The organism is Arthrobacter sp. Y-9, assembly GCF_029690065.1.
Classification (GTDB): domain Bacteria; phylum Actinomycetota; class Actinomycetes; order Actinomycetales; family Micrococcaceae; genus Arthrobacter_E.
In genome coordinates this window covers 570911-686253 of record NZ_CP121463.1, presented here as the reverse complement: position 1 = coordinate 686253, position 115343 = coordinate 570911, and the positions used below count along the sequence as shown (strand labels likewise).

The following is a 115343-nucleotide window of genomic DNA, read 5'->3' as shown; positions in this document are numbered from 1 at the left end:
AACCGCCCGGGAGGAACTCGTGGATCACCGCCAGATCGGCCTGGTAGGCCTCACTCCGGTCCTGCCAGTGGGCCTCCAGCCAGCCGAGCGTGGCCGGAACGTCCTGGGTGCCGAGCCGCGTCAGGACGGCACCGAGCTCGACCTCGGGATTCTGACCGTTGGAAAGCGTCCGGAAGAACTTCACGATCATGCCGCGTCCCTGTGCGTTGAGCACGATGGACGTGTTCGACTGCTCGCTCCGCATGGGATCCATCGAGAACAACGGGTCCGACAACGCGATGCTCTTGGCGGCGTCGGGGCCGCGACGGGCCTGGATGCCGGCGTGCACGCCCGGGTTCTCCGAATGGGCGTTCAGCGAGGCGCTGGCCAGGACCTCGTCCAGGTACTCGCGGCGCTGCGGGGCGTCGTAGACGTTCCATGGCCCCGGCGCCGCGGGCGAGCCGTCCTCGCCGCCGGCGGAGGAGACGGCGCCGATGAACCCCGCGCCGTCGTCGGACGCCTGGTCGGCGGACCGGAGGAACAGCAGCGGAACCTGCAGGAGCGTCACCACCGGCGACCCCTGGGCAGCGGGATACTCGAGGCGCAGGACCCTGACCTCGGAATGCCGGTCCGGCCGCGAGACGCCGGGAAGCACGGCGGCCACGGACATCGTGACCACGCTCCCCTTGGCGGGGAACCACCGTTGCTGCGGAAGCCAGTGCTCCAGCAGTCCCATGAGCTCGTCGGCGGGGGCGGTCATGTCACACGCCCTGGGGCACGATCGGGATGGCGGTGGTCTGCATCCCCGGCGCCGCCGTGCGGAACCGGAGCCAGAAGTAGCCGTTGCCGGACAGCGTGAGTCCGAGCGTGCCGTCGTCGGCCACGCTGGGGAACGGCTGTCCGCCGAAGATGTCCCGCAGGCCGCGCCCCGCGAATTCCGGCAGATCCAGCACGGCGGCCACCGGGTTCTGGGACAGGTTGAAGACACACAGCAGCGTCTCTGGCTGGGCTCCTTCCGGATTGTCCGGGAGCACTTCGCGGCGGTACGCGAGCACCGACTCATGGTTGGCCGGAACGTGGTGGAAGGCGCCGAGGCCGAAGGCCGGGTGAGCCTTACGGACCGCCAGGATCTGCCGGGTCCACCGCAGCAGCGACCCCGAGTGGGCCGCTTCCGCTTCCACATTCGCCATGCCGTAGTGGTACACGAGCGACTGGATGACCGGCAGGTACAGCTTGCCGGGGTCGGCGATCGAGAAGCCGGCGTTGCGGTCCGGCGTCCACTGCATCGGCGTCCTGACGGCGTCGCGGTCCTGGAGCCAGATGTTGTCCCCCATGCCGATCTCGTCCCCGTAGTACAGGAAGGGCGATCCCGGCAGGCTCAGGAGCAGCGCGTTGATCAGCTCGATCTCGGCCCGCGAATTGTCCAGGAGAGGCGCCAGACGACGCCGGATGCCGACGTTCGCGCGCATCCGCGGGTCCGGGGCGTACCAGCCGAGCATCGCGGAGCGCTCCTCCGCGGTCACCATCTCCAGCGTCAGCTCGTCGTGGTTGCGCAGGAACGTGCCCCACTGGGTGCCCGCCGGAATGGCCGGTGTGTCCTTCATCGATTCCACGATCGGGGCCGCCAGCTGGTCCCGCAGGGCGAAATACAGCCGCGGCATGATCGGGAAATGGAAGCACATGTGGCATTCCGGAGCCTCCTCCGTGCCGAAATACTCCACCACCTCGTGCGGGGGCTGATTGGCCTCCGCGATGATGATCCGGCCGGGATATTCACGGTCCACCATGGCGCGCAGATCCCGCAGGAATTCATGCGTTCCGGGCAGGTTCTCGCAATTGGTGCCGTCTTCTTCGAAAAGATACGGAATGGCGTCCGCTCGGAACCCGTCCACCCCGTGATCCAGCCAGAAACGCACCACGTCGTAAATGGCCTCGATGACGGCGGGATTCTCGAAATTCAGATCCGGCTGGTGGCTGAAGAAACGGTGCCAGAAGAATTGCCGCCGGATGGGATCGAACGTCCAGTTCGATTCCTCCGTGTCGATGAAGATGATCCGGGCATCCTGGTATTTCTCGTCCGTGTCACTCCACACGTAGAAATCACCGTACGGACCGCTCGGGTCACGCCGGGATTCCTGGAACCAGTGGTGCTGGTCCGAGGTGTGGTTGAGGGGCAGGTCGATGATGACGCGCATGCCTCGCGCGTGTGCCTCACCCACCAGTCGCTGGAAGTCGTTGATGGTCCCGAACTCGTCCAGCACGGCCTTGTAATCCGAGATGTCATAGCCGCCGTCCCGGAGCGGGGACTGGAAGAAGGGCGGGAGCCAGAGACAGTCGATGCCGAGCCACTGCAGGTAATCCAGCCGGTCGATGAGACCGTTCAAGTCACCCGAGCCATCGCCGTTCGAGTCCGCGAAGGCGCGCACCAGAACCTCGTAGAACACCGCTTTGCGGAACCACTGGGGGTCGTGGGCGAGGCCCGGGGCGTTGGTGTCGAAACGGTCCCGGCTGGCGATCCCGTTGCTGGCGGACGGCAGGCTGAAAGTCATCAGACTCCTCGGCGGATGTGCAGGATGTGTGCAGGTTCGACGTGCGGGTCCAGCCGGACGTAGTTGTGCTCGCCCCACTCCCAGCTCTGGCCGCTGATCAGGTCATCGACGCGGAATCCGTGGGAGGCGGTCCAGTCCTGAGGATCGAGCTCGAGCGCGGCGAGATCCAGGGAGACGGTGCACTCGCGGGTGCCGTGCGGGTCCACGTTCACCACCACGATCAGGGTGTCCTTGGAACCGTCCGGCAGCGTCTTGTGCTTGGAGAAGACCACCGTGGAGTCATCCGAGGACTGGTGGACCGTGAGGTTCTGCAGGTCCCCCAGCGCCGGGTGACCGCGCCGGATGTGGTTCAGACGCGTGAGGTACGGCGCCAGCGAGCGCCCTGCGGCCTCGGCCGCCTCCCAATCGCGGTCCTTGTACTCATACTTCTCGTTGTCGATGTACTCCTCGGCGCCCGGGCGGGCCACGTGCTCGAAGAGCTCATACCCGGCGTAGACACCCCAGAGCGGGCTGCCCATGGAGGCCAGCACGGCACGGATCTTGAACGCCGCCGGACCGCCGTACTGCAGGTACTGCGTGAGGATGTCCGGGGTGTTCACGAAGAAGTTCGGGCGGAAGAACGGCGCGGACTCGCGGGAGACCTCCGTGAAGTACTCCTCCACTTCCTCCTTGGTGTTCCGCCAGGTGAAGTAGCTGTACGACTGCTGGAAGCCGGCCCGGCCGAGCGCGTGCATCATGGCAGGCCGGGTGAAGGCCTCGGCCAGGAAGACCACCTCGGGGTGCTTCTTGTTCACGCGGCCGATCAGCCACTCCCAGAACCACACGGGCTTGGTGTGCGGGTTGTCCACGCGGAAGATCTTCACGCCGTGGCTGATCCACAGCTGGACGATGCGGAGGATCTCCTTGCTGAGGCCCGCCGGGTCGTTGTCGAAGTTCAGCGGGTAGATGTCCTGGTACTTCTTCGGCGGGTTCTCGGCGTACGCGATGCTGCCGTCCACGCGGCGGGTGAACCACTCGGGGTTGCTCTGCACCCAGGGGTGGTCGGGGCTCGCCTGGAGCGCGAGGTCCAGCGCGATCTCCAGCCCCTGAGCCTCGGCCTCCGCCACGAAGGCGTCGAAGTCCTCGAAAGTGCCGAGGTCCGGGTGGATCGCGTCGTGGCCGCCCTCGGCCGCACCGATGGCCCACGGCGAACCGGGGTCACCCGGTCCTGCCACGAGCGTGTTGTTGGGACCCTTCCGATGAGCGTGGCCGATCGGATGGATGGGCGGCAGGTACAGCACGTCGAAGCCCATGGCGGCGACGCCGGGCAAACGGTCGGCGGCCGTGCGGAAGTTCCCGGAGGTCCACTCCCCCGTGACCGGGTCGCGCTTGGCGCCCTCGGACCGCGGGAAGAATTCGTACCAGGAGCCCTGGCCCGCGGCGGCGCGCTCCACGCGGATCGGATACTCCTCCGACTCAGTCACCAGTTCGCGGATCGGCTGACGCTCAACGGCGCCGGCCACGGCGTCCGAGAAGCCGGCCCCGAGACGCTCCTCGACGGTCAGCCGGGAGTCCGCGAGCGCTTCGGCGGCACGGCGGAGGGTGCGGCGGTCCGCGGCGGTGCGCTTGGCGTCGTCGTCGGCGGCCTGAGCGAGCAATGCGGCGCCCTCGGCGAGCATGAGTTCCACGTCCACGCCCGCGGCGACCTTGATCTCCGCGTTGTGGTGCCAGGTGCCGTACCGGTCATGCCAGGCCTCGATGAGGAAGGTCCAGGCGCCCGTGGCGGTCGGCGTGAAGACGCCCTCCCACAGATCGGTGCCGAGCCCACGCTCACCCCGGGCCGGGTGGAGACGGACGGTCTCCCGGACCTTGCCCTTGGGATCCTTCAGGACGGCGGTGACGCCCAGCTGGTCGTGCCCCTCACGGAACACGGTGGCGCTCACCACGAGGCCCTGGCCCGGAACGGCCTTGGCCGGGAAGCGTCCGCCCTCGACGCTCGGCTGCACATTCGTGATGGGGAACCTGCCGAATCGCAGGCCGCTCGGGATCCCGCTGGGCGCGGGGAGCTCGGAAGTGGACTTGGCTCGGCTGGCGCTTCGTTTGGTGCTGCTCACACGCACGACGTTAGTCCGGACCAGGGCCAATTGCTAAGGGTCAATTGAAAGAAACCGCCGTCACGCGTCATTTACCAAAAAGAAACATCCCCCTGTTCCGATGGTCGGATGACTCGGTTAGTGTGGCGCACGTGAAGGCCATCCGCAGATTCACCGTCAGAACCGTCCTGCCCGAACCGATCGCCCCACTGGCCCGACTGGCGAACAATCTCCGCTGGTCCTGGCACCTTCCGACCCGCCAGCTCTTCGAAAGCCTGCATCCCGTGCTGTGGGACAAGAGCCGGCACGACCCTGTGGCGCTCCTTGGGGCCATCTCGGGCGAGGAGTTCCGGGCCATGGCACGGGATGAGGACGTGGTGGCCCGCATCCGGACGGCCGCGGCGGATCTGGACCGCTATCTCACGGAACCGCGCTGGTATCAGAGCCTGAACGGCGACGCCCCCGAGCGCATCGCGTACTTCTCCCCCGAATTCGGCATCACCGAGGTGCTCCCTCAGTACTCGGGCGGTCTGGGCATCCTGGCCGGCGACCACCTCAAGTCGGCGTCCGACCTCGGCGTCCCGCTGGTGGGGGTCGGGCTCCTCTACCAGGCCGGGTACTTCAAACAGTCCCTGTCCCGCGACGCCTGGCAGCAGGAGACCTATCCGGTCCTGGACCCGGACAACCTCCCGCTGACCCTCCTGCGCGAGGAGGACGGGACGCCCGTGACCGTCCGGCTTCCGCTCCCCCACGGACGGCAGCTGCTCGCGCAGATCTGGCGCGCCGAGGTGGGCCGCGTGCCGCTGCTCCTGCTGGACTCCCATGTGCCGGGCAACGACGACGCCGCGCGCGGCATCACGGACCGGCTGTACGGAGGCGGCGGGGACCACCGTCTCCAGCAGGAACTGCTCCTCGGCATGGGCGGGGTGAAGGCCCTGCGCGCATACGCCCGCCTGACGGGCACGTCCGCGCCGGAGGTCTTCCACACGAATGAGGGGCACGCGGGATTCCTCGGCATCGAGCGCATCCAGGAGCTCATGACGAGCCAGGGTCTGAGCTGGGACGAAGCCCTGGCCGCGAGCCGGGCGTCGACGGTCTTCACCACCCACACCCCGGTGGCGGCAGGGATCGACCGCTTCGAACTGGCACAGATCGAGCACTTCTTCCGGGCGGGCCTGGCTCCCGGCGTTCCCGTGGACAGGATCCTGGACCTCGGGCGGGAGAGCTACGACGGCGGCGACCCCGGCAAGTTCAACATGGCCGTGATGGGCCTCCGGCTGGCCCAGCGCGCCAATGGCGTGGCCAAGCTGCACGGCGAGGTGTCGCGGGGGATGTTCGCGGGCCTCTGGCCGGGGTTCGAGAAGTCCGAGGTCCCGATCGGTTCCGTCACGAACGGCGTACACGTCCCCACCTGGGTGGACTCCAGCATCGGCACCCTCGCCCGGGACGCCTTCGGTCCGGAGGCCGAGTCCCTGGGCCGCTGGGACCTGGCGTACAACGTGCCGGATGAGACGCTCTGGGCACTTCGCCGGGAGCTGCGCGGCAAGCTCGTGGCGGATGTGCGGCGTCGCCTTCGGTCCTCCTGGAAGAAGCGCGGCGCGGCCGACGCCGAACTCGGGTGGACGGACGGGGTGCTCGACCCCGACATCCTGACGATCGGCTTCGCGCGCCGCGTGCCCACCTACAAGCGGCTGACCCTCATGCTGCGCGACCCGGAACGGCTCCGGCGGATCCTCCTGCACCCGGAGCACCCGGTGCAGCTCGTGATCGCGGGCAAGTCGCACCCGGCCGACGACGCGGGCAAGAAGATGATCCAGGATCTGGTGCACTTCACCGACGGCCCCGAGGTCCGGCACCGGATCGTGTTCCTCCCCAACTACGACATCGCCATGGCACGGACCCTCTTCCCCGGCTGCGACGTCTGGCTCAACAACCCGCTGCGGCCCCTGGAGGCCTGCGGGACGTCGGGCATGAAGGCCGCCATCAACGGCTCGCTCAACCTCTCCGTGCTGGACGGCTGGTGGGACGAGATGTACGACGGCGAGAACGGCTGGGCGATCCCGACCGCGAACAACGGCGCGTCCCCCGAGGAACGGGACGACATCGAAGCGGCCGCCCTGTACGAGCTGCTCGAGACCCAGGTGGCTCCGCGCTTCTACGGCGCCGCGCTCTCCACCGACGCGGGCGCAGCCGGTCCGTCCTCGGCGGACGAGGACGGACTGCCGACCGCGTGGATCTCGATGATCAAGCACACCCTGGCCCACCTCGGCCCGGCGGTCTCCGCGGACCGCATGGTCAAGGACTACGTCTCCGGCCTCTACACGCCCGCCGCGGTCTCCGGCCGGGACGCCGCGGAGGACGGCTACGCCCTCGCCAAAGACCTCGCCGCCTACGCCGAGCGGGTCCGGGCCTCGTGGCCGAGCGTGCACGTGGAGCACGTCGACAGCAGCGGCGTGAGCGAATCACCGCAGATCGGCGACACCCTCACGGTGAACAGCTATGTGGCCCTCGACGGCCTGACGCCCGAGGAGGTCCGCGTCACGGCGGCCTACGGCAAGGCCGGCCATGACGACCGGATCAAGGATCCCCGCAGTGTGGACCTGGAGCCCGTCGAGGACCTGGGCGGCGGCCGCTGGCTCTTCCGGGGCACGATCCCGGTGGACCGCTCGGGCGCGTTCGGCTACACGGTGCGAATCTTCCCGCAGCACGAGGGCCTGGCGAGCAGCGCGGAGCTGGGCCTGGTCGTCAACGCATAGGGACGGTGCCGGCGTGGCCCTCAGCCGAGGACGACGACGGCGAGGTGCGGGCTGCCCGCCTCCACCTCACCGAGGATGCTCTCGACGGCGGCCGCGGTGCCGGCGTCGAGCGTCGCGGAGCGCTGCCAGAGGAGAGCGGACGGCGAGCTGAGCGTGTCGGCCCAGTCCCCCAGGCAGTCGTTGAGCGCGTCCAGGTTGCCCCCGAACCAGTCGGGGAACCCGAGGGCGGTGGCGAAGGCCGCCAGGGTGGCCGCCTTGTCCGCGGCGGCGGGGACGGCGAAGGGCTCACGCCCGACGGCGAGACTCGCGTGCGCCAGTTCGCCCAGCGTGTGCGTGGCGGCGGGATAGGTCCTCACTGGCCCTCCAGGATGAAGCGGAAGCTCTTGTAGTGGTCCGGGGTGTAGTACTTCTCGTGCTCCGAGCCGACGATGATGCGCCGGGCCCCACGGTTCTGCGAACCCGGGGTCGGCACGGTGAACTCCTGGTAGTAGCCACCGCGCTTCTTGGGGAGCACCCCCTCGAAGTTCCCGAAGTTGATCCCGTCACGGTCGTACGGGTACGGGCCACCCTTCGCGATGAGCTCCAGCGTGCGACGGGCCTCCGCCGGCAGCGCGGACTCCTTGACGGTGTCCAGACTGCTCGGGTTCTTCACCCCCGGGCGCTGGGTTGCCGAACTGCCGGGCGTGGCGTGTCCGCCGTCGCCGGCGAGCGGCTTGCTGCCCGATCCGCTGCCGCCGAACCAGATCAGACCCGCCACGACGGCGGCGAGGACGAGGCCGGCCAGGCTCAGGAGCGTTTTGCGGTTCACGGGACCTCAGAGTCGGTAGAGGGTCAGAGTCGGTAGATGTTCATGGAGAAGGCGTCCACCAGGTCCTTCTCCCCTTCCGCGCGCTGCGTGCCACGGCGTTCGTCGTGGACGAGGGACGTGGACAGCCGGAGTTCGAACTTGGCGGTGTCCTCAGCCGCGGTGATGCCGAGTTCGGACAGCCGCGGCAGCACGATCTCCACATCGCTCGGGCCGCCGTTGATGACCACGAGACCATCGACCTTGCCCTTGCGGGCCCCGAGCAGCAGCTGCACCAGGCGCTGGCCGGGGTTGTTCCAGTCCTCGCCGGACATGAACTCGCCGTCCTGGTTGAACCAGTGCAGATAGGAGTGCTCGTCCCGCTGGGGGTAGTCGAACGGCTGCGCCGCCATGAACTCACGGCGGATCCGGATGGCCCGCTGGGTGGCGCGCAGCATCTGCCGGCTCTCCCGCGTGGGCGTCCAGTCGATCCAGGTGATGGCGTTGTCCTGGTTGTACGCGTTGTTGTTGCCGTGCTGGGTGCGGCCCAGCTCGTCACCTGCCACGATCATGGGGACGCCCAGGGAGACCATGAGCGTGGTCATGAGGTTCCGGCTGGTCAGTGCGCGCTCGGCGAGGAGGGACTCCACTTCGGTGCGGCCTTCGTAGCCGTGGTTGTAGCTGAAGTTGCTGTCGTTGCCGTCCCGGTTGTTCTCACCGTTGGCCTCGTTGTGCTTCCGGTCGTAGGACACCAGGTCCCGCATCGTGAAGCCGTCGTGCGCGGTGATGAAGTTCAGGGATGCGAGCCGGTTGCGGCCGGACGGCGCGAAGAGCGACGCCGAGCCGGAGACCACATCCGCGAGGGCGGAGACGCTCCGGCCCTGGTGGCCGGCGTCGATCGCGGCGCGTTCCGACAGCCAGAAGGAGCGCACCGTGTCCCGGAAGCGGTCGTTCCAGTCCACCCAGCCGAAGGGGAAGCGCCCTGTCTGCCAGGAGTCGCCCTGGCCGACATCCCACGGCTCGGAGATGAGCTTGACCTCGTGGAACACCGGGTCCGCGGCCAGCGCCACGAGGAAGGGGTGCTTGGGGTCGAACTGATTGTTCTCGTCCCGGCACAGCGTGGTGGCCAGGTCGAAACGGAAACCGTCCACGTGGTAGTCCTGCACCCAGTGGCGCAGGGAGTCCAGCACGAGCTGCACCACGCGCGGTTCGCCGAAGTTGAGGGAGTTCCCACAGCCGGTGGTGTCGTAGTAGTTCCCGTTGCCGTCGTGCCGGTAGTAGGTCCCGTCCCCGAGACCCCGGAAGCTCTGCGCCGGCAGGTCCTTGCCGCCCTCGGCCGTGTGGTTGTACACGACGTCGAGGATGACCTCGATGCCCGCCTCATGCAGGAGCTTGACCATGCCCTTGAACTCGTCCTGGACCGCGCCGGGGCCCGCGGCACGGGCCGCCTCCGTGGCGTAGTCCGGGTGCGGTGCGAAGAAGGACGCCGTGTTGTAGCCCCAGTAGTTCGTGAGGCCGACGTTCTCCAGATGGGCCTCGTCGAGGTGGAAGTGCACCGGGAGCAGTTCCACGGCGGTCACGCCGAGCTCTTTGAGGTAGTCCAGCATGACGGGGTTCGCCAGGCCGGCGTACGTGCCGCGGAGCTCCTCGGGAATGCCGGGGTGCAGCTTCGTCAGGCCGCGGACATGAGCCTCGTAAACAACAGTGTCCCGCCACGGGGTGTTGGGGCGCCGGTCGGCGCCCCAGTCGAAGTCCTGGTGCATCCGCATCGAGACGAGTGAGCCGTCGACGACGTCCACGCCCCGCCCGTAGGGGTCCAGCAGCAGGCCGGACGGCACGCTGGAGTGCGGCGCGCCGTCGTCGTCGCGCCGCATGAGGTGGCTGCCCGTCATACGCGCGGCCGTCTCCGGCCCGAGGAAGCCATACCGGGTGCCCAGCGGGAACCGCGGCACGAGGCCGTGGTGGACCCCACCGCTCTTCTCCGTCAGCCGCGTCCGGTGCCACTGGCCGTCCTGGCCGAGGTGGTGGACGTCGACGGCGGTGAGCCCGGGGGCGAACACCGCCACGTTGACGGTGTCAGGGGCGTACTGGTCGGCCTGGCGGGCCGGGGTCACCCCCAGCGGAAACGGCCGGGAGGCCGTCACCACGAATTCCAGGGGCATGGTGATGGGATTGCTCATGGGACTGTCAGGTGTGGGATCGGCGCCGGGAGACTTCGTACAGGGAGATGGCGACGGCCATGCCTGCGTTGAGGGACTCCATGGCGGAGTCGATCGGGACGGAGACGATCTGGTCGCAGTGCTCGCGGACCAGGCGGCTCAGGCCCTTGCCCTCGGAACCGACCACGAGACAGATCGGCTCGGTGGCCAGCTCGAGGTCGGGCAGGGAGACTTCGCCGTCGCCGTCCAGGCCGAGCACGAAGATGCCCATCTCCTGGAACGCCTTCAGGGTGTTGTTCAGGTTGCCGGCCCGTGCGACGGGGACACGGGTGGCCGCGCCCGCGCTGGTCTTCCAGGCGGCGGCCGTCATGCCCGCGGCACGGCGCTCGGGCACCACGACGCCGTGACCGCTGAAGGCGGAGACGGACCGGATGATGGCGCCGAGGTTGCGCGGATCGGTGATGCCGTCCAGCGCGACGAAGAGCGGCGCGTTGGCGATGTGGCCCTTGCGCCAGGCTTCGATGGTCTCTTCGGCGAGATCGTAGGGATCCGCGTAGTCGTACGGAGGAACCTGCAGAGCGAGACCCTGGTGGACGGCGTCCTCGGTGAGGCGGTCCAGTTCCGGCTTGCCGGCTTCGAGGATCGGCACCCCGCGTTCGGCGGCGAGCTTCAGGACCTCCTTGACGCGATCATCGACGTCGATGCGGATGGCCACGTACAGCGTCTTGGCGGGGATGCCCGCGCGCAGCGCCTCGACCACGGAGTTGCGGCCGGTCACGAATTCTTCGGTGGCACGGCCCTTGGGACCGCTGGCACGCCGCGGGGCACGATTGTCTCCCCCGGCGCGCTTGGCGGCGGCGCGCTCGGCGAGGATCTTGTTCTTGTGCGCCTTGTGATAGGTGCGGTCCTCTGCCTTGGGCGTGGGGCCCTTGCCTTCGAGCGACTTGCGGCCATGGCCCCCAGTACCCACGGAGGCGCCCTTCTTGTGCTTACGGACAGCGCCGGAACGGCCGATCTTGGCCATGATTCACCTCTGCAGTAGTGTTGCGGACCTGCACCATTTTACGGTTCAACTCGTGTCAGTCCTGACGCAGGCTCCAGGAAGCCCCCTGAGGACCGTCTTCCACGACCACCCCGGCCCCTGCCAGAGCATCCCGGATGGCGTCCGAAGCGGCCCAGTCCTTCGCCGCACGAGCCGCGGCCCGGGCCTCGAGCTGGGTCTTCACCAAAGCGTCGAGTGCCTCCAGCGCCGGCCCCTCGGAGGCGCCCGTGGAGGCGACGTCGTCCAGCCCCAGCGCCCGCGTCATGCCCAGGACCGAGTCCAGCGCGCTCCGGACCGTCTCGGCATCCCCCGCGGCGAGGGCGGCGTTGCCGGCCCGGACGGTCTCATGCAGCACGGCGAGAGCCTGCGGCACATTGAGATCGTCGTCCATGGCCTTCGCGAAGTCCTCCGGCACCCCGCCGTAGCTGAAGTGACCGAACGTCCCGTTCCCCTGCGACTGCGAGCGGAGCGCGCGGCTGATGAAGCCGTCGATGCGCTCGACGGCGGACGCGGCCTCCGCGAGCGAGCCGGGGTTGTAGTCGAGCACCGAACGGTACTGCGCCTGGCCCAGGTAGTAGCGCACCACGCGGGGGCTCGCCTGGGCGAGCATCTCCTCCGGGCTGACCGTGTTGCCGATCGACTTGGACATCTTCTCGCCCTGGTACGTGACCATGCCGTTGTGCATCCAGAAGTTGGCGAAGCCGTCACCCGCCGCGGTGGACTGGGCCAGTTCGTTCTCGTGGTGCGGGAAGCGCAGGTCCAGGCCGCCGCCGTGGATGTCGAAGCGGGGGCCGAGGTACTTGGTGACCATGGCCGAGCACTCCAGGTGCCATCCCGGGCGTCCGCGGCCCCAGGGGGAATCCCAGGCGGCGGTCTCGGGGTCGCCCGCCTTGTGGCCCTTCCACAGGGCGAAGTCGCGGGGGTCGCGCTTGCCGCGCGGATCGGCGTCGGTGGCGGCCTGCATGTCATCGATGCGCTGGTGCGTCAGCGAGCCGTACTCGGGCCAGGAACGGACGTCGAAGTAGACGTCGCCGGAGCCGTCCGGGGCGGCGTAGGCGTGGCCGCGGTCGATCAGCCGGGCGATCAGCGCGTGCATCTCCGGGATGTGACCCGTGGCGCGCGGTTCGTAGCTCGGCGCGGACACGCCCAGCGTCTCGTACGCGGTGCGAAACGCCTGCTCGTAACGGTACGCGAGCGCCCACCACGGCTCCTTCGCCGGGCGGTCCCCGTCCGGGACGAAATCGTCCTCGAACGATTCGGCGGATTTGGCGAGGATCTTGTCGTCGATGTCCGTGACATTGCGGACCACGGTGACCTCGAAGCCCCGGTACCGGAGCCAGCGGGTGAGCTGGTCGAAGGCGATCGCAGAACGGACGTGTCCCACGTGGGGCAGGCCCTGGACGGTGGCGCCGCAGTAGTACAGGCTCGCCTTGCCGGGCTCGAGCGGCTGGAATTCGCGGACCTGGGCTGAGGCCGTGTCATAGAAACGCAGTGTCACCTGCCAAAGCCTATGCCCTGGGGTCCGTCCCCGCCATTTCCGGCGGGACGGACCCCAGGGACGGTCTCAGACCCCGTCCGCCGGGAGCGGATAGACGAGTGCCGTGGCCACCGCGGTGAGCCCTTCACCGCGGCCGAGGAAACCGAGCCCGTCCGTGGTGGTCGCGGACACGCTGACGGGCGCTCCGGCGGCTTCCGTCAGCACCGCTTCCGCTTCGAGCCGCCGCGGGGAGAACTTCGGCCGGTTCCCGAGGAGCTGGACGGCGATGTTGCCGATCCCGAATCCCGCCTCCCGCACGATCCGTGCGGCCTCGGTGAGCAACCGGACACCCGAGGCGCCGGCGAATTCGGGGCGGCCCGTGCCGAAGTGCGTGCCGAGGTCGCCGAGGCCGGCCGCGGAGAAGAGGGCGTCGGCGGCGGCGTGCGCCACCACGTCCGCGTCGGAGTGCCCGTCCAGACCCCGTTCGCCGGGCCAGTGGAGCCCGGCGAGCCACAGCGGCCGGGGCGCGTCCTCAGGGGCGTAGGCGTGAGCGTCGACGCCGACGCCGGTGCGCGGGACGATCATGCCTCACCCACCCAGCGGCCGGCGAGCGGACCCTCGAGCAGGCCTTCGGCGAGGATCAGGTCCACGGCCGTGGTGATCTTGAGCGAGTAGCTGGAACCGGCCACCACGTGGACCGGGATCCCGCGGGACTCGAGCAGCATGGCGTCGTCCGTGATGGCGGCGGCCTGCCGGTCATCGAGATACTGTGCGTCCTCGTGCGCTGCCCTCAGAGCGGCCAGGCTGAAGCCCTGCGGGGTCTGGACGGCGCGCAGCGTCTCCCGTGCGATGTTGCCGGTGACGAGTTCGGGGGCGATCTCCGCGTCCGCGCCGTGCCCTGCGTGCACCTGCTTGATGGTGTCCACCACGGGGATGGCGGGGATGACCGCCCGGGCGCCCGCCCTCAAGGCGTCGGCCACCCGCTGGAACACCTGGACCGGGACGAGCGGACGGGCGGCGTCGTGCACCAGGACATGCTCGACGCCGTCCAGCGCGGTGAGTGCGCGCGCCACCGAATCGGAGCGGGTGGCGCCGCCCTCGACGACGCTGAGGCTCCACGGCGCCCCGGGGTGCTCGGCGCGGAAGGTCTCCACGACCTCCCGCAGCGCGTCGCCGTCGCCGGCCTCCGCGGAAGGCAGCGCGACCACGATCGCGTCCGCGACACCCGCGGCGACCACACCCGACAGGGCGTGCCGCAGAATCGGTTCGTCACCCAGGAGGACCTGGGCCTTGGGGATGCCGAATCCCAGGCGCTGCCCGGAGCCGGCCGCCAGGACCACCACCCCGAGCCGTGAAACAGAAGTCATAGAGCCAGCGTAGTCGCGACGGCCGCACCCGGCGGCAGCCGGCGTTTGACCTCAACCATGGTTGAGGCGGTTGGCTGGCGTCATGCGGATCATCTCAGTGGCCTTCAACACCTCCGACCTCCGGCGCGCGGAGACCTTCTATGGGGAGCTCCTCGGGCTCCCCGTCCATCGCGAGGACGACGGGCTTCTCGTCCGGATCGGCAGCTCTGCGCTGGTGCTTCACGAGGGTCCCACGGGGCCGGGCCGACAGCACCTCGCGTGGACGATCCCCCGCAGGCAGCTCGCCAGCGCGAAGCTCTGGCTCAGTTCCCGGGTCACACTGCTCCGGAACGCCGAGGGCCAGGACGAATTCGACATGCCGGCGACGTGGAACGCCCGATCGCTCTACTTCGCGGATCCTGACGGGAACATCCTGGAACTCATCGTCCGGCGCGACATCCCCGACGACCGGGACCACCCCTTCACGGCGGCCGACATCCAGAACATCAGCGAGGCAGGGGTGCCGGTCGCTGATGTGGCGACCACCGCGGACGGGATCCGTGCGGCGTTCGGGATCCCCGCCTACGGCAGCGGGTCGGCGTCGTTCCAGCCCCTCGGCACCGTGCACGGGATGCTCATCCTCGTCGCCCCCGGCCGGTCCTGGTTCCCGACCGGCGAGCCCAGCGGCACGTCACGGCTCGAGGTCGCGATCGAGGCGGACCGGGACGGGCGGTTCAGCCCCGCGCCAGGGATCGTGCTCACGTCCCGGCGCGGAACAACCCTCTGAACGTCGGGCTGGACCGAAAAGAGGGGCCAGAACAGTGAAAGGCCCGTCCGGTGCCGATGCACCGGACGGGCCTTTCACACAAGGGGTCTTTCGGAAGACCGTAGCAAGGAGTGCTAGGAAGCCTTCACGTCCGAGGCGAGAACCTCGTCCAGAACGTTCGCAGCGTGCTCCTCATCCGTCTTCTCCGCCAGGGCCAGCTCGGAGATGAGGATCTGACGCGCCTTCGACAGCATCCGCTTCTCCCCCGCGGACAGGCCGCGGTCCTGGTCACGACGCCAGAGATCACGCACGACCTCGGCGACCTTGATCACGTCACCGGAAGCCAGCTTCTCCAGATTCGCCTTGTAACGGCGGGACCAGTTGGTGGGTTCTTCGGTGAACTCGGCGCGGAGTACGTCGAAGACGTGCTCCAGGCCTTCCTTGCCCACGACATCCCGAACGCCCACCAGATCGACGTTCTCGGCGGGAACCTCAATGGTGAGGTCGCCCTGGGCTACGCGGAGCTTGAGGTACATCTTCTCAACGCCCTTGATGGTGCGCATCTTGATCTCTTCGATCTTCGCTGCGCCGTGGTGAGGGTAAACAACCGTCTCGCCGACTTCAAAAACCATGTGGATTATCCCCTTTCCCGGCTTCCAGTTTACCACGTGTGAGCGCGGCAACTTCCCGGGCCGGATGCCCCTCTTCCTTGAAATATCAAGGATCCAGGCCCACTCACAGGTTCGTCACGTGACTTGACGGACCGGCAAAAAGGTGCATCCAGGTCACCCTGTAACAGGGCCCGGACCCCGATGAACCCGGCCGGCGCTCATTTGCCGATAAACTGTCAGCAAAGAGCTCTCATTCACTCGTGCAAGGAGTTACGTAAAGTGCGTTCCACTGCCCCCCAGACCGTCAAGCCCGGCAAGCGCGCCCTGGCCGCCGCAGCGTTGGGCCTCGGACTCCTCGCAGCCACCACCGCCTGCTCCGCCACCTCGGCCCAGCAGACCACCCACCAGTACGCGGCATCGGACGGCGTCAACGCCCAGTTCGGCGACATCAAGGTCCGCAACGCCATGATCGTCAGCGACGGCGAGAAGAACCCGGGCCGCCTGCTCGGCAGCATCTTCAACGGCAGCAAGCAGGACGTCACGGTCACGGTGAACGGCGCCGAGGGCTCTCAGACCCAGGTCCGCGTCAAGGCGAACGACGAAGTCTCCCTCAACGAGAAGAGCGACGCCGCGATCCTCAGCACCACGGGCGGCGCTCCCGGCTCCCTCGTGAGCCTGACCTTCTCCGGCGCGGGCAAGACCGACGACGTGAAGGTCCCCGTCCTGGACGGCACCATCAAGGAGTACAAGCAGTACCTGCCGACTCCGAAGGCCACCCCGGGCGCCTCCACCACGGACGAGCCCACCACCTCCGCCACTCCGGAGAGCACCGCCACCACCGAGGGCGGACACTGACCTCCAGCCGGACTCCCGGCCCGCACGACGACGGCGCGGCCCCGCCGCGGTGACATGCTCATCGCTCCGGGGACCGCGCCGTCGTCGTTCCCGGGACAGCCTGTGAGCAATCACACAGCCGCGTCGGCCGTCGAACAGGGGAAGACCGCACTGGCGGTGCGGAAGAATGGAGATGCGGCTCGAGCCGCCCCTTCCCTGGAATTTTCTGTCAGAGGACGACTATGACCATTTTGAACCTGGTCCAGCCGCGGTCCATCAGCCGCCAGCTGGCACGCCTCGACACCCCCGGCCGCTTCTTCGGCGCCTACCTCCTGGTGCTGGCCATCCTGGCCGCCCTCATGGTCGGCCTCGGAGCGCTCGGCGGAGTGGCTCTGAATCTCGGCGTCACCGCCGTCTTCATGCTGCTTCTCGCGGAGCTCGTTCTGACGGTGGCCTTCCTGGCCGTCGCCCTGGGCGGGCCCCTCTACTGGAGCTCGCAGCGGCGCGGCCGCTGAGGCGGCCCACCGGAGCACGTCAGGCACCACCAACGCTGAAGGAGCGGACCCTGAGGGTCCGCTCCTTCAGCGTTGTCGCGTCTCCCGCCCCAGGATCACCGTGGCCCGGTGATCCGAAGCCCCGTGCTCACGGCTCGAACTTGTAGCCCAGCCCGCGGACGGTCACCAGGTACCGGGGGGCGGAGGGGTCCGGTTCGATCTTGCTGCGCAGACGCTTGACGTGCACGTCGAGGGTCTTGGTGTCGCCCACGTAGTCGGAGCCCCACACCCGGTCGATCAGCTGGCCACGGGTCAGCACACGGCCGGAATTCCTCAGGAGCATCTCCAGAAGCTCGAATTCCTTGAGCGGCAGGGATACCTGCTCACCGCCGACACTGACCACGTGCCGTTCGATGTCCATGCGCACCGGACCCGCCTGGACCGTGGTGGTGATGAGCTCCTCCGGCTCGCCCTGACGGCGCAGCACGGCCCGCACACGGGCCACCAGCTCACGGGAGGAGTAGGGCTTGGTGACGTAGTCGTCCGCGCCCAGCTCCAGGCCCACCACCTTGTCGATCTCGGAATCCTTGGCCGTCAGCATGATGACCGGGACGGAGGAGCGCTGGCGGAGCTGCCGGCACACCTCGGTGCCGGACTGGCCGGGCAGCTGAAGATCCAGCAGCACCAGATCCGCGCCATTCCGGTCGAATTCGGTGATGGCATCGAGGCCGTTGTCCACGACCTCCACCTCGAAGCCCTCCTTGCCGAGCAGGTAGGACAACGGGTCGCTGAAGGACTCTTCGTCCTCCACAATCAGAATGCGGCTCACGCCTGGACTCCTTCGTGATGAGCGCTGCTTTGATGAGCATTGCGGTGGCCGGTCCTCCCGGCCTCAGGGGCTTCTTCCGGACTTCCCGCGTCGTCCGAGGACTCACGGCCCTCCATCTCGGGAAGGCGGACGGTGAACGTGGATCCCTGGCCCGGCTGGGACCAGACGGACACTTCTCCACCGTGATTGGACACGACGTGCTTGACGATGCTGAGCCCCAGCCCCGTGCCGCCGGTGGCGCGGGAACGGGCGGCGTCCACCCGGTAGAACCGTTCGAAGACGCGTTCCTGGTCCTCCGGGGAGATGCCATCGCCCTGATCGGTGACCGAGACCGCGATGAGGCCTTCCCGGGAGCGGATGCCGATGCCCACCCGGGTGTTCTCCGGCGAGTACCGGATGGCGTTGTCGATGAGATTGCGGAAAGCCGTGGTCAGCAGGTCCGGATCTCCGAAGACGCGGGCGTCCGTGCCCGCGCTGCCGACCACGAGCGTGATGTTCTTGCTCTCCGCGGGAAGTTTGGACCGGTCCACGGCGTCGGCGATCACGTGGTTGATGTCCACCACGGTGCCCTGCAGCGCGATGTTCGCCCCCTGCAGCCGGGACAGTTCGATGATGTCCTGCACCAGGTCAGCGAGCCGCGACGCCTCCTTGTGCATGCGCTTGGCGAACCGGCGCACGGCCACCTCGTCATCCGAGGAGTCCTCGAGCGCCTCGGCGAGCAGCGAGATGGCGCCCACCGGGGTCTTCAGCTCGTGGGAGACATTCGCGACGAAGTCGTTGCGGATCTCCTCGGTGCGCGTGATCTCCGTGCGGTCATCGGCGAGCAGCAGCACATACTCGTCCCCGAGGACGGCGGCGCGCACCTGCACGATGATGGAGCCGGCGCCGAGCGGGCCGCGAGGCAGCTCGAATTCGCCTTCCAGGACGACGCCGTCGCGCCGCACCTTGGCGGTCATCTCCAGCAGCTGATGGTGCACCACGGTGTGACCGCGCACCAGGCCGTAGGCGTAGGCCGCCGGGCTGGCGCGGACCACGCCGTCGATGTCGTCCACGATCACGAAGGCCCGGCCCAGGACGCTCAGGACTTCGGCGGCGCCTTCGGGAAGCTGAGCCTCGTCCAGCTCGTCATCCACCAGGGTGCGCTGATGTTCACTCGCACGGAACGCGAGGACGCCGAAGACACCGAGGCACAAGCCGACAAGGCCCGCGACGACGCCGATGAGCAGAGGATCCACATCCCCAGCTTACGGTCCGGTATGACGGCATCCGGCCAGATTGCGGGGAGGACCAGGCCGGTTCAACTAACGTTCACTTTCAGGACGTGCACTATTCACGGCCTGCTGACACTGTAAGTAGCTGGACCACCAGCGTGTTGGGGGCGCTCCCCGGACGGGGCGTCACTGCGGCACGCAGCCATACGAAAGGACGCCGTCAGTGCGCAAGGCTTTCCAGGATGAGCTCGCCCAGGTGGGCGATGAGCTCGTTGAAATCTCCAAGTTGGTGGCGATCGCCATCCAGAACGCCACGCAGGCCTTCGAAACCGCTGATGTGGACCTCGCCCAGGACGTGATCGCCGCGGACGCCCGCATCGACTTCCTGCAGAACGCCCTCGACGAGAAGGCCATCGACATCCTGGCCCTCCAGGGCCCCGTCGCGAGCGACTTGCGCATGATCGTCAGCTCCCTGCGCATGAGCGCCTCCCTCGAGCGCATGGGCGACCTCGCCCGCCACATCGCCCAGCTCACGCGTCTCCGGTACCCCGCGCAGGTCATCCCGGAGTCCCTGCAGACCACCTTCCGGACCTTCGCCGAGCTGGACATCCAGATCGCGAACAAGGTGGCCGAACTCCTCGAGACCCACGACCTGAACGTCGCCCGCCAGATCGTCCGCCTCAACCTCGAGGTGGACGAACTGCACGCCGGCGTCTTCCAGGCCGTCGCCGCCGCCGACTGGACCGGCAACGCCTCCACCTCGGTGGACGTCGCCCTGGCCAGCCGCTACTTCGAGCGCTTCGCCGACCATGGCGTCTCCGTCGCCCGCAAGGTCAGCTACCTCGTCAACGGCGAGTGGCAGCCGGAGGAGATCGGCGGCGCCTGACACTGATCCAGACAGAACGACGGCGGGGTGGTCACCTGGGTGACCACCCCGCCGTCGTTCTGTGCGTAGTCAGGGATCCGACCGGGCTGCGTTCAAGGGAGGAACGACCGAGCAGCCGGCGGATCCCTGACGAAGCCTTACTTTTTGCCCTGATTGGCGACGGCCTGGATCGAAGCCGCGGCGGCCTCGGGATCCAGGTAGCGGCCGCCCGGGGTGAGGGGGGCGAAGTTCTCGTCCAGTTCGTAGACGAGCGGGATGCCCGTGGGGATGTTCAGGCCTGCGATGTCGTCATCCGAGATGCCGTCGAGGTGCTTCACGAGCGCACGCAGTGAGTTGCCGTGGGCCGTGACCAGGACGGTCTTGCCGGCCTTGAGGTCCGCCTTGATGTCAGACTCCCAGTACGGCAGCAGACGGACCAGGACGTCCTTGAGGCACTCGGTGCGGGGCACGGCGTCGCCGAGATCGGCGTACCGGGGATCGCCCACCTGGGAGAACTCGGAGTCATCGGCCAGGGGCGGCGGCGGGGTGTCGTAGCTGCGGCGCCACTCCATGAACTGCTCCTCACCGAACTCGGCGAGGGTCTGGGCCTTGTCCTTGCCCTGCAGGGCGCCGTAGTGGCGCTCGTTCAGGCGCCAGTCGCGCTTGACGTCGATCCAGCCGCGGTCGGCCTCGGCCAGAGCGATGTTCGCCGTGTTGATCGCGCGCTTGAGGCGGGAGGTGTAGAGGACGTCCGGCAGGATGTTGTTCTCCACGAGCAGCTCACCGCTGCGGGCGGCCTCGGCACGGCCCTGATCGTTGAGGTCCACATCCACCCAACCGGTGAAGAGGTTCTTGGCATTCCATTCGCTGTGACCATGGCGCAGCAGGATCAAGGTGTACGTCATGGTTCAATCCTAGCCAGCCGCGGAGGCCCCCGGTCGTTTGCGTCTTAACGTCACCGTCCGTGACCACGCCTACCATGGGACGGTGGTCCAGAAATCCGAACGTCTCCGCGCCCCCGGCCGCGCCGCGGGCAGGACCGGGAGACCCCTGGGCAATGTCACCCGCGGGACCACCAATCCCAACCGGATGCGCCGCGTCGACCGATGGATCACCGGCACGCAGGCCTGGCGGTTCCGGGGCGCCGAGGCCCCCTTGGCCGTCGACCTCGGCTACGGGGCGAGCCCGCGCACGGCGATCGAGCTGTTCGAACGGCTCCGCACGGTGGATCCCGGCTTCCGGCTCACCGGGGTGGAGATCGAGCCGGGCCGCGTGGCCAGGGCTCTGGAGGAGGCACGGCCGGGTCTGGACTTCCGCCTGGGCGGTTTCGAACTCCCGGTGGACGAGCCGCCGGTGCTGGTGCGGGCCTTCAACGTCCTGCGCCAGTACGACGAGGGCGACGTCGCGGCCATCTGGGACACCCTGCGGTCCCGTCTGGCCCCGGGCGGGCTCGTGGTGGAGGGCACCTGCGACGAGCTGGGCAGAACCGCCTCCTGGGTGGCGCTCGACGGCGACGGCCCCCTCAGCCTTCATCTTTCGGTGCACTTCGGCTCACTGGAGCTGCCATCCCAAACGGCCGAACGGCTCCCGAAGGCGCTCATCCACCGGAACGTCCCGGGCGAACGCATCCACACCTTCCTGAATGCAGCCGATCAGGCATGGCTCGCGGCCGCCCCGTTGGCCAGTTTCGGGAAGAGGCAGCGCTGGATGAGGATGTGTGAGGCACTGCGGGAAGCGGGCTGGCCCCTTCTCGACGGGCCCCATCGGTTCCGGCTGGGTGAACTGTCCGTCGCGTGGGACGCAGTGGCACCCGGGGCGTGAGGTCTGGGACGTCATGGGCAGGGCGTGAAGTCTGGGACGTCATGGGCAGGGCGTGAAGCCCGGAGCCCGTCAGGCCGGGCTCACCAGCGGGCCGGGCTCACCAGCTGTTGTAGCCTCCGCGGCGGAGATCCTTGATGGCGGGGCGGACGTCGGCGAGGTAGACGCAGGACGCGGTCACGGCGACGAGCGCGAACAGGCCCAGGCCACCCGACCTGGAGAGGACGGACAGCAGGCCGACCGCGGCGGCCGCCCCGGTCACGGCGAGCCAGAATCCCTTGCTGCGCTTCATGGCGGCCTCGAAGTCCCCGGGCTTCCGGATCAGGGCGTCGATGAAGGCCCAGGCCTCCAGCCCGAAGGCCACCAGGCTCATCACGAAGTAGACGGCCATGGTGGCATAGGAGATCAACAACTGTCCGCTCACGGCTCCAGCCTATCCTCCGTGGCCCGGCAGCGCGTCGAGCGCCTGGGACAGATCCGCCCAGAGGTCCTCCGCGCTTTCGATGCCGACGCTCAGCCGCACGAGGTTGTCCGGGACGCTGGCGGGCTCGGCGACGTGGCGCCGTCGTCGTTCGATGAGGGACTCCACACCGCCCAGGGAGGTGGCCGGCACCCAGAGGCGCAGGGCCCGCACGAGAGCGTCTGCGTTCTCCGCGCCGCTGCGTCCGCCGGACGCCGCCACCTCGATGGCCAGGATGGAGCCGAAACCCTTCAGCTGGGCCGCTGCGCGTTCGTGGCCGGGGTCGCCCGGAAGGCCCGGGAACCGGACACGGTCCACAGCGGGGTGCGCGGCGAGCCGCTCCGCGAGGACTTGCGCGCTGGCCTGTGAGCGCTCGACCCGGAGAGCGAGGGTCCGCAGGCCCCGCAGCGCGAGCCAGGCCTCCCAGGGGCCGGCGATGGATCCGTGGAGCGCGCGGTGATGCAGGAGCGTGTCCCGCAGACCGGACTCCCGGGCGACCAGCGCGCCGAGCACCACGTCTGAGTGGCCCGCAAGGTACTTGGTGACCGAGTGCAGCACCAGATCCGCCCCCAGGAGCAGGGGCTGCTGGACCAACGGCGTGCAGAAGGTGTTGTCCACCACCACGAGCGCCCCCTGATCCCGGCCCGCGGCGATGAGTGCGGGCAGGTCGGCGACTCCGAGCATCGGATTCGTGGGACTTTCGAGCCAGAGCAGGTCCGCCGTGCGGCCGTCGGCGCCCAGAGCCGTCAGGACGGCGCCCGTGTCGGCGATGTCCACGAGCCGCAGGGTGAAAAGCCCCTTCTCCGCGAGTTCGGTGGCCATCTGCACGGTGCCCGCGTAGGAATGCCCCGGCATCACCACGACCCCGCCGAGCGGCACGAGGGACAGTGCCGCGCTCACGGCGGCCAGTCCCGAGGAGAAGAGCAGCGCCGGCTCGGCGGATCCCTCCAGCCGCCCCAGGACCTCCTCGAACGCCTCCCAGGTGGGATTCGCGTAGCGGCCGTAGCCGCGGTCCCCGGCGCCGAGCGGTCCTGTGCCGATGAACGTGGAGGAGAGCACCACGGAAGGGTTCACGGGTGCGTCCCGTTCCCGGTCCGGGCGGCCGGCGGCGACCACGAGGGAGTCGGGGCTGAGGTCCAGGGATTCACGCATGAACCTCACGTTACGGCGCGATCCCGCACCGGCGGCAAGAGAATCCCGTCATGTGGGCAACGGTCTCGCCCGTCATCCACAGAGACGCCGGCTCTCCGCCTGCACCCAGCTTGGCCCGCTAGGCTGTGAAGGTGACTACCAGCGCAAACGGAACCGGCCTGTTCATCGCCTTCGAAGGCGGCGACGGCGCCGGAAAGTCCACCCAGAGCCGGCTGCTGGCCGAGGCACTGCGGGGACGCGGCATGGTGGTCGTCCAGACCCGGGAACCGGGTGGCACCGAGATCGGTGAGAAACTCCGCTCCCTGGTCCTGGATCACGGGCACGGCGAGATCGATCCCCGCACCGAAGCCCTCATGTACGCCGCGGCGCGCGCGGCCCATGTGGAACAGCTCATCCGTCCGGCCCTCGCCCGTGGCGAGGCCGTCATCACGGACCGGTACATCGACTCCTCGGTCGCCTATCAGGGCATCGGGCGCGGGCTCGGGACGCAGGAGGTCCGCGACCTCAACGCCTGGGCCACCGGCTCCCTGTGGCCGGATTTCACCGTGGTCCTGGACGTGGACCCGGTCGAAGGACGTGCCCGCAGGGCCCCCGGCGGCGAGGACCGCCTCGAGTCCGAGCCCGACGCCTTCCACGCTCAGGTCCGGGCCGCCTATCTGGAAGCAGCCGCTGCCGCGCCCGAGCGCTACCTCGTGATCGACGCCCGTCAGGATGTGCAGGAGATCGCCGGTCAGATCCTGGGCCGCGTGGAGCAGGTCCTTGCGGCCCATGGCACGACGGCCACGGCAGGTTCCGTCCCGGGATCCCCGGGGGGACGCGCGTGACGGTCTTCGACGAACTCCGCGGGCAGGACGCCGCGGTCACCCAGCTCCGGCGAGCGGCCGCGGGTGACGGGATGACCCACGCCTGGCTGTTCACGGGTCCTCCCGGCTCGGGCCGGTCCAATGCGGCCACGGCCTTCGCCGCCGCGCTGAACTGCGAGCAGCCCGACCCCGCCCAGCGCGGCTGCGGCCAGTGCCACGCCTGCCGGACGATCCTCGGGGAAACCCACCCGGATGTGCAGCACGTCCGCACGGAGAAGGTCACCATCACGATCGACGAGGCCCGGGAACTGGTCTCGACCGCCGGCAACCACCCGGCCTCCGGACGCTGGCGCATCATCATCGTGGAGGACGCGGACCGCATGGCCGAGCGGACCACGAACGTCCTGCTCAAGGCCATCGAGGAACCCACCGCGCGCACCGTCTGGATGCTCTGCGCGCCCTCCCCCGCTGATGTGCTGGTCACGATCCGGTCCCGCTGCCGCAGCGTCGGTCTGCGCCTGCCCGCGGTGGACGACGTCGCCGCCCTGCTCGTGACGCGCGACGGCGTGGAGCCGGCTCTCGCGGCGAGCGCGGCGCGCATGGCGCAGAGTCACGTCGGGATCGCCCGCCGTCTGGCCCGCGACGCCGACGCCCGGCAGCGGCGCCTGGACACCGTCCGGTTCCCCCTTGCCCTGAAGGGCATCACCTCCGCGGTGCTCATGGCCGAGCGGCTCATGTCGATCGCGACCGCCGAGGCTGACAGTTCGAATGCCGAGCGGGACGCCACCGAGCGCGCGGCCCTCCTGGGATCGCTGGGCCTCGAGGAGGGCGCCACCGTGCCGCCCGCCCTGCGCAGCCAGCTCAAGCGCCTCGAGGAGGACCAGAAGCGCCGGGGGAAGCGGTCCGTGACGGACTCGCTCGACCGGACCCTGACCGATCTCCTCTCCTTTTACCGGGACGTGCTCATCCTGCAGGTGGGCGCCACCGGATCACTCGTGAATGAGGAGATCCGCGCGGACATCGAGGCCTTCGCGGCCGACGGGACGCCGGAGCAGACTCTGGCCAGGATCGATGCCATCAACCTCACCCGGAGGCGGCTGGTCACGAGCAATGTGGCCCCTCTGCTGGCGCTGGAAGGCATGGCGGCGGGGCTGGTCTAGGACCGACGCAGGACCCGGCATCGGGGCCGGAAACGATGCACAGACAGGACTCCGCGGCCGGAGTGGACCGGCCCGCGGCGACGACACGGCGAACCACGACAGTTCGGAAGGTGGACGAGGATGAGGCAGAGCGTGAAGGGCACTGCGGCGAGCACGGGGCGGGACCCCCGGAAGGGGCCGGCGCGTGCCGGGCTGTTCGCCGCCGTCGTCGCCTCCGTGGCCGTGCTGGCACTGAGCCTGAGCGGCTGCGTGACCATTCCGGCGCCCGGGACGACGTCCAAGGCTCCCGCGTCCAGCAGCCAGCAGGAAGGCCTGAGCGATGGCGCTCCGGCCGAACTGAAGGACTTCTACGGCCAGAAGGTCAACTGGACGTCGTGTGAGCACGATGCGAGCTGCGCTTCGGTCAGGGTTCCCACCGACTACGACAACCCCGGCAAGGGGAGCATCGAGATCGCCCTGATCAAGATCGCCGCCACGGGCAAGTCCCAAGGTTCGCTCTTCATCAACCCCGGCGGTCCGGGCGGGTCCGGCTTCGACTTCGTCAACGAGTCAGCCCAGTGGATCCTGAGCGATGAGATCAGGTCCAATTTCGATCTGATCGGCTTCGATCCGCGCGGGGTGAAGCGTTCCGCCCCCGTCACCTGCCTCACCGATCAGGAGCGGGACGCTCAGCGCGCCGAGTACTTCGACCCGAGCACCGCGGACGGTCTGGCACTGGCCGTCAAGGAGCAGCGCGACACGAACGAGGCGTGCCAGCAGAAGACCGGACCGGTCCTGTCGCATGTGGACACCGCGAGCGCCGCCAAGGATCTCGACATCCTGCGGGCCGCGCTCCGCAATGACAAGCTCAACTATCTCGGGTACTCCTACGGGACGTTCCTCGGATCGACCTATGCCACGCTGTTCCCGGACCGGGTGGGCCGGATGGTCCTGGACGGCGCCCTGGACGCGACCCTGACGCAGTCGCAGCTGACCGTGGGCCAGGCGAAGGCCTTCGAGCGGAGCCTCCGGGTGTTCGTCGAATGGTGCCAGCGCAACTCGGGCTGCCCGCTCAGTGACGGGGTCGACGCCGGGATCGCCCGTATCCAGAAGCTCCTGGCCGAGTACGAGAAGAACCCGCAGCCCGCCAATGACGGCCGTCTCGTGACGGTGAACAGCTTCGTCTCGGGCCTGATCGTCCCGCTCTACAGCAGCTCGAGCTGGCCCACCCTGCGTCAGGCCCTCGCCCAGGCGCTCGTGGGGGATCCTTCGCCGATGATGCAGCTGGCGGACTTCGGCGCCGACCGGGATTCCCAGGGCAAGTACACGTCCAACAGTTCCTTCGCCTTCAATGCGATCAACTGCCTGGACTACACGCCGGACTCCTCCGAGAGCGACATGCGCAAGGAGGCCCAGGAACTCCAGAAGGTCTCCCCCACCCTCGGCAAATACATGGCCTACGGCGGCATCTCCTGTGAAGGACTGAAGACCACCGGCATCCGCAAGGTGGCCCCGGCCTCTTACAGCGGCAAGGCGCCGATCGTCGTCATCGGCACCACCGGCGACCCGGCCACCCCCTACGAATGGGCCGGCAACCTGCGCAAGCAGCTGGGCAACGCCTCCCTCGTCACCTGGGAGGGCGAGGGCCACACCGCCTACGGCCGCGCGGGAGACTGCATCACCAATGCAGTGGACGACTACTTCGTGAAGGGCACGACGCCGGACGACGGTCTGCGCTGCACTTGATCCACTGGACGGCCGGGCGGCCGCGATTCACACCTGCCTCGGCCGGGTGGAGCATCAGCCCGTTTAGAATGAATGGCTGTCAGGCGGCTCCTGCTGGAACTCCGCCCGCCGGTGGAAAGGGGGCTCGGTGGAGCGAGAACGAGATCTGGTCAGGCCTGCTGTCCGCACGAGGCAGGACTGGCTGAGTCGACCCGTCGTCCTGCCACTGCTGTGCGCATTCGCCAGCTTGTTCGTCCTGATTCCCGGCTTCTGGGTTCCTTCGCTCTGGACGGATGAGGCTGCTACGGCCAGTGCTGTGGGCCGAGGCTGGCGCGAGCTCTCGGCGATGCTCGGGAACATCGACGTCGTTCACGGCGTGTACTACGTGCTCACCAAACTCGTCACCGATGCTTTCGGGATCTCCGAATTCACCCTCAGGATTCTGAGCCTACTGGCGGCCGCCGCCACGGTCTTCGTCACCGTGCTGACGGGACGGAGGCTGGCCGGGACCAGCGCCGGAGTCCTGGGCGGGATCGTGCTGGTCTTTCTGCCGCGGTTCGAGTTCGCCGCGACCGACGGACGCTCATACTCACTGAACATGCTGGCCAGCGTGCTGATGGTGTACTGCGCCGTGAGACTTCGGGCGTCTGGAAGCTGGAAGGCCGCAGGGGGCGTCGCCGCAGCTTCCCTGTTCGCAACCGGGCTGTCGTTCTACAGCGTGATGATGCCTCTGGTCCTGTTGACGATGCTTTTCGTGGACGAGGCTCTGCGGGACCAGTGGAAGAAGCTCACGATAGCGCTGGTCCCTGCCCTTCTGGCCGCGCTGGGGCTGGCCCTCGCCGCATCCAATCAGAAATTTCAGGTGTCCTGGATTCCCGGAATCGACGGCTACACATTCCTGGACGTCTTCTTCCTGCAGTGGTTCGGGGACGGGGTCGTCTGGCCCAGGGTCCCCCTGACGACCCCTGTGATCTGGCAGGAAGCCGTGGCGACCCCCGCCCTCTGTCTTCTCGGGGTCGCGGCGACGGTCCTGGCCTGCGTGCTCGGTGACAGGCGTCTGACCCGCTTCTATCTCTTCTGGATCTTCATCCCGACGTTCCTCGCCGTCGCGGCGTCGCTGGTGATGGGCGCCAGCTACTATCTGCCGCGGTACCTCTCATTCACGGTGCCAGGAGTCGCCCTGCTGATGGGGTACGGGATTCTCGTCACCGCACGGGCGGCCGGACCACGACGCCGGGTGGCAAGTCTCCTGCTCGCTGCGGTGACGGCATTCGGCACGCTGTATGTCACGAGTCAGCGCACCGAATTCGAACGGGCCTCCAGCGACGACTTTCGATTCGTCAGCGATGTCATGGGCCATCACGCCAAGGCCGGTGAGTCGTTCGTCGCCTCGATGGGCGATGACCTCTTCCTCGCGGCCTACCCCGCCGCGTTCGAGGGCTTGCATGACCTCACCCTGGACGAAACGGCCGCACATCGAGGCCTGATCTTCAATCAAAGAATCGGGATCGTTCATCGGGTGAAACTGTTGCAGCAGCAGCGGGTGGTCTGGTCGATCCACAAGACCGCCAAACCCGAACAGGACACCTTCCTCAAAGCCCACGGTTTCGTGGAGGCGCAGAGCTGGCGGGGGCCGGTCCACAGCGTGGTGAAGTTCATCCGCCGCTGACGCGCCCCGCCCCGCACGTGCTCAGAGCTGGCCGCCACCGAGCAGTGGCCGGCTCCCCTCCCGCAGGAGACCGGGGATGTCCCGGATCGACGGGACCACCGCGTCAGCGCCCGCGGCCCTCAGGGCGAACTCGGAATGCGCGCCGCTCAGCACCCCGGTGACGAGCCCGGCGCCGGCCCGGAGTCCCGACTGGATGTCCGCCGTCGTGTCCCCCACGACGAGGACCTCGCGGACGTCGTCCAGGTCGAGGGCGAGGACCGCGGTGAGGATCATGTCCGGATGAGGGCGGCCTCGTCCGGCGTCCTCCGGGCACAGGCTCAGATCGGCCAGGCCCATCCACCCGAGGGATTCCAGGATGGTGTTCTGCGTGTGCCGTCCGAAGCCGGTCACCAGGCACAGTTGCATCCCCGCCTCGCGGAGCCATTCCATGGTCTCCCGCGCGCCGGGGATCGCCTGGACGCCGCCCCGGGCCACGAGCCGGTCATAGGACTTCTCGAACACGGCATTGGCCAGGAGGGCGCGCTCCGGCTCTCCCTCGTACAGCTGCCGGAAGACCCCGAGCTTGGACAGGCCCATGGCGCTGTGCGCGTAGTCCATCATGGATCCGAAACGCTGGCCCTCCGGGTCCTCCCCGGCATCGAGGAAGGCGTCGCGGAGGGCCTCGTCGATGAGGCCTCCGTCCGTGACCGTGGTGCCGGACATGTCGACGACGGCGAGCCGCAGGCAGCCAGCCCTGCCGGTGATGTCCTGGGCGGTGGTCCGTCCCGCAACCGGGTTCACGGTCATCGTGTGCGCTCCTCTGCTGGTCTTCGCCTCGCGGGTCCTGCCGCGCGGCAGCACGTGCCCCCCATGGCGCCGTGAGCTACAGGTTCGCGTGCGCGGGCGACCGCCAGCTGAACCGCGCAGAACCGGGACATGAACAGGCGCCAGCACCCGGAAGAAGCTCTGCAGGAGGCCCGTTTTGACCGACAGCCGAAGTGCCCTCTAAACTTGTTTCCTGTGCGGTCAGGCCAGCAGGCCAGGCGCGGCATGTGCTTCCTTAGCTCAGTCGGTAGAGCGTTTCACTCGTAATGAAAAGGTCATCAGTTCGATTCTGATAGGAAGCTCCGGAAGGTGGAAGGCCCGCGATCCTCAGGGATCCGGGCCTTCGCCGTACCCGCCCCAGGTCACGAGACGGAGTGCCTCATGAGTTCCCTTCCCGCAGCGGAGACCGTGGACGGCGGCCGGCCCTGGAAGCTCTACTCGGTGGTGGCCGCGCTCGGATTCCTCGCCTCCTTCCTCGGCTCCTGGCAGCCCTCGTTCTGGGAGGACGAGGTGGCCACGATCTCGGCGGCCACCCGGCCCTTCGCGGATCTTCCCGCGCTGTTCTCCACCATCGACCTGTCCCACGGCCTCTACTACCTGGTCATCCACCTCTGGACCGGAGTCGCCGGGCTCTCGGAGACCGCGCTCCGGTTCCCGTCGGCCGTGGCGGCCGCGGCGGCCTGTGCGGGCATGGTGGCGCTCGCCCGGCGGTTCGTCGCACTCCCGGCCGCGGTGGCCGCCGGACTGATCCTGGCGGTGCTGCCGCGGGTGACCTGGGCCGGCAGCGAAGCGCGATCCGCAGCCCTGTCCCTCCTCCTGGCGGTCCTCGCCACGCTCCTGCTGACGTCCGTCTGGAAGCGCCCGCGCCCCGGGATCCTCGTGGCCTACGGCGTCCTGGCCGTGCTGGGCACCCTGCTCTTCTTCCCGTTCGCGCTCCTGCTCCCGGCGCATCTGCTCGCCACTGCCCTGTGCGCGCGGCGGCGCCTGGTGCGGGTCGGCGTCGTGGTGGTGGTCTCCTGCCTCGTCACCGCGCCGTTCCTCTGGGCGGTGTCGCGGCAGAGCGCCCAGGCGGACTGGATCGGGCGCCGGTCGCTCACCGACACCCTGGCGAACATCCTGCTGAAGCAGTACTTCTACGGGAACGACCGGCCGACGGGCAACACCCCGCCGGCGTGGATCCTGGCCAGCGTGGGGCTTCTCGCCCTCCTGCTCGCCGGGCTGGCGGTGGTAGGCCTCTGGACCGCGCTCCGGCCGGCGCCCGGCGCCGAGAACGCCACCGGGTCACGATCACTCGCGGTGCTCGGCCTCTGCTGGATCCTGGTCCCGTCGCTCGGACTCGGGCTGGTGAGCCTCGCGGTCAAGCCGATCTACGAACCGCGGTACCTCACGTTCACCGCACCGGGCCTCGCCCTGCTGGCCGCTCTCGGGCTGGCGCACCTCCACCGGGTGAAAGCCGTTCCGGCGCTCCTGGCGGCCGTCCTGATCCTGGTGACGGCCACGGTGCCCCAGCTCTCGCTCAAGTCCTTCGTCAACGTCCCCCACGACCGTCTCCGAGACATCGCCGTGCTGGTCGATCAGACCCCCGGAGTCCAAGGCGTGGTCTACGGCCGCCCCGAGAACCGCCAGGCCTCCATGGCGTACCCGCAGGACTTCACGGGGGTGAAGGACCTGTCCCTCGCGTCGAGTCCCGCGGACTCCGGCACCCTGTGGGGTGTGAACCGGCGCGTCCCGGCGTCGGAGCTCCACGGCACGGTGCTGTATGTCGGCGACGGCGGTCAGCAGCCGTCGCAGGCCGGCGCCTTCGCTCAAGCGGGCTGCCGCCAGGTCCGGGTCATCGACGCGCAACGGCTCCACTTCGCGGAGTTCCGCTGCCCCTGAGCCCCTGAGACCGGGCCGTTCCGGAACAACAGAACGCCCGTGGGCCGGCCGGTGTGCGGCCGCCCCACGGGCGTTCCGAGAGTCCTTGCCGGAACGGGGCGTCCCGTCCGGTGGTTCCCGAGGACCGGTGGTTCCCGGGGATCAGGCGAAGTCGGAGACCGCCGGGTCCGGGCCGATACGGCCTTCGGCGCCACGGTCAAGGCTGCTCAGAGCCGTGATGTCCTCGTCATCCAGCGTCACATCCAGCGCGGCGAGGTTCTCCACGATGCGGCTCTGCGTGACCGACTTCGGGATGACCACGTTGCCGATGGCCAGGTGCCAGGCGATGACGACCTGGGCGGGAGTGGCGCCGTGCTTCTCGGCGATGCGGACCACCTCGGGGTCGCTCAGCAGCTCACCGCCCTGGCCCAGCGGGGACCAGGCCTGGGTGAGAATGCCCTTGCCCGCGTTGTACTCGCGCAGACCGGCCTGGTTGAAGTACGGGTGCAGCTCGATCTGGTGGATCGCCGGCACCACGCCCGTGGCCTCGATCAGTTCATCGATGGCCTCGCCGGTGAAGTTGCAGACGCCGATGGAGGTCACGCGACCGCGCTTCTGCAGCTCGACCAGGGCCTTCCAGGTGTCCACGTAGGTGCCACGCTGCGGCTGGAGCCAGTGGATCAGGTACAGGTCGAGGTGGTCCAGACCGAGGCGCTCCAGGGATTCCTCGAAGGCCGCGAGGGTCTTCTCGTAGCCCTGGTCGGAGTTCCACAGCTTGGTGGTGATGAAGAGGTCCTTCGGATCGAGGCCGGACGCCGCGATCGCGCGGCCCACACCCGCCTCGTTGCCGTAGATCTTGGCGGTGTCGATGTGGCGGTAGCCGGCCTCGAAGGCCTGCCCGACCACGGTCTCCGCGACGTCGTCGGCCACCTGCCACACGCCGTAGCCGAGCTGGGGGATGGTGTTGCCATCGTTGAAAGTGAGATTCGGGTTTGCGCTCATGGCGCCATCCTTCCAAAGGAAGCTGTCATGCCACCAGACACAGAGCTCCCGGTTCTCTGTCAGCGAATCCGGGAATAGATCCGGTCACCGCGCGGATTGCTCCGCTTCGGAGACCAGAGACCCGACGACGGCGGCCCGCCGCCGCACGCTGTCCACCTCGGTGGTGCCGAGCCGGGCCATGGTGGCCGCCTGAGCGGCGGTCGCCAGGTCATTGCCCGCCCGGGACAGCAGACGGTGCAGGGGCGCCAGGTCCGGCGGGATGTCGAGCCCATCGCTCGGGGTGCTCCGCTGCGCCTCTACGCAGATGGCCCGCACCCGTGGGAGCAGCGCGGCCAGTTCGTCCGCGATCGGCAGTAACTCGGCGTACAGGGCGTCGTCGCTCACGCCGTCGAGCACCTGGTGGAATCGGTCGAGGCCGCGCCGGAATCGGTCGTGGGCACGCCGCCAGAGGCCCTTGCCCAGTTCCGCGTCGTCACGACGGGCCTGCCTCAGTTCACTGAAGAGACCCATGGGTCAGAGGTACTGGCCGAGGCCGGAGTCAGGCTCTTCGAGCCCGGCGTGCCGCGGGTTCTGCTGGTGCTGCGCAGCGGACGCCCGCTGAGGTTCGCCGTTGGCGCCGATGACCACGCCCGGCGCGACCATGGTGCCCGGAGGGAGCTGGCGGAGCTGGGCCGCCAGCTGCTCCCGGGCGGCCTGCTGCGCGGCGATCGCAGTCTGAATGCCGTGGAAGAGGCCCTCGAGCCAGCCCACGAGCTGCGCCTGGGCGATCCGCAGCTCCGCATCCGACGGGGCGGAGTCCTCGGGGAACGGCAGAGAGATCCGCTCCAGCTCCTCCACGAGTTCCGGGGCCAGCCCGTCTTCGAGTTCCTTGATGGAACGTTCGTGGATCTCCGCGAGGCGGCCACGGGCCGCGTCATCCAGGGGCGCGGCCTTCACTTCTTCCAGGAGCTGACGGATCATCGTGCCGATCCGCATGACCTTGGCCGGTTCATCCACGAGTTCGAGCATGTTGCGGGGACGGCGGTCGCCCTCGCCGCCGGGACCCTGCTGCGCGCGGGACTCCTGCGCGCGGGGCTGCTGGGACGCTGGCTCCTGGGACGCTGGCTCCTGCGGCTCCCCCGCGCCGTCCACCGGAGTCCCCTCCACGGGACCTTGTTGCCCGGCCGTCGCTGCGGATTCCTGTGGCTTCGGCTCCTCACTCATGGCCCCATACTCTCACGGGCTCAGCAGCACCGGCCCTGTGGATTCCGGTCCTGCCGGTCGGTGCGGTCCCGCCAGAACTCCGCTTCGCTCAGCGGCTCGTGACCGGGGTGGTGCGCGGTGTGGAACTCGAGGTACTTCTCGTACGCGTCGGCCCCGAGAACACCGCGGATCCCTCGCCGCAAGGACCGGGCGCCCCGTGCCAGCCGCTCCCACGGGGAGGCCGGGCGGACTGCCGCGCCGCCCTCCGTCGCGGCCGGCTCCGGAGCCTCGGCCGGCGCCGCCGACGACGGCGGGGCGGCCGCCGTCGTCGGGCTCTTCCGGTTCATCAGTGGTGCCCTGCGTCCGCGAGGCGTTCCGACGCCGGCACCTCGTCCCACTCCGAGGCGAGCTCGCGCTCGGCGGGGCTGAGGATCAGGCCTGCGGGCGCGAAGACCTTCGACGGGACGAACGGATCCTCGTGATCCGTGACCGGCTGCCCGGCGCGGTGCGCCTGGAACGCCCGGACCGTGGCGATCAGCGCGGTGATGATGACGATGATCGCGAGGACCACGAACACCACGGACAGGATGCCCTGGATCACGGTGTTGCGGACCACGGCCTCCATGGCGGGCACGGTCTTCGCGGTGCCGAAGGACGTCTTGCCGTCCGCGAGCGCCTTGCTGAAGGCGGCGTTGTTCGCGAAGTACCCCACGGCCGGGACGGTCGAGAAGATCTTCTGGAAGCTGGCGGTGATCGTGACCACCGCGGTGAAGGCCAGCGGGAGCGCCACCATCCAGAGCGCTCCGAAGCGGCCCTTCTTCGCGACGATCGCCAGGCACACGGCCAGCGCGATCGCGGCCAGCAGCTGGTTCGCGATGCCGAAGAGCGGGAACAGCGTGTTGATCCCGCCCAGCGGATCCGTGACACCCATGATCAGGACGGCGCCCCAGGCGGCGACCATGATGGCCGTGCAGAGCCAGGCGCCCGGACGCCAGGAGGCGTCCTTGAACTTCGGGACGAAGTTCCCGATCGAATCCTGGAGCATGAAGCGGGCCACGCGCGTTCCGGCGTCGACGGCCGTGAGGATGAACAGCGCCTCGAACATGATGGCGAAGTGGTACCAGAAGGCCGCCATCCCCGGACCACCGATGAACTGCTGCATGATGTGGGCCAGACCGACGGCGAGCGTGGGCGCGCCGCCCGAGCGGGAGATGATGGTCTGCTCCCCCACGGCCGCCGCCGCGTCCTTGAGCTCCCCCGGGGTCACGTTCACCCCGGCCAGACCGAGCGAGTTCACCCACTGCGCGGCCTGTTCCACGGTGCCGCCGGTGAGGGCGAGCGGGGCGTTCATGACGAAGTAGAGTCCGCGGTCGATCGAGACCGCCGCCACCAGCGCCATGATCGCGACGAAGGATTCCATGAGCATGCCGCCGTAGCCGATGTACCGGGTCTGGCGCTCCTTCTCGATCAGCTTCGGTGTGGTGCCGGAGGCGATCAACGCGTGGAACCCCGACAGGGCGCCGCACGCGATGGTGACGAAGAGGAAAGGGAACAGTGCGCCGGAGAACACCGGTCCGTTGTCCCGGCCCGCGAATTCGCTGAAGGCGGGGACGTTGATCTCCGGCCGGACCACCACGATCGCGACGGCCAGCAGGCCGATCACGCCGATCTTCATGAAGGTCGAGAGGTAGTCCCGAGGGGCCAGGAGCAGCCAGACCGGGAGGATCGCGGCGACGAAGCCGTACACGATGATCCCCCAGGCGATGGTGGTCTTGTCCAGGTGGAAGAACGCCGCGCCCCATTCGGTGTGCGCCACCCAGCCGCCGCCGATGATCGCCGCCATGAGGAGGACGAAACCGATGATGGAGATCTCCAGGACCTTCCCGGGCCGGATGTACCGCAGGTAGACGCCCATGAACAGGGCGATCGGGATGGTCATGGCCACGCTGAAGACGCCCCAGGGGCTCTCGCCGAGGGCGTTGACCACCACGAGCGCCAGGATGGCGACGATGATCGCCATGATGAGCAGCGTCGCCAGCAGGGCCGCGGTGCCGCCCACCACGCCGAGTTCCTCACGGGCCATCTGTCCAAGAGACCGGCCGCCGCGGCGCATGGAGAAGAACAGCACCAGGTAGTCCTGGACCGCTCCCGCGAGCACGACGCCCACGATGATCCAGATCGTGCCCGGCAGATAGCCCATCTGGGCCGCGATGACGGGACCGACCAGCGGGCCGGCGCCGGCGATCGCGGCGAAGTGATGGCCGAACAGGACGTTTCGGTCCGTGCGGACGTGGTCCTTGCCGTCGGCCTTGTACTCCGCCGGGGTGGCCCGTCGGTCATCCGGCTGGATCAGCTTCCTCTCCAGGTACTTCGAGTAGAAGCGGTACGCGATCAGATAAGTGCAGACCGCGGCGAACACGAACCAGATCGCGTTGACCGTCTCCCCGCGGACGAGCGCGAGCATGACCCACGCCAATCCTCCGAGGAGGGCGACGGCCGCCCAGAGCGCGATCCGCGCGGGGGTCCAGCGCCGCGATTCGGCGTCGAGTCTCTCCGGTGCGACGGCGGCGGGCGGCAGCGCGCCGCCCCGCTCTCCCGTGCTGCGTGTACCGCTCATGGGGGCCTCCTGGGTGCATACGTCAGCGGATGCGACCGTGCAGTGCTGCAGCGGTCCCACTAGGCACCCTAGTTCAGAGACACGTCACATGGTCAACAGGATTTTCCCTGTGTGTTGACCGGAATCGAAGTACCGGTGGGCTTCGGCCACCTCGGCCAGCGGGAACGTCCGTGCGACCAGCGGGCGGACGGAGCCGTCGGCGATCAGAGGCCAGACCACGTCCCGCACGGCGTCCATGATGGCCGTCTTCTCCTCCACCGGACGGGCGCGGAGTGTGGTGCCGATGACGGCGGCGCGCTTGCTCAGGAGGACGCCCAGGTCCAGTTCACCGCGGGCGCCGCCCTGCAGGCCGATCACCACGAGTCGGCCGTGCACCTCCAGCGCGTCCAGGTTGGCGGAGAGGTACTTGGCGCCCACGACGTCGAGGATCACGTCCGCGCCATGCCCGCCGTTCGCTTCCCGCAGGGCCTCCGGGAAGCTCTGCGTCGTGTAGTCGATCGCGATGTCCGCGCCGAGGAAGCCCCGGGCCGTGGCGACCTTCTCGGCGCTGCCCGCCGTCGTGGCGACGATCGAGCCCAAGGCCTTCGCGAGCTGGATGGCGAAGGCGCCGATACCACCGGTCGCCCCGTGGATGAGGACGGTCTCCCCCTCCTGCAGGCCGGCCGTCATGTAGAGATTGGAGTACACCGTGGCCGCCACTTCGGGCAGGCCCGCGGCCGTCACCAGGTCCACGCCCTCCGGAATCCGGATCACCTGACCGGCAGGCACCACGACCTTCGACGCGTAGCCGCCGCCGGACAGCAGCGCCACCACCTTCTCCCCCATGGCGAAGGGCCGGGAGACGTCGGGCCCGAAGCCCGCGATACGGCCGGAGACCTCGAGGCCGGGGATGTCGGAGGCGCCGGGCGGCGGCGGGTAGAACCCCCGGCGCTGCTGCACGTCGGCCCGGTTCAGCCCGGCCGCGACGACGTCGATCAGGACCTCTCCCGGACCGGGCACCGGATCCGGCGTCTCGGTCACCCGCAGGACTTCCGGGCCTCCCGGCTCGGTGATCTGGACGGCTCGCATGGTCTCCACTCTCCTCTGGACGCTCTGGCCCCCCGTCTATTGTGCACGGCTCGCGGCAGACGGTGTCTCCGCAGGTCCCGCGCTCCTGCCTCCCGCGGCGGCGTCGCGCACGTTTGGAGCGCGCGTCCGCGCTGTGAAACACTTTGACGCAGGGAAGGTTGTCCGAGCGGCCGAAGGAGCTGGTCTTGAAAACCAGTAGGCGGTAACCCCGTCTCATGGGTTCAAATCCCATACCTTCCGCGGACAAGGGCTCCGGGACCATCTGGTCCCGGAGCCCTTTTTCATGCCCCTTTCTTACCCCGCCGCCGCTCACTGCCGGCTCGGGCCCGGGCCGCCGGGCCGGTTCCACGTCGTCCGTCCTGCGCATTTCGCGCCGACCTCGGCGGGCCGCCGCGAGTTCACCCACCGGCCGTCGGCGGACCGTTGAAGAATGTCGGACCCCGGCGTTAGCGTCATCACTATCAGGGCACACGGGCGCCGCCCACCCTGATCCGCCGGCGCACGGCGGCACTTCCCTAGAAAGCGAGCGCATCATGACCACCCCTACTTTCGCTCCCGGTGATCCCTGCTGGGCCGACCTGATGACGGACGATGTGGAAGCCGCCCAGAAGTTCTATGGCGAACTCCTGGGCTGGACCTTCGAAAGCGGTGACAAGGAGAAGTACGGCGGCTACGTGACCGCGTCCAAGGACGGCCGCCAGGTGGCCGGCCTCATGGCCAAGCAGCCGGACCAGCAGGAGATGCCGAGCACCTGGGGCATCTACCTCAAAAGCGACGACGCCGAAGCCACCGCCGCGGCGATCACCGCAGCGGGCGGACAGGTCGTCGTGCCGCCGATGACCGTCCCCGAGATGGGCGTCATGGCGATCGCCGAAGATCCCTCCGGAGCTTTCGTCGGCGTGTGGGAGCCCCTCTCCCACGGCGGCTACTCCCTGGTCAACGAGCCGGGCGCCGTCGGCTGGCACGAACTGGCCAGCCGGGATTACGACGCCGCGGTGGACTTCTACCGCAAGGCCTTCGGCTGGGACATCTCCGTCATGGAGGACACCGAGGACTTCCGCTACAGCACACTCGGCGAAGGCGATCAGGCGCGTGCCGGACTGTTCGACGCCGCGAAGTTCCTCCCCGAGGGAGTGCCGTCGCACTGGCTCATCTACCTCGTGGTGGACAACGCCGACGACGCCGCCCGGAAGGTCACCGAGCTCGGCGGCCAGGTGTTGGAGGAGCCGCGGGACGATCCGCATGGCCGTCACGCACGGGTCACCGATCCGTTCGGAGCGGTCTTCATGCTGCACCAGTCACTCGTCTGAGACCCGTCCGGTCCTGTGCCGTCCCCGCCTCCGCGGGCGGTGACGGCACAGGATTTTTTTCGCGCCGAATCCTGAAACAACAGTTTCTTTTCCCCGCAACCCGGAGTTAACTCTCTCTTGGTGGACTAGGCTACGTACCCCTCGCTCTCCTGCTGGCGGTCCGAGCCCTCAGTCCGCCACAGGACACCGGATCACACCCGATCTCTGGACAGAAAGAACCCCATGAATCACTCGCTTGCGAAAGCAACCTTGGGGAGTGCCCTGACCGCCGCGTTGATCGCGGCGCCTTTGGCGACCGCGCCGGCCTTCGCGCTGGTCAACACGGTCGCCACACCGGGCACCTCCTCCGTCATCATCGATGAGGCTTATCTGAGCGGAGGCAGCGCAGGGGCTGCCTTCCGCAACAAGTTCGTGGAGCTGTACAACTCCTCGGACGCACCCGTCTCGCTGGACGGCTGGTCGCTCCAGTACCGTTCCGGCACCGGGACCGCCGCCCCCAACTCCGTGACCGCGCTCCGCGGCAGCATCCCCGCCAAGGGGACGTTCCTCATCAAGGGCGGCAGCAACAACGCGGCGTCCACGGCGGCCGAGCTGCCCACTCCGGATCAGGACGCGCCGTCGTTCAACCCGTCCGGCACCACGGGCACCGTCATCCTGGCCCGCCAGGCCACGGCCCTCAGCGGCCTCGGCACCGGCAGCCAGGTGGAGCCCACCAACGTGGCCGACCTCCTCGGCTACGGCACGAGCAACACCTACGAGGTCAAGGCGGCCACCGCGCCGTCGTCGAACACGGACGTCAAGGCGCTCACCCGCAGCAACCACGCCGACACCAACGACAACTCGGCGGACTTCAGCCTGAGCACCTCGATCACCCCGACGCCGTCGAGCGCCACTCCCACGCCGGAACCGACGCCCACCCCGACGCCCACCCCGACCCCGACGCCGGGCGGCACCGCCACGATCGCCGAGATCCAGGGCACCGGCGCCACCAGCCCGCTCGTCGGCCAGAGCGTGACCACCAAGGGCAAGGTCACCGCCCGGTACGCCACGGGCGGCCTGAACGGCTACTACCTCCAGACCCCGGGCACCGGCGGCGACCTGACCGAGGCCAATCACCAGGCCTCCGACGCCGTGTTCGTCTACTCGCCCGCCACGGTCGGCTCGGTCGCGATCGGCGACTACGTTCAGGTCTCCGGCACCGTCAGCGAGTACTTCGGCCAGACCCAGGTGAACGTCACGGACGCCGCCTCGCTGACCAAGCTCACCGACGCCGCTCCCGAAGTCAAGGCCACACACTTCGCCCTCCCGGCGAGCGAGACCTTCCGTGAGTCGCTCGAGGGCATGCTCCTCGCCCCGTCCGGCGACTACACGCTCTCCGACAACTTCTACGTCAACCAGTACGGCGAACTGACCCTCGCCAGCGGCAAGACCCCAGCGGTCCAGCCGAACGCCGTGGCGCCGTACGGCACCGCCGAGAACAAGGCCGTGGCCGATGACAACCAGGCCCGCACCATCAAGCTGGATGACGGCGCCACCACGAATTTCCTCTCCAACGCCACCACCAAGGCCCTGCCGCTGCCCTACCTGACCACCAAGGACCCGGTCCGGGTGGGCGCCCCCGTGACGTTCAAGACCAACGTCATCCTGGGCTACGGCAACAACGCCTGGCGGCTCGAACCCCTCGAGCACCTCACCCCGGCGACCGCGGACACCGTGCAGCCGGTCTCCTTCGGCAACACCCGCGCCGATGTGCCGAACGCGGTGGGCGGCAACCTCAAGCTCGCCTCGTTCAACGTCCTGAACTACTTCCCGACCACGGGTGACTCCCTGAGCGGGTGCCAGTACTACACCGACCGCGACGGCGCCCCCGTCACCGTCAAGGGCGGCTGCGATGCCCGTGGCGCCGCGACCGCCGAGCACTTCAAGCGCCAGCAGGACAAGATCGTCGCCGCGATCAACAGCTCCGGCGCCGACGTCGTCACGCTCATGGAGGTGGAGAACTCCGCCAAGTTCGGCAAGACCCGCGACGACGCGCTGTCCAAGCTGGTCACCGCGCTCAACGACGCCAAGCCGGGCACCTGGGACTACGTCCGCAGCCCGTCGGCGCTGCCGCCGCTGAGCGACGAGGACGTCATCCGGACCGCCTTCATCTACAAGAAGGCCGTGGCCGAGCCCGTGGGCGAATCCGTGATCCACAACGACACCACCGCCTTCGCCAGCGCCCGCAAGCCGCTCGCCCAGGTGTTCAAGCCCGTGGGCGGCACCCAGGCGCAGGAATTCATCGCCGTGGCCAACCACTTCAAGTCCAAGAGCTCCGCTGCCACCCCGGACGACGCGGACAAGGGACAGGGCGCGTCCAACCTCGCCCGCGTCGCCCAGTCCAAGTCGCTGCTCGGCTTCGTGGACACCCTGACGAAGGACAAGGGCACCGACAAGGTCTTCCTGATCGGTGACTTCAACGCCTACAGCAAGGAAGACCCGCTGAACGTCCTGACGGACGCCGGCTACGTCGACCAGGACGGCAAGGCCAAGAACGCCGACGGCAGCCAGAAGCACTCTTACGTGTTCAGCGGCCAGTCAGGTTCACTGGACCACATCTTCGCCTCCCCGGCGGCGGAGAAGATGGTCAACGGCGCGGACATCTGGAACATCAACTCCGTGGAGTCCGTGGCGCTGGAGTACAGCCGCTGGAACTACAACGTCACCAACTTCTACGCCCCGGACCAGTACCGTTCGAGCGACCACGATCCGGTGATCGTGGGCCTGAACACCACCCCCGCGCCCACCAGCGCAAAGGTGAACCTGCTCGGCGTGAACGACTTCCACGGCCGCATCGACAACAACACCGTCAACGTGGCCGGCACTCTGGAGAAGCTCCGTGCCGCCGCCACCCCGGGCAGCACCGCTTTCGTCTCCGCAGGTGACAACATCGGCGCTTCCCTCTTCGCCTCCTCCATGGCGAAGGACCAGCCCACCATCGACGTGCTCAACGCGCTCGGCCTCACCGCCTCCGCTGTGGGCAACCACGAGTTCGACGGCGGCTGGGCCGATCTGCGCGACCGCGTGATCGCGGGCGGGTCGAACGCCAAGTTCCCGTACCTGGGAGCGAACGTCTACAAGAAGGGCACGCAGGAACCGGCACTGCCCGAATACGAGATCCTCACCCTGAACGGTGTGAAGGTGGCCGTGATCGGCGCCGTGACCCAGGAGGTCCCCACGCTGGTCACTCCGGCGGGGATCGCCGATCTCGACTTCGGTGATCCGGTGGACGCCGTGAACCGCGTGGCCGCCAAGATCAAGGACGGCAAGCTCGCCGACGTCATCGTCGCGGAGTACCACGAGGGCGCCGGAGCCGGCACCCCGGACGGCGCGACCCTCCAGCAGGAGATCGCCGCGGGTGGCGCGTTCGCCAAGATCGTGACCGAGACCAGCCCCGCTGTCGGAGCCATCTTCACGGGCCACACCCACAAGGAGTACGCCTGGGACGGTCCCGTCCCCGGCCAGGACGGCAAGACCCGCCCCGTGGTCCAGACCGGCAGCTACGGCGCGAACATCGGCCAGATCGAGCTGACCGTGGACCTCGCCACGAAGCAGGTCTCCGCGTACACGGCCCGTAACGTCGCCCGCACCACGGACGCCGCCGCCGACCTCATCGCGGCCTACCCGCGTGTGAAGGAGGTCGACACGATCGTGAAGAAGGCACTCGCGGACGCCGCCGTCGTCGGCAATCAGCCGGTGGGCAAGGTGACCAAGGACATCACCACCGCCTTCACCAAGGATCCGACCACGGGCGCCCCGGTGCGTGACGACCGTTCCAGCGAATCCACGCTGGGCAACCTGGTGGCCGACTCGCTGGTCGCCTCGCTCAAGGACCCCACGGTGGGCGGCGCCGAGATCGGCGTGGTCAACCCCGGCGGCCTGCGCAACGAGCTGTACTACGGCGCGGACGGCACCATCACCTACGCCCAGGCCAACGCGGTGCTGCCGTTCGTGAACAACCTCTGGACCACGTCCCTGACGGGCGCCCAGTTCAAGACGCTCCTGGAACAGCAGTGGCAGACCAACCCGGACGGCACCGTGCCGAGCCGCCCGTACCTGCAGCTGGGCCTCTCCAAGAACGTCAATTACACGTACGACGCCGCCCGTCCCGCGGGTGACCGCGTGACCTCCATCCTGGTCAATGGCCAGCCGCTGGATCCGGCGAAGTCCTACCGGGTCGGGACGTTCAGCTTCCTGGCCACCGGTGGCGACAACTTCCGGGTCTTCAAGGAGGGCGCCAACACCCGCGACTCGGGCCTGGTGGACCGCGACGCCTGGATGGCCTTCCTCAAGGCCAACTCCCCGGTGTCCCCGGACTTCGCCCGTCGCAGCGTGGCCGTCGTGAACTCCACTCCGGCGAGCGTGAAGGCCGGGGAGAAGATCCAGGCCGCGGTGTCGAAGCTGGACCTCACCTCGCTGGGCAGCCCGGTGAACACCTCGCTCGAGGCCACGTTCACCGATGCCGCCGGCAAGGTCACCGCACTGGGCGCCGTTCCGGTCTCCGCCGGCGCCGCCACCGTGAGCCTGGCCGTCCCGGCCGGCGCCGCGGCGGGTGCGGGCGTCCTGCAGCTGAAGGCCGCCGAGTCGGGCACCACGGTGAAGCTCAGCGTCACCGTCGCCAAGACCGACGTGCCGCAGCCGACCTGCACCAAGCCTGTTCCGCCGAAGCACTGGTGGGACGTGGCGGGCTGGGTCAAGTACGGCCTGGCCTGGATCGGGTACATCGCCTGCACCGTGAAGGGCTGACCGCCCCTCACCTGAGGTGACACGCAGGGCCGGTTCCGATTGCACTCCGCGATCGGGACCGGCCCTTGTCATGTGGTCAGAACGTGCGCGGCGTTCGGAGCAAACTCCGTGCTCAGAACGTGCTGAGGACCGCCCGGGCGATCTCGTCGGCGTCGCGCAGGGTGCGCTGACCGCTGCGGAACAGCTCCGTGGGTTCGCCGTCCGGTCCGGCCGAGAAGGCCTCCGCAGCGATCGCCACGCCCCACTGCACGGCGGAAAGCTGAAGGCTGAGGACGTGCAGATCCTCCTGAACCTCGCCGTTGCCCGCCACGGCACGGTAGGGATGTGCCACGACGTCGAGGCCGGACGCCTCCGTCGGGCCGCCTTCGGGGCGCATCATGAGTCTCGTGCGGACCAGACCGTCGTCCAGCAGCTGGCGGAGCAGGGGCGACGCCGCGGCGGACACCCGGTTGGCCGGGGCCAGGGCCTCCACCAGGGTCCGGGCCCGGACCTCGCTGCCCTCGACCCAGGGGGACGAGGCCTGGAACAAACCGGCCGCGCGGTCCACGGTGAATCGGGGTTCCGGTCCCACGAAATGCACGACGCCGGCGCGGGCCAGCGCGGCCAGCTGCTCGATGCGCAGGGCCGGCGGGCCACTCGCCAGGCCTTCCACGAGCGACTCGAAGCGGCCCCGCAGTTCCGTCACCCAGGATTCCTCGGTGATCCCACCGTCGGCCACGGCGTCCTTCAGGAGCGACCGGCCCGCATGCAGGATGAGCACGGCGCTCTTGACCGGGTCCTTCTCCCCCGCGGCCGAGCGGCGCACATCCTCGTCGAGGGTGCGCACCACCGCGGCGTCGAAGTCGGCGGAGGACTCGAAGCGCTGCAGAGCGAACGGGGACGCGAGCGCGCGAAGATTCAGGCGCAGCGGCTCCGGCACGCACCGCTCGATCAGCGCCGTGACCGGGACCATCCAGTCCTCCGGGCTGTGAGCATGCGGGCGGAGCAGTTCCGTGAGCTGGTCGAGGAACTCGGCCGCGTCCCGGATCGCGTTGGGATCGGAGGTGACCAGGGTGTCGTAATACGCCCAGAGCACATCTCGCTGCAGCAACGGCCACAGGTCGTGGCCGAAACCGGGCTTCACGCCGGACCGCCGGAAGCGCTGAACCGCCGCCTCGGTGAGGTACCGGAGGCTGCGTTCCTTCGGGTAGTAGCTCGCGATCTGCGCCTTGGCCTTGTACGGGCCGCCCCGGCGGCTCGCCGCGTGGATGACCGGTTCGTGGCCGCTCGGCAGGTAGTGGAGCTCGCCGTCGCGCCGTTCGAAGCGCCCGCCGCGCCCCTCGGTGAGCTGGCCCATGACGTCGAAGAAGTTCAGGCCCATGCCGCGCACGAGCACAGGTTTGCCCCCGGGCACGAGCGACCAGTCCACGTCCGCCGGGCACGCGGGCGGGAAGTAGCTGAGTCCGAGTTCCTGCGCGGCCCGGTACAGTTCCCGCTGCTCCGGGTTGAGCTGGGCGGGGACGTGACCGAGGGCGAGAACGACGCGGTCCGCGGCGATCCTCCCGTCGTGGAGATCGACCACGAATCCCGCGTCCCCGGTTCGCCGGACGGCGTGGGCCTCGGTCCGGTGCTGCACCAGGTGGAAGCCCTCCAGCAGCGGGTCGCTCTCGAGACGCCCGACGACGGCGGCGAGCGTCTCCTCGAGGTACCGCCCGTACAGCGCGCGGCTGGGAAAGGTGTCGGGCCTGAGGGCGACCAGCTCGGCCCGCTCGTCGTCACTCAGCGGATCCCGTGCGTCCGCGTGACCCGAGTCCTCGTGACCCGCGGCGACGGCGGCGCGCCAGGCGTTGAAGCTGCCACCGGCGAGAGGCGCTGCCAGATCGGGGTCCTCGGGGATGAGGGTGGGGAAGAAACTCTGGGTGTTCATGAGGAACAGCCGGGACTGACCGGGTTGCCACACGTGGCCCGAACCGGCCGGATAGGGATCCACGAGATGCACTTCGAGGCGGGCGCCGGCGTCGAGGGCGCCGTCCTCACGGCGGGCCTTCCAGTTGGCGGCCAGACGCTCCACGACGCTGCTGCCGCGCGGCCCAGCACCGATGACCACCACACGACGCACCGAATCCCCTGACATGGGATAAGCCTAATGGGCCGGGGCTCCCGCGACCGGCTCCGTCCCTTCCGGCTCGAGCACTCACTCGGCATCCACCCGGCACCCACCCGGCGCTCCCCGCCCACCCCCGGCGTCGCCCCGTGTCACCGGAGGGGCCCGAAGGCGGGGGCCTCTGTCTAGGATGAATCCATGACGGCACATGACGTGGTGGACGAGAACATCTGGCTGGAAGAGATCCATGGGGAGGGGCCGCTCGCCTGGGTGCGGGAGCAGAACGCCCGCACCGAGGAGGTCCTGGACGATGCCGAGTTCCATCAGCTCCAGGACCGCCTGCTGGAGGTCCTGGACTCGACGGACCGCATCCCGATGGTCGGCAAACGGGGCCGCTGGTACTACAACTTCTGGCGGGACGGCGAGCATCCCAAGGGCCTGTGGCGCCGCACCACCTGGGAGAGCTACCTGACGGCCACCCCGGAGTGGGACGTGCTGCTCGACGTCGACGCGCTGGCCGCCGAGGAAGGGGCCGAGTGGGTCTGGCACGGCGCCACGTTCCTCCGCCCGGCGCCCGGTGAGGAGTGGCGTCACGCCATGATCGGACTCTCCCCCGACGGCGGCGACGCGGTCACCTACCGCGAATTCGACCTCGAGACCCGGGCCTTCCTGCCGGACGGTTTCGTGCTGCCCACCGCCAAGGGACACGTGAGCTGGGAGGACGAAGACACCCTCCTCGTCAGCACGACGGCGGAAGGCCGCCCCGCGACGCAGTCCTCCTATCCGCGGACGAGCGCCCGCTGGCGCCGGGGCACGCCGCTGTCGGACGCGGAGCAGCTCTTCGAGGTCCCGGACGACCACATGCTCGCCTCCGTCTCCCGGGATTCGACACCCGGCTTCGAACGGCTGGCCGCGGTCGACTACGTGGACTTCTTCAACGACGAGATCTCGCTGTGGCGCGACGGGGCCTGGGTCCGCATCGACAAGCCGGGCACCGTCAGCACCGCCTGGCACCACGAGTGGATCCTCTTCCGGCCGCGCGACCCCTGGACCGTGGGCGGCGCCGAGTACGCCGCCGGCTCGCTCCTGGTGGCGCGCCTCGACGACTGGCTGGACGGCTCCCGTGAGCTGACCGTCCTGTTCGAGCCGGATTCCCGGACCTCCCTGCAGTCCTACAGCTGGACCCGGAACCACCTGCTCCTGAACCTGCTCGTGGACGTGTCCTCGCAGATCAGGGTCCTGACGCCCCCGGCCGGCGGCGAGAGCGACGGCGAGAGCGACGCCACGGGCGAAGGCGCCGCCGGCGAGTGGCCCTCGGACCTCCTGGACGCCTGCCCTCCGCTGCACGACGTGAACGCCTACGCCGTGGATGACGAGGACGAGTCGGAGGGTGACGACTACTGGCTCGTGGCCACCGGCTTCCTGACGCCCACGACTCTGACGCGCGGCACGGTCGGCGGCGAGCACGCGGAGATCAAGCGCGCGCCGTCGTTCTTCCAAGAGGACGACTACGCCGTCGAGCAGCATTTCGCCGTCTCCGCGGACGGCACGCGCGTCCCGTACTTCCAGGTGGCCCGGAAGGACCTAGTACTGGACGGCAGCAATGTCACCCAGCTGAGCGGCTACGGCGGATTCGAGGTGTCCCGGACCCCCGCGTACAGCGGTGTCGTGGGCCGCGCCTGGCTGGAGCGCGGCGGCGTCTACGTGGTGGCCAACATCCGTGGCGGCGGCGAATACGGACCGTCGTGGCACACCGCCGCCCTGCAGGAGAAGCGCCACCGCGCGTACGAGGATTTCGCCGCCGTCGCGAAGGATCTCGTGAACCGCGACGTGACGTCGCCGCGGCTTCTCGGCTGCGCGGGCGGATCCAACGGCGGCCTTCTGGTGGGCAACATGCTGACGCAGTACCCCGAGCTGTTCGGCGCGGTGTCCTGCGGCGTGCCGCTCCTGGACATGCGCCGGTACACGAAGCTGTCCGCGGGCGCCTCGTGGATCGCCGAGTACGGCGACCCCGAGGACCCCGAGCAGTGGGAGTTCATCAAGACGTTCTCGCCGTACCACCTGCTGCGCGACGCCGTCGACTACCCGCATTCGTTCATCTGGTCGAGCACGTCGGACGACCGTGTGGGGCCTGTCCAGGCCCGGAAGATGGCCGCGCGGATGCAGGCGATGGGCGTGCCGAACGTCTGGTACCACGAGACCATCGAGGGCGGCCATGCCGGCGCCTCCGACAACCGTCAGGCCGCGGCGCTTCAGGCCCGCAACCAGCACTTCCTGTGGAAGGCGCTGACGGGTCAGCTGCCCGGCTGAGTCGCGGCGTCCTCTCCGCGTCAGGAGGCGGACGCGGGGCGGATTCCGGCTGTTCCGGAACCCGCCCCGCCGCCGTCGCGCCGTCGTCCGGGCACCATCCGGGCGCCGCGTCCCGGTGGTCTCGCGAGCGACGGCGGGAGGGCCCGCGTCGTTTTGCGTTGCGGCGGGCGCTTCGGTACTCTTGCATGGCTAGCAAATAGCGAGGAGACGTGCCAGAGCGGCCGAATGGACTTCACTGCTAATGAAGGGTCGGGGTTAAACTCGACCGGGGGTTCAAATCCCCCCGTCTCCGCCAATCGAGCCCCGGGAAACCGGGGCTCTTTTGTTTGCCCCAGCGCCCGCCGGGTCCGGCGAAACAGCTGAGTTCGGGGGTTCGTTCCGAACTCGGCGGCTGTAACCACCGCTCTCGGAACGACCCCCCGAACTCAGCGAGGCGGGTCACCTGAACTGCGCGGTCACCTGAACTGCACGGTCACGCGAACTGGATGACGACGCCGCGCGCCCCCAGCGCGGGATCCTCCGCCGCTGCTTCGCCGGCCGCCGCCGGACGGCCTTCCAGCCCCTCGGCGCTCTCGCTCAGGGCCACGCTGAGAACGCCGTCGGCATCCTGGTCCCAGTCGGTGATCGTGGCTCCGCCGAGTCCGCGGACCTCCGCGACCTTCCGGGCCAGCGGGATCCTGACGCCGTCGGCGGGACCGTCGAGAGTGATCAGGTGGAGCCGTCCGGTTGCGCCGGCCTTCGCGGGTGTCTCCGTCAGCCACCACGTGGTGCCGCCATCCTCCCAGCTTTCGGCAAGCCCGTTCCCGGGCACCAGACCCTCGGCCACGGCACGGGTCCCGTACAGGACCGGCCCGAACTCCTCAAGCCACACCCCGATGACCTCGAGGGCCTCGCGGATGGACGGCGGGATCGCGCCGGTGGGATCGGGCCCAACACCCAGCAAGAGGTTGCCGCCTCGAGCGACCACCTTCACCAGCATGTCCACCACTTCACGGGGATCCTTGGCCTGCTCTTCCGGGGAGAGAGACGTCCAGTTGTCCGAGAGAGTCACGCATGATTCCCACGGGTAGGCCGGCCGGTGATCGGGGATGCGCTGCTCGGGAGTGCGATAGTCCTCATTCGGACCGTGGACCTCCCTGTCGACGACGAGAATGCCCGGCTGGAGCTCCCTCGCCCGGGCGGCGATCCGGTCGATGCCGATCGGCTCGAACGGGGCGAAGACCCATCCGGCATCCAGCCAGAGCACGTTGACGGGCCCATAGCCGGTGAGGAGTTCCTCGATCTGTGCCTGGGTGAAGTCCACGAAGCTCTGCCAGCGCTCGGGGTCGGCCTCGGCGTCGTAATTGTGGAAGCGGTCCACGGTGGTGCCGTCCGGCGACCAGTAGCCTGGGTGGTTCCAGTCGGCCTTCGAGAAGTAGACGCCGGTTTCCAGGCCCTGGGCTCGAAAAGCGTCAAAGGTCTCGGCGAGGACGTCGCGGCCCAGCGGGACATCCTCCGCAGTGACCTTGAAGTCCGAGTGGGCGGTGTCGAACATGTTGAAGCCGTCGTGGTGCTTGGACGTGAAGACGAGGTACTTCGCACCTGCGGCGCGGGCGAGCGCGGCCCAGTCCTCCGGCTCGTAATCTTGGCCCGTGAAGGCCGTGCGCGCGGCCTTGTACTGCTCTTCCCAGGCATCGTCGTCGCCCTGGAATCCGGGCGGCAGGAGCATCATCTCCTCATCGCGGGACCGGCACAGGGTCCAGCTGTCACCGAGGCCCTGGGAGGTGTAGATGCCCCAGTGCATGATGATGCCGAACTTGTGGTCCTGCCAGTCCTCCAGCCGCGCGCGGCTGAGAGGATCCGCCGGGAAGCTGTAACCGGGATCGTGCGCATCGACGACGGCACCGGCCGCCAGGCTGGGCTTGAGAGTGGGAAGGGACGGGTCGCTCTCATCGAGAGGGGAAGAGGTGTGCTCAGTCACGATCACTATCCTTCCTCTTGAATCAGCTCCCGTCACCCCTTCGGACGAATAAGTCGCTGGTTCTCCGGGCCCGGCGAGCCGGCGTGGCGCTCGCCCTCCCGAGATGCCCGACCCCGTCGGCGCTGCTCAGCCGGCGAGCGCGAGCACGAACGGGAGCACCGCGCCGGCCCCGGCCTGGCGGAGGGAGCGCCCGGCCACGACGACCGTCCACCGGGTGTCCACCGAGTCGTCCACCAGGAGGATCGTGGCGCCCGGGTTCTGCGCGAGGAACTCCTCGATCTGAGGCGTCGGTCCGAACCGGTCCCACACTTCGGCCAGACGGTAGGCGCTGTTCCCGCGGCGACCAGCACCGCCCATCGAGTGGCGCACACCCAGCGATCCCAGGTACGGCATGCGTCCGATCTCCGCGAGCCCGTTGGCGACGGATTCGATCAACTGCGGTCGCCGCTGAGACGGGACCGCGACCACGGCCAGTGGCCGGTCCTGTCCGCTCCAGGGCTCGACGCCCCGGTTCTCCGGGCGGCCCCAGTCACGGAGCACGGCGACGCAGGCCCGGAGCATGTCCTCCCGCACGGGTGCGTCCTCCGCACTCTCGGCGAGAACCTCCCGCAGCGGGCCGCCCCAGCCCAGATCGCTCAATCGTGCGAGCGCCCGGCCTTCTGCCACGGCTTCCGCGGGTGGGATCTTGCCCTTCACCGGGACACCCAGCCGGTCCATCCCGGTGGGCCACAAGGAACGGGTCTCGACGACGGCCCCCACCTTGTCCAGTTCGGCCGCGGCGGCGTTGAGCGCCTCACGGCTCACCCCACTGGGGTACCAGGGCCCGGCGCAGTTGTCGCAGCGGCCGCAGGCATGGGCATCGGGATCGTCCAGGACGGAGGTGATGAACTCCATCCGGCACCCTGCGGTCTCCTGGTAGATCACCATGAGGTCCTGTTCCTGCACCCGGGCCTCGGCGATACGGGCGTACCGCTCGGCGTCGTAGAACCAGCCCTTGCCGGTGGACTGCCAGCCGCCCTGCACGCGCTCGACCGCCCCGTCCACGGCCAGGACCTTCAAGAGGAGCTCCAGCCGCGAGCGCCCCAGGTCCACCCGCGGTTCGAGCGCGGGACTCGAGAGCGGCTTGGGCGAGGTCTCCAGGGCGTCCAGCACCGCCATTGCCTTCTCCTGCTCCGGCATGGACGCCGTGGCGAAGTACTTCCAGATCTCGCGGTCCTCCGCCCCGGGGAGCAGGAGGACATCCGCATTCGCGCCGCCACGGCCGGCACGGCCCACTTGCTGGTAGTACGCCACGGGTGAGCTGGGAGCGCCGAGGTGGACCACGAAACCGAGATCCGGCTTGTCGAAGCCCATGCCCAGCGCCGAGGTGGCCACGAGGGCCTTGACCTGGTTGTCCTTCAGCCGCTGTTCCGCGAGTTCGCGTTCCGCCGTGTCCGTCTTCCCGCTGTAGGAGAGCACCTCATAGCCGCGCTCGGACAGCATCCGTGCCGTCTCCTCCGCGGCGGAGACGGTGAGGGTGTAGATGATGCCGCTGCCAGGCAGATCCTTGAGGTGCTCGGCGAGCCAGGCGAGGCGCGCGGTGTTGTCCGGCAGCTTGAGGACGCCCAGGCGCAGCGAATCACGCCCCAGGGTGCCCCGGATGGTGAGCACGTCCGTGCCGAGCTGCTCCTCGATGTCATGCACCACGCGGGAGTTGGCGGTGGCCGTGGTGGCGAGGACCGGGACGTTGCCGGGCAATTGCCGGATCAGGTCCGCGATGCGCCGGTAGTCCGGGCGGAAGTCGTGGCCCCAGTCGGAGATGCAGTGCGCTTCGTCCACCACCAGCAGACCCGTGCGCCGGATCAGCTCGGGCAACTCCCGTTCCCGGAACGCCGGATTGACGAGCCGTTCCGGAGAGACGAGCAGGACGTCCACGTCGTCCGCCGCGAGGCGGGCCGAGACATTCTCCCAATCGAGCTGGTTGGCGGAGTTGATCGCCACGGCCCTCACCCCGGCGCGCGCCGCGGCTTCGACCTGGTCCCTCATGAGCGCCAGCAACGGCGACACGATCAGCGTGGGGCCGGCGCCACGACGCCGCAGCAGCAGCGACGCCACGAAGTACACCGCCGACTTGCCCCAGCCGGTGCGCTGGACCACCAGGGCACGGCGGGAGTGATCGACCAGAGCCTCGATGGCCTCGAACTGGCCCTCGTGGAACTCGGCATCCGGATTGTTCACCAGGTCCCTCAGAACCTGGACGGCCTCCTGATAGCTCCTGCTCTGGGTGTGCACCGCGTTCGTCTCAGCCATGGTCCCCAGTATTCCGCACGGCCTCCCGGCCCGCGCCCCGGGTGATCCCGTCTGTGGACAAGGACACGTTCCGGGAACTCACCGGCCCACGCCGCCGCACCGGCACAGCGACCGACAGCGCCACATCAGGCCCACCCCACATCAGCCCTGCCCCGCGACAGGCCCGGCCGGTTCAGCCCCGCGAACTCCGCATGGCACGCACGTGCTGCACGGCGGGATCCGCGGCGAGCTCCGCATAGCGTTCGGAGCCGAGCGGCACGAGGGCGACGCGGCCGTCGTCGTCGTGATGGATGCCCCATCCGTAGCGCTTGCCCAGTGGCGAGGCCCGCAGGCAGGGCTGGCCCTTGGAGAAGAACGCCGTCCTCGCCACGGGCCACTCCTCCGGAGGAATCCCCTGCCGTTCGGCGTGGACCTGGAAGAGGACGTCGTCCGAGGTCAACTGGTAGGGAGCAGTGTCGAGGAGCTCGAACTGCCGTTGAGCCACGGTCGGTGTCGCGCGGGCCGCCGGGACCTCCGCGGACACGACCGGGCAATCTTCGGCGACTTCGATGAAGGTGGTCCGGTAATTGGTGGTGTGGCCGTTCTCGGTCTTCATACGGCCATTGTGCCGCGTGGTTATCCACAGGAGAAGAAAAAATCTCGGGCGTCTACGTAAACTAAGCGGGTGACTGAACAGCAGCAGAGCATCGACCTTTCCCCGTCCTTCAAGGCGTACGACGTGCGTGGCCTCGTGGGCGAGACCATCACGGCCGAGATCGTGGAGGCCGTCGGCGCCGCCTTCGTCGATGTTCTGGGCCTCGCAGGGCAGACCATCCTGGTGGGCGGCGACATGCGCCCGTCCTCCCCCGAGTTCGCTCAGAAGTTCGCCGAGGGCGCCGCGGCCCGCGGCGCCAACCCCCAGCTCCTGGGGCTCATCTCCACGGATGAGCTCTACTTCGCCTGTGGCGCTCTGGACGCGGCCGGCGCCACGTTCACGGCCAGCCACAACCCGGCGGCCTACAACGGCATCAAGATGGCGAAGGCGGGTGCCGTCCCGATCTCGTCCGAGTCGGGCCTGAAGGAGATCCAGCACGCCGCCGAGGCGTACCTGGCCGCCGGCGTCATCCCCGCCGTCGAGTCCGCGGGCGTCATCACCGAGCGGGATGTCCTCAAGGACTACTCCGAGTACCTGCGCCGGCTGGTGGACCTCTCCGGGATCCGCCCGCTCAAGGTCGTGGTGGACGCGGGCAACGGCATGGCCGGCCTGACCACCCCCGCCGTGCTCGGTTCCGAACTGCTGAGCCCGCTGCCGCTGGAGATCACCCCTCTGTACTTCGAGCTGGACGGGACCTTCCCCAACCACCCGGCGAACCCGCTGGAGCCGGAGAACCTCGTGGACCTCCAGAAGGCCGTGGTCGAGCACGGCGCGGACATCGGTCTGGCCTTCGACGGAGACGCCGACCGCTGCTTCGTGGTCGATGAGAAGGGCGAGCCGGTCTCCCCCTCCGCCATCACGGGCATGGTCGCCCGCCGCGAGATCGCCCGCGCCAAGGCACTCGGCGAGGAGACCCCGGTGATCATCCACAACCTGCTCACCTCCCTCGCGGTGCCGGAACTCATCGAGCACGACGGCGGCCGCGCCGTCCGCACGCGCGTGGGCCACTCCTTCATCAAGGCCGTCATGGCCGAGGAAGGCGCCGTGTTCGGCGGCGAGCACTCCGCCCACTTCTACTTCCGCGACTTCTTCAACGCGGACACCGGCATGCTGGCCGCCATGCATGTGCTGGCAGCCCTCGGTGAGCAGGACGGTCCGCTGTCCGAGCTGGCCCGAGAGTACGAGCCGTACGTCTCCTCCGGCGAGATCAATTCGGAGATCGAGGACAAAGCCGGCGCGGTCGCACGGGTCCGCGCCGACTTCGAGGGCGAGGGCGTCACCGAGGACACCATGGACGGCAGCACGTTCAGCGCCGCCGATGGCTCCTGGTGGTTCAACCTGCGCCCGTCCAACACGGAGCCGTTCCTGCGCCTGAACGCCGAGGCGAAGGATGCCGAGACCATGGCGAAGGTCCGGGACCGCGTCCTGGCGCTCGTCCGCCGCTGACCCCGGAGCGCGGCGCTCCACTGCACCGCGTCGCCGGACGACAAGCTCTCGAGTGGGGCCCGGAAACGGGCCCCACTCGCATGTCAGCCGGTCGTCACAATCCCCACGTCTGATATCCCGGACAGTGTCACCCGTCACAAGGCCTCCCGCGTCGCCCGCGTGCGATGTCCTGGTGTGAGAGCTTTCACGGCCCACACGTTCAAAGGAGATCGTGCCCATGACTTCATCCAGTAACGGACTGCGGCGAGGCCTCAACGCCCGCCACATCCGCTTCATCGCCCTCGGTTCCGCGATCGGCACCGGTCTGTTCTACGGATCCTCGGCAGCGATCCAGGCCGCCGGCCCGGCCGTCCTCTTCGCCTATCTGGTGGGCGGCGCCGTCGTGTTCATGGTGATGCGCGCCCTCGGCGAGATGGCGGTCCGGCACCCCGTGGCCGGGTCGTTCGGCCAGTACGCGTCCCGGTACCTCGGCCCGTACTCCGGCTTCCTGACCGGGTGGACCTACGTCTTCGAGATGTTCGTGGTCGCCCTGGCCGATGTCACGGCCTTCGGGGTGTACATGGGATTCTGGTTCCCGAACGTCGAGCGGTGGGTCTGGATCCTGTCGGCCGTGTTCATCATCGCGGCGGTCAACCTAGTGAGCGTCAAGGTGTTCGGTGAACTGGAGTTCTGGTTCTCCATCATCAAGATCACGGCCATCATCGCCATGATCGTCGGCGGCATCGCCATCATCGTCTTCGGTCTTAACAACCAGCACGAGAATGCGGCCGGCCTGCACAATCTCTGGGACCACGGCGGCCTGACCCCGAATGGTCTCTGGGGCCTGCTCAGCTCGTTCACCATCGTCATGTTCGCCTTCGGCGGCACCGAGGTCATCGGCATCACCGCGGGCGAGGCCCAGGACCCGAAGAAGGTCATCCCCAAGGCCATCAACTCGGTGCCCGTGCGCATCCTCTTCTTCTACATCCTGACGCTCGGGATCATCATGACCCTGCAGCCGTGGAACACCATCAACGGCGAGGCGAGCCCCTTCGTCTCCATCTTCAGCTCGCTGGGACTGACCGGCGCGGCGCACGTGCTCAACGCCGTCGTCATCACCTCCGCCCTCTCCGCCATCAACGCGGACATCTTCGGCGCGGGCCGCATGCTGCACGGCCTGGCACAGCAGGGCCAGGCTCCGAGGGCCTTCATGAAGACCAGCAAGAGCGGGGTGCCGTTCCTGACCGTGCTCGCGATGGTCGCGTCGCTTCTGCTGGGCGTGCTCCTGAACATCTGGTTCCACGACCAGATCTTCTTCCTGATCGCCGCCCTGGCCACGTTCGCCACCGTGGTGGTGTGGCTCGTGATCCTCCTCTCCCACGTCCGGATGAAGGCGGAGATCAAGCGGGACGGCAAGCTCCCGTCCGAGTTCCCGGTGCCCCTGTGGCCGATGGGCAGCTACCTGGCCATCGGGTTCATCGTGTTCGTGATCGTGATGATCGGCGTGCTGCCGGACTCCCAGCCGGCGCTCCTGATCGGCGCCCTGTGGATCGCGATCCTGACGGCGGTGTACTTCCTCTTCCTCAAGGGCTCCGGTCGCACCCGGATCGAACTGGTCGACGAGACGGGCATGCTCCCGGTCGTCGATCCCACCGAGGACGCGAGCACCCCGGTCCCGGCGCGCAACGCGCCCTGACGGATTCCGCCCGCCCGGTCCCAGCACTGAAGCCCTCCCGCGCGAGCCGCGCGGGAGGGCTTCGGCGTCGCGCCCCTCTTCTCCTGACGCCCCGTCCGTGATGCCATGGACCCATGACCTTCACCACAGCCCACATGTCCGTCTCCCTGGACGGCTTCGTCGCCGGCCCGGATCAGAGCCTGGAGAACCCGCTCGGCAAGGGCGGCCCCCTGCTGCACCGCTGGCACATCGGCCCGGAAGAGGAGCGCCACGAAGTCGACGCCGACTGGACCACCCGCCTGCTCCGTCCCCGGGGCGCCTATGTCATGGGCCGGAACATGTTCGGCCCGGTCCGCGGCTCCTGGGACACGATGCCGGACTGGCGCGGCTGGTGGGGCGACGAGCCGCCGTATCACGCGCCCGTGTTCGTCCTGACCCACCACGAGCACGACCCCATCGAGATGGAGGGCGGCACCACCTTCCACTTCGTCACGGAAGGTTTCGCCCGCGCCCTGGAACTCGCCCGGGAAGCCGGCGACGGCGACGTCGACATCGCGGGTGGCGCATCGGCCGTGCGGCAGGCGCTTGAGGCCGGGGAGCTGGATGAGCTCACGCTGGACATCGCGCCCGTGGTGCTCGGCGCGGGTGAGTCGATCTTCCCGCAGGACTCCTCCGGCTACCGCCTGGAGATCGTCGAGACGGCCGGTTCGCCTCTCGCCACCCACGTCCGGTACCGCGTGGTGCGGTAGGGCCGCGGACTGGACTTGGGGGCGCTGGGCCTGGGCGCGCTGAGCGGGTGCCCGCCCGGCGGTCCGTCAGAGCGCGGTCACAGCGTGGCGATCGGCTACAGCGCGGCGGCCTCGGCGTCGTCGTAGGCATCCCGGGCGGCGAGGATCTGTCCCGCGTGCGCTTCAGCCCAGATGCGCACGGCGTCCAGCGGCCCCAGGAGGCCCTCCCCGAGGGCCGTGAGCCGGTACTCGACCCGGACGGGCACCTCGGCGAAGACCTCGCGGTCCACCAGCCCGTCCCGCTCCAGGGCGCGGAGGGACTGGGTCAGGACTTTGGGGCTGACGCCGTCCACGGCCTGCCGGATCTCGCCGAATCGACGCGCCCCGCCCTTGAGGGCCTGGAAGATGAGCGGGGTCCACTTGTCCCCGATGCGCTGCAGGACCAGGCGCGAGGGGCAGTTCTGGTCCATGACGTCGAAGGGCAAAGTATCCATGAGGTAACTATATGACGTTGAAGTACTTGCTTTCCAATGGATACTGTTGATTCATCAAGCAGCACGCCAGCTACAGAAATGAGGACATCATGAAGATCGCCGTCTACGGTGCCACCGGAATGGTCGGAAGCCAGATCGTCAACGAGGCTCTCAGCCGCGGCCACGAGGTCACCGCCGTGACCCGCCAGGGCCTCGACGTCGAGGGCGCCACCGCCGTCGCCGCCGAGGTCAGCGACACCGCGACCCTGGAGCGCCTCGCCCAGGAGAACGACGTCGTCGTCATCTCCATCCCCACCCCGCGCAACGGCGACTCGCACGAGCCCATCCTGCAGGCGCACCGCGATCTCATCGCCGCCCAGCCGGACGCCCGCGTCTACGTGGTCGGCGGCGCCGGTTCCCTCATGGCCGACGCGACGACCCGCCTCGTCGACGCCATGGGCTTCCCGGAGGCCTACCGCGCCGAGGCCCAGAGCTTCACCACCATCCTCGGCCTGTACGAAGCCGCTCCGGAGGGTCTGGACTGGACCATGCAGTCCCCCGCCCCCGAGATCGCCCCGGGCGAGCGCACCGGCAAGTACCACGTGGAGCGCGATTCCATCGCCGGCCCGTTCATCTCGACCCAGGACTTCGCCGTGGCCGCCCTCGACGAGATCGAGAACCCGCAGTTCCGTCGCGCGCGCTTCAACGCCGCCAACTGACCCAGATCCTTCCGCGGCTCCCGCGAGGGAACAGCTGAGGCCCCTTCCCGGAGCGGGAAGGGGCCTCAGCTGTTCCCTCGCGGGGCATGCAGCGTCTCGGGCAGGAGAAACCGGTCTTCCAGGAGCTCGATCCGCCACGAGCCGCAGTCCTCGCACCGCTCGTAGAGCACCACTCCCTCGGACGTGGAGTGCCGGGACCGGACGGCCCAGAGATGGTCGTGGGCCTCGGCCTGCACGGCCGGCTGCAATGCTGTGCTGGTGTCCATGGATCCAGCCTGATGTAATGGCCTTATGCACCTCAACCCTTACGGGGAGTATGCCGTCCTCCTGGCCGCCTCCCTCGCCAACGACTGGCCGGCCGACCGCGACGGCATCGTGTCCCGCACGCGCGACTTCGGGATGACCATGGAGTTCCCTGCCGAACCCGGTGACCACGCCCGGCTCAGGGCCGCCCTGGACGAGTGGCTCGGGGTGGTGGACGCGGCCGACGGCCCCGGGCGGGCGCGCCTCCTCAACCGGATCATGGCGGACGAAGCGGCTTACCCCCATCTCACGGACCACGACGGCGAGGGCTGGCATCTCCACTACCGCGACGACGACAAGGGCCTCCCGAGCACCCTGAGAGCCGTCTTCGCGGTCGGCACCGCCCTGCACCTGACGACGCGCGGCATGCACCGGCTGTCCCGCTGCGCCGCCGGGGCGGACGTCGACGGCGAGTGCCGGAACGTCGTCGTCGACGTCTCGCGCAACGGCACGCAGAAGTACTGCTCGGTGCGCTGCGCGAACCGGGCCGCCGTCCGTCGGCACCGCGCCGCCCGCCGCTGACACCGACCCCCAACGCCGCGAGGGAACAGCTCGCGGTGACGGGGACGGGAACGAGGACGGCGGGTGGCCAGACCTAGAAGAGCTGCCGCCAGTTGGTCCGGGCCAGGTCCAGCAGCTCGTCGCCGCGGCCCGAGAGCACCGTGCGCAGAGCGTACAGCGCGAAGCCCTTCGCCTGTTCCAGCGAGACGGCGGGCGGCACCGAGAGTTCCTGCCGCGCGGTGACGACGTCGATCAGGGCCGGACCGTCGTAGGCGAGAGCCTCCTGCACGGCGCCTTCCAGGTCCTCCGCGTTCTCCACACGGATGCCCTTGATGCCCAGTGCCTCGGCCACGGCCGCGAAGTTCGGGTTGGAGAGACCGGTGCCGAAGTTCACGAAGCCCGCGGCCTTCATCTCCAGCTCCACGAAGTTCAGCGAGGAGTTGTTGAAGACCACCAGCTTGACCGGGAGTTTGTTCTGCGTGAGCGTGATGAGCTCGCCCATCAGCATCGTCAGGCCGCCGTCGCCCGCGAGCGCGACCACCTGGCGCTCCGGCTCCAGGGCGGCGGCGCCGATCCCGTGGACCAGGGCGTTGGCCATGCTGCCGTGGTTGAACGAGCCAATCAGGCGCCGCTTCCCGTTCATCGTCAGATACCGCGCGGCCCACACGACCGGCGAGCCGACGTCCGCGGTGAATACGGCGTCGTCGGCCGCGAGACGGTCCACGACTCGCGCCACGTACTGCGGGTGCAGCGGCTGGCCCTTCCGGGTGGGGCTCGCGAGTTCATCGAGCTTCGCCCGGGTCTTGACGTAGTGCTTGCGCGCCGAATCCAGGTGCGAACGGTCCGTCTTGCGCTCCAGCAGGGGCAGCAGCGCCTGGGCCGTGTCCTTGACCGTGCCCACCAGGCCGAGGTCCAGACGGGTCCGGCGGCCGAGCTGTTCACCCCGCACATCGACCTGGATCACCTTGGCGTGATCCGGGTAGAACTGCTGGTACGGGAAGTCGGTGCCGAGCATGAGCAGGGCGTCACAGTCCTCCATGGCGCGGTAGCCGGAGGCGAAGCCGAGGAGACCGGTCATGCCGACGTCGAAGGGGTTGTCGTATTCGATGAACTCCTTGCCGCGGAGCGCGTGCACGATCGGCGCGCCGAGCGCGTCCGCCAGGGCCACGACCTGCTCGTGAGCGCCCTGGACACCGGCGCCGGCGAGGATGGTGACCTTGGACGCGGAGTTCAGGATCCCCGCGGCCTCCCGCAGTTCCGGCTCGGACGGGACGATCCGCGGCTCGGTCTTGCGGATGATCGAGACGGCCTCGCTCGCCGCCTGCGCCAGCGCGACGTCACCCGAGATGACGACCACCGCGACGCCCCGCTTCTCGATGGCGGTCCTCATCGCGATGTCCAGGATGCGCGGCATCTGCGAAGGATCAGTGACCTGCTCCGCGTAGACGCTGCACTCCCGGAAGACCTCCTGCGGGTGCGTCTCCTGGAAGTAGTTGGACCCGATCTCGCTGGTGGGGATGTGGGCCGCGATCGCCAGGACCGGGACGCGGGACCGGTTGGCGTCGTAGAGACCGTTGATGAGATGCAGATTGCCGGGGCCGCAGGAGCCGGCGCACACGGCGAGTTCGCCCGTGAGCGCCGCCTCGGCCGCCGCCGCGAACGCCGCGGCCTCCTCGTGCCGGACGTGCACCCACTCGATCGAGGGCGTCTCCCGGAGCGCGTCGGTGAAGCCGTTCAGGGAGTCACCGGGGATGCCGTAGACGCGGTGAACGCCGTTGGCGGCAAGAGTGTCGACAATGTTCTTTGCGATGGTTGCCATGCTTCCGACCCTACGGCCCGGTCACGTCGCGCGGAACCCCGGCCGCGCGACTCGTTCCTCACAGTTCCCTGTGACGCGCTGGACACCGCGCTCCGCCGCGCGGCTGGACGCACGACGACGGCGGCCCGGGCGAGGCGTTCAGGGGAACCGAGGCGCGGGTCACCCCTGCCCGGCGGGCTCCGGAGTCCGGTCGCCGCCGCGAGGCGGGACGTCCGCGATCCCGGCCGCGGCGGAGGCCCGCACCGGGGCCGGTTCCGGGGAGGCCACGGGGCCCCGCAGCGTCGTCGATGCGGCCGTCGTCGGCTCCGCCGTCGTCACGGCCTGCGTCACTGCCGCCACCGGCTCGACCGGCGCCCCCACATCACCCACCATCCGGCTCCGCCGCGTCAGGAGCGCGCCGCCCGACTGCGAGACGGCCACGCCGGCGAGCAGCACCGCCCCGCCCACCAGGTCCCAGAGGCCGGGGATCTCGCCGAAGGCAAGCCAGCCCGCGAGCATGGCGATCGGCGGCACCACCAGGGTGAAGGGCACCACCTGCGCGGCGGGGTACTTCTGCAGCAGCCCGTTCCAGACCGTGAATGCCAGGAGGGTCGAGATCAGGACGGTGAACACCGTGCTCGCCCACGCCACCGGGCTCATCGCGACCAGGGCCCGGGCCGGGGCGGCAGGTCCGTCGAGCAGCATCGACAGCGCGAGCAGCGGCACCGGGACCACCGCCGCGGACCACACGACCAGGGAGAACGGCTTGGCTCCCCGCGCCGAGCGGGACACCACATTGCCCAGACCCCAGGACAGACCGCCCGCAAGCCCGAGCAGCAGCGGCAGCAGATCCGCGGAAGCGCCCCGGCCCAGCACCACGATCCCCAGGCCCAGCACCCCCGCGCCGATCCCCAGGAGCTGAACCCGGCCCGGCCGTTCCCCGAGGAACACCGCGGCCAGCAGGACGGTGAACAGGACCTGGCTCTGCAGGATGAGGGGTGCCAGGCCCGAGGGCAGGCCCAGGTGCATCGCCAGGTAGATGAAGCCGAGATGCCCCGCGCTCATGAACAGGCCGACGCCCACCACGGTCCACCACGGGACCCGCGGCCGCGGGACGAACAGCATCAACGGGAACGCCACCAGGGCGAAGCGGAGCGCGGCGAAGGTCAGGGGTGGGACATCGCGGAGGCCGGCCTCGATGGCGACGAAGTTGACGCCCCAGATCAGAGCGACGAGCAGGGCCAGCAGGACATGACGAGTTTTCACCTCTTCATCGTGTCGCGGGCGAGTCTTTAGCACCAGCGTTGATTTCTACCGCTGATTCGGTAGCATTTCTGCATGATCGATCTCCAGGCGCTCCAGGCCCTTGTCGCGGTCCATCGGACGGGCAGCGTGGCCTCCGCGGCCGTCGACCTCGGCTTCACCCCCTCCGCCGTCTCCCAGCAGATCAAGAAGCTCGAACGCCACTCGAAAGCCGCCCTCCTGGAACGCCACGGCCGCGGGGTGCTCCTCACCGAGCGCGGCCGGGCCCTGGTCGAGCACGGCGGCCGGATCCTCTCCGAGCTCGAGGAGATGGAATCGATTCTGACCGCGGGAGAACAGCCGAAGGGCACCTTCACCGTCGCCAGTTTCTCCACCGCGGCCCGAGGGCTGCTGGTCGGCGTCGCGGCCCGGCTGGCCGAGGAGGTGCCGGAGATGCGCCTGGAAGTGGTCGCCGTGGATCCGGCCGAGGCGGTCGGCAAAGTGGCCCATGGGGACGTCGACCTGGCGGTCGTCCACGACTGGAACTCGGTGGCCCTGGAGATCCCCGGAAACGTCCTGCTGGAGCCGCTCTGCCACGACGTCGCGGACATCATGCTGCCCTCCACGCATCCACTCGCCGCGCTCGACGCCATTCCCCGCGCCGCCTTGCTGCAGGAGACCTGGTGCTCGCAGCCGCGTGGGGCGATCTGCCATGAAGCACTGCTCCGGCTCCTGGCGAGCGAGGGGGCCACCCCGCGCATCGCCTTCATCGACCCGGACTTCGCGACGCATCTGGAGTTCGTGGCACAGGGGCTCGCGCTCGCCTTCGTGCCACGCCTGGGCCGGGGCGCGCTGCCCGCCGGGGTCGTGGCCAGGCCTCTCGCCGGAGAACAGGCCCACCGCTCGGTCTCGGCGGCGTACCGGCAGACCATGTCCGCAAGCCCGGGGGTTCAGCTCCTCGTCCGCCTCCTGCACGAAGCGGCGGGCTCCGCGCACGCGTGAGCACGACGGCGCGCGGCCGCACGGGCGCGTGCCCCACCGCACGCTCCGGCGCGGTGAGCCGCGGCGCAGTGAGCCAGCCGCCGTCGTCGTGGCCGCTGAACTCGCTGCGGGACGTCCCACCTCGCTGCCGCGCGCAGCGGACTCAGCCCGGGAACCGCGAGTTCGGCGGACCACCGACTGGATGCCACACCCCGGAAACGCCAAGACCCCCGGAGGTCCGGGGGTCTTGGCGTCAGCACGGCTCACGGCCGTGGAGGTTCACTCAGGAAGCGAGGCGGCTCTTCAAACCGTCCAACTCGGCGCGGAGGTCCGCAGGGAGAGCTTCACCGAAGTTGGCGTACCAGTCCTCGATGCTCGCGGCCTCGACCTCCCACTCCTCCGGGCGGAACGCCAGAGCGGCGTCCAGTTCCTCGGCGGAGACGTCCAGACCGTCGGTGTCCAGGGACCCGGCCGTCGGCACGAAGCCGATCGGGGTCTCGACGGCGTCGGCCTTGCCCTCGATGCGCTCGATGGCCCACTTCAGCACGCGGGAGTTCTCTCCGAAACCGGGCCACGCGAAGCCACCCTCGGGGGTGCGGCGGAACCAGTTGACCAGGAAGATCTTCGGCAGCTTCTCCGGGTTCGCCTTGGCGGACAGGGAGATCCAGTGCTTCAGGTAATCACCGGCGTTGTAGCCGATGAACGGCAGCATGGCCATGGGATCGCGGCGCACCACACCGACGGCGCCGGCCGCGGCGGCCGTGGTCTCGGAGGAGAGCGTGGAGCCCATGAAGATGCCATTGGTCCAGTCACGCGCCTCGGTCACCAGCGGGATGGTGGTCTTGCGGCGTCCGCCGAACAGGATGGCATCGACCTGGACGCCCTCGGGAGCGAAGTACTCCTCGGCGAGCATGTCGATCTGGTCGATCGGGGTGCAGAAGCGCGAGTTCGGGTGCGCTGCCGGACGGCCCGACTCGGGGGTCCAGTCGTTGCCCTGCCAGTCGGTCAGGTGCGCCGGGGTCTCGTCGGTCATGCCCTCCCACCAGACACCGCCGTCGTCCGTCAGGGCGACGTTGGTGAAGATGCTGTTGCCCTTGGCGATGGCACGCATGGCGTTGGGGTTGGTGCCCCAGCCGGTGCCGGGGGCGACGCCGAACAGGCCGGCCTCCGGGTTCACGGCACGGAGTTCGCCGTCCTTGCCGAAGCGCATCCAGTTGATGTCATCGCCGAGGGTCTCGACCTTCCAGCCCTTGATGGTGGGATCGAGGAGCGCGAGGTTGGTCTTGCCACACGCGGACGGGAAGGCCGCCGCCACGTGGTAGTCCTTGTTCTCCGGGCTGGTGAGCTTGAGGATCAGCATGTGCTCGGCGAGCCAGCCCTCGTCCCGGGCCATCACCGAGGCGATGCGCAGGGAGAAGCACTTCTTGCCCAGCAGCGCGTTTCCGCCGTAGCCGGAACCGTAGGACACGATCGAGCGCTCCTCCGGGAAGTGCACGATCCACTTGTCCGGGTTGCACGGCCAGGCGACGTCCTTCTGCCCGGGCTCCAGCGGAGCGCCCACGGAGTGCAGCGCGGGGACGAAGAAGGCGTTCGTGGCGGTCAGCTTGTCCAGCACGTCGGTGCCGATGCGCGCCATGATGCGCATCGAGGCGACCACGTAGGCGGAGTCGGTGATCTCGACGCCGAACTTGGGATCCTCGGCGTCAAGGTGACCCATGACGAACGGGATGACGTACATGGTGCGGCCACGCATGGAGCCGGCGAAGAGGGCGTTGAGCTTCCCCTTCATCTCGGCGGGGGCCATCCAGTTGTTGGTGAAGCCGGCATCGGCCTCCTTCTCGGAGCAGATGAAGGTCTGCTCTTCCACGCGGGCCACGTCGGCCGGATCGGAGAAGGCGGCGAAGGAGTTCGGGAAGGTCTCCGGGTTGAGGGGGACCAGGGTGCCGGCCTCGACCAGTTCAGTGGTCAGGCGTGCGTACTCTTCTTCGGAACCGTTCACCCAGTAGATGGAGTCCGGCTGCGTCAGTTCTGCCACTTCCTCGACCCAGGCCAGAAGCTTCTGGTGGGTGGTGGGGGCGTCAGCTGTCAGGCGAGACGTCGTCAGATTTCCCATAGTGAGTCCTTTTCGATGGGTTCCTGGGCGGGTGTCTCAATCGTAGGTATGGACCACTGGACGGATTTTCAGCAATATTTGACGACGGAGCCCATTCCGGGACGTTTTCCGTGGTCGAATCACTCTTTTCGACCCATTTTGTGATTAAGGTCACGTAGACCGGTACATGTGCGGGGCGTCACCGGCCGTCGATTTGGAAGCCGCCAGAAGTTCCCGTAAAGTTTATGAAGGTTCAACCGGGAGTCGCCTCCGGAATGATGCCAAGCGCCCATAGCTCAGCTGGATAGAGCGTCTGTCTACGGAACAGAAGGTCAGGGGTTCGAATCCCTTTGGGCGCACAGGAAGATGCAAAAGCCCCGGTCCACGGACCGGGGCTTTTTCGTGCCCGGTTCCGCACGCTCGTCACGCGCTGCCGCCGCTTCGCACCCGTTCAGCCCGCACCCGCCGCTCCCCCGGATCCCGGCCTTTCCCGGACCGTCCGCACGCCGTCGTGCATCCTGAGAAGTTTTCGGGTAAAGTATTTCGAGGTTCGAACGGGAATTCTCCCGGGAGAAACATGCGCCCATAGCTCAGCTGGATAGAGCGTCTGTCTACGGAACAGAAGGTCAGGGGTTCGAATCCCTTTGGGCGCACAGAGAAGACGCGAAAGCCCCGGTCCACGGACCGGGGCTTTCTTGTACCCACTTCACTCCTCCCGTCAAGCGCTGCCGTCCCGGAAAGCAGGGGTTTCCCGGAATGCCCCTGCGAGCGGCAGGATCGCCAGGACCAGCACGAGGGGCAGCGCGAAACCGAGGCGCAGCGAGTCGGCCCCCACCAGACCCGTCAGCACGGAACCCAGCAGTGCCCCCACATAGTTGAACTGGTTGAACCGTGCGATCACGGAATCCACCCGGGCACGGCGCACCGGGTCGTCGGCGCCACCGGACCCGGCCTGGCCGAGCGCTGCGATCGACCCGGCCACGGAGAACGACAGCGGCGCGATGATGCCGGCGCCGAACCCGAGGACGGCGAATCCCAGCACCGCGATCGCTGCGTCCGGGGCCAGGACCACCAGGGCGAGCGCGGCGGCCGAGAGCACGGCGGCGGCGCGCAGGAGCCGCACCGCTCCGAACCGTCCGACGGCCCAGTCACCCGCAAGCCGCGCCAGGAGCGAGGCCACCAGGTACGGCAGGGTCGCGACGGCCACATTGCCCAGGCCCGTGCCGAAGAGGTCATGGAGATAGGCCGGGCCCCACGTGGAAGCGGCGGTGTCCACCATGTAGAAGAGCACCAGGACCAGGCCCACCAGCATCAGCCGCTTCCACGGGATGCTCACCTGAACGGCTTCGGACCCCGTCTCCTGTCCCCGGTCCCGGCGCAGGAACGGCAGTGCCGTCGCCACCACCGCGACCACTCCGAAGGGGGTCACGGACGCCGCCAGCGCGGCTTCCCCGAACGCGAGCGCCGCGAGCGTCGCGACGATCCCTCCGGCGGTCCATGCCGCGTGGAAACCGGGCAGCAACGTGCGGCGCAGGCGGTGCTCAAGTGCCACGCCCTGCATGTTCATCGAGGCGTCCACGGTGCCGAGACCGACCCCGTACACGGCCAGGAACAGACAGAACAGGAGCAGATCGGGCGCCAGCCCCACCCCGACCGCGCCGGCGCCGATCAGCCCGAGCCCCACCCGCAGAGCCTGGGCGGAGTCGAGCCTCCGGGCGAGCTGCCCCGCGAGCACCGAACCGGCGCCCGCCAGCACCACCATTCCCAGGAGCACCAGGGACAGGGTGGCCGCGTCCAGGCCGAAGAGCCCCTGGATCTGCGGCAGGTGGGTGGTCATCGTGATGAAGAGGAAACCCTGCAGGAAGAAGGCGGCGGCGATCGCCACCCTCTGCGTGGTCATCCCGCCGGATCGCACGACGGCGGCTGGCTGGCTCATGTCCTTCTCCTCGGGATGTCGGGACTCGGGTTTCGGCGTCGCAGGCCGGGCGTCGGCTCAGGCGCCGAAGATGCGGCGGATGTGGTCATTGGCGAACAGTCCGCCCGGATCGAGTTCCCGGCGGACCCGCTGGAAGTCATCCCAACGGGGATACAGCTCCGCGAGCTGCGCGGCGGAGAGGCTGTGGCGCTTTCCCCAGTGCGGCCGTCCTCCATAGGAGAGGGCGACGTCCTGCACGGCCGTGAAGAATTCCTGCCACGGCATGCCGCGGTACATGTGGGCGGCGATGTAGCAGCTCTCCCGGTCGTAGGCCGGGCTCAGGAGGGACTCCCGGTCCCCCGCGACGAAACGGACCTCGAAAGGGAAGTTCACGTCCAGACCGCGGGCCGTCACCAGCCGCCGCATCTCCGTGAGGGCTTCAACGCACGCCTCGCGGGGCAGGGCCCATTCCGTCTCCGTGAAGCGGACACTCCGCTTGCTCACCAGGACGTCATGGCTGACGCCGGTCCGGGAGGTGGGCGTGACCAGGTCCGTCGCCAGCCGGTTCAGCCGGGGAATGAGACCGGGGCGGGCACGGCCCAGCCGGCAGACGAGGTCCAGCGCCGTGTTCTCGAGCAGCTCTCCCTCCAGATAGGAGCGCAGTCGCCCCGCGGTGGGACCGGCGTCCCCCGGGACGGGGTCCGTGACGCGGTTGGTCCGCTTGGCCAGCACGGTGCCGCTGTGGGGGAAGGTGAAGAACTCGAAGTGGTCGTTGGCGTCCACGTGTTCGTCGAGACGTTCAAGCGTCTCCTCCAGCGAGGCAGGCTCCTGGACGCCCTGCAGGGTGAAGGCGGGCACCACGCGAAGGGTGTACGCCGTGATGACTCCGAGCGCCCCCACCGAGACCCGGGCGGCAGACAGGACGTCCGGCCCGGCGGCCGACGCCTGCAGCACCTCACCCTCCGCCGTCACGAGTTCGACATCCTCCACGAAGGTCGCCAGATTGCCGAGAGTCCGGCCGGTGCCGTGCGTGGCGGTCGAGATCGCCCCCGCGACCGACTGGCTGTCGATGTCCCCCAGGTTCGCCAGGGCCAGGCCGTGGCCATCCAGCAGACGGTTGAGGTCACGCAGCCTGGTCCCGGCGGCGACGCGGACCGTCCCCGCCTCACCGTCGACGCCGAGCAGGCCGCTCAGCCGGTCGAGGGACAGCAGGGTGCCCGAGGTCAGGACGTTGTCGCCGAAGGAGTGTCCGGCGCCGACCACGCGGACGCCCTGTCCGTGCCGGGCCGCCTCACGGACAGACTCCTGGACAGCCTCCACCGAAGCGGGCTGGACGAGGTTCGCCGGGGTGCAGGCCTGATCTCCGGCCCAGTTCTTCCACATGGCCTCCATGCTCACGCCGAGGTGAGCTGGAGCACAAACACTGGATCAGGGGGAATTCACAACCAGCGGATGCTCAATGGTCCGGACCAGCTCCCGTTCGGCGTCACGCACGTCCTGCGCCACCTGCACGAACAGGGAGACGACCTCACTCGGGGCGTCCTCGCGCCAGGCCAGCGCGACCTCCGACCCCGGGTGCGGCTCCACCGGCACGTACACGAGACCCGGACGCACCAGATATCTCGCCATCGCGGCGCCGGTGAGCGCGGTCGCCACCCCGCTGGCGACCAGCTCCGCTTCCTCGGTCGGCGAGGAGGTCTCCACGATCCGCGCCGGATGTCCCTCCGTCCGGAAGGACGACAGGGACCAGAAACCCCGCCACGCGGCGTCGTGCCCTCCGCCGACGGTGAGCGGCTCGTCCAGCAGTTCGGTCGGCGAGATCATGGTCCGGCCCGCCAGCCGATGGCTCGAGGCGAGGCAGGCGACCACGGGTTCCACGAAAAGAGGCAGACGCTGCAGCTCGGCCAGGGAGAGCGGCGGGCGGAGGATCGCCAGGTCACTGCTGCCGTCTGCCAGACCGCAGCTCGGGTCGCTGAGAGCCGCTTCCTGAAGGCGGAGCTCCACATCCGGATGACGCCGCGCGAACTCCGCCAGGATCGGCCGCGTCAGTTCAAGGGCCGCACCCACCACGAAGCCGAGCCGGAGCACCCGCTGGCCGGCGCGGCTCGCCAGCCGGACCCGCCGGAGCCCGTCGTCCCAGGCCTCCAGCACTCCCCTGGCCACCTCCAGGAAATGCTCGCCGTCCTCAGTCAGCTCGACGCGCCGGGTCGTCCGGTTCAGGAGGGTGACGCCCAGCTCCGCTTCAAGCTCCCGGATCTGTTTCGAGAGCGCCTGCTGGGCGACGAACAGCCGGGCCGCCGCCCGACTGAAGTGCAGTTCCTCGGCCACGGCCACGAAGTAGCGCAGGCGGCGGGTGTTGACGTCCATCACCCCCTCATTCTGGGAGCGGATCCCACGATTGACAACAGCTCGATGTGAGTCGGGACCGCTCGGGTGTTTCCCTGGACGGTGTGCCACGTGTCACAGTCGGAGAATGTCCGCCAGCACCGCTCCTCCCTTCAGTCTCGCCCTGGAAGACTCCGCGGCGGGGCGGAACGGCTTCACCGGCGCGGGAGGCTTCGCCGCCCTGAACCGCGCCACCGCGCACCTCGAGGCTCCGCTCGCCGTCCTCAGCCTGCCTGCACTGCGGCGGAACGCCGCGGACCTTCTGAGGCGGGCTCAGGGCAAACCGATCCGGGTGGCCAGCAAGTCGATCCGCAGCCGCGCCGTGCTGCGGGCCGTCCTGGAACTGCCCGGCTTCCACGGCATCCTGGCCTACGCCCTCCCGGAGGCGCTCTGGCTGGCCGAGGAGTTCGACGACGTCGTCGTCGCCTACCCGACCGCCGACCGCACCGCCCTGGCAGCCCTCGCCCACTCGCCCACCGCCTGCGAACGCGTCACGCTGATGGTGGACTCCGTCGAACAGCTGGATCTCCTGACCCCGTTCGCCGGGCCCGACGCGCCATTGCGACTGTGCCTGGACCTGGATGCGTCGCTGCGACTGGCGGGGGGCCGCGCGCATCTGGGCATGCGGCGTTCGCCCGTCCACACCCCCGAGGATGCCGCCGCCGTGGCCGCCGAGATCGTCCGGCGACCGGGGTTCCGGCTCGTGGGGATCATGTCCTATGAAGGGCAGATCGCCGGGCTCGGGGATGACTCGGGTTCCGCTCTGCACCGCGCCCAGATCCGCGCGCTGCACGCCCTCTCCGGGAGGGAACTCGCCGCACGCCGTGCCGCGGCCGTGGACGCCGTGCGCAGGGAGCTGCCCGCCGGCTCACCGCTCGAGTTCGTCAACGGGGGTGGCACCGGGAGTTTCGAGACCACCGGAGCGGAAGCCGCGGTCACCGAGCTCGCGGCCGGATCCGGGCTCTACGCCCCCGCGCTCTTCGACGGCTACCGCGCTTTCCACCCGGAACCCGCCTCTTTCTTCGCCCTGCCCGTGGTCCGCAAGCCCGCACCGGGATTCGCCACGGTGCTCGGCGGGGGCTGGGTGGCGTCCGGCCCATCCGGACCCGACCGGCTGCCTCGGCCCGTCTGGCCGACCGGCGTGAAGCTCCTGGGCACGGAAGGCGCCGGCGAGGTCCAGACCCCCGTCCACGGACCCGCCGCGGACACCTTGTCCCTCGGCGACCGGGTCTGGTTCCGGCACGCCAAGGCCGGCGAACTCTGTGAACACGTCGACACCCTGCACGTGGTGGACGGCGACCGGCTGGTGGCATCCGTCCCCACCTACCGCGGCGAAGGAAAGGCATTCCTCGGATGAGCACGTTCGATTCCCTCAACCCCGCCACTGGCGCCGTCGTGGCCACCTTCCCCGTGGACGACGACGGCGCGGTGGCGGCCGCCGTCGACCGCGCGCGGGAAGCGGCGGCCTGGTGGGGCGGGCTGGGCTTCGACGGCCGGCTCCGCCGTCTGCAGGCGTTCAAGCATGTCGTGGTAGCGGGGCTGGACGAGCTCGCGCGGCTCATGCGGGAGGAGACCGGGAAGCCGGTGGATGATTCCCGGCTGGAGGTGATGGCCGCCGTCGAGCACATCGACTGGGCGGCGAGGAATGCCCAGCGGGTGCTCCGGAAGCGCTCGGTGCGGCCCGGGGTCCTGGGCGCGAACCTGGCGGCGAGCGTCGAATACCAGCCGCTGGGCGTGGTGGGTGTGATCGGCCCGTGGAACTATCCGGTGTTCACGCCGATGGGGTCGATCGCCTATGCCCTCGCCGCGGGCAACGCCGTGGTGTTCAAGCCCAGTGAATACAGCACCGCGGTGGGCTCGTGGCTGGTCGACGCCTTCCACCGTGCCGTGCCGGAGCTGCCGGTCCTTCAGCTCGTGACGGGACTCGGCGCCACGGGTTCGGCACTCTGCCGGTCCGGAGTCTCCAAGCTCGCCTTCACCGGGTCCACCGCCACGGGCAAGAAGGTCATGGCGGCCTGCGCGGAGACCCTCACCCCCGTGGTCATCGAGGCGGGCGGCAAGGACGCCGCGATCATCGCCGCCGACGCCGACGTCCGCGCCGCGGCCCAGGACGTGGCCTTCGGCGCGTGGGGCAACGCCGGGCAGACCTGCATCGGCATGGAGCGCGCCTATGTGGAGGCCCCCGTGTACGACGAGTTCGTCGCGGAACTCCGACGGATCGCGGGCAGCGTGACAGCGGGTCCCGGCGACGCGGACCGCATTGGGCCGCTGACGATGCCCAGTCAGCCCGGCACCGTGCTGCGGCACATCAAGGCCGCCCTCGCGGACGGTGGGCACGCCGCGACCGGCGGGGAGGAATCCGTGGCGCCGCCGTTCGTGAAACCGGTCATCCTGCTGGACGTCCCGGAGGACAGCGAGGCCGTGCGGGAAGAGACGTTCGGCCCCACGCTCACGGTGACCCGGGTCGGGTCCGTCGACGAGGCCGTGGAGAAGAGCAACGCGGGCGTCTACGGGCTCGGCAGCGCGGTCTACAGCAGGGACCTCGGGAAGGCCGAGGCGATCGCGCGCCGGGTGCGGGCCGGCATGACGTCCATCAACAGCGTCATGTCCTTCGCCCTCGTCCCCGCCCTGCCGTTCGGCGGGACCGGCGATTCCGGGTTCGGCCGGATTCACGGGGCCGACGGGCTGCGCGAGTTCGCCCGTCCGCACAGCGTGGCCCGGCAGCGTTTCCCGCTCCCGGTGCCGGTGCTCTCCTTCCGTCGCGAGACCTGGCAGGTCCGCCTCATGGGGCGTCTGGTGAAGGTGGTGCACGGCCGCCGTCGTTGACCCGCACGGGGGTTCGGCGAACGGAAACAACTATTTGAACTGACCAGTCAGTTTAGATACTCTGGTGTCAGACGTTCTTCACGAAAGGCACCTCCCCCATGCTCGACGCCCGTGCGCTCCAGGTGAACGGCCGCAGGACCGACCTCCTGCCCGCCACCTCACTGCGTGTCTCCCCCGGCGAACTGCTCCTGGTCCGCGGCGAGAACCAGGATGACCGCACCGCCCTCGCCCTGACCCTCACCGGGCGCATGAAGCCGTCCTCGGGCCACCTCTCCTGGGACGGCAGCACCAGGCTCAAAACCATCCGAAAAGCCTCCGCCCTGGTGGACGCCCCCGGCATCAACGAGCCCGAACAGCACCTTTCGGTCTGCGATCTGGTCACCGAGGACCTCGCGCTGATCCCCCGCCGATACCGTGGCGCCCTGCTGGCCAAGCCCTGGCTCAAGCTCAACTCCTTCGAGGACGTGGAGAAGCTCTGGGTGGACGAACTTCCCGCGGAACGCCGTGTGAGCCTCCTGACCCAGCTGGCCCTCGCGGATCCCGCGGTGGACCTGCTCGTGCTGGACTCCCCCGACCGGCACAGCGCCGACCCCGCCGTCTGGCTGGAGCGCTGCGAGCAGCTGGCGTACGACGCCGGGCGGCCGCTCGCCGTCGTCGCGGTCGTCGCGACCCTGCCGGACGGCTGGGAGGGCCCCAGCGCAGTGATCGGCAACTCCGTTCCGCACGCGGAGCTGCCGCCGGGAGCCGAAGAGGACGCAGAGGAGGCGGTGGCCGCCGAGGCAGCGCACGTCAGCGATGCCGCCTCGGGTGAGACGCCGCCTGCGGAAAAGAACAGTTCGGAAAAGAACAGTGCGGATGAGAACGTGGAGGAAGCGAAGTGACCGTTCTACGCCTGGCCCGCTCCGAGCTCAAGCGCATGACCAGTGGCGTGCTGCCCAAGCTCACCATCGTCGCCCTGTCCCTGGTCCCCCTGCTGTACGGGGCCATCTACCTCTACGCGAACTGGGACCCTTACAACAACCTGAGCGGCATCAAGGCCGCCCTGGTGGTCGAGGACACCGGCGCCACCCCGTCCAAGCCCGACGGCACCAAGGGCGAGGAACTGAAGGCCGGCGCCAAGGTGGCCGACTCCCTCGTGGACGCACACCTCTTCGACTGGCAGCGCGTGCCCACCTCGCAGGAGGCCGATGAGGGCGTGCGGACGGGCAAGTACGCCTTCGCCCTGAAGATCCCGAAGGACTTCTCCAAGAACCTCGTGTCCCCGTCGACGTTCGACTCGGCGCACCAGGCCATGCTCAACGTCACCACCAACGACGCCAACAACTACCTCCTCAGCACGATCGTGGACAAGCTCACCACCGCCGTGCACGCGAGCGTCGCCCAGGAGGTCGGCGAGCAGACGGCCGATCAGCTCCTGTCGGGCTTCGGCGTCATCCACCAGAACATGGTGAAGGCCGCGGACGGCGCCAAGACGCTGTCCAACGGCCTCGCCCAGCTGCAGACCGGCACCGCCGATCTGCACAAGGGCACCACGGACCTCAGCTCCGGCGCCAGCCAGCTGGTGGACGGTCAGGGCCAGCTCGTGGCCGGTGCGAACAAGCTCTCCGACGGCGCGAACAAGCTCAGCAGCGGGCTGTCCCAGCTCAGCCAGGGCGCCGCGCCCCTGCCGTCCAGCACCAAGCAGCTCGCCGACGGCGCAGCCCAGGTGGCCGCCGGCAACGCACAGCTCAACGCCAAGGTTCAGGGTGCCGTGAAGGACCTCCAGACCGTGGAGACCCAGGCCGACGCCGACGTGAAGACCACGGTCAACAAGCTCGTCAAGGACCAGGTCATCACGCAGGAGCAGGCGGACAAGATCCTCGCCGATCTCAAGGCCGTCCAGGGATCGAGCCCGGTCCAGGACGCCAAGGCGAAGATCAACGGCGCCGCCGCTGACATCCAGAAGCTCTCCGATGGCGCCGGGGCCGTGGCCGCAGGCGCCAAGAAGCTCTCCGACTCCGCGCCCACCCTGGTCAACGGCATCAATCAGGCCAACTCGGGCGCGTACCAGCTGGCGGACGGCGCGAAGACCCTCGCAGCCGGCGAGCAGAGCGCCTACCAGGGCGCCACCAAGCTCAACTCGGGCGCCACGCAGCTCAACGCCGGCGCGGCCAAACTGCAGGACGGCGCCAAGACCGCCGCGAGCGGCGGCAAGGAACTGGCCACCAAACTCGCGGAGGGCTCGGGCCAGATCCCCAACCCGAACGCGACCCAGCGGGAGAGCGTCTCCAAGGTGATGTCCGATCCGGTGGCCGTCGACAAGCTCGCGCAGACCAAGGCGACCACCTACGGCGCCGGCCTGGCCCCGTTCTTCCTCAGCCTCTCGCTGTGGATCGGCGCCTTCATGCTGGTGCAGGCCATGCGCCCGCTCACCCAGCGGGCCCTGGCGTCCAATGCGCCGTCCTGGAAGATCGGCATCGCCGGCTGGCTGCCCTTCTTCGTGGTGTCCGCCGTGCAGACCGCCCTGCTGTGGGCCGTGGTCACGCTGGGCCTGAAACTCGAATCGGCCAACCCGGCGCTAACGTTCATCTTCCTGCTGTTCGCGGCGATGGCGTTCACGGCGCTCATCCAGGGCATCTGCGCACTGCTGGGCACACCGGGCAAATTCGTGGTGCTCATCCTGCTGGTGCTCCAGCTGGTCTCCTCGGGCGGCACGTTCCCGTGGCAGACCACCCCGGAGCCGTTCCACGTGGTCCACGACATCCTGCCGCTCGGCTACGTCGTGACCGGCATGCGCCACCTGATCTACGGCGGCGACCTGTCCATGGTGGCCCCCATCATGCTGGGCCTCGTGGGCTACGCGGCGCTCGGCATGGCGATGTCCACGCTCGCCGTGCACAAGCACAAGCTCTGGACCCTGAAGAGCTTCAAGCCGGAGATCTCGGTATGAGACCCGCCGAGCCGGCCGCGCACCCGAGGCTGCCGTCGGCGGGCGGCGACGCCGGCGAACCCGGCCAGGCGCCTGCCGTGGGCGACGACGACGGCGCGGGCCGCCGTCGTCGTCCCCAGCGGACGTCGGCCTCACGGCAGAAGATCTTCGACGCGTCCATGCAGCTGATCGGCGAGCGGGGAGCCGCCGAAGTGACGGTGGACGAGATCGCGGCCGAGGCCGGGGTCTCCAAGGGCACCGTGTACTACAACTTCGGCAGCAAGTCCGAGCTGATCGCGCAGCTGCTCCGGCACGGCGTGGACATCCTCCTGGCCCGCTTCGCGGCGGTGCCCGCGGTCGAGGATCCCGTGGCCGCGATGGAGTCCGTGGTGTCCGAGGCGATCGCGTTCCTGGACGACTACCCGTCCTTCGGGCAGCTGTGGATGAACGAGAACTGGAAGGCCGAGAACGAGTGGCGTGACCTGATGCGGGAACTCCGCTCGGAACTGCTCGACGTGATCTCCCAAGCCCTGGACCGGATCGGCCAGCGCTACGCGGTGAACCAGGACGTCTCCCGGAGCGGCCTGGAGGCGGCGATCTTCGGGGCGTGCTTCATCGTGGGCCTCGACCGCAAGAGCTTCCATCCGGGTCGTTCCCAGGAAGCCAGCGTGGAGGCCATCATGACCTTCGTGAAGGGCTACCTGGCGCGCTGATACCCGTCCCCTGATCCACGGATCCGGGGACCAGAAAAACTGTCAGACCCCTCTGAAAGAATGAAGCCATGCGGTTGCTCACCACCAAGATCATGCTCGGCGCGGCCCTGGCCTGCGCAGCGCTCCTGATCCAGACGGTCCTGGCCCCGGAGACCCTGGGCCTGGTCCTCCTGCTGGTGTGCGCGTTCATCGGTTTCGTCTGCGCCATAGCGTCCGTCGCCATCCTGCGCCGTGACAAGGTGCTGATCGCCGCTGGAATCCTCACCACCGTGGCCGTCACGTTCGCCCTCGCGTACGTGCGGCTCTGGGGGCTGGGCTTCTCCGAAGGCTACGATCGGATGCACACCACAGGTCCCGGCGCGGGAAGCGATCTGTACTTCTTCCTCAGCCTCGCCGCAGGACTGCCGGCCGCGCTCCTGCTGTTCCTCGGCAGCGTCTGGCCCGCGAAGAAGCCCGGCGTCACCGGACGCAAACGCCCCGCCCGGGCGGGAGGGCGTCGCACCGCGTCCGGATCGCGTGGGGCGGGCAGCCGGAGCGGCACCGCCACGCGAAGTGGCTCGAGCCGCCCGACGCCGAGGCCGACGGTCAGGCCCGCGGCACCTCGAAGGACACCAGGCGCGCATCCTGACCGTCCAGCTCCGCCCAGGGTTTCACGCTCTCAAGCACGGTGATCCCGCTGGTGGGGTAATGCTCCGCCATGTCCATATAGGCGGTCTGATCCGAATCCCGGTCCGCCAGGAGCAGCGCGAGATCCTGCACGCCCGGCATGTGGCTGATGACCATCAGGCTCGTCACGGTCTCGGGCACGTGATTGATGACCGTGAGCATCCGCCGACCGGTCGCCGAGTAGAGCCCCGATTCGAGCTTGGGCGTCGGCGCCTTCTCCCCCAGCTCTTCGCACACCCAGGTGCAGGTCTGGCGGGTCCGCACCGCGGTGGAGCACAGGATGAAGTCCGGGACGTTCCCCGAGTCCCGCAGCCAGGCACCGGCCGCCGCCGCATCACGATGTCCACGGGGTTCCAGAGGCCGGTCGTGATCCTGGACCCCCAGAGGCCAGTCCGCCTTGGCATGGCGCATGATGATCAGGCGCTTCACATGATGCTCACTCATGGGAAAACACTATCCCTGCGGGGTTGGTGGGTGGTTCTCGGTGTGGAAGGAGTGCCGTGGGCATCCTTCGGCGCCTGCGCTCCAGCCCCGCCGACCTTTGGACCCAGGCTCGGTTCACGCCGTCAGCGGCGGGGCTTCCACGCGACAACGGCGCTCTCCGGATACCCCCGGCACCCCACACATAGACCACCCCTCACGTCCGCAGGCCAGGTCACCCACTCGCTCGCACAGAACCGGCCCCACGCACGGGTGATCCCATCAAGCCGAACGCACTCCCTCTGACCGGGAACGAGGAGAAGGACGGGGTTCCCCGACAGCGCCGTTGTTGCGTGAAGGCCCCGCTGCCTCAAGCCCGACCGAAGCCGGAATCCTGAGGTGCAGCGGGGCCGGAGCGCAGGCGCGGAGGGGATCCCCGTCCTTCACACAGAACCGAAAACGTCAGATGGAGTACTCCGGCGCGGCCCAGACGACCACCTCGGGGTGCTCGTAGAACCGGTACCCCTGCCCACGGACCGTGCGGACCGTGTTGGCCAGGCGACCGAGCTTGGAGCGCAGACGGCGGATGTGCACGTCGATGGTGCGCTCGTTGGGAACCTCTTCGGCGTTGCGCCACAGGTTCTCCAGGAGCTCCTCGCGGTCCACGGTGCGGGTGCCGTTCTCGACCAGGTAGTTCAGGAGCTCGAATTCCTTGAACGTGAGGTTCAGGGTGTCGCCGTCCAGGTGGACTTCGCGGCGCGCCAGGTCGATGAGGACACCGCTGGGGCGCTGGTCCGGCACGGCGGCCGGGCGGGGCGCCTCGACGCGCTGCCGGTTGGCGACCGTGGGATCGCCGAAGGTGCTGCGCACGACGTCGAGAGCGGAGCCGGGCGCGCTGGCCGGCGCGACGGCGACGGCGGCGTAGCTCTCGGCGCCCTGGACGAGCGACTGGGCGTAGGCGCGGATCTCCTGGGCGAGCTTGGCGATCGACTGTCCGGAAGCGGCTGCCGTCTCCTCGTCGATGCCCACGTAGAGGACGAACCCACGGGCGACCGTGGGAGTGCCGGCGGCGGCACGGGCCGGAGCTCCGTTGGCGCCGCGGGCGATCACCGGGGTCGGAGCGGTCAGGGGGTGGCCTTCAGCGGCGGGGGTGCCCGGCTGCGGGACGGCGCGGAGCTGGCCGTAACCCTGCTGGGGGTAACCGGGCTGCTGAGCGGGCGCGGGGGCTGCGAACTGGCCGTTGTAGCCCGCCGGGTACTGCTGCGGGGCGGCAGCGGGGCGGTTGGCGAATTCGGGGCGGACGGCAGGAGCCTTGTTGGCGTTCCGCAGGGAGATGTGGACGTATCCGGATGCAACTGACATGTTGTTTCAAACCTCTGAGAGTGAATTTGCCGTCATCGCGGCTCGAATGTTGAGTCCCCGCAATGAATCAGGAAAGTGCCCTTCATTGGGCGGGGTGAGGACGGTTGCCTGAGCTGAGGGGTGGAGGTCAGGCGCACATTCGACAACAGCCAACCATCAGGCCAGCGGGTGCGCTGGAGAGGGTCGCTGCGGCTGCAGATGCTGTTGAGTTGGTATTCACATCTCCGAGTGTGCAACGTAACAAACCCAACTTGCAAGTAACAAAGCTCACAGCCGTCCACATAGTGAGACAAAAGTGTCCATTGTGACCGACATCACCATTCTGAGCAGAGGGGTCCTGAGATGCGAATCAACCCTTTCACGGTCAGATGTCGCGTTCTTTGACGAATTTTCTTCAGTTAGAGCGGTCTTGACCGCCCAAAAGTTCAACTGTGAACTGAAACTCATGGCAGATCCGCTTGACCGCATCGTGGACGCTTCGGCGTCGGGCGGGCCCGGTCAGCAGACGGGAGGGCCCGGGTCCGTCGTTACCTAAATGTGACATGAGCGCGCCCGCCACCTAGACTGGTCGTGGGGCAGAGCGTCCACCGGAAGAGCAGAGCACCACCTGGGTGTCTGCGTCCGGAGTCCACGGACCCGCCCCTTCCAGAAGCATGAAGGGTTGAGCATGACCGCGAACCGACCGCGGACCACCGACGGCCGAGCCGTGGCAGGGTCCCGCGCTGTACGCGCCACCAGGAGCACCCGCAGCGAGGACCACGCGGCGGGAGCCCGCACAGCGGCCACCGCTGCTCCGAGTGGACGCCAGAAGCGATCCGTCCTCAGCCAGCTTCCCAGCATCCTTCCGCGCACCCGCGGCGCCCGGGCCGCCGTCGTCGGCTCCGTCCTGACGCTCGCGCTGGCCGGCGGACTCGCCACACAGGCCTCGATGGCCGCTCAGGACACCCGCCCGGCCGCGCCCACCGTGCAGTCGGCGCCCGAGGTCAAGCTCAGCGCACCGCAGTTCCGCAAGGTCAACAACGTCGGCCAGAAGTTCGACTTCTCCGTCCTGGCCACGCTCTCCTCGGAGAGTGTTTCGGCCGGCGCGGAAGCCAGCAAGTCCGCGCGGGAGGCCGCCACTCAGGCTTCCGCGCTGAAGCAGGCCGTGGACGCCCTGAAAGAAGAGGCCGCACCGCCCAAGACGGTGGACGACCCTGCCGGAGCCCAGGCCTTCGCCGCGAGCCAGCTCGGCAAGTACGGCTGGGGCGCCGGCGAGATGCCGTGCCTCGTGACGCTGTGGACCCGCGAATCCGGGTGGAAGACCACCGCCCAGAACGCGGACTCCGGCGCTTATGGAATCGTCCAGGCGCTGCCGGGCACGAAGATGGCCTCGGTGGCCGACGATTGGCAGACCAACTACAAGACCCAGATCACCTGGGGTCTGAAGTACGTCTCCGAGCGCTACGGTTCCCCGTGCGGAGCCCTCGGCTTCCACTACGCCAACAACTGGTACTGAGCCGCTTCCATCACTTCGCCTCTTCCGTCACTTCTCTGACGAGGCGTCAGTCTGATGAGGCACCGGCCCGGCGGGCCGGGCCACTGGCCGGGAGCGGATCCGTTCCCGGCCCGCCAGTCCTCGATCGCCGTCGCAGGGCACAGGATTTCCTCAATTCTTTGACTTTGTCGCGTCACAGACGACGGCAAGGCGTCTAACTCTGTTCAAGTGGGACTCGTGCATCGCCCAATTCGACGTCGAGGCCCGCCCGGGGACAGTGGCATGGGGGCGTGCCTCTCCTCCTCGTTGCACTGCACATCGCCAACGGTGAGACATCATGTTTTTTCACATCGCGGTCCAGGAACCCTGTTTCCACGTGACGGACCACCTCGCGCTCCCTCAAGGTCAGCCGCTAGAGACTGTGCGCATCTTCCTTCGTCCGAAGTTGCGCCCCCTCTCCGCGTCCTCATCGGGTTGCGCAACAGGATATGAATGTTTCACCGCAGGCATCATCTAGGGGTGGACATGAAAGAGCTGTATCTGAGCCGAGGGGGGCGCGCCTTGGCATCCGGCCGAAAGGACCGCTATCCGGTGGACGTTCCGGGCGGAAGCGCCCGGCCGTCGGCCCATGGCGCGTCGAGCGGACATTCCTCTCAGAGCATCCCGCACCATCCGAGTGATCGGGACCTTGTTGCCTAAGCACAGTGACGTCGAGCTGCTCGCACTGACCCGTTCCGGGGACATGGTCGCCTTCGGGACCCTGTTCGCCAAGCACCGCGCCTCCGCGTACCGGATCGCCTACGGGCTGACCCAGGACCACGGAGCCGCGGAGGACGCTGTGAACGACACGTTCGCCGCCGTGCTCGCGGCCATCAAATCCGGCCGCGGACCGCAGGGGGTGTTCCTCCCCTATCTCCTGTCGAGTGTTTCGCGGACCGTGTGGAGGAATTCCCGCCGTAAACGCCGCGAAGTCCCTTCTGAGGACCTGGATTCGGTCGGGGATTCGCCTGAAGTCACCGACCGGGTCATCGCCGCTTTTGAGAATGACTCCGCCCGCCGGGCATTTGAGTCGCTTCCCGAACGATGGCGCATGATCATCTGGTATCTCGATATCGAGGATATGCAGCCCAAGGATGTCGCGCCCGCCCTGGACTTGTCCCCTAATGCCGCCGTCGTGCTGCACCGCCGGGCGAAAAGAGCGCTTCGCGTCGCATATCTCAGAGAACTTCTGGGAAATCGTGAATCCGAAGACTGCCAGTTCACTATCGAATATGTTCCGGCATATCTCAGCGGCACACTGACCGCTCGCAGGAAAACCTGGTTCCACCGGCATCTCGAGACGTGCAGGACCTGCCGCAAGGCCATCACGGAACTTCTCGACAGTGGCGTCTTCCGTGTTCAGGATGCGAACCGTCCTCCCGGATGGCCCTGGAAGGACTACATGACGCACCTGATGGTCTGGACCTCGGTGACCCTGATCGTCGCGTCCCAGCCTGCCCATCACGGGCTTGACCCGACCGGGCTTCTCCACCGGATCAATGCTTCCGTGATCAGTCATTCCGCGGCCGGCAATCCATAGTCCGGGTCACCTTTCACCGCCGTGCGATACAATCAAATGGTATCCCGCAAAATGCCTGTTTTCAGGGGCATATTCACGCCAAGGAAGCACCTGAATGTCCGACGTGACTGGTCCACAGCAGTGCTGGCGTAACCTTTCCCTGCTGGGTTTCTCGACCCGCTGGATTTATGCCTGGCGGGCCTTGGATATGGAAACCATTTCCACTCTCGTTCAGGAAAACATCGAATTCCATTGCGCTTCGAAAGAGGCTTCGGCACCCCTGAGGGGCGTGTCGGAACTCCTCACAGCGCTGGCCGATCCCGATTTCCGGTGGGACCTCGCCGAGGCGATCCACCTCAAGGGGCTGATCACCGCGGAGAACATGCTCGTGATCGACTACCGCGACGAGGCGGGCACTTCATTCACCGAATCTCTGGAGTTCCTTGCCGGACGGGTCAGCGTGCGCCGGGTCGAGGTCTACGCTCCCTGAGGCCTGCGGTTCGGCGTCCTCAGTGGGCTTCTGCGACGGGGCATCTCTGCGCGCATCCACGACGTCCTGGACCCTGCGGTCCATGTCGCGGCTCGCGCGGGCCATCGCACCGGCCAGCTGGCCCAGTGCGAGCACGCCGAGGGCGATGACGGCAGGCAGCACCGGAATGACGTCGGCGCCCCACAAGGACAGGACGACGACGCCGCCCAGCAGAGGGAGCAGCCGCAGCCAGGATGCCGCCGTCGTATGTCGTGCGCGCGGATCGCCCGCTCGCCCCCTGGGGGATGCACTCATCGTGGACGCCTCGCCTCGCTCTCGGTCCTGCGGGAGCCGGTTCCGGTGGGAACACGGCCGTCGAGGACCCCGAAGGTTCTCTCCTCGACACCGTTCCTAAGCAGGGTACCCGCCGGAGATGACGCGATCCTGAACAATTTCCGCCCCTCCCCGGCCACGCGCCGTCGTGCGCTCACAGCGAGCACACAGCGAACGCCTAGGCAGAAGCGAAGGCGAGGGTCCAGAGTGGAGGTATGTCGCTGCCACCGTCACTCCAGTCCCTGCCTCGTCTGACCCGCCCGGACGGCTCCCCGATCCGCGCCCTCGTCCTGGATGACGAGCCGATGCTCCGCGAGCTGGTCGCCATGGGACTCAAGCTGAGCGGCTGGGAGGTCCAGTACGCGGAGGACGGCCCGTCCGCGGTGCGGGTGGCGCGCGAGTTCCAGCCGGACGTGCTGGTCCTGGACATCATGGTGCCGGTGTTCGACGGCGTCGAAGCCCTCCAGAAGATCCGCACCTTCATGCCCGAGGTCCCCGCGCTCTTCCTGACCGCCAAGGACAGCGTGGAGAACCGGGTCGAAGGTCTGGCGGCGGGCGGCGACGACTACGTCTCCAAGCCCTTCAGCCTCGAGGAGCTCACCCTGCGCCTGCACCGCCTTGTGCAGCGGTCCGGGGCCACGGCCAAGGACGCGTCCGAACTGGTGGTCGGCGATCTGGTGCTCAACATCGACTCGCGGGAGGTCCGCCGTGGCGGCGAGGAGATCCAGCTGACCGCCACCCAGTTCGACCTTCTGCAGTACCTCATGGAGAACCCGCGCCGTGTGCTGAGCAAGAACCAGATCCTGGACCACGTGTGGCATTACGACTTCGGCGGTCAGGCGAACATCGTGGAGCTTTACATCTCCTACCTGCGCAAGAAGATCGACGTGGGCCGTCCGCCCATGATCCACACGGTCCGGGGCGTGGGGTACGTCATCCGGCCCGGTGCGGAATGACAGCTCACCCCGCGCCTGAGGGCGCCGCTCCTCCGCCGCCACCGACCGGCCCGCCGTCCACTCCGCCCACGGGCGGCAGCCCTTCCGGCGCCGGTGCCCGCTGGCGCCGCCTGAAGTCCTGGCCGCTGCGCACCAAGCTCGTGCTCGTCACCATGGCGCTGCTGACCGTCATCGCCGCGGTGCTCGGCTCCGTGGTCTACGCGACCATGGACCGGGTCCTGACCAACGACGTCGACTCGCAGCTGCGGCTGGCGAACCACCGTGCGGCGGCGACCCTGGGCGGTCCGGGTGGACCCGGAGGCTCCCCTGAATTCCGGGGTCAGGCCCTCGGGACGATCACAGCCGTGGCCACGAGCGACGGCGCTCAGGGCGCTGCGGTGATCCTCCGCGACGACGGGCAGTTCGCCCCGCTTCCGACGGGTGACCTGCGGAAGATCGCGGTGTTGTCCGCGACCCCCGAGGCCTATCGGCCGGGCGCCGCCCCCGTCACCACACGGCTCAGCGTCGGTGAGTACCGGATGCTGGCCTCCACCACCCCCAACGGGGCCGTGGTGGTCACCGGACTCCCGCTCGCCGGCAAGAACGACGCCCTCGGCGCCCTCGTCCTGACCACCCTCCTGGTGTCGGCGGGCGCCCTGGTGATCTGCGCCGTCGTCGGCACCTGGCTCATCCGCCGGACCCTGCGCCCGCTCGCACAGCTCAGCGAGGTGGCCGGCCAGGTGGCGGAGTCACGGCTCGACGTCGGCGAGGTCGCCCTGGGCGTGCGCGTCCCGGAGAGCGCCACGGACCCCGACACCGAGGTGGGCAGCGTGGGGCATGCGTTCAACCGGATGCTCGACAACGTCTCCGGCGCTCTGGCCGTGCGCCACGCCTCCGAGATGAAGGCCCGGCAGTTCGTGGCGGACGCCTCCCACGAGCTCCGGACCCCGCTGACGGCCATCCGCGGCTACAGCGAGATGCTCGGTCTGACCGAGTCCCTCAGCGATCAGGGCAGAGAATCCCTCGCCCGCGTGCAGAGCCAGTCCGTCCGGATGAACGCGCTCGTGGAGGACCTGCTGACGCTCGCCCGGCTGGACGAGGGCCAGGCGATCCAGGGCCGCCCGGTGGACCTCGTGCAGCTCGCCGTCGAGGAGGTCATGGAGAAACGCGCGCAGGACTCCGGGCACGACTGGCGGCTGGCGGTCCCCGCGGGAACCGTGGACGCGTGGGCCGATCCGGCCCGTCTGCGCCAGGTTCTGGTGAATCTGCTGACCAACGCTCAGAAGCACACGCCGGAAGGCACCAAGGTGGAGGTCGGCGTCGCGCTCTCGGCTGACGGCAGGCCGACGCTCACCGTGACCGACGACGGCCCCGGCATCCCCGAAGAGCTGCAGCCCGAGGTGTTCTCCCGCTTCACCCAGGCGGACAAGGCCCGGACGGGCGGCTCGTCGGGGCTGGGTCTCTCGATCGTGCAGGCGATCGTCCAGGCGCACGGCGGCATCGTGACGCTCGAGTCCCGGCCGGGCCGGACCGTATTCTCCGTGGAGCTGCGCCCGGCGTCCTGAACGGCGAAGGGCGCCTGCCCACCGCGTCCGGAGGGACGACGGCGGCCAGGCGCCCTGGGCGCGACGGCGGAAGAGGCTCAGGCCTCCAGGACGCTCGCGACGCCGTAGAGGCGGTCGCCGGCGTCGCCGAGGCCGGGGACGATGTACGCCTTCTCATCGAGGCGCTCGTCGATCGAGGCGAGGACCACGGTGACGTTCGCGTCGGAGAGCTCCTCCTCGAGCTTCGCCAGACCCTCGGGCGCAGCCAGCAGGCAGATGCAGGTGACCTCGTCGGCGCCGCGGCGGAAGAGGAACTTGATGGCCTCGCGCAGCGTGCCACCGGTGGCCAGCATGGGGTCCAGGACGAAGACCTGGCGGCCCGTGAGGTCCTCCGGAAGGCGCTCGGCGTAGGTGATGATGTCCAGGGTGTGCTCGTCACGGGCCATGCCCAGGAAGCCGACCTCGGCCGTGGGGACCAGCTTGGTCATGCCCTCGAGCATGCCGAGACCGGCGCGGAGGATCGGGACCACCAGGGGCGTCGGCTTGGTGAAAGCCGTGCCGATCGTGGTGGCCACCGGGGTCTCGATGGTGACGGGCTGGGTACGCACCTCGCGAGTGGCCTCGTAGGCGAGAAGGGTGACGAGCTCTTCGGTCAGCTGACGGAAGACGGGCGAAGGCGTCGTCTTGTCCCGCAGCACGGTGAGCTTATGGGCGACGAGCGGGTGGTCCACAACGATGGTGCGCATGGGTCAAATTTACAGGACGCCGGCCGTTTGCCGTCTTTCGCCAACCGCGGCAGTTCCGCTCGCGAACCGCCAGTAGGCGCCCGTATCCGTGGGCCATACGGGCGCCTACTGGCGGTTCGCGAGTGTGGGAGGCCGGATACGCTGGTGGGCATGATCCCGCACGACACCGACCACGAGCACTGGATGGGCCTCGCCCTCGCCGAGGCCCGGGAGGCGCTGCGCACCGAGGACGTGCCGATCGGCGCCGTGCTGCTGGGTCCCGACGGCGCCGTCCTGGCCACCGGCCGCAACGAACGCGAGGCCCTGGGCGACCCCACGGCCCACGCCGAAGTGGTCGCGATCCGGGCCGGAGCCGAGGCCCTCCGCCGCAGGATGACCGACGACGGCGGCGAGTCCGACGGCTGGCGCCTGGAGGACTGCACCCTGGTGGTCACGCTCGAGCCGTGCGCGATGTGCGCCGGGGCGATCGTCCTGAGCCGGATCCCCCGCGTGGTGTTCGGCGCCTGGGATGAGAAGGCCGGCGCCGCGGGTTCCGTCTTCGACATCCTCCGCGAGCGCCGCCTCAACCACTGGGTGGAGGTCTACGCGGGCATCCGCGAAGACGAGTGCGCCACCCTCCTGCGGGACTTCTTCGCCCGGCACCGGGGCTGACCCCGGGACCTCCTCCCCTCACGGCAGCCGGAGCCGGGACGCGCCGTCGTCGTGCCCTGCGCGTCCTCTCGCCCCCTTCGCCTCCGTAACCCTTCGCCGGAATATTAGTTTGACTAAGCAACCTTTCCACTTATATAGTTGCCATAAGCAATTACAGGAGGATCGGATGCCGGTAGAGCCAGCAACAGCGCGGGCACTCATCCGCGGGGTCGTGGATCTGCAGCGCGCACTGCGCTGCCTCTCGCACGACTCCCTCGCTCCGGGAACCAGCACGGCCCTGCTCGGGGTGCTCCACATGATCACCGAACACGGTGGGCGTGCGGTGGACATCGCGCAGCGGCTCGGTGTGAGCTCCCCCGTGCTGAGCCGTCACCTCGCGGAACTCGAGGAACGCGGCTTCATCACCCGGACGCAGGACCCCACGGACCGCAGGGCCCAGCTCCTGGAGGTCACCGAGACCGGGCAGGATCAGCTCGCCCGGGCCGAGGAGGACCGCGTCCAGGCACTGCTGAGCCTTCTCGGTGACTGGGACGAGGACCAGGCGCTCACGTGCCGCTCCAACCTGACCGATCTCACCGTGGCTTTGCAGTCCTACCGTCGCAAGCCCTCCCCGTACGCCGCCGCCACCCCCGCAGGAGACTGAATCTTGAACCCCACCCACGAGGCTCAGCCCATGAGCCACCGGCAGATCATGGAGGCCTTCACCGGCCTCCTTGCCGCGTTCTTCACGGCGATCGTGTCCAGCACGATCGTCTCGAACGCGCTGCCCACCATCATTTCCGACCTCAAAGGCACCCAGACGGATTTCGCCTGGGTCATCACGGCCTCCATGCTGGCCAGCGCCGTCACCACCCCGATCTGGGGCAAGCTCGCGGATCTCTACGACAAGAAGATCCTGGTCCAGCTGAGCATCGTCGTCTTCGTGGCGGGTTCGGTGGTGGCGGGCCTCTCCCCCGACATCCCGATGCTGCTGACCGCACGCGTCATCCAGGGCATCGGCATGGGCGGTCTGATCGCCCTGTCCCAGGCCATCATGGGCGTCATGATCGCCCCGCGTGAGCGTGGCAAGTACTCCGGCTACCTCGGCGCCGTTCTCGCCGTGGGCACCGCGGGCGGCCCGCTGCTCGGCGGTCTGATCGTGGACCACTGGGGCTGGCGCTGGACGTTCTACGTCTGCGTCCCGCTCGCGATCATCGCCCTGATCCTGCTCCAGATCACGCTGAAGCTGCCGCAGATCCGCCGCAAGGCGAAGATCGACTGGCTGGGCACCATTCTGCTCAGCGCGTCCGTCTCCACCCTGCTGATCTGGGTCTCGTTCGCCGGTAACCCGGACTACTACGAGTGGTGGTCCTGGCAGACCGCGGCGATGGTGGGCGGCTCGGTCGTCGGCCTGCTGCTCTTCATCCTGGTCGAGGCCAAGGTCTCCGAGCCGATCATCCCCCTGAAGATCATCTCCAACCGCACCACCGCGCTGAGCATCGTGGCCTCGGTGGCCATCGGCGTGGCCATGTTCGGCTCCTCCTCCTTCATCGGGCAGTACTTCCAGGTGGCCCGTGGCGCGACGCCCACCGAGGCCGGCCTGCTGACCCTGCCGATGATCTTCACCAACCTGGTGGGCTCCACGGTCGCGGGCCAGCTGATCTCCCGCTACGGCAAGTGGAAGGGCTACCTGGTGGCCGGCACGATCCTCACCGCGGCGGGCATGCTCCTCCTCGGCACGATCGACCACGAGACCGACTTCTGGATCACCGGCGTCTACATGGCCGTCCTGGGCCTCGGCCTCGGCATGACCATGCAGAACCTGGTCCTGGCCGTGCAGAACACCGTGGCTCCGCGGGACATCGGGTCCGCGAGTGCCTCGGTGGCGTTCTTCCGGACCGTCGGTGGCGCGATCGGCGTGTCCGTGCTGGGCGCCGTGCTGGGCAACCGCTCCTCGGATCTGATCAAGCAGGGCTTCATCGACCACCACATCAAGGTCCCTGCCGGATCCGGCGCGTCGAGCACGAGCCTGGACGTCAAGGACATGCCCGGCCCGATCGCCACGATCGTCAAGGCCGCTTACGGTGACGCCTCCGCGCAGATCTTCCTGATCGCCGGTTTCGTGGCCATCGCCGCGATCATCGCCGTGCTGTTCATCAAGGAGGTCCCGCTCCGCAAGACCGTCGAGATGCAGCCGGCCAAGGCAGCGTCCGAGGGCTCCACTGCGGAACCCGACACGACGACAGCGACCCTCGCCGCGGTCGCCGCTCCCTCCGGAGCCGCAGGTGAGGCCCTCGCCAACGGCCTGAACCCGAGCGACGCCCCGGAGCAGCACGTTCCGGCTCACGTCGCAGGGCATCAGCGCACCGCCCCTGCGATGCAAGACGGCGGCCTGGAGGGCGGCCTCGACTCCGAGCTGCGGCTCCTGCTGGCTGAGCGCGAGGCGCCCGGCGTCGTGCCCCAGGGCGACAACGCGGCCACGCTCGCGGCGCTCCAGCAGACCCAGCTCCTGCTCGCGAAGCAGCAGGAGCAGCTCGCCAAGCTGAGCGAGAAGGTCAACACCCAGCTGCTCGCGCAGCTGGAGATGTCCGAGCGGCAGGGCCAGGCGGCCGGCGAGCTGGCCAGGATCCAGGCCGAGCTCGACGCCGAGCGGCAGCTCCAGAAGGAGGCCGCGCTGTATCTGGCGACCCGGGGACGGCACAGCGCGGGCTGAGGCGGCCGGCGCCTGCGGAGAAGCCGAGAGGGGGCGTCCACCGATTGCGGTGGGCGCCCCTCGGGCGTTTCCGGGGGTTCTGGGAGGTTCGACGAAAAGCCCGGGAACTCGCGGATCCGAGGCTCACGAACCGGACCGCAGGTGCTCCGTTTGGGCGGGGGTGTCCGGCTACGGTAAAGTGGTCAACCGTTGGTGACGTGTCCGAGCGGCCGAAGGTGCAACACTCGAAATGTTGTTTGGTGTAACAGCCAACGTGGGTTCAAATCCCACCGTCACCGCCAAGTAGCAAGGCCCCTGCTTCCCTCTGTTCAGGAGGGAAGCAGGGGCCTTTGCTTTGCCCGGCATCAGCCTTTGGGCACAACGCTAGGAGCGCGCCCACCGTCGCGGGACGAGAGTGCTCCCGGCGTTCAGTACTTTGATCAGACGCTCAGGTTAGAGCCCTGCGACGGCATCCTTGTACGCTTTCGCCTGAGTCGGCGTCAACTTGCCCGATACCCGCACCAGCGACGTGCCAGTCATGTAGTGATACTCCGCAAGAATCCCGATGCCCTTGGACACATCAGCGATGTACTTCGCCCGGGCGTTCATGTCATCCGCCGTTTCGAAAGTCTCGACAACAGCACCTCCATCAACGCCGGTCTCGCCAGGCTTCCCGCGGTTGTCCGTAATCCACGCGGCCGATGTGTACTGTCCTGGACGCCCGATCATATTGTTTACGTCCGTCGCTTCAGTCACCGTTGTGACCTTCGTAATCTGAGGGACCTTGGACTTGAGCGCATTTGCTATCTCAGTCGCCGTCTTCAGAGAAGGTTTCGGCGTGGATGATGGACTAGGAGTAGCCGCCGTGGAAGCGGATGCCGGTCCAGCCGCAACCGGGGCACTCGTTGGCGCGCCACTGTTACTGCCAGAAGAGCAGGAAGCAACGAGAACTGCCACAGCCAACGCACCAACGGGCGCAAGGATCTTCTTCATAGAACCCCAATTCAATCGCGAGTGATGAGGAAATCTTAGCCACCCTGGACAGCAGCTTTGCCAACCACGATCAGTCCGCGTGACTGGCTCCCAGTTCAGAACCCTCGACGTAAGAGTCAGCGTTCTTGCCACCCATTCCACTCGGCTACGGCGACACCCTACGACAAGGTAACGAGGGGAGCTGCAGACGAGGGCAAACACAATGGTTCGGAGGGCTTGGGACCGATCTCACTTGCGGAATACCTCCCCTGCCGCATGATCTCGACCATCGTTCGCTCAGGCGACGGCTTCGACCGACGACCGCTACTCGTGCCGCCGGCCGAAGTGGGTGATCTTGTCGTCGAGGACGTCGATGGCCCGGTGTAGGGCTTCGGCGCGTGCGGCCAGGGTGGCCCGACGCTCCCGGAGGAAGGTCACCGGGTCCGTGGGAGCCCCTCCCCCACGCAGGAGCGTGGCGAACTCGCGGAGGTCCGAGATACCCAGCCCGGCGTCCCGTATGCAGGTGACCACGCCGATCCATGCGAGATCACTGTCGGAAAACCTGCGATGGTTCGACGAACTGCGCTCGAACGGACCGATGATCCCCTCGTCTTCGTAGTAGCGGATCGCGTCAGGAGAGAGCCCCGTGGCTGCCGCCGCTTCCTGCATCGTGAACGTCGTCACTCTCGACCACCTCTTCCAGAATGCCCCGTGCCTCCTCGTCAAGCTGCAGTTGACGGGCGTCCATCATTTCATCCAGCTGTTCCAGAGTCGATACTCCCACGATCGGAGTGGGCGACTGAGGGGAGCCGAGCAACCAGGAGAGCACCACCTGGTTCCTGGTGGCCCCCAGCATGGCGGCAACACGGTCCAGCGCCGCGAGACGTCGCTCCGACGAAGGATGACGATAGGCATCCTGCAGCCGGGCCTGGTCCGCATACGCACCGCCGAGGAGCACGTTATAGACCCACAGCCGGAGATCCGTAGAGAGCACGTGATCGAGCGCTTCCGGCGTCGCAACCACATGACCACGGTCCGGCAGCGGCACGAACGGCGACGGTTGCAAGTAGCTGTGTCGCAACTGCACGGCCGTGAAGGGCTCGACTCCCACGGTGAGAGCCATCGACCGAGCACGCTCGACGCGCCAGCCGGCGTGATTCGAGGCGCCGAGCCGCATCGCTTTCCCTTCAGCGGCCAGGGACCCGAAAACCGAGACCTGTTCTTCGAGGTCGATCTCGCGATCCTCGACGTGAGCCCACAAGAGGTCCACGTGATCGGTGCCGAGGCGCTCCAAGGAACCTTCGAAGGCGGTACGGACGGCGGTCGCGCCGAGGCCCTCCATGGAACCGGGCCAATCCCCTGGCACGGTCGGGGCGGCCCCGACCTTGGTCGAGATCCGGACTCGGTCCCTCAGGCCAGGATTCGCCCGCAACCACGAACCGATCACCGACTCACTTGCGCCCCCGAGACCGGACGGGTCCAGCCAGAATGCGTAATTGTTCGCCGTGTCCAACCATCGGCCTCCGCGGAGGACGAAGCGGTCCAGGAGCTCGAACGCCCTGGCTTCATCGATCCGAGTGCCGAAGTACATCGTGCCGAGGGCGATATCCCTCGGATCAAGAACAGTCATGGCAGGAGCACAGCAGCTGGAGCGCGCTCCAGGTCAAGCGTCGCCCAGAGCAGCGTGCCACATCCCGGGCGGACTGCCCGCTCCGCTCACAACCCCAGAGTCCGGAGCTCGAAGCTGTTCGGCGTCGAGAGGGTGGCGTCGCAGGTTGCGGTGCCGTCGGGCGCGCTCAGCACCGCGTGACCGTCGCCGTCGCTGACCAACCGGAGCGTGAGGTCCCTGTCCTTCTGCGGCTCGAATCCGGGCATCTTGGGCGTGGGATAGCCGATCACGAAGGTCCGCTCCGCACCGCTGGCATCACGTGCATGGACGAGGAGGTCCGTGTGTTCCGGGAGGGATTTCACGTCTTTCACGAAAACCGTGATCTCCTGCCACGCCATGCCCGTGGCAGCCCGCCTGGCATTCCTGTACGAGCGGATGCAGGCGATGCTCAGCCCCAGCAAGAGGAGCAACGGGACCGGCGAGATCAGTCCGATCATCGAGACCGCGGTCCGGATCCTCGCGTCCTGGCCGACGATCAGCACTCCGGAGAAGTCCGAGGGGTTGTACGCGAGAGTGACCTGCTCCTTGTAGCCCGCCAGCGCATCGCACGGTCCCTCATCCTTCACCTGAGCCTCGTGGGTGACCCCGTCGAGCACGAAGCGCACCGTGGTGGTGCAGATGGTGCTGCTCTTGTGAGTGTCGTATTCGGAGAGGCCGACCACGGTCGCAGGGGTCCGCGGGTAGCCGCCCCACCAGGGATTCGTGGTCCACGCGAGCAGCACCGCGACGCCGACCGCGACTACAGCGAACACCGCCGTGGAGGTGATCGCGGCCCTGAGACGGCCCTTGCGGACCGACGCCGATTTCCACACCGGGGCGCCGCTGCCAGGCGCCTCGTGGGAGGGGATGTCCAGATTCTTGGTGAGCTGCACCGTGTCCTTCTTCGTTCGTGCCACATGGGCGTGGGCTGCTGCGCCCTGGTCCTGAGGTGCTTCCATCAATCGAACGAGGGCAGCCCTACGATCTCGAAAGCCGTCGCGCCAGGGGTGAGAAGGCTCTCGACCGGTTCGTCGGCGATGAGGAGCTGGAACCCGGAGTCCCGGCCCCAGGCCCAGGGGAACTCGGCGATGTCGGCCCACTCGCCAAGGACACGTGCCCGGCAGGTCCACATGGCCAACGGTGCGGACGCCAGCCAGGGCACGACCACGGTCTCGAGCAGGCCAGACAGAAGATCATCGGCCGGATGGTCGACGGTCCGTTCGCGCCCCACGGAATCAGCAGCGTGGGCGTCCAGCCGGCTCAGATCAATTCTCATAGGCCAACTATCGCGCGAGGCCGGCACCCTGCCCAAGTGACACGGCCGGGTTCGGGAGATCGGAGCGGTTCGGGCCGCGCGCACCAGTTGGTCACGGGCCGCCGAGTCGGGCCTCCCGGATATCCGATCCCAGAATCCCTAGAATGCCTCCATGACTGCCGAAGACCTGTCGTTCCTGCCCGCCGCACTGCAGGCAGGGGTCCGGCCAGGCACGCACGGCGGCGTGTGGCACCTGTCTCAGGCGCCCGACGTCGTCGCCGCACTTGCCGCGGCAGGGCGGCTCATCCTCGGACTGGACATCCGCGACTACGCGGCCGACGGCACCTTTGTGGAGACGTCATGGTCGTCGTACACGGGAACCGACGTCGGCGAAGCGCGTGACCGCGCCCTGGAGGCCTTGCGGCAGCCGGCGCTGCCCGGCGAGTGGGTGCTGATCACCTGGTGACGCGGGCGGTGCCCGCCTACCGGGAACAGCGCGCCGCACGAAAAACTCCCCCGGCGCCGAACCGATGTCTCGGTCCGGTCCCGGGGGAGCTTCTTCAGGCAGAGGACTTAGTTCCGGGCCCTCCGGTAACCAGCACGCTGCGCTGCGGCTTCGGTGGAGAAACACGCTTCGGGTGCGGTGATGTTGTATGAACGCTGGCCCGGCAGGTGATAGATCCACTCCGGGCGACCTTGGTTCCCCTTAATGGGCGCCCAGGCAGGGCAATTCAACTTGCTGATGGGAGCGGCGGACGTCGGGCGGGTCGGCCGCGGCGGGGCCACGACGCGCACGTACTTCTGCACGCTCGAGCTGGCCTTCAGCGTGCCGGTCGACACGATCCGCAGCGACCACTTGCCCGAGACACTCGCGGTGAACGAGGTGCGGACCAAGCCCTTCGCGTTGCTGTTCACGGTGCGGACCGCGGCGTTGGGCTTGGCGCCGTCCGGGTCGAAGTACACGACGGCCTTCACGGTGCCGGTGTTGGCCCAGGTCCGCCCGTTCAGGCGCTGCGCCTGGCCCTGAATGGTGATCGGCTTGCCACGGGTGACCGTGGCGGGTCCGGCCGCGTAGGACGCGACGCGGGTGGCGACGGTCGGAGCCGCCTGCGCAGGAGCCGCCACGACCAGCGAGGCGACGACGGCGACCAGCGCCGTCAGGGCCGCGATGACCGCGCGCCCCCAAGATTTCATAGACACGGAAAGTCCCCCAGTGAAAATGTCCGGTTCAACCGGCAATACGAGTGATGCGGAGTCAGCATATCCGCCTCCACGCCGCGAACACAGAGGGTAGCCGAGGACGTCGCTCTGCGACGGGCGGCATTCACGGCTGAGGCCGACGCCGCTCTCACGAACGGCGCCGGCTTCGACCTCTCGCAGCCCCGAGGGACCGTGAGTCACCGCCTTACGCGAAGGCGAACAGGCCCTCCCCCACGAAGCCGTCCGGACCGCACCCCGGCGGGACGGCGAAGACCGCCGAGCCCACCGGCGTCGTCCACTGATTCAGGATGTCCAGATCGTCCAGGCGCTTCTGGATCGGCACGAACTGCCGATCTACATCCGCCTGGAACGACGCGAACAGCAGCCCCGAGTCGGAGACGCCCGGCCCTCCGGGCGGCACGTCGTAGTTGAACGCCCTCCGGAAGATCCGCTGGGACGGGTCCTCCGGCCGCGCGCGGCGCAGATGGGAGAAGTCCGCGATCACGGGGAAGCCCACCGGGTTCAGGGCCTTGAAGTCCGGTTCGTCGTGCTCGTCGACCCCGGTCAGCGGAGCGCCGTTGGAGAGTTTCCGCCCCACCGACTCCTCGCGCCCGGAGCGGTCCAGCTCGTCCCACTTGTCGAGGTTCATGCTGATCCGCCGGAGCACGAGGGATGTCCCGTTCTCCGCCCAGGACCGGTTGGCCCCGTCCCCGAACACGACCCGCTCGAAACTCTCGCTGCCGGGCACCGGGTTCGCGGTCCCGTCCACCTGGCCGAACAGGTTCCGCATGGTCGTGCCCGGTTTCTCCGTGCCGTACGCCCGTCGGAAGCCTTGCTGGATCCACCGGACCGTGGTGAAACTCCGGCTGTCCTTCAGCAGCATCCGCTGAGCGTGCGCGACCGTGAGCGGGTCATCGGCGCAGATCTGCAGGAGCAGATCCCCGTCGCTGTACTCCTTCACCAGGCGGTCGATGCCGAACTTCGGCAGCGGCCGGAGCCACGACGGCGCCCGCCCCGGCGCCGCGACCCGGAAGAGCCCCGGCCCGAAGCCGAACGTGACCGTCAGGTTCGCCGGGCGGAACGCCAGCTCGGCCTCCGTGTCGGCGAGGGCGCCCTCCCCCTGGGTGAGCCGCGCGGCGTCGGAGGTGAGCAGCTTCAGCAGGGACTTCACCCCCGCCGCCGTGATCCCCGGCTTCAGATCCAGCGCCACGAAGGCGCCATGGGCCTGCGCCGCGGTGCCGATCCCGGCCTGCCGCGGGCCGAAGAAGGGCACGGTGCCGGCTCCGTTGTCGGGCGTCTCCGCAGCCACGGACGACGACGGCGCGCCGCCCACCAGCTGCGTCCCAGCGGCGGCCAGCGCCCCCACCCCCGCCGCGGCGCCACCGAGGAGGAGGTTCCGGCGTCGTACCCCCTTCGAGGATCCCGCCGAGGTGCCCGCGCCCGCCGGCTCCACCGGACGGCCCTCAGGGGCGCCCGCCGGCTCCACGTCCCGCGGACTCACTTGGCCGGGGAGGTCGTGGGCTGGGCGTGCCCGGAGTGGTCCTCGCCGCCGTGGCCCGAGTGCTCGCCCGAGTCCCCACCCGGTGCGTAGTTCTCCTTGGCGCCGGAGAAGTCCTTGACCTGGGCGGTGAAGCTGAGGGCCGTGCCATCGCTGGCCTTCAGTTCGAAGGGGATCTCGTCACCGGCGCGGTAGGCCTTGGCGAGCTTCATGAGCATGATGTGGTTCGCTCCGGGTTCGAGCTTGAGCTCACCGCCCGCGGGGATGGTGAACCCGCCCTCCTTGGCGCGCATCTGCATGCCGCCGCTGGGGTTCATGACGGTCTCGTGCAGCTCGGCCATGGGCGAGGCGGGGGTGGTCACGGTGGTGATGGTGATGTCCTTGCCGCTGCCGTTGCGGACGGTCCCGAACGCGGCGGTCATGCCGGAGGACGCCGCCTTCACCCAGGGCTCGCTGATCGAGAGGGCGGGCGCCGGGCTGGCCGACGATGCGGCAGGGGCCGGGGCGTTACCCGAGGAGCAGGCGCCGAGGGCGAGCGTGGCGGCAGTGGCGAGGGACAGCAGGGAAAGGGTCTTCTTGGTGGTCATGGTGACTCCTGATCTGTGCCCGTCCGGGCAGCGTGATGCTGGGACGGGTGTGAAAGTGTGGGATGAAAAAGGGTGCCCGTCAGGCGGTGTCGTCGCGGCGCAGACGCTGCAGGGCCCGGACGGCGAGGAAGAGGCCGAGGCCCACGGCCGCGCCGATGCCGCCGGCGATCAACCAGCCGGGGACCCCGGCTGCCTGACCGGAATCCGACGCGGCGCCGGCCTCAGAGGACGGCGCGGTCGCTCCAGCGGCGGGTTCGGTGCCCGGCGCGAGTCCGGGCGCCGGAATGGTGCCCGCCTTCGCGTTCGTTCCGACCAGGAACGAATAGCTGCCGCTGATGGGGTGGCCGTCGCTGGAGACGACCCTCCAGCGGACCTGGTACTCCCCCTCCGGAAGGTCCGGTGCGAGGGGCTGGGCCAGGGTCTCCCGTGCGAGCACGGGCTTGCCCTGGGCCCAGTTCTTCGAGGCCGCATCGACGACGCGGATCTCGTAGCCCAGGTCCATGAGGGCCGCGCTGAACGTGACGGACACCTGGGTGGGTGCTGCCGACAGGCGTTTGCCGTCGGACGGGGTGGACGAAACCAGTTGGTCGTGCGCCGAGGCCTTCGGTGCGCCCGCCAGGAGAACGGCGAAGCACAGCACCAGAACGGCCGTCAGCACGGAGGCACGACGCCCCGGGTTCCGCCATGCAAGGAATGGCAAAGAACTCATGACTGCTTCCTGCCCTGCGGGACACAGGGGCCCGGCAGGGCGGCTGAGAAGTGTGGCGCGGAGATCCCGCGCAGGTCTCACGGCACCGGCGCGCGACGCGGACCGGTGGCCGGGGTGACTAGAACGACTCAGACAGCAGCGGCGGGCCGCGATGCCGCATCACCAGCAGGGGCACGCCGAGATTGCGCAGCGGCGCGACGCGCCGGTCCAGCGGCATGGTCAGCGATCCGGGCACGACGACGAGCGGCGCCACCCGGGGAATGACAGGAAGGAGGCGCATCCGCAGAGCGGCGAGAAGCCTCAGGAGGGTCACCTCGCCATGGCGCAGCACGGCGATGGTGAAGACCGCGGCGACCACGTGGCCCAGCCACATGAGCGGTGAGGAGTGATCCATGAGCGCCATGGACCCGTCCGTGGCGACCGTGCCGGGAGCCGGCGCCATCGACCGGGCGACGTGGCCGGCGTGACCCATCCGGGCCATGTCGTGCGCCATCGTGGCAGCGGGCCCGGCAGTCGTACCGGCGGTCATCCCGGCGGGCGCCATGCTGAACAGGCCGTGGAACAGCGCCTGGCTGAACAGGACGCCGGCGGAGAGACGCCAGAGGGAAAGGGGCTTTCCGGCGTGGAGCGCCTTCCCGGTGAGCAGGCCTTTCCCTGCCAGCAGTATGCACACCAGCCCGGACAGGACCAGCGAGAGCACCAGGACTGCGGCCGCGGGAACGGCTCCGCCCGCGAGGACATGCGAGAAGGCGGCGATCGACGTCGCGGCGGTGGCTGCGATCCAGCCCCGCGCGAAACGCGCTCCGCGTGCCGTCATCGTCCTTCCCCTTCGTCCTGGAAGGGCGCACCGCCCGTCCAGCCCCGATTATCCACGAATTTCTACGAGCTGTCGAAGTGTCGGGAGGGTCCGGCGGCTCCCCTCGCCGACACGGCGCGGGACGAACGATCCATGTCAGAAATCTGAACAGCTGGTCAACTTTAAGCGCAGAAAGCCTTGACCGCGCCACAAGTACAGGGTGAGACTTTTCTCACACTTGTTCAGTTTTCTCGTTGAGGCATACCGGAGGTTCCCATGCAGAGCACGACCACCGAGGCCAAGGCCCCGGACTCCCTCGCACCCGGGAGACTGGGCACGGTCGACATCGTCTTCTTCGTCGTGTCCGCGGCGGCTCCTCTCACGGTGGCCGTGAGTGCGGCGCCCCTGTCGTTCTTCCTGGGCGGGATCGGAGCGCCGGGCGCCATGCTCGCGAGCGGCGCGGTCCTGATCCTCTTCGCCATCGGCTTCACGGCCATGTCCCGGTTCGTCCGCAACACGGGCGCCTTCTACGCCTACGCGGCCGCCGGGCTGGGCAAGCCGGTGGGCATCGGCGTCGCCTTCGTCACCGTGATGGCGTACGCGTTCCTCCTCATCGGCTTCTACGCCCTGCTCGGATTTTTCGCGGACCTGACGTTCGGGAACCTGTTCGGCATCCATCTGCACTGGGGCGTCTGGTCGGCGCTCTCGGTGCTCCTGATCGGGCTGCTCGGCTACCGGCGCATCGACGTCGGGGCGAAGGTCCTCGCGGTGCTGCTCACAGCGGAGGTCCTCATCCTCCTCATCGTCTCGATCGCGGCGATCGTGGAGAACGGCGGACACATCGCCGACGCCACGGCCGCCTCCTTCAATCCCGTCAACATCTTCTTCGTCCCGGGCGCCAGCGTCCTGTTCGTCTTCGGTTTCGGGGCGTTCCTCGGTTTCGAGGGGACCGTCATCTACGCGGAGGAGGCGAAGCAGGCCGACCGCACGGTCCCCCGCGCGACCTACCTGGCCATCGCGTTCCTCGCCGTCTTCTACGCCTTCACGTTCTGGGCCCTCACCGTCGCCTTCGGGGCGGACGGCGTGCTGGCGCTCGCCAACTCGGACAAGCTCGAGGAGATGATGTTCATCGCCGGCGAGCAGTCGCTGGGAGCGTGGGCCGGCGTCGTGCTCCAGATCCTGGTCATCACCAGCTTCTTCGCCTGCGCGCTCGCCTTCCATAACGCCTGTGCGCGGTACGTGTTCTCCCTCGGCCGCGAGCGCCTACTGCCGACGGTGTTCTCCCGCACGCACCACCGGATGCGGTCGCCGCATGTCGCGAGCCTGGCGCTGACGGGCCTCAGCCTGGTGGTCATGATCGCCGGGGCGCTCTCCGGCACGGACCCCTATCTCGGGCTGAGTCTGTGGACGTATGCCGTGGGCGTGGCGGGTCTGGTCTTCGCCCAGGGCGTGGCCGCGGTCTCGGTGATCGGCTTCTTTCGGAAGGACCGCCGGGGCCATGGGATGTGGCGTGTGGTGATCGCACCGGTGCTCGGCGCTCTGGGACTCATCGCCGCGTTCGCCATCATCGTCTCGCACTTCGATATCGTGTCCGGCATGACCGGCCCTGTGAATCTCCTGCTGATCGGCGTCGTGCCGCTCGTCTTCGTGGGCGGCGTGATCGCCGGCCTCGTGATGCAGCGGCGCTCCCCCGAACGCTACGCCGCCCTCAATTCCTCCGTGGTGGTCACGGCACCGGACGAGCGCGCCGCCGCGTCCGAGCCGGCAGCGGCCGAGGAGCCGGTGGCATGAGGGCCAAGAGCAGACAGCGCCGCCAGGACCTCATCGCGGCCGCCAGCAGCGTGATCGCCGAACACGGCATCGCCAACGCCAGCGTGCGCGCGGTCGCCGAGCGCGCCGAGGTCAGCACGGGCAGCGTCCTGTACCACTTCGAGAGTTTCGACCAACTGGTCATGGAGGCCGTGAAGGGCGTCATCGACGAGTTCAGCGAACAGCGACGGCGGCTGATCGACGGCGTCGCCGACCCGGTCGAAAGGCTCCGCCTCATGATCGAGGCGGGGATCCCCGAACACATCAGCGACGAACTGCGGATCGTGTACCAAGTGGTGTCCGCGGCACAGGACAACCCGCACTACCGGCGCAATCTGGCGCTCGTGGTGGAACGGCAGGTCGCCCTGTACGAGATCGTGCTCGAAGTCGGCACGGCCCTCGGAGCGTTCCGGCCCCGCATGGAGATCCACGCGATCGCGGAGAACCTGGTGGCCCTCGAGGACGCCTACGACCTCTACCTCATCGACCCCGACGACTGGCAGCGTGACCGCTATCTGCGGAACACCCTCCTCTTCGCCGAGCTCGCCCTGGACTGCACGCTCATCACGCCTGGCCCGTCCGCATCCGCATCTTCACCATCACCCACCTCCGAGGAGCAGCAGTGACCGCACCCCTTTCCGATCCGAGCACGAGCCGCCCCTCCGGGACCGCTCCGCTCGGCGCCGCGCCGCGGGCCCGGGATCTCGGCGTCCCGTTCGACGGCGAACCCGGGCCGTGGAACGCGATCACCGATGTGCCGGGCCTGGAGGTCGGCTACGTGACGCTGATCGACAACGGGCCCGTGGTGGCCCGCACCGGCGTCACCGCGATCCTGCCGCGGGGCAAGGCGGCCGCCGGGTCGCCCTGCGCGGCCGGCCTCGCCGTCCTGAACGGCAACGGGGAACTGACCGGGAGCACCTGGATCGAGGAATCCGGACAGTTCCAGACGCCCATCGCGCTCACCAACTCCCATGCGGTGGGAGCCGTGCACCGCGGGGTCGATCGGTGGATGGCTGAGCATCACCCCGCGGTCGCGGCGCAGTGGATGCTGCCCGTGGTCGGCGAGACCTGGGACGGCTACCTGAACTCGATCAATGCGGACACCGTCCGTCCCGAGCACGCCGCGGCCGCCCTCGACGACGCCCGCACCGGGCCGATCGCCGAAGGCAATGTGGGCGGCGGGACCGGCATGAACTGCTACGGCTTCAAGGGCGGGACGGGCACAGCCTCCCGGGTGGTCCGTTCGGGCGGCGACTCCTGGACCGTGGGCGTGCTCCTGCAGGCCAACTTCGGCTCCCGGAAGGAACTGCGCGTGGCCGGGCGACGGCTCGGGAGGGACTCCCAGGCCCCCGATCCCATGACGACCACCGATTGGTTCGAGCGCGACACCGCGTCCCCGGCCCACGCGGTGGCCGGTGCCGGGAGCGTGATCGTGATCGTGGCCACGGACGCGCCGATGCTCCCGGACCAGTGCCGCGCGCTCGCCCGCCGGGTGAGCCTGGGACTGGCACGCACGGGCACCACGGGAAGCCACTTCTCCGGCGACATCTTCCTCGCCTTCTCCACGGCGAACGAGGGCGGCCTCGGCTCGCGCATGGGCGCGGGCGGCGTGGTGGTCGAACAGCTCTCCCATGTGGCCTGGGGCAGCATGGACCCCTTCTACGAGGCTGTGGTCGAGGCCACCGAGGAGGCCGTCCTCAACGCCCTCGTCGCGGCCCGGGACATGGTCGGCCGCGAGGGCCACAGGAGCCATGCGCTCCCCCACGAGGAGGTCCGCGCGGCGTTCGCGTCGTGACCGTGCCGACCACGGCTCTCTGAACGACGACGGCGGTGGGCCGGGCGCGCTGCCCGGCCCACCGCCGTCGTCGTGGTGCGGGAGCCGTGCCCGCCGCCGCGCTACTCGAACGTGAGCTTCGGGGGCGCCTGGCGGAATCCCTTCGTGCGGACGGCCAGGAAGATCACGCCCACCACCATCCAGCACACGCCCACCGTGAAGGACGTCGGCGCGAGGGAGGTCCACAGCCAGATCGTCAGGGCGAAGCCGATGAGCGGCAGGACCAGGTGGATCAGCAGATCCCGCGGGGTGCGGCCCTTACGGTCCCAGATGAAGTACTTCACCACGGACAGGTTGACCATCGAGAAGGCGAACAGCGCGCCGAAACTGATCATCGTGGCCGCGATCTCCAGCGAGAGGACCAGGGAGAGCAGCGACACCACGGAGACCGAGACGGCGGCGAGCACGGGGGTGCCGAAGCGCGGGTGCAGCTTGCCGAAGGCGCGGGGCAGGAGCCCGTCGCGGCCCATGGCGTAGATGATGCGGCTGACGCTCACCTGGCTGGTCATGGCGGAGCCGATGCAGCCCGCCACGAACACCGCGATGAAGATGGCGCTCAGCACGGGGCCGCCGACCTTCTCGATCAGTTCGATACCCGCGGTGTCCAGGGAGCCGAAGGCGTGCCAGTCCGGGAAGACGAGGCCGCCGGCCCAGGCGACGGCGATGAAGATGACCCCGCCCAGCACCGTGGTGATGACGATGGCGCGCGGGATGTTCCGCTGCGCGTCCCGGGCGTCTTCGGAGAGGGTGGAGACGGCGTCGAATCCGAGGAAGGACAGGGCCAGCACGGCCGCTCCGGCGAAGATCGGGCCCACACCGCCGGAACCGGTCTCGAACGGGGCGAGCACCGAGGGCGCGGGGTTGCCGGAGAGGTACGAGACGGCCAGGGCGATGAACACCACGATGATCGCCACGGCCATCGCCACGATCACTCCGCTGAACTTGCCCACGAACTTCACGCCCAGCGCGATGAACGCCAGCACGACGACCACGCTCACCAGCGAGAACACCCAGCCCGGCACGGCGGGGAACGCCGAGTTCAGGTAGAGGCCCACGAGCAGGAAGTTGATCATCGGCAGGAACAGATAGTCCAGCATGAGGGTCCAGCCGGTCACGAAGCCGAGATGGCCGCCGAACGTCTGGGTCGTGTAGGAGTAGGCGCTGCCCGCGGCCGGGATGACCCCGGAGATGCGGGCGTAACTGAGGGCGGTGAAGAACATGGTCGCCAGGGCGACCACATAGGCGGCGGCCAGGTGACCGTCGGTGATCTGGGTGACGGTGCCGAACGTCGTGAACACGGTCACGGGGGCCATGTAGCTCAGGCCGAACATGACCAGGGCGGCCAGGCCGAGGACGCGGCGGAGCTGACGGGGACGGTCGCCGGGAACCAGGCCGGCCTGCGCCGGGGGTTCGAGAGGGGTGGATGCCATGGGGAGGTCTTTCTGTCGGGGAGGCACGCGGGGTCTGCTCGGCGTGCGGCTCAGCGCGCGGCGGGGAGCAGCGCGGTGTGGGTGCGGCGTCCGGCCAGCCAGGTGCCTTTCACCTGGATGTCCTGGATCTCTTCCTGGGCCACGTCCCGGGGGTCGTGGGAGAGCAGCACCAGGTCGGCGCTCAGGCCGGGGCGCAGCGAACCCCAGCGGTCTTCGGCGAACGCCTGATGGGCGACGCCCGAGGTGTACGCGGCGAGGGCGGCGTCGACGTCGACGCGTTCGGCAGGCAGCCAGCCGCCCGCCGGCAGGTGGTCGGGGGTCTGGCGGGTGACCGCCGTCGCGAGTCCGGGCACCGGCTCGTGGCAGGTGACGGGCCAGTCGCTGCCGAAGGACACCGCGACGCCCCGCTCCACGAGGCTGCCGATGGGGTACTGGCGTTCGGAGCGCGGGCTGCCGAGGCGCGGGATGGTGAGGAGGTTCATGACGTCGTCCTCGCGGGCCCAGAGCGGTTCGAAGTTGGCCACGACCCCCAGCTCCGCGAAGCGCGGGACGTCCTCGGGGTCGATGACCTGCAGGTGCGCCAGCACGGGACGGCGGTCGCGGGGGCCGTTGCGCCGCGTCGTCTCCTCGATGCCGTCCAGTGCCATGCGGATGGCGCCGTCTCCGATCGCGTGGATGTGGGCCTGGAAACCGAGACGGTCGACGGCGGCGAGCGCGTCGTTCAGCTCGTCCTGGCTCCAGTTGGGCAGTCCCGTGTCCTCCGGGGAGTCCGCGTAGGGGCTCAGCATGCAGGCGGTGTGGCTTTCGATGATCCCGTCGGCGAAGAACTTGATGGTCTGCGCGGTCAGCAGATCGGACCCGACCGCCTGGACGGCCTCGCGCGCCGCGACGAAGGTGTCCAGGTTCTCCCGCCACCGGCCGGGCTCGGCGAGGAACGCGAGGTTGAGGCGGGTGTTGAGGCGGCCCTGCCGCGCGGTCTCAAGGTACACGTCCAGGTGCTCCAGGGCGGCCCAGGCGTCCTGCACCCAGGTGATCCCGGAGGCGGCGAGCGTCCACGTGGCGCTTTCCAGGGCGGACACGCGCCGGCTCAGCGAGTATCCCGGCGCGACGCGCTCCACGAGTTCCAGCGCACCGTACTCCTGCAGGGTCCCGAGGGGGCTGCCGTCCTCGCGGCGGACGATCCGGCCACGGTCCGGGTCCGGGGTCCCGGCATCGATCCCGGCCGCACGGAGCGCCGCCGAGTTGACCCACAGCGTGTGGTAATCCCAGGCCTTGAGCACCACGGGACGGTCCGGCACCGCCTCGTCGAGCCAGGCGGCGTCGAAGAGGCCGCCCGGGGCGAGCGTGGCGTCGTAGCTCGCGCCGAGGATCCATTCCTGGTCCGGGTTCTCCTCCGCATACGCGGCGACGGCGGCCACGATCTCCTCGACGGACCCGCACGAACGGATCTGGGGGCCGAGGTCCTCCATGCCGCCGAAGAGCGGATGCGCGTGGCCGTCCGCGAACGCGGGACCCAGGAAGGCGCCGTCCAGGTCCACGACGTGGTCAGCCTGGCCGAGCAGCGCCTCCGCCTCCGGACCGACGGCCTCGATGACGCCGTCGCGGACCGCGAGGGCGGTGACGTCCCCCTGTGCTGTGCTCCCGCCCTGTCCGGGGATGCGGGGATCGGCCGCGACCACGCCGCCGTGGAAGACTGTCAGGACCATTCGAACTCCAAATATTTAATGGGATTAAATAATTGTGGATCACAGTAGTCTGTGATGTACGCAACACGCAAGAGGGGACAGTCATGATGTCAACCGCGCCACGACGGGCGGGACGGCCGAAAAGAAGTGTGCTGGACCGGGACCTGATCGTCCGGACCGCCTTTGACGTGCTCCGACGCACCGGGCCCGAGGACTTCACCATGGCCGCGCTGGCCGGCGAGCTCGGCGTCAAGACCCCGGCGCTGTATCACCATGTGGGCAATAAGACCGAGGTCCTCAGCTCCATGCGCGAACTCATCACATCCGGGATCGACCACTCCGGCTTCGGAACCCTCCCCTGGCTCGACGCCACGCGCCGCTGGGCCCGCTCCTACCGCACCGCCTTCGCCGCCCATCCGCACGCGATCGCCCTCCTGGCCACCACCCCCGTCACCGGAGCCAACCCCACCCTGAGCATGTACGAGGCCGTCACCCGGGGCTTCCTCGACGAAGGATGGCCCGAGGAACTCGTGGTCAGCGCGATCGTGTCCCTGGAGAGCTTCATCCTCGGCTCGGCCCTGGACGCCGTGGCGCCTGCCGACATCTTCGACACCGGGGACTTCGCCGAGCAGGTCCCCGTCTTCACGCAGGCCCTCGCCGTCCGGGAACGGGTTCTCGGACGGAAGGACGACGCCTCCTATGCGACGGCCGTGGCCGACCAGGCGTTCGACCTCGGCCTGGACGCCTTCCTCGCCGGGCTCTCCAGCTCGCTCGACCGCCTCCGCAACAGACCCGGAGAGGCGCCGGCCGCCCGGTAGAATGAGCCGGATGGCACTCGCCATCCACCCCGATCTTCGCGTCCCCGAGCCATGCCCGGTGGAACGCAACGCGCCCGCAGAAGGAGGAGCCGTGCCCTCATCGCACCGACTCCTCCGGCGTCCCGGCCACGGTGCGGCACCGGCCGCCGCGGCACGGACCCGGCGTCCCGCGCCGTTCCACCTGCTGCGGACCGGCCTGCTGAGCACCGGCATCCTCACGCTCGCGGCAGGAGCCCACACGCTGGCCGGCAGCGCCCTTCCCGCACCGCCGATCCTCGCAGCCCTGCTCGCGCTGACCCTCCTGGCCTCGGTCCTGGCGACCAAGATCCGCCTCGGACTCCCGGCCATGACCGCCGTGCTCGGCGCGGGCCAGGTGCTGCTCCACGAGGCGTTCACGGGCCTGGCCGGCTCGGGAGTGCCGCCGATCGCCCTGCCGACCGCCCATCAGCACGACGACGGCGCCGCCCTGGCCGGCGCGCTGCAGCATCTGACTCCATCGCTCGGACACTCCGCGGCGCATGGCCCCCTGGCGCACGACCCGGGGATGCTCTTCGCTCACGTCGTGGCCACCCTCCTGACGGCACTCCTGCTGGCCCGGGGTGAGGCCGCCCTCTGGGCCCTCGCCGCGTGGCTGCGGCCGCTCTTCCGGATCGCGAAGACCCCGGTCCTCCCGGTCGCCGGGCGGGCACTCAGGGCTCCCTTCGTGCCCGAGCCGCCGCGGCTTCCGTGGCGGACCCTCCGCCGTGACAGGCTCCGCGGGCCGCCGCGCGTCGTCGTCCTCTGACGACCGCCAGCATGCCCTTACCGGTATATACGCCGGAGAACACATTTTTGGCGCGCCCTCGAGTGCGCCGCGAAAGGCCACCATGTCACGCATCCTGAAGTCCACTCTGTCCGTCGCCGGCGCCGCAGCCCTCCTCCTGGGAAGCGCCGCCGCCGCGAGCGCCCACGTCGGGGTCACGCCGGACAAGACCGGAGCCGGCTCCTACGCCCTCCTGACCTTCGGCATCCCCCACGGCTGCGACACCCAGCCCACCACGAAGGTCACCATCAGCCTTCCGAAGGAACTGGACGACGCCACCCCCACGGTGAACCCGAACTGGACCATCCAGAAGGTCACCGAGAAGCTCCCCGAGCCCAAGAAGCTCGAGACCGGCAACTCGATCACCACGCGCACCAAGGCGATCGTCTACACGGCCAAGACCCCGCTCGATCCGCACCAGCGCGACGCCCTGGTCCTGTCCGTGAAGGTCCCCAGCACCCCGGACACCACGCTCTACTTCCCCACCCTCCAGGAGTGCAGCACGGGCTCGACCAATTGGAACCAGATCCCGGCCGCCGGCCAGGACGAGGAGTCCGTGAAGTCCCCCGCCCCGTCCTTCAAGGTCACCGCCGCCTCCGCGCCCGGTGAGCACGGCGGCCACGGCGCCGCGACCCCCGAGGCCGCCGCTCCGGCCTCCTCCACGAGCGACGACGGCGCCTCCGCCGCCCGCTCCTGGGTGGGCCTGGGTGCCGGCGTCGCGGGCCTCGTGCTGGGCGGCGTGGCGCTCGTCCGCACGCGGCGCGCGGCCGCGAAGTAGACGCCCCCGGAAGGGTTTCTGAGGCCTCGCCGGCCCGGGCGCCGGTCCACCGCATCAGCCGGTGGGCCCGCCCCGGGCCGGCCGTGGCCTTTTTGTTTCCCCAGCTCAGGCGTCACAGGACTAGGGTGGGTTCCATGAGCACTCCGAGGAAGTTCCTGACGTCACGAACCCTCCCTCTCGGGGCCGCAGCGACGGTCCTCGTGCTGGGGATGGCCGCCTGCAGCACCCCGGGAAGCGGCAGCAGCCCCTCCCCGTCCAGCGACTCGCCGTCGCCCGCCATGACGACGCCTGAACCGAGCGCCACCACGCCGTCCAGCTCGCCGTCGGCCACGGCCACCCCGCCGCCCGCCACCACCACTCCGCCCGTCGCGGCGCCCAAGCCCTGCACGGCCTCCTCGCTCGCCGCGTCCCTGAACACGGCAGGCGGTGGCGCGGCGGGCAGCGTCTACGGCGTTCTGACGCTGAAGAACACCGGTGGCGTCACGTGCACCGTGACCGGATTCCCCAAGGTCGAGCTGGTGCCGGGCACGGCCGCTCCCGCGATCGGCGCTCCGGCCGAGCAGGACGCGTCCGTGCCGGCGACCACCGTCACCCTCGCCCCCGGCCAGGCCGCGGGCGCTCAGCTGCGGTACAGCCAGGCAGGCCTGCACCCGGACTGCGTCCACGTGGCGGCGCACCAGTACCGTGTTTACGCGCCTGGTTCGAGCGATCCGCTGTTCATCCCGGTCACGGTGGACGGCTGCTCCAACGCGGCGGTGAAGCTTCTCACCGTCCAGGCGCTCAAGGCCGCCTGAACCGCACAGCCTATTCCCACGACGCCACCTGTCCGGACCGCCGCCCAGCGGCCCGGGGAGGCGGCGTGCAATTCCTGTCAGACCCCTACGGCAAGATGGTCCCATGTCAGACGAAGCCCTGAAGGACGCCACCGGGAAGGCCCCCGCGGAGGTCCTGTCGCGCTTCGGGCAGGCCACCCGGCAGTGGTTCCTGGGGGCGTTCGCCGCCCCGACCCGGGTGCAGGAGGAGGCTTGGCACGCCATCTCCCAGGGTCACCATGCTCTGGTGGTCGCGCCCACCGGTTCCGGCAAGACCCTCGCAGCGTTCCTGTGGGCCCTGGACCGGCTGATCCACGGTCCGCTCTCAGGCGACGAGGACACGACTGCGCCCGCGCCTCCGCTGGAGGACACCTTGGACATCCCGGACCTGACGGCTCCGGTTCTGTCAGCGCCGGCGCTGTCAGCGACGAGGAAGCCGGCCGCGAAAGGGAAGGCCAAGTCCCGCACCAAAGTCCTCTACATCTCCCCGCTCAAGGCGCTCGGCGTGGATGTGGAACGCAACCTCCGCGCCCCGCTGATCGGCATCACTCAGACGGCCAAGGGCCTCGGTCTGCCCGCGCCGAACGTGAGTGTGGGCGTCCGCTCCGGTGACACCCCCGCCAATGAACGGCGCAAGCTGCTGAGCCATCCGCCGGACATCCTCATCACCACCCCCGAATCCCTCTTCCTCATGCTGACCTCCAGCGCGCGGGAGACGCTCACGGGCGTGGACACCGTCATCCTGGACGAGGTCCACGCGGTGGCCGGCACCAAGCGCGGGGCCCATCTGGCGGTGTCGCTCGAACGGCTCGATGCCCTGCTGGACCGGCCCGCCCAGCGGATCGGCCTGTCCGCCACCGTGGAGCCCCGGGACCTCGTGGCGCGGTTCCTCGGCGGGGAATCCCCCGTATCCGTGGTGGCCCCTCCGGCGTCGAAGACGTGGGAGCTGACCGTGAGCGTGCCGGTGGAGGACATGTCGGACCTCCCGGCGGCGGCCTCGGCGCACGACCTCGGGCCGGCGTCGGGACTCCAGCCGCAGGCTTCGATCTGGCCCCATGTCGAAGAGAAGATCGTGGATCACGTGCTGGCCCGCCGGTCCACGATCGTCTTCGCGAACTCCCGGCGTCTCGCCGAACGGCTCACCGCGCGGCTCAATGAGATCTATGCGGAGCGCCAGGTCGAAAGCGCCTGGGTGGACGGCGCAAACGAGGACGGGCTCGACGGCGGGCTGCCGGACGACGGCCTGCCCCGCCCGGCGGCGGAAGCGGTCGCGGCCGCCGTCGAACGTCTGCGGGACGGCGAGAATCCACGAAACGGGGCGCCTGCGTCGACCGCGACACCGGCCCACATGATGGCCCAGTCCGGACAGACCTCCGGAGCCGAACCGATCCTGGCCCGCGCGCACCACGGCTCGGTGTCGAAGGAGCAGCGGGCGCAGATCGAGGACGATCTGAAATCCGGACGGCTCCGCTGCGTCGTGGCGACGTCCAGCCTGGAACTCGGCATCGACATGGGCGCCGTGGACCTGGTGATCCAGGTCGAGTCGCCGCCGTCGGTCGCGAGCGCCCTTCAACGCGTCGGCCGTGCGGGGCACCAGGTAGGCGAGGTGAGCCAGGGCGTCCTGTTCCCCAAACACCGCGCCGATCTGGTGCACACCGCCGTGACCGTGGAACGCATGACCGCGGGCAAGATCGAGCGGCTCAGCATCCCTCAGAATCCCCTGGACATCCTGGCCCAGCAGACGGTCGCGGCGACCGCGCTGGGGCCGATCGACGTCGAGCAGTGGTTCTCGGTCGTCCGCCGCTCCGCGCCCTTCTCGGCGCTGCCCCGCGGGGCCTTCAACGCGACGCTGGATCTGCTCGCCGGCCGGTACCCGAGCGATGAGTTCTCCGAGCTCAGGCCCCGCATCATCTGGGACCGGAACGCCGGGACCATCGAGGGCCGGCCCGGCGCCCAGCGTCTGGCCGTGGTGTCCGGCGGGACCATCCCGGACCGCGGCCTGTTCGGCGTCTACCTGGTGGGCGAAGAGGATTCGAAGTCCAGCAAACGCGTCGGCGAGCTGGACGAGGAGATGGTCTACGAGTCCCGCGTGGGGGACGTCTTCGCGCTCGGCGCCACGAGCTGGCGGATCGAGGACATCACCTTCGACCGCGTCCTCGTCACGCCGGCCTTCGGACAGCCGGGCAAGCTCCCGTTCTGGAAGGGCGACTCCCTGGGCCGCCCCCTGGAGCTGGGGCAGGCGCTCGGCGAATTCATCCGTGAGGTGTCCGGCGCGGACGAATCGGCCGCCGTCGCGCGCTGCGAAGGCATCGGTCTGGACTCCTACGCCGCGGGCAATCTCGTGGCCTATCTGACCGAACAGCAGCAGTCCACCACGGTGGTGCCGAATGATCGCGCACTTCTCGTGGAGCGCTTCCATGACGAACTGGGCGATTGGCGCGTGGTCCTGCACAGCCCGTTCGGCATGCCCGTCCACGCGCCGTGGGCCCTGGCCGTGGGCCGCCGGCTGCAGGAGCGGTACGGGCTGGACGGCTCGGTCATGGCCGCCGACGACGGCATCGTGCTGCGGGTGCCCCTCATGGAGGACGAGCCGCCGGGGGCGGAGCTGTTCCTCTTCGAACCCGAGGAACTCGAACGGATCGTCACGGAGGAGGTGGGCGGCAGCGCCCTCTTCGCCTCGCGGTTCCGGGAGTGCGCCGCGCGGGCGCTCCTGCTCCCGCGGCAGACACCCGGCAAGCGCCAGCCCCTCTGGCAGCAGCGCCAGCGCGCCGCGCAACTGCTGGACGTGGCGAAGAAGTACCCGCAGTTCCCCATCGTCCTGGAAACCGTGCGGGAGTGCCTGCAGGACGTCTACGACCTGCCTGCCCTCCAGGACGTGGCCGGGCGCATCGAACGCCGCGAGATCCAGATCTCCGAGACCACCACCTCGCAGCCGTCCCCGTTCGCCCGCAGCCTGCTCTTCGGCTACGTGGCACAGTTCCTGTACGAAGGCGACTCCCCGCTCGCGGAGCGCCGGGCCGCGGCCCTGTCCCTGGACTCCGGTCTGCTGAATGAGCTTCTGGGGCGCGTCGAACTGCGCGAACTGCTCGACCCGGCCGTGGTCGAACAGACCGGGCTGGAACTGCAGCGGCTCCTGCCGGACCGCCGCCTGAGGGGCGTCGAGGGGACGGCCGATCTGCTCCGCCTCGTCGGCCCGCTCACCGTGCCGGAGATCGCGGAACGTCTGCAGGATCCGCAGGACGCCGGGGAGCATGCGCGGCAGCTGGTCGCGGCGGGCCGGGCGCTCCGATTCAGCCTCCGGGGCCGGGAACATCTGGCCGCGGTGGAGGACTCCGCCCGGCTGCGTGACGGCCTCGGCGTGCCGCTCCCGATGGGTGTCCCCCTCGCCTTCCTCGAACCGGTGGCCGATCCGCTCGGCGACCTGGTGGGCCGCTACGCGCGCACGCACGGACCCTTCACGACGGCGGAGCTCGCCACGCACCTCGGCCTCGGCACCGCCGTGGTGCTCTCCGTCCTGAAACGGCTGTCCGCGGACGGCCGCGTGGTGGAGGGCGAATTCCGGCCGCATCCCGAACTGGTCTCCGGGCCCGGGGCGGCACCCGATGCAGTGCCCTCGGACGACGTGGCACCCGCAGCCGATGCCACGGATGTCAGCCGCCACGAGGCGTTCCCGGACCCGAGCCTTCCCGGCGGCGCGTCCACCGGCGAGACGGCCCGCCTGGTCGGTGGGCAGGAGTGGTGTGACGCCGAGGTGCTCCGGAGGCTCCGCCGTCGTTCGCTCGCCGCCTTGCGCGCCGAAGTGGAACCGGTGGACGCCCAGGCGTTCGGCCGGTTCCTCCCGTCCTGGCAGCACGTCGGCACGTCCCGCAGCCCCGCGGCCCTCCGGGGTCTCGACGGCGTCCTGACCGTGGTGGACCAGCTCGCCGGAGTCCCCATCCCGGCCTCCGCCTGGGAGACCCTGGTGCTCCCTGCCCGCATCCGCGACTACGCCCCCACCCTCCTGGACGAGCTCATGGCGAGTGGCGAAGTGCTCTGGACCGGCACCGCGTCGCTGCCCGGCAACGACGGCTGGATCAGCCTGCACCTCGCGGAATCCGCGGCGCTGACCGTGAATCCTGCGCTCGAGTTCGACCCGACAGCACCCCAGGAACGCCTCCTCGAACACCTGGCCGGCGGTGGCGCTTACTTCTTCCGTCCCCTCAAGGAGAGCGCGGGAGGCCTCGATGCCGTGCTCACGGATGAGGAGATGATCGCCGAGCTCTGGGGTCTGGTGTGGGCCGGTCGCGTCACCGGTGACACGTTCGCCCCCGTCCGCGCGCTCCTCGCGGGAGGCGGGACCGCGCACAAGCAGGCGCCCCGGCCGTCCCGTGCCCGGCCTCTCCGCCGCTCGCGCCTCGGCGGGGCGGGCGGATTCCCCGGCGCCGGACTGGACGGCCCCGGCATGGCGACGGTGCCTCCCCTCGGCGCGGGACGCTGGTCCGCGGTCATGCCGCAGCCGCTCGATCCCACGGTCCGCGCCCACGCACTGGCGGAGCTGCTGCTGGACCGCTACGGCGTCCTGACCCGCGGTTCCGTCGTCTCCGAACAGGTGCCCGGCGGATTCGCCCTTCTCTACCGCATCCTGAGCAAACTCGAGGAGGGCGGCCGGACCCGCAGGGGCTACTTCATCGAGAAGCTCGGGGCCGCCCAGTTCTCCGTCCCCGCCACGGTGGACCGGCTGCGGTCGTTCTCCGAGGACGGCACCATCCTGGCCGCGGAGGACCGTCCCCACACCGCGGTGACACTCGCCGCCACGGACCCGGCCAACCCCTACGGCGCGGCCCTGCCCTGGCCGACGCTCGACGGCGCGGCCAGCGGGCACCGCCCCGGACGGAAGGCCGGCGCCCTCGTGGTCCTCGTGGACGGGCGCCTGATCCTGTACGTCGAGCGGGGCGGGAAGACCCTCCTCAGCTTCACGGAGGAGGAAGCACTGCTGACCGAGGCCGCGTCTTCGCTGGTCACGACGGTCCGGCGCGGGGCGGTGGACCGGCTCGCGATGGAGAAGGTCAACGGCCGGGACCTCCTGGACACCCCGCTGGCCGCCGCCTTCCTCGCGGCGGGTGCGTACTCGACGCCCCGGGGAGTGAGGATCCGTGCCTGAGGGGGATTCCGTCTGGCGCGCCGCGTCCCTGCTGGATGCCTTCCTGCGCGGCACCACGCTGCTCGCGAGCGATTTCCGCGTGCCCCGCTTCGCCACGCTGGACCTGAGCGGGTGGCACACCGACGAGGTCGTGGCCCGCGGCAAACACCTCCTGCACCGGCTCTCCCCGCCGGAAGGTGCCGCCCGTGAGGGTCTGACGATCCACTCGCACCTCAAGATGGAGGGTGCGTGGCAGTGTTACGGACCGGGCGAGCGCTGGCGGAAACCCGGCCACACCGCCAGGGTGGTCCTGCGCACCGAGCGGGGCTCCGCGGTCGGGTTCTCCCTCGGCATCCTCGAAGTGCTGAAGACGTCCGCCGAGTCGAGCGCCGTGGGTCATCTCGGTCCCGATCTGCTGGGACCGGACTGGGACCCCGCGACGGCGGAGGAGAACCTCCGGGCCGACCCCGCCCGGCCGCTGGGCCTCGCTCTGCTGGACCAACGGGTGATGGCGGGCGTCGGGAACATCTACCGGAACGAGCTCTGCTTCCTGGCGGGCCTCCACCCCGCGGCGCCCGTGCAGGCTCTCCTGGACCGCGAGGGAGCGCCGGACGGCATGCTGGATCTGAGCGGCGTCGTGGCGGAGGCCCATCGGCTCCTGGACATGAACCGCGACACCCCCGCCCGGCAGACTACGTCGCTGCCCCAGGGGATCCGGCCGGCCGGCGGAGGCTCCTGGCCCCGGTACCACGTGTACGGGCGGACCCGACAACCCTGTCTGCGGTGCCGGACGCCCATCCGGGAAGCCTCGCTCGGCGAGCCCGGCACCTGGACCGGGGCCGAGGCCGGAGGTGTGTCCGCCCGCCGGACAGGCGGCCCGTCCCGGGGACCTGCACGCGTGACACAGGACCGTGTCATCTACTTCTGCCCGCGGTGCCAGCCGGTCCCGCCCGATCCCACACCCCGGAGGACCCCATGACCAGCCTGGAAGACCGTCTCGAATCCATCTTCTCGGCACGCGACCGCGAGAACATGCGGCCCACCATCGATGCGTTCCTCGAGGTCCTCGCCGAGCATCCCGACCACCCCGAGGTGCTCTATCAGGTGGGCGGCGCCTACGACACCGATGGCCAGGAGTCGGTCGCCGAAGGGTACTACCAGCGGGCCATGGACGCCGGGCTCGACGGCGAGAGCCTCCGCAAGTGCTACCTCCAGTACGGGAGCACCCTCCGGAATCTGGGCGAACTGGAGCGGTCCGCCGAGATGTTCCGTGCGGGCCGCGAGCGGTTCCCGTCATCGCTCTCGCTGGGTGTCTTCGAGCTGCTGACCCTGCATGCCCAGGGCCGTGATCATGCGGCGCTGTCCTCGGCACTGACGCTCTTCGCGGACCACGTCGATTCCCCGGAACTCAGCCGGTACGAGGCGGCGCTCCGCGGCAACGCCGAGTACCTGGCCGGTCTCGACCGTCAGACCAGCTGAGCTCCCGGCGGGGGCCATTGTGGGCACAGGGCCGGATGTCCACAAGGACGGTCACGTGGCGACAGGCGACCACAGATCTCGCTAGGCTCGGATCAGCATTGAACGACCCACAGCTCAACCCACAGCACCGGAGGTGTTTCATGGCCGCAGCCGTCCACGAAGTCAAGGCAGTCGTCGTCCGGGAGAAGGGTGCTCCCGCGAGCATCGAGACCATCCTGGTGCCGGACCCGGGTCCCGGGGAGGCGCTCGTCGACGTCCTGAGCTGCGGCGTCTGCCACACGGACCTGCACTACAAGCTCGGCGGCATCGGAGACGACTACCCGTACCTCCTGGGTCACGAGTCCACGGCCGTCGTGAGCGCCGTCGGCCCGGATGTCACCGATCTGAAGCCGGGTGACCGTGTCATCCTCAACTGGCGTGCCGTCTGCGGCACGTGCCGTGCCTGTGCCAAGGGCCAGCCGCAGTACTGTTTCGCCACGCACAACGCCACCCAGAAGATGACCCTTCAGGACGGCACCCCGCTCTCACCGGCCCTCGGAATCGGCTCGTTCGCGGAAAAGACCCTGGTCGCCGCCGGTCAGTGCACCAAGATCGATGATGATGTGGACCCCGCCGCCGTCGGCCTCCTCGGCTGCGGCATCATGGCCGGAATCGGCGCCGCCATGAACACCGGCGAGGTCAAGCGCGGGGAATCGGTGGCCGTGATCGGCTGCGGCGGCGTGGGCATCGCCGCCATCGCGGGCGCGAAGCTGGCCGGCGCGACGACGATCATCGCCGTCGACCTGGATCCCGCCAAGGTGGAGCTCGCGAAGACGCTGGGCGCCACGCACGGCATCGTCTCCGGTGACACGGACCCCGTCGAGGGCATCCGTGAGCTGACCGGGGGCTTCGGCGCCGACGTCGTGATCGACGCGGTCGGCCGTCCTGAGACGTACAAGCAGGCCTTCTACGCCCGTGACCTGGCTGGGCGCGTGGTGCTGGTCGGCGTCCCCACCCCGGAGATGACCCTCGACCTGCCGCTGCTCGATGTGTTCGGCCGCGGTGGCTCCCTCAAGTCCTCCTGGTACGGCGACTGCCTGCCCAGCCGAGACTTCCCCATGCTCGTGGATCAGTACCGGCTGGGCCGCCTGCCGCTCGACGCCTTCGTGACCGAGCGCATCGGCCTGGGCGATGTCGAAGCCGCCTTCGACAAGATGCACCGCGGCGAAGTGCTGCGTTCGGTGGTGGAGCTGTGACCGCCCGCATCGACCACCTGGTCACGTCCGGAACCTTCTCCCTGGACGGCGGCACCTGGGACGTGGACAACAACGTCTGGATCGTGGGGGACGACGCCGAGGTGCTGGTCATCGATCCCGCGCACGACGCCGCGGCGGTCGCCGCCGCCGTGGCGGGCCGGAACGTCCAGGCCGTCCTGCTCACCCACGGCCACGACGACCACATCCGGCATGCCCGCGAGTTCGCCGACCTGGTGAACGCACCGGTGCTCCTGAACCCGGAGGATCAGATGCTCTGGGAAGCCGTGTACCCGGGAACGGCCCCGGACGCGGAGATCGCGGACGGGCAGCGGTTCAAGGTCGGCGGCACTGAACTCGTCGCCCTGCACACCCCGGGGCACTCGCCTGGGTCCGTGAGCTTCCACGCACCCGGGCTCGGCGCGGTCTTCACCGGGGACACGCTGTTCTCCGGTGGCCCCGGAGCCACGGGCCGGTCCTACAGCGACTTCCCGACCATCATCGAATCGATCCAGGAGCGCCTCCTGTCGCTCCCTGCCGAGACGGTGGTCCACACCGGCCACGGCGATTCGACCAGCATCGGAGCCGAAGCTCCGCATCTGCAGGAATGGATCGCCCGGGGCCACTGACCCCCGTACCCCCGTCGACTGCTCCGGAGGATGCCGTTCCAGGCCCGAAGGGGACGTCTGCCCGAAAGGGACTCCTACGGAGCAGTCGACGGGAAGCGCTCGACGGCGGCTGCTTCCACGGCCTCTCCGGCGTCCAGGGGCCGCGTTCGGTCCACCGGCCGTGCTGCTTCCGCAGGCACCGACGCTGCAGCCTCCACCGGCACTGCCACGGCCTCGGCTACGGGTGCTTCATCGGTCTCCACGGATGTGCGGCGCACGCCCGGGATGGCGAAGACCGGCATGAGCCACTGCACCAGG

99 protein-coding genes and 6 tRNA genes (2 of these 105 running past the window's edge) are annotated in these 115343 nt (G+C 69.1%); 53 read left to right on the top strand and 52 right to left on the bottom strand.

The features are described from left to right. The 3 genes in view from P9849_RS16210 to P9849_RS03050 are tightly spaced (at most 1 nt apart) and all read right to left on the bottom strand, a layout consistent with a single transcriptional unit that may run on beyond the window. Nucleotides 1-739, bottom strand: partial view of a phosphotransferase gene (locus tag P9849_RS16210; protein ID WP_347567911.1) — the 5' portion only. Its footprint begins 719 nt before the window's first position; 739 of the gene's 1458 nt are visible here — the first part of the coding sequence; it begins with the start codon at nucleotides 737-739; its stop codon lies off the left edge, out of view. 1 nt (nucleotide 740) lies between these two features. Further along, entirely contained in the window at nucleotides 741-2528 is a 1788-nt protein-coding gene (gene treS, locus P9849_RS03055) for a maltose alpha-D-glucosyltransferase (RefSeq protein WP_278268245.1), read from the bottom strand. After that, entirely contained in the window at nucleotides 2528-4555 is a 2028-nt protein-coding gene (locus P9849_RS03050) for an alpha-1,4-glucan--maltose-1-phosphate maltosyltransferase (RefSeq protein WP_278269076.1), read from the bottom strand. The genes treS and P9849_RS03050 overlap by 1 nt, the downstream gene beginning before the upstream one ends. Nucleotides 4556-4752: 197 nt before the next feature. Here P9849_RS03050 and glgP point away from each other — a divergent pair, with 197 nt between their 5' ends. Beyond that, complete coding sequence (glgP, locus tag P9849_RS03045; protein ID WP_278268244.1) at nucleotides 4753-7356, top strand: alpha-glucan family phosphorylase; 2604 nt, start codon at nucleotides 4753-4755, stop codon at nucleotides 7354-7356. A gap of 20 nt (nucleotides 7357-7376) precedes the next feature. On the opposite strand, the gene P9849_RS03040 is transcribed toward glgP, so the two are convergent. The 7 genes from P9849_RS03040 to ispD all read right to left on the bottom strand — a co-directional run bounded on the left by P9849_RS03040 (nucleotide 7377) and on the right by ispD (nucleotide 14185). Continuing rightward, nucleotides 7377-7712: a barstar family protein gene (locus tag P9849_RS03040; RefSeq protein WP_278268243.1), complete on the bottom strand. Its 336-nt coding sequence runs from the start codon at nucleotides 7710-7712 to the stop codon at nucleotides 7377-7379. Next, nucleotides 7709-8164, bottom strand: a complete 456-nt coding sequence (locus tag P9849_RS03035; RefSeq protein WP_278268242.1) for a ribonuclease domain-containing protein — start codon at nucleotides 8162-8164, stop codon at nucleotides 7709-7711. The genes P9849_RS03040 and P9849_RS03035 overlap by 4 nt, the downstream gene beginning before the upstream one ends. A gap of 23 nt (nucleotides 8165-8187) precedes the next feature. Beyond that, entirely contained in the window at nucleotides 8188-10320 is a 2133-nt protein-coding gene (gene glgX, locus P9849_RS03030; protein ID WP_278268241.1) for a glycogen debranching protein GlgX, read from the bottom strand. Nucleotides 10321-10327: 7 nt separating this feature from the next. Then, the gene (rlmB, locus tag P9849_RS03025; RefSeq protein WP_066214989.1) at nucleotides 10328-11323 is read right to left on the bottom strand and encodes a 23S rRNA (guanosine(2251)-2'-O)-methyltransferase RlmB; all 996 of its coding nucleotides are present in this window, start codon (nucleotides 11321-11323) and stop codon (nucleotides 10328-10330) included. Nucleotides 11324-11378: 55 nt separating this feature from the next. Next, the gene (gene cysS / locus P9849_RS03020; protein ID WP_278268240.1) at nucleotides 11379-12839 is read right to left on the bottom strand and encodes a cysteine--tRNA ligase; all 1461 of its coding nucleotides are present in this window, start codon (nucleotides 12837-12839) and stop codon (nucleotides 11379-11381) included. 66 nt (nucleotides 12840-12905) lie between these two features. Then, nucleotides 12906-13403, bottom strand: coding sequence for a 2-C-methyl-D-erythritol 2,4-cyclodiphosphate synthase (gene ispF, locus P9849_RS03015; protein ID WP_278268239.1), 498 nt, complete (start codon nucleotides 13401-13403; stop codon nucleotides 12906-12908). Next, entirely contained in the window at nucleotides 13400-14185 is a 786-nt protein-coding gene (gene ispD / locus P9849_RS03010; protein WP_278268238.1) for a 2-C-methyl-D-erythritol 4-phosphate cytidylyltransferase, read from the bottom strand. Before ispD ends, ispF begins: the two co-directional genes overlap by 4 nt. Nucleotides 14186-14267: 82 nt before the next feature. Between ispD and P9849_RS03005 the strand changes: the two genes are divergently transcribed. Next, nucleotides 14268-14951: a VOC family protein gene (locus P9849_RS03005; RefSeq protein WP_278268237.1), complete on the top strand. Its 684-nt coding sequence runs from the start codon at nucleotides 14268-14270 to the stop codon at nucleotides 14949-14951. A gap of 113 nt (nucleotides 14952-15064) precedes the next feature. Here the strand turns inward: P9849_RS03005 and P9849_RS03000 are convergent, their stop codons facing one another. Then, complete coding sequence (locus P9849_RS03000) at nucleotides 15065-15562, bottom strand: CarD family transcriptional regulator (protein WP_066214979.1); 498 nt, start codon at nucleotides 15560-15562, stop codon at nucleotides 15065-15067. Between the two features lie 258 nt (nucleotides 15563-15820). Between P9849_RS03000 and P9849_RS02995 the strand changes: the two genes are divergently transcribed. Then, on the top strand, nucleotides 15821-16396 hold the full coding sequence (locus tag P9849_RS02995) for a hypothetical protein (protein WP_278268236.1): 576 nt from the start codon (nucleotides 15821-15823) through the stop codon (nucleotides 16394-16396). 221 nt (nucleotides 16397-16617) lie between these two features. Continuing rightward, nucleotides 16618-16890 (top strand): hypothetical protein, encoded by a 273-nt coding sequence (locus P9849_RS02990; RefSeq protein ID WP_278268235.1) that lies wholly within the window; start codon nucleotides 16618-16620, stop codon nucleotides 16888-16890. Nucleotides 16891-17017: 127 nt separating this feature from the next. On the opposite strand, the gene P9849_RS02985 is transcribed toward P9849_RS02990, so the two are convergent. Both P9849_RS02985 and P9849_RS02980 read right to left on the bottom strand, forming a co-directional pair. Then, complete coding sequence (locus P9849_RS02985; protein ID WP_066214974.1) at nucleotides 17018-17698, bottom strand: response regulator transcription factor; 681 nt, start codon at nucleotides 17696-17698, stop codon at nucleotides 17018-17020. Then, on the bottom strand, nucleotides 17695-18924 hold the full coding sequence (locus tag P9849_RS02980) for an ATP-binding protein (protein WP_278269075.1): 1230 nt from the start codon (nucleotides 18922-18924) through the stop codon (nucleotides 17695-17697). The genes P9849_RS02985 and P9849_RS02980 overlap by 4 nt, the downstream gene beginning before the upstream one ends. A gap of 208 nt (nucleotides 18925-19132) precedes the next feature. Here P9849_RS02980 and phoU point away from each other — a divergent pair, with 208 nt between their 5' ends. Continuing rightward, entirely contained in the window at nucleotides 19133-19795 is a 663-nt protein-coding gene (gene phoU, locus P9849_RS02975; RefSeq protein WP_278268234.1) for a phosphate signaling complex protein PhoU, read from the top strand. A 137-nt stretch (nucleotides 19796-19932) separates the two neighbouring features. Here the strand turns inward: phoU and P9849_RS02970 are convergent, their stop codons facing one another. Further along, on the bottom strand, nucleotides 19933-20679 hold the full coding sequence (locus P9849_RS02970; protein ID WP_278268233.1) for a phosphoglyceromutase: 747 nt from the start codon (nucleotides 20677-20679) through the stop codon (nucleotides 19933-19935). 82 nt (nucleotides 20680-20761) lie between these two features. Here P9849_RS02970 and P9849_RS02965 point away from each other — a divergent pair, with 82 nt between their 5' ends. After that, complete coding sequence (locus P9849_RS02965; protein ID WP_278268232.1) at nucleotides 20762-21595, top strand: class I SAM-dependent methyltransferase; 834 nt, start codon at nucleotides 20762-20764, stop codon at nucleotides 21593-21595. A gap of 97 nt (nucleotides 21596-21692) precedes the next feature. On the opposite strand, the gene P9849_RS02960 is transcribed toward P9849_RS02965, so the two are convergent. After that, nucleotides 21693-22016, bottom strand: a complete 324-nt coding sequence (locus P9849_RS02960; RefSeq protein ID WP_278268231.1) for a DUF2516 family protein — start codon at nucleotides 22014-22016, stop codon at nucleotides 21693-21695. Nucleotides 22017-22025: 9 nt separating this feature from the next. Then, the gene (locus P9849_RS02955) at nucleotides 22026-23204 is read right to left on the bottom strand and encodes an aminotransferase class I/II-fold pyridoxal phosphate-dependent enzyme (RefSeq protein ID WP_278268230.1); all 1179 of its coding nucleotides are present in this window, start codon (nucleotides 23202-23204) and stop codon (nucleotides 22026-22028) included. A 131-nt stretch (nucleotides 23205-23335) separates the two neighbouring features. On the opposite strand from P9849_RS02955, the gene tmk reads away from it, so the two are divergent. From tmk to P9849_RS02935, 4 genes are all read left to right on the top strand, one after another. Beyond that, a complete protein-coding gene (tmk, locus tag P9849_RS02950) occupies nucleotides 23336-24028 on the top strand; it encodes a dTMP kinase (RefSeq protein ID WP_278268229.1) in 693 nt (230 codons plus the stop codon). Further along, nucleotides 24025-25167, top strand: coding sequence for a DNA polymerase III subunit delta' (locus P9849_RS02945; RefSeq protein WP_278268228.1), 1143 nt, complete (start codon nucleotides 24025-24027; stop codon nucleotides 25165-25167). The genes tmk and P9849_RS02945 overlap by 4 nt, the downstream gene beginning before the upstream one ends. Nucleotides 25168-25287: 120 nt before the next feature. Beyond that, on the top strand, nucleotides 25288-26892 hold the full coding sequence (locus P9849_RS02940; protein ID WP_278268227.1) for an alpha/beta hydrolase: 1605 nt from the start codon (nucleotides 25288-25290) through the stop codon (nucleotides 26890-26892). A gap of 226 nt (nucleotides 26893-27118) precedes the next feature. Next, nucleotides 27119-28540, top strand: a complete 1422-nt coding sequence (locus tag P9849_RS02935; RefSeq protein ID WP_278268226.1) for a glycosyltransferase family 39 protein — start codon at nucleotides 27119-27121, stop codon at nucleotides 28538-28540. A 21-nt stretch (nucleotides 28541-28561) separates the two neighbouring features. Here P9849_RS02935 and P9849_RS02930 read toward each other — a convergent pair whose 3' ends face one another. Next, on the bottom strand, nucleotides 28562-29326 hold the full coding sequence (locus tag P9849_RS02930) for an HAD-IA family hydrolase (RefSeq protein ID WP_278268225.1): 765 nt from the start codon (nucleotides 29324-29326) through the stop codon (nucleotides 28562-28564). A gap of 247 nt (nucleotides 29327-29573) precedes the next feature. Here P9849_RS02930 and P9849_RS02925 point away from each other — a divergent pair. Next, nucleotides 29574-29646: transfer RNA gene (locus P9849_RS02925), tRNA-Thr, on the top strand. Nucleotides 29647-29725: 79 nt separating this feature from the next. After that, nucleotides 29726-31222, top strand: a complete 1497-nt coding sequence (locus P9849_RS02920) for a glycosyltransferase family 39 protein (RefSeq protein WP_278268224.1) — start codon at nucleotides 29726-29728, stop codon at nucleotides 31220-31222. 141 nt (nucleotides 31223-31363) lie between these two features. Here P9849_RS02920 and P9849_RS02915 read toward each other — a convergent pair whose 3' ends face one another. The 6 genes from P9849_RS02915 to P9849_RS02890 form a co-directional block, all read right to left on the bottom strand. Next, nucleotides 31364-32203 (bottom strand): aldo/keto reductase, encoded by an 840-nt coding sequence (locus tag P9849_RS02915; RefSeq protein ID WP_278268223.1) that lies wholly within the window; start codon nucleotides 32201-32203, stop codon nucleotides 31364-31366. 84 nt (nucleotides 32204-32287) lie between these two features. Then, a complete protein-coding gene (locus tag P9849_RS02910; RefSeq protein ID WP_278268222.1) occupies nucleotides 32288-32713 on the bottom strand; it encodes a hypothetical protein in 426 nt (141 codons plus the stop codon). A gap of 3 nt (nucleotides 32714-32716) precedes the next feature. Continuing rightward, a complete protein-coding gene (locus P9849_RS02905) occupies nucleotides 32717-33406 on the bottom strand; it encodes a bacterial proteasome activator family protein (RefSeq protein WP_278268221.1) in 690 nt (229 codons plus the stop codon). A gap of 20 nt (nucleotides 33407-33426) precedes the next feature. Further along, nucleotides 33427-33609: a YbdD/YjiX family protein gene (locus P9849_RS02900; RefSeq protein ID WP_278269074.1), complete on the bottom strand. Its 183-nt coding sequence runs from the start codon at nucleotides 33607-33609 to the stop codon at nucleotides 33427-33429. Nucleotides 33610-33731: 122 nt separating this feature from the next. Continuing rightward, entirely contained in the window at nucleotides 33732-36002 is a 2271-nt protein-coding gene (locus P9849_RS02895) for a carbon starvation CstA family protein (protein WP_278268220.1), read from the bottom strand. Nucleotides 36003-36086: 84 nt separating this feature from the next. Further along, nucleotides 36087-37070 (bottom strand): NAD(P)H-quinone oxidoreductase, encoded by a 984-nt coding sequence (locus P9849_RS02890; RefSeq protein WP_278268219.1) that lies wholly within the window; start codon nucleotides 37068-37070, stop codon nucleotides 36087-36089. Nucleotides 37071-37222: 152 nt separating this feature from the next. Here P9849_RS02890 and P9849_RS02885 point away from each other — a divergent pair. The 3 genes from P9849_RS02885 (at nucleotide 37223) to P9849_RS02875 (ending at nucleotide 43165) form a co-directional block, all read left to right on the top strand. After that, a tRNA-Ser gene (locus P9849_RS02885) sits at nucleotides 37223-37310 on the top strand. Nucleotides 37311-37603: 293 nt separating this feature from the next. After that, on the top strand, nucleotides 37604-38380 hold the full coding sequence (locus tag P9849_RS02880; protein ID WP_278268218.1) for a VOC family protein: 777 nt from the start codon (nucleotides 37604-37606) through the stop codon (nucleotides 38378-38380). Between the two features lie 222 nt (nucleotides 38381-38602). Continuing rightward, nucleotides 38603-43165, top strand: coding sequence for an ExeM/NucH family extracellular endonuclease (locus P9849_RS02875; RefSeq protein WP_278268217.1), 4563 nt, complete (start codon nucleotides 38603-38605; stop codon nucleotides 43163-43165). 112 nt (nucleotides 43166-43277) lie between these two features. Here the strand turns inward: P9849_RS02875 and P9849_RS02870 are convergent, their stop codons facing one another. Continuing rightward, complete coding sequence (locus P9849_RS02870; RefSeq protein WP_278268216.1) at nucleotides 43278-45278, bottom strand: FAD/NAD(P)-binding protein; 2001 nt, start codon at nucleotides 45276-45278, stop codon at nucleotides 43278-43280. 168 nt (nucleotides 45279-45446) lie between these two features. Between P9849_RS02870 and P9849_RS02865 the strand changes: the two genes are divergently transcribed. Beyond that, nucleotides 45447-47558 carry a prolyl oligopeptidase family serine peptidase gene (locus P9849_RS02865; RefSeq protein ID WP_278268215.1) on the top strand — a complete coding sequence of 704 codons (2112 nt, stop codon included), beginning with the start codon at nucleotides 45447-45449 and terminating at the stop codon, nucleotides 47556-47558. A 203-nt stretch (nucleotides 47559-47761) separates the two neighbouring features. Next, nucleotides 47762-47853 (top strand) — tRNA-Ser (locus tag P9849_RS02860). Nucleotides 47854-48030: 177 nt separating this feature from the next. On the opposite strand, the gene P9849_RS02855 is transcribed toward P9849_RS02860, so the two are convergent. The 3 genes from P9849_RS02855 to P9849_RS02845 all read right to left on the bottom strand — a co-directional run bounded on the left by P9849_RS02855 (nucleotide 48031) and on the right by P9849_RS02845 (nucleotide 52402). Then, complete coding sequence (locus tag P9849_RS02855; RefSeq protein WP_278268214.1) at nucleotides 48031-49518, bottom strand: alpha-L-fucosidase; 1488 nt, start codon at nucleotides 49516-49518, stop codon at nucleotides 48031-48033. Nucleotides 49519-49644: 126 nt separating this feature from the next. Further along, nucleotides 49645-51807, bottom strand: coding sequence for a RecQ family ATP-dependent DNA helicase (locus tag P9849_RS02850; protein WP_278268213.1), 2163 nt, complete (start codon nucleotides 51805-51807; stop codon nucleotides 49645-49647). A 172-nt stretch (nucleotides 51808-51979) separates the two neighbouring features. Then, entirely contained in the window at nucleotides 51980-52402 is a 423-nt protein-coding gene (locus tag P9849_RS02845) for a DUF6157 family protein (RefSeq protein WP_278268212.1), read from the bottom strand. A 69-nt stretch (nucleotides 52403-52471) separates the two neighbouring features. On the opposite strand from P9849_RS02845, the gene P9849_RS02840 reads away from it, so the two are divergent. From P9849_RS02840 to P9849_RS02830, 3 genes are all read left to right on the top strand, one after another. Continuing rightward, complete coding sequence (locus P9849_RS02840) at nucleotides 52472-53887, top strand: phosphomannomutase/phosphoglucomutase (protein ID WP_278268211.1); 1416 nt, start codon at nucleotides 52472-52474, stop codon at nucleotides 53885-53887. A gap of 217 nt (nucleotides 53888-54104) precedes the next feature. Next, entirely contained in the window at nucleotides 54105-55562 is a 1458-nt protein-coding gene (locus tag P9849_RS02835) for an amino acid permease (protein WP_278268210.1), read from the top strand. Nucleotides 55563-55675: 113 nt separating this feature from the next. Further along, the gene (locus P9849_RS02830; RefSeq protein ID WP_278268209.1) at nucleotides 55676-56290 is read left to right on the top strand and encodes a dihydrofolate reductase family protein; all 615 of its coding nucleotides are present in this window, start codon (nucleotides 55676-55678) and stop codon (nucleotides 56288-56290) included. 95 nt (nucleotides 56291-56385) lie between these two features. Here the strand turns inward: P9849_RS02830 and P9849_RS02825 are convergent, their stop codons facing one another. Beyond that, nucleotides 56386-56763, bottom strand: a complete 378-nt coding sequence (locus P9849_RS02825; protein ID WP_278268208.1) for a helix-turn-helix domain-containing protein — start codon at nucleotides 56761-56763, stop codon at nucleotides 56386-56388. 89 nt (nucleotides 56764-56852) lie between these two features. Between P9849_RS02825 and P9849_RS02820 the strand changes: the two genes are divergently transcribed. Continuing rightward, complete coding sequence (locus P9849_RS02820; RefSeq protein ID WP_278268207.1) at nucleotides 56853-57461, top strand: NAD(P)H-binding protein; 609 nt, start codon at nucleotides 56853-56855, stop codon at nucleotides 57459-57461. A 65-nt stretch (nucleotides 57462-57526) separates the two neighbouring features. Here the strand turns inward: P9849_RS02820 and P9849_RS02815 are convergent, their stop codons facing one another. After that, nucleotides 57527-57727: a hypothetical protein gene (locus P9849_RS02815; protein ID WP_278268206.1), complete on the bottom strand. Its 201-nt coding sequence runs from the start codon at nucleotides 57725-57727 to the stop codon at nucleotides 57527-57529. 25 nt (nucleotides 57728-57752) lie between these two features. Here P9849_RS02815 and P9849_RS02810 point away from each other — a divergent pair, with 25 nt between their 5' ends. Then, the gene (locus tag P9849_RS02810; RefSeq protein ID WP_278268205.1) at nucleotides 57753-58286 is read left to right on the top strand and encodes a CGNR zinc finger domain-containing protein; all 534 of its coding nucleotides are present in this window, start codon (nucleotides 57753-57755) and stop codon (nucleotides 58284-58286) included. Nucleotides 58287-58359: 73 nt separating this feature from the next. Here the strand turns inward: P9849_RS02810 and poxB are convergent, their stop codons facing one another. After that, nucleotides 58360-60084 carry a ubiquinone-dependent pyruvate dehydrogenase gene (poxB, locus tag P9849_RS02805; protein ID WP_278268204.1) on the bottom strand — a complete coding sequence of 575 codons (1725 nt, stop codon included), beginning with the start codon at nucleotides 60082-60084 and terminating at the stop codon, nucleotides 58360-58362. Between the two features lie 159 nt (nucleotides 60085-60243). Beyond that, on the bottom strand, nucleotides 60244-61329 hold the full coding sequence (locus tag P9849_RS02800) for an EamA family transporter (RefSeq protein ID WP_278268203.1): 1086 nt from the start codon (nucleotides 61327-61329) through the stop codon (nucleotides 60244-60246). A gap of 72 nt (nucleotides 61330-61401) precedes the next feature. Here P9849_RS02800 and P9849_RS02795 point away from each other — a divergent pair, with 72 nt between their 5' ends. Then, a complete protein-coding gene (locus P9849_RS02795) occupies nucleotides 61402-62307 on the top strand; it encodes a LysR family transcriptional regulator (protein WP_278268202.1) in 906 nt (301 codons plus the stop codon). Between the two features lie 262 nt (nucleotides 62308-62569). Here P9849_RS02795 and P9849_RS02790 read toward each other — a convergent pair whose 3' ends face one another. Next, nucleotides 62570-64399 (bottom strand): phosphoenolpyruvate carboxykinase (GTP), encoded by a 1830-nt coding sequence (locus tag P9849_RS02790; RefSeq protein WP_278268201.1) that lies wholly within the window; start codon nucleotides 64397-64399, stop codon nucleotides 62570-62572. A 264-nt stretch (nucleotides 64400-64663) separates the two neighbouring features. On the opposite strand from P9849_RS02790, the gene P9849_RS02785 reads away from it, so the two are divergent. Both P9849_RS02785 and P9849_RS02780 read left to right on the top strand, forming a co-directional pair. Continuing rightward, a tRNA-Arg gene (locus P9849_RS02785) sits at nucleotides 64664-64737 on the top strand. 220 nt (nucleotides 64738-64957) lie between these two features. Continuing rightward, nucleotides 64958-65031, top strand: a tRNA-Arg gene (locus P9849_RS02780). 65 nt (nucleotides 65032-65096) lie between these two features. Here P9849_RS02780 and P9849_RS02775 read toward each other — a convergent pair. From P9849_RS02775 to P9849_RS02765, 3 genes are read right to left on the bottom strand one after another with little or no spacing between them, the layout of a single operon-like run. Continuing rightward, on the bottom strand, nucleotides 65097-66314 hold the full coding sequence (locus P9849_RS02775) for an MFS transporter (RefSeq protein WP_278268200.1): 1218 nt from the start codon (nucleotides 66312-66314) through the stop codon (nucleotides 65097-65099). 57 nt (nucleotides 66315-66371) lie between these two features. Then, nucleotides 66372-67676 carry a D-arabinono-1,4-lactone oxidase gene (locus tag P9849_RS02770; protein ID WP_278268199.1) on the bottom strand — a complete coding sequence of 435 codons (1305 nt, stop codon included), beginning with the start codon at nucleotides 67674-67676 and terminating at the stop codon, nucleotides 66372-66374. Nucleotides 67677-67721: 45 nt separating this feature from the next. Next, a complete protein-coding gene (locus P9849_RS02765) occupies nucleotides 67722-68660 on the bottom strand; it encodes a LysR substrate-binding domain-containing protein (protein ID WP_278268198.1) in 939 nt (312 codons plus the stop codon). A 106-nt stretch (nucleotides 68661-68766) separates the two neighbouring features. On the opposite strand from P9849_RS02765, the gene P9849_RS02760 reads away from it, so the two are divergent. The 6 genes from P9849_RS02760 to P9849_RS02735 all read left to right on the top strand — a co-directional run bounded on the left by P9849_RS02760 (nucleotide 68767) and on the right by P9849_RS02735 (nucleotide 75796). Next, nucleotides 68767-70035 carry an amino acid deaminase/aldolase gene (locus P9849_RS02760; protein WP_278268197.1) on the top strand — a complete coding sequence of 423 codons (1269 nt, stop codon included), beginning with the start codon at nucleotides 68767-68769 and terminating at the stop codon, nucleotides 70033-70035. Beyond that, entirely contained in the window at nucleotides 70032-71504 is a 1473-nt protein-coding gene (locus tag P9849_RS02755) for an aldehyde dehydrogenase family protein (protein ID WP_278268196.1), read from the top strand. The genes P9849_RS02760 and P9849_RS02755 overlap by 4 nt, the downstream gene beginning before the upstream one ends. A 98-nt stretch (nucleotides 71505-71602) precedes the next feature. Continuing rightward, on the top strand, nucleotides 71603-72385 hold the full coding sequence (locus P9849_RS02750; protein ID WP_278268195.1) for an ABC transporter ATP-binding protein: 783 nt from the start codon (nucleotides 71603-71605) through the stop codon (nucleotides 72383-72385). Beyond that, complete coding sequence (locus tag P9849_RS02745; protein WP_278268194.1) at nucleotides 72382-74433, top strand: YhgE/Pip domain-containing protein; 2052 nt, start codon at nucleotides 72382-72384, stop codon at nucleotides 74431-74433. The genes P9849_RS02750 and P9849_RS02745 overlap by 4 nt, the downstream gene beginning before the upstream one ends. Next, nucleotides 74430-75125: a TetR/AcrR family transcriptional regulator gene (locus P9849_RS02740; RefSeq protein ID WP_278268193.1), complete on the top strand. Its 696-nt coding sequence runs from the start codon at nucleotides 74430-74432 to the stop codon at nucleotides 75123-75125. Before P9849_RS02745 ends, P9849_RS02740 begins: the two co-directional genes overlap by 4 nt. 68 nt (nucleotides 75126-75193) lie before the next feature. After that, nucleotides 75194-75796: a hypothetical protein gene (locus P9849_RS02735; RefSeq protein ID WP_278268192.1), complete on the top strand. Its 603-nt coding sequence runs from the start codon at nucleotides 75194-75196 to the stop codon at nucleotides 75794-75796. Here the strand turns inward: P9849_RS02735 and P9849_RS02730 are convergent. Together P9849_RS02730 and P9849_RS02725 are read right to left on the bottom strand one after the other, a co-directional pair. Continuing rightward, entirely contained in the window at nucleotides 75711-76235 is a 525-nt protein-coding gene (locus tag P9849_RS02730; protein WP_278268191.1) for a histidine phosphatase family protein, read from the bottom strand. The genes P9849_RS02735 and P9849_RS02730 overlap by 86 nt on opposite strands. A gap of 438 nt (nucleotides 76236-76673) precedes the next feature. Beyond that, the gene (locus P9849_RS02725) at nucleotides 76674-77573 is read right to left on the bottom strand and encodes a winged helix-turn-helix domain-containing protein (RefSeq protein ID WP_278268190.1); all 900 of its coding nucleotides are present in this window, start codon (nucleotides 77571-77573) and stop codon (nucleotides 76674-76676) included. A gap of 667 nt (nucleotides 77574-78240) precedes the next feature. Here P9849_RS02725 and P9849_RS02720 point away from each other — a divergent pair. The 3 genes from P9849_RS02720 to P9849_RS02710 all read left to right on the top strand — a co-directional run bounded on the left by P9849_RS02720 (nucleotide 78241) and on the right by P9849_RS02710 (nucleotide 81095). Continuing rightward, entirely contained in the window at nucleotides 78241-79068 is an 828-nt protein-coding gene (locus P9849_RS02720; protein WP_278268189.1) for a hypothetical protein, read from the top strand. Between the two features lie 655 nt (nucleotides 79069-79723). Beyond that, a complete protein-coding gene (locus P9849_RS02715; protein WP_278268188.1) occupies nucleotides 79724-80626 on the top strand; it encodes a sigma-70 family RNA polymerase sigma factor in 903 nt (300 codons plus the stop codon). A 94-nt stretch (nucleotides 80627-80720) separates the two neighbouring features. Beyond that, nucleotides 80721-81095: a hypothetical protein gene (locus P9849_RS02710; protein WP_278268187.1), complete on the top strand. Its 375-nt coding sequence runs from the start codon at nucleotides 80721-80723 to the stop codon at nucleotides 81093-81095. Here the strand turns inward: P9849_RS02710 and P9849_RS02705 are convergent. Further along, nucleotides 81024-81389, bottom strand: a complete 366-nt coding sequence (locus P9849_RS02705) for a hypothetical protein (RefSeq protein ID WP_278268186.1) — start codon at nucleotides 81387-81389, stop codon at nucleotides 81024-81026. The genes P9849_RS02710 and P9849_RS02705 overlap by 72 nt on opposite strands. Before the next feature lie 233 nt (nucleotides 81390-81622). Between P9849_RS02705 and P9849_RS02700 the strand changes: the two genes are divergently transcribed. Both P9849_RS02700 and P9849_RS02695 read left to right on the top strand, forming a co-directional pair. Continuing rightward, nucleotides 81623-82363 (top strand): response regulator transcription factor, encoded by a 741-nt coding sequence (locus P9849_RS02700; RefSeq protein ID WP_066214888.1) that lies wholly within the window; start codon nucleotides 81623-81625, stop codon nucleotides 82361-82363. Continuing rightward, complete coding sequence (locus P9849_RS02695; protein ID WP_278268185.1) at nucleotides 82360-83907, top strand: HAMP domain-containing sensor histidine kinase; 1548 nt, start codon at nucleotides 82360-82362, stop codon at nucleotides 83905-83907. The genes P9849_RS02700 and P9849_RS02695 overlap by 4 nt, the downstream gene beginning before the upstream one ends. Nucleotides 83908-83984: 77 nt before the next feature. On the opposite strand, the gene upp is transcribed toward P9849_RS02695, so the two are convergent. Beyond that, on the bottom strand, nucleotides 83985-84632 hold the full coding sequence (gene upp, locus P9849_RS02690) for a uracil phosphoribosyltransferase (protein ID WP_278268184.1): 648 nt from the start codon (nucleotides 84630-84632) through the stop codon (nucleotides 83985-83987). Nucleotides 84633-84782: 150 nt separating this feature from the next. Between upp and tadA the strand changes: the two genes are divergently transcribed. From tadA to P9849_RS02670, 4 genes are all read left to right on the top strand, one after another. Then, nucleotides 84783-85283, top strand: coding sequence for a tRNA adenosine(34) deaminase TadA (tadA, locus tag P9849_RS02685; RefSeq protein ID WP_278268183.1), 501 nt, complete (start codon nucleotides 84783-84785; stop codon nucleotides 85281-85283). Between the two features lie 166 nt (nucleotides 85284-85449). Continuing rightward, the gene (locus P9849_RS02680; RefSeq protein ID WP_278268182.1) at nucleotides 85450-85926 is read left to right on the top strand and encodes a MarR family transcriptional regulator; all 477 of its coding nucleotides are present in this window, start codon (nucleotides 85450-85452) and stop codon (nucleotides 85924-85926) included. Nucleotides 85927-85956: 30 nt separating this feature from the next. Continuing rightward, entirely contained in the window at nucleotides 85957-87975 is a 2019-nt protein-coding gene (locus P9849_RS02675; RefSeq protein ID WP_278268181.1) for an MDR family MFS transporter, read from the top strand. A 191-nt stretch (nucleotides 87976-88166) separates the two neighbouring features. Continuing rightward, nucleotides 88167-88256, top strand: a tRNA-Ser gene (locus P9849_RS02670). A 151-nt stretch (nucleotides 88257-88407) separates the two neighbouring features. On the opposite strand, the gene P9849_RS02665 is transcribed toward P9849_RS02670, so the two are convergent. The 5 genes from P9849_RS02665 to P9849_RS02645 form a co-directional block, all read right to left on the bottom strand. Continuing rightward, nucleotides 88408-88710, bottom strand: coding sequence for a hypothetical protein (locus P9849_RS02665; RefSeq protein WP_278268180.1), 303 nt, complete (start codon nucleotides 88708-88710; stop codon nucleotides 88408-88410). Between the two features lie 540 nt (nucleotides 88711-89250). Next, nucleotides 89251-89610, bottom strand: coding sequence for a MerR family transcriptional regulator (locus P9849_RS02660; protein WP_278268179.1), 360 nt, complete (start codon nucleotides 89608-89610; stop codon nucleotides 89251-89253). Beyond that, nucleotides 89558-90556, bottom strand: a complete 999-nt coding sequence (locus tag P9849_RS02655) for an aldo/keto reductase (protein WP_278268178.1) — start codon at nucleotides 90554-90556, stop codon at nucleotides 89558-89560. The genes P9849_RS02660 and P9849_RS02655 overlap by 53 nt, the downstream gene beginning before the upstream one ends. A gap of 86 nt (nucleotides 90557-90642) precedes the next feature. Continuing rightward, complete coding sequence (locus tag P9849_RS02650) at nucleotides 90643-91533, bottom strand: hypothetical protein (protein ID WP_278268177.1); 891 nt, start codon at nucleotides 91531-91533, stop codon at nucleotides 90643-90645. Continuing rightward, nucleotides 91533-91850: a hypothetical protein gene (locus tag P9849_RS02645; protein WP_278268176.1), complete on the bottom strand. Its 318-nt coding sequence runs from the start codon at nucleotides 91848-91850 to the stop codon at nucleotides 91533-91535. Before P9849_RS02645 ends, P9849_RS02650 begins: the two co-directional genes overlap by 1 nt. A 151-nt stretch (nucleotides 91851-92001) precedes the next feature. Here P9849_RS02645 and P9849_RS02640 point away from each other — a divergent pair, with 151 nt between their 5' ends. After that, complete coding sequence (locus tag P9849_RS02640) at nucleotides 92002-92295, top strand: hypothetical protein (protein ID WP_278268175.1); 294 nt, start codon at nucleotides 92002-92004, stop codon at nucleotides 92293-92295. Between the two features lie 107 nt (nucleotides 92296-92402). Here the strand turns inward: P9849_RS02640 and P9849_RS02635 are convergent, their stop codons facing one another. The 5 genes from P9849_RS02635 to P9849_RS02615 form a co-directional block, all read right to left on the bottom strand. Continuing rightward, nucleotides 92403-93029, bottom strand: coding sequence for a hypothetical protein (locus P9849_RS02635; RefSeq protein ID WP_278268174.1), 627 nt, complete (start codon nucleotides 93027-93029; stop codon nucleotides 92403-92405). A 205-nt stretch (nucleotides 93030-93234) separates the two neighbouring features. Beyond that, a complete protein-coding gene (locus P9849_RS02630; RefSeq protein WP_278269073.1) occupies nucleotides 93235-94482 on the bottom strand; it encodes a Dyp-type peroxidase in 1248 nt (415 codons plus the stop codon). 44 nt (nucleotides 94483-94526) lie between these two features. Beyond that, nucleotides 94527-95114 carry a copper chaperone PCu(A)C gene (locus P9849_RS02625; protein WP_278268173.1) on the bottom strand — a complete coding sequence of 196 codons (588 nt, stop codon included), beginning with the start codon at nucleotides 95112-95114 and terminating at the stop codon, nucleotides 94527-94529. A 79-nt stretch (nucleotides 95115-95193) separates the two neighbouring features. Continuing rightward, a complete protein-coding gene (locus P9849_RS02620; protein WP_278268172.1) occupies nucleotides 95194-95823 on the bottom strand; it encodes a copper resistance CopC family protein in 630 nt (209 codons plus the stop codon). Nucleotides 95824-95941: 118 nt separating this feature from the next. Further along, complete coding sequence (locus P9849_RS02615; RefSeq protein ID WP_278268171.1) at nucleotides 95942-96640, bottom strand: hypothetical protein; 699 nt, start codon at nucleotides 96638-96640, stop codon at nucleotides 95942-95944. A gap of 255 nt (nucleotides 96641-96895) precedes the next feature. On the opposite strand from P9849_RS02615, the gene P9849_RS02610 reads away from it, so the two are divergent. Genes P9849_RS02610 through P9849_RS02600 form a run of 3 tightly spaced genes read left to right on the top strand, consistent with a single transcriptional unit; the run spans nucleotide 96896 to nucleotide 100223 of the window. Next, nucleotides 96896-98410: an APC family permease gene (locus P9849_RS02610; RefSeq protein ID WP_278268170.1), complete on the top strand. Its 1515-nt coding sequence runs from the start codon at nucleotides 96896-96898 to the stop codon at nucleotides 98408-98410. Beyond that, nucleotides 98407-99054, top strand: coding sequence for a TetR/AcrR family transcriptional regulator (locus tag P9849_RS02605; RefSeq protein WP_278268169.1), 648 nt, complete (start codon nucleotides 98407-98409; stop codon nucleotides 99052-99054). Before P9849_RS02610 ends, P9849_RS02605 begins: the two co-directional genes overlap by 4 nt. After that, a complete protein-coding gene (locus tag P9849_RS02600; protein WP_278268168.1) occupies nucleotides 99051-100223 on the top strand; it encodes a P1 family peptidase in 1173 nt (390 codons plus the stop codon). Before P9849_RS02605 ends, P9849_RS02600 begins: the two co-directional genes overlap by 4 nt. A 101-nt stretch (nucleotides 100224-100324) precedes the next feature. Here the strand turns inward: P9849_RS02600 and P9849_RS02595 are convergent, their stop codons facing one another. Together P9849_RS02595 and P9849_RS02590 are read right to left on the bottom strand one after the other, a co-directional pair. Continuing rightward, entirely contained in the window at nucleotides 100325-101692 is a 1368-nt protein-coding gene (locus tag P9849_RS02595) for an APC family permease (RefSeq protein ID WP_066214860.1), read from the bottom strand. Between the two features lie 50 nt (nucleotides 101693-101742). Next, nucleotides 101743-103398, bottom strand: a complete 1656-nt coding sequence (locus P9849_RS02590; protein WP_278268167.1) for an amidohydrolase — start codon at nucleotides 103396-103398, stop codon at nucleotides 101743-101745. 128 nt (nucleotides 103399-103526) lie between these two features. On the opposite strand from P9849_RS02590, the gene P9849_RS02585 reads away from it, so the two are divergent. The 9 genes from P9849_RS02585 to P9849_RS02545 all read left to right on the top strand — a co-directional run bounded on the left by P9849_RS02585 (nucleotide 103527) and on the right by P9849_RS02545 (nucleotide 115046). Further along, nucleotides 103527-104195 (top strand): TetR/AcrR family transcriptional regulator C-terminal domain-containing protein, encoded by a 669-nt coding sequence (locus P9849_RS02585; RefSeq protein WP_278268166.1) that lies wholly within the window; start codon nucleotides 103527-103529, stop codon nucleotides 104193-104195. A gap of 91 nt (nucleotides 104196-104286) precedes the next feature. Then, nucleotides 104287-104979, top strand: coding sequence for a hypothetical protein (locus P9849_RS02580; RefSeq protein ID WP_278268165.1), 693 nt, complete (start codon nucleotides 104287-104289; stop codon nucleotides 104977-104979). 82 nt (nucleotides 104980-105061) lie between these two features. After that, the gene (locus P9849_RS02575) at nucleotides 105062-105775 is read left to right on the top strand and encodes a YcnI family protein (protein ID WP_278268164.1); all 714 of its coding nucleotides are present in this window, start codon (nucleotides 105062-105064) and stop codon (nucleotides 105773-105775) included. A 134-nt stretch (nucleotides 105776-105909) separates the two neighbouring features. Then, nucleotides 105910-106569: a DUF4232 domain-containing protein gene (locus P9849_RS02570; protein WP_278268163.1), complete on the top strand. Its 660-nt coding sequence runs from the start codon at nucleotides 105910-105912 to the stop codon at nucleotides 106567-106569. Nucleotides 106570-106672: 103 nt separating this feature from the next. After that, nucleotides 106673-111727 carry a crosslink repair DNA glycosylase YcaQ family protein gene (locus P9849_RS02565; RefSeq protein ID WP_278268162.1) on the top strand — a complete coding sequence of 1685 codons (5055 nt, stop codon included), beginning with the start codon at nucleotides 106673-106675 and terminating at the stop codon, nucleotides 111725-111727. Beyond that, nucleotides 111720-112685: a DNA-formamidopyrimidine glycosylase family protein gene (locus P9849_RS02560; protein WP_278268161.1), complete on the top strand. Its 966-nt coding sequence runs from the start codon at nucleotides 111720-111722 to the stop codon at nucleotides 112683-112685. The genes P9849_RS02565 and P9849_RS02560 overlap by 8 nt, the downstream gene beginning before the upstream one ends. Then, nucleotides 112682-113185: a tetratricopeptide repeat protein gene (locus tag P9849_RS02555; RefSeq protein ID WP_278268160.1), complete on the top strand. Its 504-nt coding sequence runs from the start codon at nucleotides 112682-112684 to the stop codon at nucleotides 113183-113185. Before P9849_RS02560 ends, P9849_RS02555 begins: the two co-directional genes overlap by 4 nt. Nucleotides 113186-113325: 140 nt before the next feature. Then, complete coding sequence (locus P9849_RS02550; protein ID WP_066214847.1) at nucleotides 113326-114420, top strand: S-(hydroxymethyl)mycothiol dehydrogenase; 1095 nt, start codon at nucleotides 113326-113328, stop codon at nucleotides 114418-114420. Continuing rightward, nucleotides 114417-115046: an MBL fold metallo-hydrolase gene (locus tag P9849_RS02545; protein ID WP_278268159.1), complete on the top strand. Its 630-nt coding sequence runs from the start codon at nucleotides 114417-114419 to the stop codon at nucleotides 115044-115046. The genes P9849_RS02550 and P9849_RS02545 overlap by 4 nt, the downstream gene beginning before the upstream one ends. A gap of 74 nt (nucleotides 115047-115120) precedes the next feature. Here P9849_RS02545 and P9849_RS02540 read toward each other — a convergent pair whose 3' ends face one another. Continuing rightward, a protein-coding gene (locus P9849_RS02540; protein ID WP_278268158.1) for a hypothetical protein crosses the window boundary here: on the bottom strand, nucleotides 115121-115343 show its 3' end. It continues 536 nt past the right edge of the window; the window shows 223 of its 759 coding nt (coding positions 537-759); its start codon lies beyond the right edge, outside the window — the gene reads right to left on this strand; the stop codon is at nucleotides 115121-115123.

Coding starts and splice junctions, on each gene's coding strand:
- treS (WP_278268245.1), bottom strand. CDS start 2,528: ATGACTTTCAGCCTGCCGTCCGCCAGCAACGGGATCGCCAGCCGGGAC.
- glgX (WP_278268241.1), bottom strand. CDS start 10,320: ATGAGCAATCCCATCACCATGCCCCTGGAATTCGTGGTGACGGCCTCC.
- rlmB (WP_066214989.1), bottom strand. CDS start 11,323: ATGGCCAAGATCGGCCGTTCCGGCGCTGTCCGTAAGCACAAGAAGGGC.
- ispF (WP_278268239.1), bottom strand. CDS start 13,403: ATGATCGTCCCGCGCACCGGCGTCGGCGTCGACGCTCACGCCTACGCC.
- ispD (WP_278268238.1), bottom strand. CDS start 14,185: ATGACTTCTGTTTCACGGCTCGGGGTGGTGGTCCTGGCGGCCGGCTCC.
- P9849_RS03005 (WP_278268237.1), top strand. CDS start 14,268: ATGCGGATCATCTCAGTGGCCTTCAACACCTCCGACCTCCGGCGCGCG.
- P9849_RS03000 (WP_066214979.1), bottom strand. CDS start 15,562: ATGGTTTTTGAAGTCGGCGAGACGGTTGTTTACCCTCACCACGGCGCA.
- P9849_RS02990 (WP_278268235.1), top strand. CDS start 16,618: ATGACCATTTTGAACCTGGTCCAGCCGCGGTCCATCAGCCGCCAGCTG.
- P9849_RS02970 (WP_278268233.1), bottom strand. CDS start 20,679: ATGACGTACACCTTGATCCTGCTGCGCCATGGTCACAGCGAATGGAAT.
- P9849_RS02955 (WP_278268230.1), bottom strand. CDS start 23,204: ATGCGTGAATCCCTGGACCTCAGCCCCGACTCCCTCGTGGTCGCCGCC.
- P9849_RS02940 (WP_278268227.1), top strand. CDS start 25,288: ATGAGGCAGAGCGTGAAGGGCACTGCGGCGAGCACGGGGCGGGACCCC.
- P9849_RS02930 (WP_278268225.1), bottom strand. CDS start 29,326: ATGACCGTGAACCCGGTTGCGGGACGGACCACCGCCCAGGACATCACC.
- P9849_RS02920 (WP_278268224.1), top strand. CDS start 29,726: ATGAGTTCCCTTCCCGCAGCGGAGACCGTGGACGGCGGCCGGCCCTGG.
- P9849_RS02915 (WP_278268223.1), bottom strand. CDS start 32,203: ATGAGCGCAAACCCGAATCTCACTTTCAACGATGGCAACACCATCCCC.
- P9849_RS02910 (WP_278268222.1), bottom strand. CDS start 32,713: ATGGGTCTCTTCAGTGAACTGAGGCAGGCCCGTCGTGACGACGCGGAA.
- P9849_RS02905 (WP_278268221.1), bottom strand. CDS start 33,406: ATGAGTGAGGAGCCGAAGCCACAGGAATCCGCAGCGACGGCCGGGCAA.
- P9849_RS02895 (WP_278268220.1), bottom strand. CDS start 36,002: ATGAGCGGTACACGCAGCACGGGAGAGCGGGGCGGCGCGCTGCCGCCC.
- P9849_RS02890 (WP_278268219.1), bottom strand. CDS start 37,070: ATGCGAGCCGTCCAGATCACCGAGCCGGGAGGCCCGGAAGTCCTGCGG.
- P9849_RS02880 (WP_278268218.1), top strand. CDS start 37,604: ATGACCACCCCTACTTTCGCTCCCGGTGATCCCTGCTGGGCCGACCTG.
- P9849_RS02875 (WP_278268217.1), top strand. CDS start 38,603: ATGAATCACTCGCTTGCGAAAGCAACCTTGGGGAGTGCCCTGACCGCC.
- P9849_RS02870 (WP_278268216.1), bottom strand. CDS start 45,278: ATGTCAGGGGATTCGGTGCGTCGTGTGGTGGTCATCGGTGCTGGGCCG.
- P9849_RS02865 (WP_278268215.1), top strand. CDS start 45,447: ATGACGGCACATGACGTGGTGGACGAGAACATCTGGCTGGAAGAGATC.
- P9849_RS02850 (WP_278268213.1), bottom strand. CDS start 51,807: ATGGCTGAGACGAACGCGGTGCACACCCAGAGCAGGAGCTATCAGGAG.
- P9849_RS02845 (WP_278268212.1), bottom strand. CDS start 52,402: ATGAAGACCGAGAACGGCCACACCACCAATTACCGGACCACCTTCATC.
- P9849_RS02835 (WP_278268210.1), top strand. CDS start 54,105: ATGACTTCATCCAGTAACGGACTGCGGCGAGGCCTCAACGCCCGCCAC.
- P9849_RS02830 (WP_278268209.1), top strand. CDS start 55,676: ATGACCTTCACCACAGCCCACATGTCCGTCTCCCTGGACGGCTTCGTC.
- P9849_RS02825 (WP_278268208.1), bottom strand. CDS start 56,763: ATGGATACTTTGCCCTTCGACGTCATGGACCAGAACTGCCCCTCGCGC.
- P9849_RS02820 (WP_278268207.1), top strand. CDS start 56,853: ATGAAGATCGCCGTCTACGGTGCCACCGGAATGGTCGGAAGCCAGATC.
- P9849_RS02815 (WP_278268206.1), bottom strand. CDS start 57,727: ATGGACACCAGCACAGCATTGCAGCCGGCCGTGCAGGCCGAGGCCCAC.
- P9849_RS02810 (WP_278268205.1), top strand. CDS start 57,753: ATGCACCTCAACCCTTACGGGGAGTATGCCGTCCTCCTGGCCGCCTCC.
- poxB (WP_278268204.1), bottom strand. CDS start 60,084: ATGGCAACCATCGCAAAGAACATTGTCGACACTCTTGCCGCCAACGGC.
- P9849_RS02795 (WP_278268202.1), top strand. CDS start 61,402: ATGATCGATCTCCAGGCGCTCCAGGCCCTTGTCGCGGTCCATCGGACG.
- P9849_RS02790 (WP_278268201.1), bottom strand. CDS start 64,399: ATGGGAAATCTGACGACGTCTCGCCTGACAGCTGACGCCCCCACCACC.
- P9849_RS02775 (WP_278268200.1), bottom strand. CDS start 66,314: ATGAGCCAGCCAGCCGCCGTCGTGCGATCCGGCGGGATGACCACGCAG.
- P9849_RS02770 (WP_278268199.1), bottom strand. CDS start 67,676: ATGTGGAAGAACTGGGCCGGAGATCAGGCCTGCACCCCGGCGAACCTC.
- P9849_RS02765 (WP_278268198.1), bottom strand. CDS start 68,660: ATGGACGTCAACACCCGCCGCCTGCGCTACTTCGTGGCCGTGGCCGAG.
- P9849_RS02760 (WP_278268197.1), top strand. CDS start 68,767: ATGTCCGCCAGCACCGCTCCTCCCTTCAGTCTCGCCCTGGAAGACTCC.
- P9849_RS02755 (WP_278268196.1), top strand. CDS start 70,032: ATGAGCACGTTCGATTCCCTCAACCCCGCCACTGGCGCCGTCGTGGCC.
- P9849_RS02750 (WP_278268195.1), top strand. CDS start 71,603: ATGCTCGACGCCCGTGCGCTCCAGGTGAACGGCCGCAGGACCGACCTC.
- P9849_RS02740 (WP_278268193.1), top strand. CDS start 74,430: ATGAGACCCGCCGAGCCGGCCGCGCACCCGAGGCTGCCGTCGGCGGGC.
- P9849_RS02735 (WP_278268192.1), top strand. CDS start 75,194: ATGCGGTTGCTCACCACCAAGATCATGCTCGGCGCGGCCCTGGCCTGC.
- P9849_RS02730 (WP_278268191.1), bottom strand. CDS start 76,235: ATGAGTGAGCATCATGTGAAGCGCCTGATCATCATGCGCCATGCCAAG.
- P9849_RS02725 (WP_278268190.1), bottom strand. CDS start 77,573: ATGTCAGTTGCATCCGGATACGTCCACATCTCCCTGCGGAACGCCAAC.
- P9849_RS02720 (WP_278268189.1), top strand. CDS start 78,241: ATGACCGCGAACCGACCGCGGACCACCGACGGCCGAGCCGTGGCAGGG.
- P9849_RS02710 (WP_278268187.1), top strand. CDS start 80,721: ATGTCCGACGTGACTGGTCCACAGCAGTGCTGGCGTAACCTTTCCCTG.
- P9849_RS02705 (WP_278268186.1), bottom strand. CDS start 81,389: ATGAGTGCATCCCCCAGGGGGCGAGCGGGCGATCCGCGCGCACGACAT.
- P9849_RS02700 (WP_066214888.1), top strand. CDS start 81,623: ATGTCGCTGCCACCGTCACTCCAGTCCCTGCCTCGTCTGACCCGCCCG.
- P9849_RS02695 (WP_278268185.1), top strand. CDS start 82,360: ATGACAGCTCACCCCGCGCCTGAGGGCGCCGCTCCTCCGCCGCCACCG.
- upp (WP_278268184.1), bottom strand. CDS start 84,632: ATGCGCACCATCGTTGTGGACCACCCGCTCGTCGCCCATAAGCTCACC.
- tadA (WP_278268183.1), top strand. CDS start 84,783: ATGATCCCGCACGACACCGACCACGAGCACTGGATGGGCCTCGCCCTC.
- P9849_RS02680 (WP_278268182.1), top strand. CDS start 85,450: ATGCCGGTAGAGCCAGCAACAGCGCGGGCACTCATCCGCGGGGTCGTG.
- P9849_RS02675 (WP_278268181.1), top strand. CDS start 85,957: ATGAGCCACCGGCAGATCATGGAGGCCTTCACCGGCCTCCTTGCCGCG.
- P9849_RS02655 (WP_278268178.1), bottom strand. CDS start 90,556: ATGACTGTTCTTGATCCGAGGGATATCGCCCTCGGCACGATGTACTTC.
- P9849_RS02650 (WP_278268177.1), bottom strand. CDS start 91,533: ATGGAAGCACCTCAGGACCAGGGCGCAGCAGCCCACGCCCATGTGGCA.
- P9849_RS02645 (WP_278268176.1), bottom strand. CDS start 91,850: ATGAGAATTGATCTGAGCCGGCTGGACGCCCACGCTGCTGATTCCGTG.
- P9849_RS02640 (WP_278268175.1), top strand. CDS start 92,002: ATGACTGCCGAAGACCTGTCGTTCCTGCCCGCCGCACTGCAGGCAGGG.
- P9849_RS02625 (WP_278268173.1), bottom strand. CDS start 95,114: ATGACCACCAAGAAGACCCTTTCCCTGCTGTCCCTCGCCACTGCCGCC.
- P9849_RS02620 (WP_278268172.1), bottom strand. CDS start 95,823: ATGAGTTCTTTGCCATTCCTTGCATGGCGGAACCCGGGGCGTCGTGCC.
- P9849_RS02615 (WP_278268171.1), bottom strand. CDS start 96,640: ATGACGGCACGCGGAGCGCGTTTCGCGCGGGGCTGGATCGCAGCCACC.
- P9849_RS02610 (WP_278268170.1), top strand. CDS start 96,896: ATGCAGAGCACGACCACCGAGGCCAAGGCCCCGGACTCCCTCGCACCC.
- P9849_RS02605 (WP_278268169.1), top strand. CDS start 98,407: ATGAGGGCCAAGAGCAGACAGCGCCGCCAGGACCTCATCGCGGCCGCC.
- P9849_RS02595 (WP_066214860.1), bottom strand. CDS start 101,692: ATGGCATCCACCCCTCTCGAACCCCCGGCGCAGGCCGGCCTGGTTCCC.
- P9849_RS02590 (WP_278268167.1), bottom strand. CDS start 103,398: ATGGTCCTGACAGTCTTCCACGGCGGCGTGGTCGCGGCCGATCCCCGC.
- P9849_RS02575 (WP_278268164.1), top strand. CDS start 105,062: ATGTCACGCATCCTGAAGTCCACTCTGTCCGTCGCCGGCGCCGCAGCC.
- P9849_RS02570 (WP_278268163.1), top strand. CDS start 105,910: ATGAGCACTCCGAGGAAGTTCCTGACGTCACGAACCCTCCCTCTCGGG.
- P9849_RS02565 (WP_278268162.1), top strand. CDS start 106,673: ATGTCAGACGAAGCCCTGAAGGACGCCACCGGGAAGGCCCCCGCGGAG.
- P9849_RS02555 (WP_278268160.1), top strand. CDS start 112,682: ATGACCAGCCTGGAAGACCGTCTCGAATCCATCTTCTCGGCACGCGAC.
- P9849_RS02550 (WP_066214847.1), top strand. CDS start 113,326: ATGGCCGCAGCCGTCCACGAAGTCAAGGCAGTCGTCGTCCGGGAGAAG.